The sequence below is a fragment of the Rhizobium sp. NPDC092011 genome, assembly GCF_044756305.1.
Taxonomy (GTDB): Bacteria; Pseudomonadota; Alphaproteobacteria; order Rhizobiales; family Rhizobiaceae; genus Rhizobium.
Genome location: NZ_JBIVSO010000009.1, coordinates 1 through 112,814, shown reverse-complemented (window position 1 = coordinate 112,814; position 112,814 = coordinate 1). Strand labels below are relative to the sequence as shown.

Annotated in this window: 110 protein-coding genes, 2 tRNA genes and 1 riboswitch (1 of these 113 running past the window's edge); of the genes, 61 read left to right on the top strand and 51 right to left on the bottom strand. The window is 60.6% G+C overall.

Annotation, left to right across the window (positions count from 1 at the left end; all coding sequences use genetic code 11):
• The 6 genes from ACIQJ2_RS27640 to ACIQJ2_RS27615 all read right to left on the bottom strand — a co-directional run.
• Positions 1-1,212: the 5' portion of a CpaE family protein gene (locus tag ACIQJ2_RS27640; RefSeq protein ID WP_400674966.1), read on the bottom strand. It extends 60 nt beyond the left edge of the window; only the first 1,212 of its 1,272 coding nucleotides appear in the window; the start codon lies at positions 1,210-1,212; the stop codon falls past the left edge of the window.
• A 37-nt stretch (positions 1,213-1,249) separates the two neighbouring features.
• Positions 1,250-1,996 (bottom strand): CpaD family pilus assembly protein, encoded by a 747-nt coding sequence (locus tag ACIQJ2_RS27635; RefSeq protein WP_400674963.1) that lies wholly within the window; start codon positions 1,994-1,996, stop codon positions 1,250-1,252.
• Between the two features lie 56 nt (positions 1,997-2,052).
• The gene (locus tag ACIQJ2_RS27630) at positions 2,053-3,558 is read right to left on the bottom strand and encodes a type II and III secretion system protein family protein (RefSeq protein ID WP_400675009.1); all 1,506 of its coding nucleotides are present in this window, start codon (positions 3,556-3,558) and stop codon (positions 2,053-2,055) included.
• 14 nt (positions 3,559-3,572) lie between these two features.
• Positions 3,573-4,388 carry a Flp pilus assembly protein CpaB gene (gene cpaB, locus ACIQJ2_RS27625; RefSeq protein ID WP_199146916.1) on the bottom strand — a complete coding sequence of 272 codons (816 nt, stop codon included), beginning with the start codon at positions 4,386-4,388 and terminating at the stop codon, positions 3,573-3,575.
• A gap of 165 nt (positions 4,389-4,553) precedes the next feature.
• On the bottom strand, positions 4,554-5,066 hold the full coding sequence (locus ACIQJ2_RS27620; RefSeq protein ID WP_400674960.1) for a prepilin peptidase: 513 nt from the start codon (positions 5,064-5,066) through the stop codon (positions 4,554-4,556).
• Between the two features lie 97 nt (positions 5,067-5,163).
• Positions 5,164-5,361, bottom strand: a complete 198-nt coding sequence (locus tag ACIQJ2_RS27615) for a Flp family type IVb pilin (protein WP_400674957.1) — start codon at positions 5,359-5,361, stop codon at positions 5,164-5,166.
• 405 nt (positions 5,362-5,766) lie between these two features.
• Between ACIQJ2_RS27615 and ACIQJ2_RS27610 the strand changes: the two genes are divergently transcribed.
• From ACIQJ2_RS27610 to ACIQJ2_RS27580, 7 genes are all read left to right on the top strand, one after another.
• The gene (locus tag ACIQJ2_RS27610; RefSeq protein ID WP_400674954.1) at positions 5,767-6,192 is read left to right on the top strand and encodes a pilus assembly protein N-terminal domain-containing protein; all 426 of its coding nucleotides are present in this window, start codon (positions 5,767-5,769) and stop codon (positions 6,190-6,192) included.
• A 154-nt stretch (positions 6,193-6,346) separates the two neighbouring features.
• On the top strand, positions 6,347-6,991 hold the full coding sequence (locus ACIQJ2_RS27605; RefSeq protein ID WP_400674952.1) for a TadE/TadG family type IV pilus assembly protein: 645 nt from the start codon (positions 6,347-6,349) through the stop codon (positions 6,989-6,991).
• A gap of 14 nt (positions 6,992-7,005) precedes the next feature.
• Positions 7,006-7,578 (top strand): TadE/TadG family type IV pilus assembly protein, encoded by a 573-nt coding sequence (locus ACIQJ2_RS27600; RefSeq protein WP_400675006.1) that lies wholly within the window; start codon positions 7,006-7,008, stop codon positions 7,576-7,578.
• 133 nt (positions 7,579-7,711) lie between these two features.
• Positions 7,712-8,932, top strand: a complete 1,221-nt coding sequence (locus ACIQJ2_RS27595) for a phosphopentomutase (RefSeq protein ID WP_400674950.1) — start codon at positions 7,712-7,714, stop codon at positions 8,930-8,932.
• Positions 8,929-9,897, top strand: a complete 969-nt coding sequence (locus tag ACIQJ2_RS27590) for an adenosine deaminase (RefSeq protein WP_400674948.1) — start codon at positions 8,929-8,931, stop codon at positions 9,895-9,897. The genes ACIQJ2_RS27595 and ACIQJ2_RS27590 overlap by 4 nt, the downstream gene beginning before the upstream one ends.
• 121 nt (positions 9,898-10,018) lie before the next feature.
• Positions 10,019-10,648, top strand: a complete 630-nt coding sequence (upp, locus tag ACIQJ2_RS27585; RefSeq protein WP_199086626.1) for a uracil phosphoribosyltransferase — start codon at positions 10,019-10,021, stop codon at positions 10,646-10,648.
• Between the two features lie 225 nt (positions 10,649-10,873).
• Positions 10,874-11,401, top strand: coding sequence for a TIGR02281 family clan AA aspartic protease (locus ACIQJ2_RS27580; protein ID WP_400674945.1), 528 nt, complete (start codon positions 10,874-10,876; stop codon positions 11,399-11,401).
• A gap of 9 nt (positions 11,402-11,410) precedes the next feature.
• Here the strand turns inward: ACIQJ2_RS27580 and deoA are convergent, their stop codons facing one another.
• From deoA to ACIQJ2_RS27535, 9 genes are all read right to left on the bottom strand, one after another.
• A complete protein-coding gene (gene deoA, locus ACIQJ2_RS27575) occupies positions 11,411-12,718 on the bottom strand; it encodes a thymidine phosphorylase (protein ID WP_400674943.1) in 1,308 nt (435 codons plus the stop codon).
• Positions 12,719-12,721: 3 nt separating this feature from the next.
• A complete protein-coding gene (gene deoC, locus ACIQJ2_RS27570) occupies positions 12,722-13,495 on the bottom strand; it encodes a deoxyribose-phosphate aldolase (RefSeq protein ID WP_400674940.1) in 774 nt (257 codons plus the stop codon).
• Positions 13,492-14,298, bottom strand: a complete 807-nt coding sequence (locus tag ACIQJ2_RS27565) for a purine-nucleoside phosphorylase (protein WP_400674938.1) — start codon at positions 14,296-14,298, stop codon at positions 13,492-13,494. The genes deoC and ACIQJ2_RS27565 overlap by 4 nt, the downstream gene beginning before the upstream one ends.
• Positions 14,295-14,687, bottom strand: coding sequence for a cytidine deaminase (locus tag ACIQJ2_RS27560; protein WP_184708649.1), 393 nt, complete (start codon positions 14,685-14,687; stop codon positions 14,295-14,297). The genes ACIQJ2_RS27565 and ACIQJ2_RS27560 overlap by 4 nt, the downstream gene beginning before the upstream one ends.
• A 3-nt stretch (positions 14,688-14,690) precedes the next feature.
• Positions 14,691-15,662 carry an ABC transporter permease gene (locus tag ACIQJ2_RS27555; RefSeq protein WP_199146933.1) on the bottom strand — a complete coding sequence of 324 codons (972 nt, stop codon included), beginning with the start codon at positions 15,660-15,662 and terminating at the stop codon, positions 14,691-14,693.
• Positions 15,663-15,672: 10 nt separating this feature from the next.
• A complete protein-coding gene (locus tag ACIQJ2_RS27550; RefSeq protein WP_199146934.1) occupies positions 15,673-16,776 on the bottom strand; it encodes an ABC transporter permease in 1,104 nt (367 codons plus the stop codon).
• Between the two features lie 7 nt (positions 16,777-16,783).
• A complete protein-coding gene (locus ACIQJ2_RS27545; RefSeq protein ID WP_400674933.1) occupies positions 16,784-18,295 on the bottom strand; it encodes an ABC transporter ATP-binding protein in 1,512 nt (503 codons plus the stop codon).
• A gap of 80 nt (positions 18,296-18,375) precedes the next feature.
• Entirely contained in the window at positions 18,376-19,371 is a 996-nt protein-coding gene (locus ACIQJ2_RS27540; RefSeq protein ID WP_400674930.1) for a BMP family protein, read from the bottom strand.
• A 371-nt stretch (positions 19,372-19,742) separates the two neighbouring features.
• Positions 19,743-20,060, bottom strand: a complete 318-nt coding sequence (locus ACIQJ2_RS27535; RefSeq protein ID WP_199146940.1) for a hypothetical protein — start codon at positions 20,058-20,060, stop codon at positions 19,743-19,745.
• Positions 20,061-20,296: 236 nt separating this feature from the next.
• On the opposite strand from ACIQJ2_RS27535, the gene ACIQJ2_RS27530 reads away from it, so the two are divergent.
• Positions 20,297-20,386, top strand: a tRNA-Ser gene (locus tag ACIQJ2_RS27530).
• A 303-nt stretch (positions 20,387-20,689) separates the two neighbouring features.
• On the opposite strand, the gene ACIQJ2_RS27525 is transcribed toward ACIQJ2_RS27530, so the two are convergent.
• On the bottom strand, positions 20,690-21,679 hold the full coding sequence (locus ACIQJ2_RS27525; RefSeq protein ID WP_400675004.1) for a nitrilase family protein: 990 nt from the start codon (positions 21,677-21,679) through the stop codon (positions 20,690-20,692).
• A 97-nt stretch (positions 21,680-21,776) separates the two neighbouring features.
• On the opposite strand from ACIQJ2_RS27525, the gene ACIQJ2_RS27520 reads away from it, so the two are divergent.
• A complete protein-coding gene (locus ACIQJ2_RS27520; RefSeq protein WP_400674928.1) occupies positions 21,777-22,673 on the top strand; it encodes a LysR family transcriptional regulator in 897 nt (298 codons plus the stop codon).
• Positions 22,674-22,764: 91 nt separating this feature from the next.
• Here the strand turns inward: ACIQJ2_RS27520 and ACIQJ2_RS27515 are convergent, their stop codons facing one another.
• Positions 22,765-23,661 carry an SDR family oxidoreductase gene (locus ACIQJ2_RS27515; RefSeq protein WP_400674925.1) on the bottom strand — a complete coding sequence of 299 codons (897 nt, stop codon included), beginning with the start codon at positions 23,659-23,661 and terminating at the stop codon, positions 22,765-22,767.
• A 93-nt stretch (positions 23,662-23,754) separates the two neighbouring features.
• Here ACIQJ2_RS27515 and ACIQJ2_RS27510 point away from each other — a divergent pair, with 93 nt between their 5' ends.
• From ACIQJ2_RS27510 to ACIQJ2_RS27500, 3 genes are all read left to right on the top strand, one after another.
• Entirely contained in the window at positions 23,755-24,633 is an 879-nt protein-coding gene (locus ACIQJ2_RS27510) for a helix-turn-helix transcriptional regulator (RefSeq protein ID WP_199146945.1), read from the top strand.
• A 65-nt stretch (positions 24,634-24,698) separates the two neighbouring features.
• Complete coding sequence (locus ACIQJ2_RS27505) at positions 24,699-25,337, top strand: class I SAM-dependent methyltransferase (RefSeq protein ID WP_199146946.1); 639 nt, start codon at positions 24,699-24,701, stop codon at positions 25,335-25,337.
• Between the two features lie 240 nt (positions 25,338-25,577).
• Complete coding sequence (locus tag ACIQJ2_RS27500; protein ID WP_400674922.1) at positions 25,578-26,540, top strand: SDR family oxidoreductase; 963 nt, start codon at positions 25,578-25,580, stop codon at positions 26,538-26,540.
• A 64-nt stretch (positions 26,541-26,604) separates the two neighbouring features.
• Here the strand turns inward: ACIQJ2_RS27500 and attM are convergent, their stop codons facing one another.
• Positions 26,605-27,396: an N-acyl homoserine lactonase AttM gene (attM, locus tag ACIQJ2_RS27495; protein WP_400674921.1), complete on the bottom strand. Its 792-nt coding sequence runs from the start codon at positions 27,394-27,396 to the stop codon at positions 26,605-26,607.
• A gap of 119 nt (positions 27,397-27,515) precedes the next feature.
• On the opposite strand from attM, the gene ACIQJ2_RS27490 reads away from it, so the two are divergent.
• Positions 27,516-28,409, top strand: a complete 894-nt coding sequence (locus ACIQJ2_RS27490) for a LysR family transcriptional regulator (protein ID WP_400674919.1) — start codon at positions 27,516-27,518, stop codon at positions 28,407-28,409.
• Here the strand turns inward: ACIQJ2_RS27490 and ACIQJ2_RS27485 are convergent.
• Both ACIQJ2_RS27485 and ACIQJ2_RS27480 read right to left on the bottom strand, forming a co-directional pair.
• Positions 28,406-29,311: a phosphotransferase family protein gene (locus ACIQJ2_RS27485; protein ID WP_400674916.1), complete on the bottom strand. Its 906-nt coding sequence runs from the start codon at positions 29,309-29,311 to the stop codon at positions 28,406-28,408. The genes ACIQJ2_RS27490 and ACIQJ2_RS27485 overlap by 4 nt on opposite strands.
• 70 nt (positions 29,312-29,381) lie before the next feature.
• On the bottom strand, positions 29,382-30,704 hold the full coding sequence (locus ACIQJ2_RS27480; RefSeq protein WP_400674914.1) for an MFS transporter: 1,323 nt from the start codon (positions 30,702-30,704) through the stop codon (positions 29,382-29,384).
• 108 nt (positions 30,705-30,812) lie between these two features.
• On the opposite strand from ACIQJ2_RS27480, the gene ACIQJ2_RS27475 reads away from it, so the two are divergent.
• On the top strand, positions 30,813-31,265 hold the full coding sequence (locus ACIQJ2_RS27475) for a helix-turn-helix domain-containing protein (RefSeq protein ID WP_199146952.1): 453 nt from the start codon (positions 30,813-30,815) through the stop codon (positions 31,263-31,265).
• An 80-nt stretch (positions 31,266-31,345) separates the two neighbouring features.
• On the opposite strand, the gene ACIQJ2_RS27470 is transcribed toward ACIQJ2_RS27475, so the two are convergent.
• The 4 genes from ACIQJ2_RS27470 to ACIQJ2_RS27455 form a co-directional block, all read right to left on the bottom strand.
• Positions 31,346-32,227, bottom strand: a complete 882-nt coding sequence (locus tag ACIQJ2_RS27470) for an NAD(P)/FAD-dependent oxidoreductase (protein ID WP_400674912.1) — start codon at positions 32,225-32,227, stop codon at positions 31,346-31,348.
• Entirely contained in the window at positions 32,224-32,673 is a 450-nt protein-coding gene (locus ACIQJ2_RS27465) for an RrF2 family transcriptional regulator (protein WP_400674910.1), read from the bottom strand. The genes ACIQJ2_RS27470 and ACIQJ2_RS27465 overlap by 4 nt, the downstream gene beginning before the upstream one ends.
• A gap of 66 nt (positions 32,674-32,739) precedes the next feature.
• The gene (locus ACIQJ2_RS27460) at positions 32,740-33,321 is read right to left on the bottom strand and encodes an isochorismatase family protein (RefSeq protein ID WP_400674907.1); all 582 of its coding nucleotides are present in this window, start codon (positions 33,319-33,321) and stop codon (positions 32,740-32,742) included.
• A 79-nt stretch (positions 33,322-33,400) separates the two neighbouring features.
• Entirely contained in the window at positions 33,401-34,150 is a 750-nt protein-coding gene (locus ACIQJ2_RS27455) for a sulfite exporter TauE/SafE family protein (RefSeq protein WP_400674904.1), read from the bottom strand.
• 97 nt (positions 34,151-34,247) lie between these two features.
• Here ACIQJ2_RS27455 and ACIQJ2_RS27450 point away from each other — a divergent pair, with 97 nt between their 5' ends.
• The 4 genes from ACIQJ2_RS27450 (at position 34,248) to ACIQJ2_RS27435 (ending at position 38,009) form a co-directional block, all read left to right on the top strand.
• Complete coding sequence (locus ACIQJ2_RS27450) at positions 34,248-35,168, top strand: LysR family transcriptional regulator (RefSeq protein WP_400674903.1); 921 nt, start codon at positions 34,248-34,250, stop codon at positions 35,166-35,168.
• A gap of 47 nt (positions 35,169-35,215) precedes the next feature.
• The gene (locus ACIQJ2_RS27445) at positions 35,216-36,022 is read left to right on the top strand and encodes an alpha/beta fold hydrolase (RefSeq protein ID WP_400674901.1); all 807 of its coding nucleotides are present in this window, start codon (positions 35,216-35,218) and stop codon (positions 36,020-36,022) included.
• Between the two features lie 137 nt (positions 36,023-36,159).
• A complete protein-coding gene (locus tag ACIQJ2_RS27440; RefSeq protein ID WP_400674899.1) occupies positions 36,160-37,284 on the top strand; it encodes an alkene reductase in 1,125 nt (374 codons plus the stop codon).
• Positions 37,281-38,009: an SDR family NAD(P)-dependent oxidoreductase gene (locus ACIQJ2_RS27435; RefSeq protein ID WP_400674896.1), complete on the top strand. Its 729-nt coding sequence runs from the start codon at positions 37,281-37,283 to the stop codon at positions 38,007-38,009. Before ACIQJ2_RS27440 ends, ACIQJ2_RS27435 begins: the two co-directional genes overlap by 4 nt.
• Positions 38,010-38,043: 34 nt before the next feature.
• On the opposite strand, the gene ACIQJ2_RS27430 is transcribed toward ACIQJ2_RS27435, so the two are convergent.
• Complete coding sequence (locus tag ACIQJ2_RS27430) at positions 38,044-38,334, bottom strand: hypothetical protein (RefSeq protein WP_400674894.1); 291 nt, start codon at positions 38,332-38,334, stop codon at positions 38,044-38,046.
• 134 nt (positions 38,335-38,468) lie between these two features.
• Between ACIQJ2_RS27430 and ACIQJ2_RS27425 the strand changes: the two genes are divergently transcribed.
• Positions 38,469-39,542: a LacI family DNA-binding transcriptional regulator gene (locus ACIQJ2_RS27425; RefSeq protein WP_400674891.1), complete on the top strand. Its 1,074-nt coding sequence runs from the start codon at positions 38,469-38,471 to the stop codon at positions 39,540-39,542.
• A gap of 44 nt (positions 39,543-39,586) precedes the next feature.
• Here ACIQJ2_RS27425 and ACIQJ2_RS27420 read toward each other — a convergent pair whose 3' ends face one another.
• Positions 39,587-41,752, bottom strand: coding sequence for a mechanosensitive ion channel family protein (locus ACIQJ2_RS27420; RefSeq protein WP_400675002.1), 2,166 nt, complete (start codon positions 41,750-41,752; stop codon positions 39,587-39,589).
• 176 nt (positions 41,753-41,928) lie between these two features.
• On the opposite strand from ACIQJ2_RS27420, the gene ACIQJ2_RS27415 reads away from it, so the two are divergent.
• Entirely contained in the window at positions 41,929-42,882 is a 954-nt protein-coding gene (locus ACIQJ2_RS27415) for a hypothetical protein (RefSeq protein ID WP_400674889.1), read from the top strand.
• 110 nt (positions 42,883-42,992) lie between these two features.
• Here the strand turns inward: ACIQJ2_RS27415 and pncB are convergent, their stop codons facing one another.
• The 7 genes from pncB to ACIQJ2_RS27380 form a co-directional block, all read right to left on the bottom strand.
• Positions 42,993-44,297 (bottom strand): nicotinate phosphoribosyltransferase, encoded by a 1,305-nt coding sequence (pncB, locus tag ACIQJ2_RS27410; protein ID WP_199146976.1) that lies wholly within the window; start codon positions 44,295-44,297, stop codon positions 42,993-42,995.
• Positions 44,298-44,499: 202 nt separating this feature from the next.
• Positions 44,500-45,459: a 2-hydroxyacid dehydrogenase gene (locus ACIQJ2_RS27405; protein ID WP_400674886.1), complete on the bottom strand. Its 960-nt coding sequence runs from the start codon at positions 45,457-45,459 to the stop codon at positions 44,500-44,502.
• Positions 45,460-45,470: 11 nt separating this feature from the next.
• The gene (locus ACIQJ2_RS27400; protein WP_400674884.1) at positions 45,471-47,108 is read right to left on the bottom strand and encodes an ABC transporter ATP-binding protein; all 1,638 of its coding nucleotides are present in this window, start codon (positions 47,106-47,108) and stop codon (positions 45,471-45,473) included.
• Positions 47,105-48,259 carry an ABC transporter permease gene (locus ACIQJ2_RS27395; RefSeq protein WP_400674882.1) on the bottom strand — a complete coding sequence of 385 codons (1,155 nt, stop codon included), beginning with the start codon at positions 48,257-48,259 and terminating at the stop codon, positions 47,105-47,107. The genes ACIQJ2_RS27400 and ACIQJ2_RS27395 overlap by 4 nt, the downstream gene beginning before the upstream one ends.
• Entirely contained in the window at positions 48,259-49,350 is a 1,092-nt protein-coding gene (locus tag ACIQJ2_RS27390; RefSeq protein ID WP_400674880.1) for a microcin C ABC transporter permease YejB, read from the bottom strand. Before ACIQJ2_RS27390 ends, ACIQJ2_RS27395 begins: the two co-directional genes overlap by 1 nt.
• 182 nt (positions 49,351-49,532) lie before the next feature.
• A complete protein-coding gene (locus tag ACIQJ2_RS27385) occupies positions 49,533-51,371 on the bottom strand; it encodes an extracellular solute-binding protein (protein WP_400674877.1) in 1,839 nt (612 codons plus the stop codon).
• Between the two features lie 108 nt (positions 51,372-51,479).
• A complete protein-coding gene (locus ACIQJ2_RS27380) occupies positions 51,480-52,100 on the bottom strand; it encodes a TetR/AcrR family transcriptional regulator (protein WP_400674874.1) in 621 nt (206 codons plus the stop codon).
• 50 nt (positions 52,101-52,150) lie between these two features.
• Here ACIQJ2_RS27380 and ACIQJ2_RS27375 point away from each other — a divergent pair, with 50 nt between their 5' ends.
• The 7 genes from ACIQJ2_RS27375 (at position 52,151) to ACIQJ2_RS27345 (ending at position 59,098) form a co-directional block, all read left to right on the top strand.
• Positions 52,151-52,720, top strand: a complete 570-nt coding sequence (locus tag ACIQJ2_RS27375) for a hydrolase (RefSeq protein ID WP_199149279.1) — start codon at positions 52,151-52,153, stop codon at positions 52,718-52,720.
• 142 nt (positions 52,721-52,862) lie between these two features.
• Positions 52,863-53,897, top strand: coding sequence for a penicillin-insensitive murein endopeptidase (gene mepA, locus ACIQJ2_RS27370; RefSeq protein ID WP_400674872.1), 1,035 nt, complete (start codon positions 52,863-52,865; stop codon positions 53,895-53,897).
• Between the two features lie 98 nt (positions 53,898-53,995).
• On the top strand, positions 53,996-54,376 hold the full coding sequence (locus tag ACIQJ2_RS27365) for a methylglyoxal synthase (protein WP_400674869.1): 381 nt from the start codon (positions 53,996-53,998) through the stop codon (positions 54,374-54,376).
• Between the two features lie 35 nt (positions 54,377-54,411).
• The gene (locus tag ACIQJ2_RS27360) at positions 54,412-55,434 is read left to right on the top strand and encodes a glucokinase (protein WP_400674867.1); all 1,023 of its coding nucleotides are present in this window, start codon (positions 54,412-54,414) and stop codon (positions 55,432-55,434) included.
• 327 nt (positions 55,435-55,761) lie between these two features.
• The gene (locus ACIQJ2_RS27355; protein WP_400674999.1) at positions 55,762-57,501 is read left to right on the top strand and encodes an ABC transporter ATP-binding protein; all 1,740 of its coding nucleotides are present in this window, start codon (positions 55,762-55,764) and stop codon (positions 57,499-57,501) included.
• Positions 57,502-57,515: 14 nt separating this feature from the next.
• Positions 57,516-58,340, top strand: coding sequence for a 4-hydroxy-tetrahydrodipicolinate reductase (dapB, locus tag ACIQJ2_RS27350; protein ID WP_400674865.1), 825 nt, complete (start codon positions 57,516-57,518; stop codon positions 58,338-58,340).
• A gap of 122 nt (positions 58,341-58,462) precedes the next feature.
• On the top strand, positions 58,463-59,098 hold the full coding sequence (locus tag ACIQJ2_RS27345; RefSeq protein WP_400674863.1) for a 2,3-bisphosphoglycerate-dependent phosphoglycerate mutase: 636 nt from the start codon (positions 58,463-58,465) through the stop codon (positions 59,096-59,098).
• A gap of 94 nt (positions 59,099-59,192) precedes the next feature.
• On the opposite strand, the gene phnF is transcribed toward ACIQJ2_RS27345, so the two are convergent.
• The gene (gene phnF, locus ACIQJ2_RS27340) at positions 59,193-59,927 is read right to left on the bottom strand and encodes a phosphonate metabolism transcriptional regulator PhnF (RefSeq protein WP_400674861.1); all 735 of its coding nucleotides are present in this window, start codon (positions 59,925-59,927) and stop codon (positions 59,193-59,195) included.
• A gap of 101 nt (positions 59,928-60,028) precedes the next feature.
• On the opposite strand from phnF, the gene phnG reads away from it, so the two are divergent.
• The 15 genes from phnG to phnN all read left to right on the top strand — a co-directional run bounded on the left by phnG (position 60,029) and on the right by phnN (position 73,113).
• Positions 60,029-60,505: a phosphonate C-P lyase system protein PhnG gene (gene phnG / locus ACIQJ2_RS27335; RefSeq protein ID WP_400674858.1), complete on the top strand. Its 477-nt coding sequence runs from the start codon at positions 60,029-60,031 to the stop codon at positions 60,503-60,505.
• The gene (phnH, locus tag ACIQJ2_RS27330; protein ID WP_400674855.1) at positions 60,505-61,128 is read left to right on the top strand and encodes a phosphonate C-P lyase system protein PhnH; all 624 of its coding nucleotides are present in this window, start codon (positions 60,505-60,507) and stop codon (positions 61,126-61,128) included. Before phnG ends, phnH begins: the two co-directional genes overlap by 1 nt.
• A 3-nt stretch (positions 61,129-61,131) precedes the next feature.
• The gene (locus tag ACIQJ2_RS27325) at positions 61,132-62,241 is read left to right on the top strand and encodes a carbon-phosphorus lyase complex subunit PhnI (RefSeq protein WP_400674852.1); all 1,110 of its coding nucleotides are present in this window, start codon (positions 61,132-61,134) and stop codon (positions 62,239-62,241) included.
• Positions 62,238-63,149, top strand: a complete 912-nt coding sequence (locus ACIQJ2_RS27320; RefSeq protein ID WP_199149261.1) for an alpha-D-ribose 1-methylphosphonate 5-phosphate C-P-lyase PhnJ — start codon at positions 62,238-62,240, stop codon at positions 63,147-63,149. The genes ACIQJ2_RS27325 and ACIQJ2_RS27320 overlap by 4 nt, the downstream gene beginning before the upstream one ends.
• Positions 63,146-63,922 carry a phosphonate C-P lyase system protein PhnK gene (gene phnK, locus ACIQJ2_RS27315; RefSeq protein WP_184708751.1) on the top strand — a complete coding sequence of 259 codons (777 nt, stop codon included), beginning with the start codon at positions 63,146-63,148 and terminating at the stop codon, positions 63,920-63,922. Before ACIQJ2_RS27320 ends, phnK begins: the two co-directional genes overlap by 4 nt.
• Before the next feature lie 9 nt (positions 63,923-63,931).
• Positions 63,932-64,639, top strand: coding sequence for a phosphonate C-P lyase system protein PhnL (gene phnL, locus ACIQJ2_RS27310; protein WP_199149262.1), 708 nt, complete (start codon positions 63,932-63,934; stop codon positions 64,637-64,639).
• Positions 64,636-65,253, top strand: coding sequence for a DapH/DapD/GlmU-related protein (locus ACIQJ2_RS27305; protein WP_400674847.1), 618 nt, complete (start codon positions 64,636-64,638; stop codon positions 65,251-65,253). The genes phnL and ACIQJ2_RS27305 overlap by 4 nt, the downstream gene beginning before the upstream one ends.
• A gap of 93 nt (positions 65,254-65,346) precedes the next feature.
• The gene (locus tag ACIQJ2_RS27300; RefSeq protein WP_400674844.1) at positions 65,347-65,901 is read left to right on the top strand and encodes a pyridoxamine 5'-phosphate oxidase family protein; all 555 of its coding nucleotides are present in this window, start codon (positions 65,347-65,349) and stop codon (positions 65,899-65,901) included.
• Positions 65,902-66,122: 221 nt separating this feature from the next.
• Complete coding sequence (phnC, locus tag ACIQJ2_RS27295; RefSeq protein WP_400674841.1) at positions 66,123-66,977, top strand: phosphonate ABC transporter ATP-binding protein; 855 nt, start codon at positions 66,123-66,125, stop codon at positions 66,975-66,977.
• A 93-nt stretch (positions 66,978-67,070) separates the two neighbouring features.
• Positions 67,071-67,976 carry a phosphonate ABC transporter substrate-binding protein gene (gene phnD / locus ACIQJ2_RS27290; protein ID WP_184708761.1) on the top strand — a complete coding sequence of 302 codons (906 nt, stop codon included), beginning with the start codon at positions 67,071-67,073 and terminating at the stop codon, positions 67,974-67,976.
• A gap of 66 nt (positions 67,977-68,042) precedes the next feature.
• Positions 68,043-69,023: a phosphonate ABC transporter, permease protein PhnE gene (gene phnE, locus ACIQJ2_RS27285; RefSeq protein WP_199149266.1), complete on the top strand. Its 981-nt coding sequence runs from the start codon at positions 68,043-68,045 to the stop codon at positions 69,021-69,023.
• A gap of 8 nt (positions 69,024-69,031) precedes the next feature.
• A complete protein-coding gene (phnE, locus tag ACIQJ2_RS27280; RefSeq protein ID WP_400674838.1) occupies positions 69,032-70,378 on the top strand; it encodes a phosphonate ABC transporter, permease protein PhnE in 1,347 nt (448 codons plus the stop codon).
• Positions 70,379-70,566: 188 nt separating this feature from the next.
• Positions 70,567-71,253, top strand: coding sequence for a DUF1045 domain-containing protein (locus ACIQJ2_RS27275; RefSeq protein ID WP_400674836.1), 687 nt, complete (start codon positions 70,567-70,569; stop codon positions 71,251-71,253).
• 118 nt (positions 71,254-71,371) lie between these two features.
• Complete coding sequence (locus ACIQJ2_RS27270) at positions 71,372-72,511, top strand: alpha-D-ribose 1-methylphosphonate 5-triphosphate diphosphatase (protein WP_400674834.1); 1,140 nt, start codon at positions 71,372-71,374, stop codon at positions 72,509-72,511.
• On the top strand, positions 72,508-73,113 hold the full coding sequence (gene phnN, locus ACIQJ2_RS27265) for a phosphonate metabolism protein/1,5-bisphosphokinase (PRPP-forming) PhnN (RefSeq protein WP_400674831.1): 606 nt from the start codon (positions 72,508-72,510) through the stop codon (positions 73,111-73,113). The genes ACIQJ2_RS27270 and phnN overlap by 4 nt, the downstream gene beginning before the upstream one ends.
• Before the next feature lie 182 nt (positions 73,114-73,295).
• On the opposite strand, the gene polA is transcribed toward phnN, so the two are convergent.
• On the bottom strand, positions 73,296-76,298 hold the full coding sequence (gene polA, locus ACIQJ2_RS27260) for a DNA polymerase I (protein WP_400674997.1): 3,003 nt from the start codon (positions 76,296-76,298) through the stop codon (positions 73,296-73,298).
• Between the two features lie 436 nt (positions 76,299-76,734).
• Here polA and ACIQJ2_RS27255 point away from each other — a divergent pair, with 436 nt between their 5' ends.
• Entirely contained in the window at positions 76,735-77,151 is a 417-nt protein-coding gene (locus tag ACIQJ2_RS27255; protein WP_199149273.1) for a MarR family transcriptional regulator, read from the top strand.
• 106 nt (positions 77,152-77,257) lie between these two features.
• Here ACIQJ2_RS27255 and ACIQJ2_RS27250 read toward each other — a convergent pair whose 3' ends face one another.
• Entirely contained in the window at positions 77,258-79,594 is a 2,337-nt protein-coding gene (locus ACIQJ2_RS27250) for an EAL domain-containing protein (protein ID WP_199149274.1), read from the bottom strand.
• A 199-nt stretch (positions 79,595-79,793) separates the two neighbouring features.
• Between ACIQJ2_RS27250 and ACIQJ2_RS27245 the strand changes: the two genes are divergently transcribed.
• Positions 79,794-81,182, top strand: coding sequence for a dipeptidase (locus ACIQJ2_RS27245; protein ID WP_400674828.1), 1,389 nt, complete (start codon positions 79,794-79,796; stop codon positions 81,180-81,182).
• A gap of 114 nt (positions 81,183-81,296) precedes the next feature.
• Positions 81,297-82,217 carry a nucleoside hydrolase gene (locus ACIQJ2_RS27240; RefSeq protein ID WP_400674825.1) on the top strand — a complete coding sequence of 307 codons (921 nt, stop codon included), beginning with the start codon at positions 81,297-81,299 and terminating at the stop codon, positions 82,215-82,217.
• 39 nt (positions 82,218-82,256) lie between these two features.
• Here the strand turns inward: ACIQJ2_RS27240 and ACIQJ2_RS27235 are convergent, their stop codons facing one another.
• The 5 genes from ACIQJ2_RS27235 to ACIQJ2_RS27215 form a co-directional block, all read right to left on the bottom strand.
• Positions 82,257-83,432, bottom strand: a complete 1,176-nt coding sequence (locus tag ACIQJ2_RS27235; protein ID WP_400674823.1) for a M20 aminoacylase family protein — start codon at positions 83,430-83,432, stop codon at positions 82,257-82,259.
• Between the two features lie 80 nt (positions 83,433-83,512).
• Positions 83,513-84,574: an ABC transporter ATP-binding protein gene (locus ACIQJ2_RS27230; RefSeq protein ID WP_400674821.1), complete on the bottom strand. Its 1,062-nt coding sequence runs from the start codon at positions 84,572-84,574 to the stop codon at positions 83,513-83,515.
• Complete coding sequence (locus ACIQJ2_RS27225) at positions 84,571-86,250, bottom strand: ABC transporter permease (RefSeq protein ID WP_400674818.1); 1,680 nt, start codon at positions 86,248-86,250, stop codon at positions 84,571-84,573. Before ACIQJ2_RS27225 ends, ACIQJ2_RS27230 begins: the two co-directional genes overlap by 4 nt.
• Positions 86,251-86,431: 181 nt before the next feature.
• Complete coding sequence (locus ACIQJ2_RS27220) at positions 86,432-87,448, bottom strand: iron ABC transporter substrate-binding protein (RefSeq protein ID WP_199151040.1); 1,017 nt, start codon at positions 87,446-87,448, stop codon at positions 86,432-86,434.
• 119 nt (positions 87,449-87,567) lie between these two features.
• Positions 87,568-88,452 (bottom strand): LysR family transcriptional regulator, encoded by an 885-nt coding sequence (locus ACIQJ2_RS27215; protein ID WP_199151041.1) that lies wholly within the window; start codon positions 88,450-88,452, stop codon positions 87,568-87,570.
• 98 nt (positions 88,453-88,550) lie between these two features.
• Between ACIQJ2_RS27215 and ACIQJ2_RS27210 the strand changes: the two genes are divergently transcribed.
• Both ACIQJ2_RS27210 and ACIQJ2_RS27205 read left to right on the top strand, forming a co-directional pair.
• Complete coding sequence (locus tag ACIQJ2_RS27210; RefSeq protein ID WP_199151042.1) at positions 88,551-88,958, top strand: CidA/LrgA family protein; 408 nt, start codon at positions 88,551-88,553, stop codon at positions 88,956-88,958.
• Positions 88,945-89,643, top strand: a complete 699-nt coding sequence (locus tag ACIQJ2_RS27205) for an LrgB family protein (protein ID WP_400674814.1) — start codon at positions 88,945-88,947, stop codon at positions 89,641-89,643. Before ACIQJ2_RS27210 ends, ACIQJ2_RS27205 begins: the two co-directional genes overlap by 14 nt.
• 63 nt (positions 89,644-89,706) lie before the next feature.
• Here the strand turns inward: ACIQJ2_RS27205 and ACIQJ2_RS27200 are convergent, their stop codons facing one another.
• Positions 89,707-91,044 carry an MFS transporter gene (locus ACIQJ2_RS27200; protein WP_199151044.1) on the bottom strand — a complete coding sequence of 446 codons (1,338 nt, stop codon included), beginning with the start codon at positions 91,042-91,044 and terminating at the stop codon, positions 89,707-89,709.
• 390 nt (positions 91,045-91,434) lie between these two features.
• Between ACIQJ2_RS27200 and cyoA the strand changes: the two genes are divergently transcribed.
• From cyoA to ACIQJ2_RS27175, 5 genes are all read left to right on the top strand, one after another.
• Positions 91,435-92,553 carry a ubiquinol oxidase subunit II gene (gene cyoA / locus ACIQJ2_RS27195; protein WP_400674811.1) on the top strand — a complete coding sequence of 373 codons (1,119 nt, stop codon included), beginning with the start codon at positions 91,435-91,437 and terminating at the stop codon, positions 92,551-92,553.
• 46 nt (positions 92,554-92,599) lie between these two features.
• The gene (cyoB, locus tag ACIQJ2_RS27190; protein ID WP_199151046.1) at positions 92,600-94,603 is read left to right on the top strand and encodes a cytochrome o ubiquinol oxidase subunit I; all 2,004 of its coding nucleotides are present in this window, start codon (positions 92,600-92,602) and stop codon (positions 94,601-94,603) included.
• A 4-nt stretch (positions 94,604-94,607) separates the two neighbouring features.
• A complete protein-coding gene (gene cyoC / locus ACIQJ2_RS27185) occupies positions 94,608-95,237 on the top strand; it encodes a cytochrome o ubiquinol oxidase subunit III (RefSeq protein WP_199151047.1) in 630 nt (209 codons plus the stop codon).
• Entirely contained in the window at positions 95,234-95,641 is a 408-nt protein-coding gene (gene cyoD / locus ACIQJ2_RS27180; protein ID WP_199095201.1) for a cytochrome o ubiquinol oxidase subunit IV, read from the top strand. The genes cyoC and cyoD overlap by 4 nt, the downstream gene beginning before the upstream one ends.
• A gap of 190 nt (positions 95,642-95,831) precedes the next feature.
• Positions 95,832-96,596: an SURF1 family protein gene (locus tag ACIQJ2_RS27175; protein ID WP_400674807.1), complete on the top strand. Its 765-nt coding sequence runs from the start codon at positions 95,832-95,834 to the stop codon at positions 96,594-96,596.
• A gap of 118 nt (positions 96,597-96,714) precedes the next feature.
• Here ACIQJ2_RS27175 and ACIQJ2_RS27170 read toward each other — a convergent pair whose 3' ends face one another.
• Positions 96,715-97,326 (bottom strand): histidine phosphatase family protein, encoded by a 612-nt coding sequence (locus tag ACIQJ2_RS27170; RefSeq protein WP_400674805.1) that lies wholly within the window; start codon positions 97,324-97,326, stop codon positions 96,715-96,717.
• 82 nt (positions 97,327-97,408) lie between these two features.
• Positions 97,409-97,969, bottom strand: coding sequence for a sugar O-acetyltransferase (locus ACIQJ2_RS27165; protein WP_400674803.1), 561 nt, complete (start codon positions 97,967-97,969; stop codon positions 97,409-97,411).
• A gap of 193 nt (positions 97,970-98,162) precedes the next feature.
• Positions 98,163-98,235: riboswitch (cobalamin riboswitch) on the top strand.
• Between the two features lie 57 nt (positions 98,236-98,292).
• Here ACIQJ2_RS27165 and ACIQJ2_RS27160 point away from each other — a divergent pair.
• From ACIQJ2_RS27160 to ACIQJ2_RS27150, 3 genes are read left to right on the top strand one after another with little or no spacing between them, the layout of a single operon-like run.
• Complete coding sequence (locus ACIQJ2_RS27160) at positions 98,293-98,502, top strand: CbtB-domain containing protein (protein WP_199150104.1); 210 nt, start codon at positions 98,293-98,295, stop codon at positions 98,500-98,502.
• A gap of 12 nt (positions 98,503-98,514) precedes the next feature.
• Positions 98,515-99,258, top strand: coding sequence for a CbtA family protein (locus ACIQJ2_RS27155; protein WP_400674801.1), 744 nt, complete (start codon positions 98,515-98,517; stop codon positions 99,256-99,258).
• Position 99,259: 1 nt separating this feature from the next.
• Entirely contained in the window at positions 99,260-99,919 is a 660-nt protein-coding gene (locus ACIQJ2_RS27150) for a hypothetical protein (protein WP_400674798.1), read from the top strand.
• Positions 99,920-99,973: 54 nt separating this feature from the next.
• On the opposite strand, the gene ACIQJ2_RS27145 is transcribed toward ACIQJ2_RS27150, so the two are convergent.
• Positions 99,974-100,315 carry a GCG_CRPN prefix-to-repeats domain-containing protein gene (locus ACIQJ2_RS27145; RefSeq protein WP_400674796.1) on the bottom strand — a complete coding sequence of 114 codons (342 nt, stop codon included), beginning with the start codon at positions 100,313-100,315 and terminating at the stop codon, positions 99,974-99,976.
• Between the two features lie 262 nt (positions 100,316-100,577).
• On the opposite strand from ACIQJ2_RS27145, the gene ACIQJ2_RS27140 reads away from it, so the two are divergent.
• Complete coding sequence (locus tag ACIQJ2_RS27140) at positions 100,578-102,185, top strand: inorganic phosphate transporter (protein WP_199150108.1); 1,608 nt, start codon at positions 100,578-100,580, stop codon at positions 102,183-102,185.
• A gap of 177 nt (positions 102,186-102,362) precedes the next feature.
• Here the strand turns inward: ACIQJ2_RS27140 and ACIQJ2_RS27135 are convergent, their stop codons facing one another.
• The 5 genes from ACIQJ2_RS27135 to ACIQJ2_RS27115 form a co-directional block, all read right to left on the bottom strand.
• Positions 102,363-102,815, bottom strand: coding sequence for a MucR family transcriptional regulator (locus tag ACIQJ2_RS27135; RefSeq protein WP_400674793.1), 453 nt, complete (start codon positions 102,813-102,815; stop codon positions 102,363-102,365).
• A gap of 170 nt (positions 102,816-102,985) precedes the next feature.
• The gene (locus tag ACIQJ2_RS27130) at positions 102,986-103,576 is read right to left on the bottom strand and encodes a helix-turn-helix domain-containing protein (protein WP_400674791.1); all 591 of its coding nucleotides are present in this window, start codon (positions 103,574-103,576) and stop codon (positions 102,986-102,988) included.
• A gap of 112 nt (positions 103,577-103,688) precedes the next feature.
• Positions 103,689-104,477 carry an EAL domain-containing protein gene (locus ACIQJ2_RS27125; RefSeq protein WP_400674789.1) on the bottom strand — a complete coding sequence of 263 codons (789 nt, stop codon included), beginning with the start codon at positions 104,475-104,477 and terminating at the stop codon, positions 103,689-103,691.
• 337 nt (positions 104,478-104,814) lie between these two features.
• Positions 104,815-105,660 carry a sugar phosphate isomerase/epimerase family protein gene (locus ACIQJ2_RS27120; RefSeq protein WP_400674787.1) on the bottom strand — a complete coding sequence of 282 codons (846 nt, stop codon included), beginning with the start codon at positions 105,658-105,660 and terminating at the stop codon, positions 104,815-104,817.
• Positions 105,661-105,993: 333 nt separating this feature from the next.
• Positions 105,994-107,877 (bottom strand): adenine deaminase, encoded by a 1,884-nt coding sequence (locus ACIQJ2_RS27115; protein ID WP_400674785.1) that lies wholly within the window; start codon positions 107,875-107,877, stop codon positions 105,994-105,996.
• A 267-nt stretch (positions 107,878-108,144) separates the two neighbouring features.
• Between ACIQJ2_RS27115 and ACIQJ2_RS27110 the strand changes: the two genes are divergently transcribed.
• The 5 genes from ACIQJ2_RS27110 to ACIQJ2_RS27090 all read left to right on the top strand — a co-directional run bounded on the left by ACIQJ2_RS27110 (position 108,145) and on the right by ACIQJ2_RS27090 (position 112,525).
• The gene (locus ACIQJ2_RS27110; RefSeq protein WP_400674783.1) at positions 108,145-109,182 is read left to right on the top strand and encodes an ABC transporter substrate-binding protein; all 1,038 of its coding nucleotides are present in this window, start codon (positions 108,145-108,147) and stop codon (positions 109,180-109,182) included.
• A 54-nt stretch (positions 109,183-109,236) separates the two neighbouring features.
• Positions 109,237-110,061 (top strand): ABC transporter permease, encoded by an 825-nt coding sequence (locus tag ACIQJ2_RS27105; RefSeq protein ID WP_199150113.1) that lies wholly within the window; start codon positions 109,237-109,239, stop codon positions 110,059-110,061.
• A 2-nt stretch (positions 110,062-110,063) separates the two neighbouring features.
• Positions 110,064-110,852 (top strand): ABC transporter permease, encoded by a 789-nt coding sequence (locus ACIQJ2_RS27100; protein ID WP_210379078.1) that lies wholly within the window; start codon positions 110,064-110,066, stop codon positions 110,850-110,852.
• Positions 110,853-110,858: 6 nt separating this feature from the next.
• Positions 110,859-111,917, top strand: coding sequence for an ABC transporter ATP-binding protein (locus ACIQJ2_RS27095; protein ID WP_400674780.1), 1,059 nt, complete (start codon positions 110,859-110,861; stop codon positions 111,915-111,917).
• A 74-nt stretch (positions 111,918-111,991) separates the two neighbouring features.
• Entirely contained in the window at positions 111,992-112,525 is a 534-nt protein-coding gene (locus tag ACIQJ2_RS27090) for a cupin domain-containing protein (protein ID WP_400674778.1), read from the top strand.
• A 194-nt stretch (positions 112,526-112,719) separates the two neighbouring features.
• Here the strand turns inward: ACIQJ2_RS27090 and ACIQJ2_RS27085 are convergent.
• Positions 112,720-112,796 (bottom strand) — tRNA-Met (locus ACIQJ2_RS27085).
• Positions 112,797-112,814: the final 18 nt, after the last annotated feature.

Below are 112,814 nucleotides of genomic sequence, written 5' to 3'. Positions count from 1 at the left end.
GCCCGTGACGATATGCGATATCTGCGAGAAGACCTCGGCAACCGGCGACTTCGGGTCCGTCTCTGAGATCATCTGACCGCTGTTGGCGGCATTGCCGAAAAGATTGATGTCGAACGGAATGATGGCGATCGGATCGATCTCCAGCGGCGCGCAGAATTCCGACGGATTGATCTCCGGCCGCTTCGGCATACCCACCTGATTGAGAACGAGGTGGGGCGCCTTGTCATTCGGTCTTAGCTTGCGGAGCGCGTCGATCAGGTTCTTGGCATTGCGCAAGTTGGCAAGATCGGGCGCTGCGCAGATGACAACCTCGTCGACGGCGCCAAGCACCGAGCGCGTCCATTCCGTCCAGACATGCGGAACATCCAGCACCGCGACCGGCGCGCTGCGCTGAAGCACATCGATGACAGGCAGAAAAGCGTGCGCATCGAAATCATAGGCGCGATCCAGCATGGAGGGCGCGGCCAGCAGGGAAAGATGCTGCGAACATTTGGTCAGCAGGCGATCGAGAAACACTTCGTCGAGGCGTTCCGGTGAGAAGACCGCCTCGGCGATCCCCTGCGCCGGATCCTGATCGAAATCGATGTTCGCCGTGCCGTAGGGCAGATCGAGATCGGCCAGAATGGTTTCGGTGGAGAACAGGCTCGATATGCCGAAAGCACAATTATGGGCGATGGTGGATGCACCAACGCCGCCTTTCGCGCCGATGAAGGCAATACTGCGCCCAAGCGGCTCGGCATCGGGATCGATGAAAATCCCCGCCATCGCGCTCATCAGATCGGACATCTCCGTGGGCTGAACGATATATTCGGATATGCCGTTGCGAATGAGTTCGCGATAGAGCCCGATATCGTTGTGATAGCCGACGACGATCACCTTCGTGCTTGGATCGCAGACAGCGGCAAGCGGTGCAAGCTCGGCCAGCAGATTGCGCGGATTGGCGCGGGTCTCGAGAATAATCAGATTGGGCGTCGGCGTCGAAGCGAACATGTTTGCCGCCGCAGCCGTGCTGCCGCTGGTAATACGCAGGCTTACCTTCGACATGCGGCGATCGTTGGCGCATTGGTCCATGACGCGCTGCAATTGATCGCTTTCGCAGAAAGCGTGCACTGAAATACGCGGCAGGGGACGCACATTCTCGAGATTGCCCGAGCGCGGAGTTTCCTCCGCCTCTTCTGCAGTCGGTCCGATATCGTAATCGATGGCGTTCATGATGTCATCCTGTTCCGCCGACGGGAAATTCCTGAGGTCATTGGCTGGAGCCGCCTGATCCGCCGAAGCCGCCGATTGTGGCCGTGCTCGTCGCGACGGTGCCATTGCGATAGTTGTCGATTACCTTGCTGCGTTGATCGGTATCGATCGGCGACACGGCACGGGGTGAGATCAAGTCTGTGGGATTGGCGACTTGCGCTGCCAGATTATGCTGCGTCGCGCAGCCGAAATTATAGTAGTTCTGGTTGTCGAAAGCATTGTCGGAGAGATCATCAGGCCATTGGCCGCAAGTGTTGGTAAGCGCCGTCGTGGCGGTGAAACGCAGACGGATCGGCGCGGCGTCGCCGGAGTCACCGGCAGGATAGTAGCTGTCGACGATGCGGGCCGAGGGGATGCCGTTCGTGACCAATTCCCTTCGGATCTGCTGACGCAGCGCGGCAGCAGCAGCCGTGTTTACCGATCCCCGCGGCGACAGGATTTCGACGGTGCCGCTCGCATGGGCGCGATAATCCTGCACGAAGCCGCGGACCGTGTCGCGCATACCCGTTGTCAGATGGCGGTCGCTTGAGGCGACCGGTATGTCGAGGCTGCGTTCTTTCTCCGTCAAGACAATCGGATGACGCTGGCGATAGTCGTCATTGATGGCGCTTGTCGTCATGCGATCCCGTGAGTCGGCACAGCCGCTCATGGCGGCCGCCGTCAGGAGGAGTGCAGGCGCGATCAGGGCCAGTGCGGCAAACCGGGGGCGGCCGATGCGAGGCGCGTTGCGTTCAAGGCTGGCCATCTTGTGATCCCTCGTCGGTCCGGTTGAAAAGGCGCGCTTCATGGTCGGTGTCCCTGTCACTTGTAGATGAAGCCGACAGTGCCGTGGAAATCGGCATCGGCGACCGGCGGCCCGTCCTTGCGGCCATAGATCTTGTTGACGCGATTCATGAAGAAGCCGCTGATATCGTTGCTCGGCGAGTAATTGTCGTCGGGGCGTGCGAGCTGGCTGCGGGCGACCGGACGCACCAGATAGGGGGTCGCGATGATGACAAGCTCGGTCTCGTCGCGCTGGAAGCTCTTCTGGCGGAACAGGGCGCCGAGGATCGGAATCTTGGAGGCGCCGGGCGTGCCGTTGGTGGTCTGCTGGATGGTATCGCTCAGGAGACCGGCCAGGGCGATTGATCCACCGGAAGGCAACTCGACCGATGTGTCGGCGGCGCGCTGGTTGTAGGTTGCCGTGCCGGCGTTGGCCGTGCCGACCGGATTGGAAACCTGGGTCTGAACATGCAGGGCGATTCGTCCGGCAGACAGCACGACGGGCGTGAAGGCCAAACTGATACCATAGGTGAAGGGCGTGACCGTGACACTGCCGTCCTTGTTCGTGACGGCGTATAGCGTCTGGCCGCCCGAATTGAAGGTGGCCGCCTGGCCGGAGATCGCCGTCAACGTCGGCTCAGCCAGCGTACGGACGGCGCCAGCCTGCTCGAGAGCATTGAGGTAAGTACTGATATTGTACTTGCCGATGGCGGTTTTGAACAAGCTGGCAAGACCGCCGCCGCCGACTGCCGCAGTCCCGTCCGTGGCAGGGCTGCCGAGCTGCGCGACCGATAGGCCGGAGGAGTTGCTGACGAGATTGTCGAAGCCGATCTGCTTCAGCACGCTGCGCTTGATTTCGGCAACCGTTACCTTGAGGGTTACCTGATCCTCGCCTTCGATCTGCAGCATGTTGACGATCTGCGAGGTTTGGCGTCCTTCCGCAAAGAGAGCGACAGAGCTATTTCCGCCGGTGCCGGAGGCTGTCTCCGTTCGGGTCGTCGCTTCGCCACCCTTGAGGAAAGCCTGAGCTAGCTGCTCGGCGCGCGTCGCATCCTGCGGCGTGCGCACCGAGCCGGTCATGACGATGTTGTCGGAAACGATCTCGACATTGATATCGGAGTCCGGGATGAAGCGTTTGAGGTTGGCCTGCAGGCCGGCAATATCGCGCTCGATCTGGAGGTCGAGGCTAACGATCTCCTTGCCGTCTGCGCCGAAGATGAAGATGTTGGTCTGGCCGACCGTTTTGCCGAACAGGTAGATGCGGCGCGAGGTACGCGTCACGGCATCCGCCATCTTTGGGTCTGAGACCAGGATATCGTGGGCATCGGCCGGCAGATCGACCACCAGCGCCTTGTTGAGGCCGAGCTTCAGGGTGCGCTTCGTGCCGAGACCGGCGATGGTGACAATGCTGTCGGAGCCGCCGGCTAGCGCTGTTTGCGTGCGCAGAAAAGCCGGGACGCCTGCCAGCGGCAGTCCGCCAAAGGCGACGGAGAAGGAGAGAACCGCCGCGAGAGAAAGGCTGGCCGTCTTGCTTGTCTTGAACATCATCTCGCCCCTTCTCATTGTGCTTTCGGCCCCGTCGGGCCACCGGTCACGATCGCCCCCGACTTGATGACTTGAACAAGGCCACCGCCATTGTCGCCGGCCAGCAGATAGTCGGCAGCCGTCGTATCGGGTTGCTGGGCATCAGCGACGGAGCGCAATGCCAGCGTCAGCCGATCGGCCATCTGATGTGCGACGGCGAGAACCTTCGTCTGATCCGGCGTCAGCTCCAGCGTCGCGGTCGCGCCCACCACGGCCTTGCTTCCATCCTGCTTCTCTTCGATCTGCTGATCGACCGCCAGGACACGCACATTGGTGAGAACCGTCTCGGTGACGAGCTGCTGCTGCGAGCCTTTGCGGACCATGATGACGTCGACACGGTCGTTCGGGAGAATGAAACCGCCAGCACCGGTGGCGACGGAGATCTCGGTCGCGACGGCACGCTTGCCTGATGGCAACAGGGAGGAGAGAATGCGGCTGCTGGAATCGGCGACCTTTTCCTCGCGAATCGGCTCGCCCTCGAAAATCGGCAGGCGGACGACAGCGCCGTCAAGGTCCTTCAGGGCATCGGGGCGATCGCTTTGGGTAATGAGGCCCTTGACGATGCCGCTTTCCGGCCAGGCCAGCCAGTGGATGGAGCCCTCATTCAAACGCGAGCCAACGGACAAATTGGCGCTTGCGACGAGCACATTGACCGTCGCTTCCTTTTCCACCACCGCCGCGATCTGCTGCGGCACGATATCGCGCTTGCCGGCCAGACGCATCGCCAGCAGGCCGGCCATACCGGCGGCGACAGCTGCGACTGCGAGGATCATTATGCGAGCGGGTTTCATGGACATTCCTTGGGGAACAGGATTCTTCGCCCCGCAGAATGGTCGGCAATTGGTGTAATTATGGTTAATGGTAGGTTACATTTATTGTTATTTAACCATGATTACTTGACATACATTAGATGTCGCTTGCGCAAAAAGCCGATTTATACTCCTCCGCCTCCGGATTCAGAGCACTTTTTGAGTAGCCGCTAGCAGAAGTCCAGAGGAAGGAAAGGCAAGCATGCCGCCAACCGCGATAGCGACGCCGTAAGGGATTTTCTTGGCGGCGGTTAATGAATGCGGCAAGGGGAGACCAATGGCCATTATGGTGCTGGCCTGCGATCTCAGTAACAAGACCAAGATCGTGACTGCGCCGCCGATGAAAGCGACATAGACCAAGAATTCTGCGAGGGCAGAATCGAATCCAAACCAAAGTGCCGCAGCCGCGAGCAGCTTCGCATCGCCGCCACCCATGACGTTGAGCGCAAACAATGTGAAGCAGGCGAAGAATACGGCACCCGCACCAGCAAGATGCATCCCGATTTCCGCGGCGGAAAGTCCGAAGATCGGCGCCAGTACAAGGAACGAGACCGCAAGTGCCAACGAGACGCGATTCGGGATCGTCATGGTCAGCAGATCGGAGATCGCCGCAATCGACATGCAAAACGGGAAGATCAGGAGTGTTGCCGTTTCGAGCATTGAAGGTCCACCGCTCCACAGCGAAGGTATGAAGGCTGAAAACCGCTCGTTGCTCTGAGCGGTTTTCGAATAGAATCACTCAACCAAAAATAGCGGATTACTTTCCGGCGTTGTTGGCCGCAGTAGCGGCAGTACCCATCTGCGTCGCGATGTTTGCGAAGGTACTATTCAGCTTGCCACCCAGGCTGGTTGCGCCGGTGATGATGGCAACCGAGATCAGTGCAGCGATCAGGCCGTATTCGATTGCGGTCGCACCCGACTCATCCTTCAGGAAACGCGAAAAAAGCTTGGACATGAATTTACTCCACTCAATTTGTTGACAGCACGTCCGCCAACTGTTGCCGTTGATCGGATGAGTTGCACCATAGTCAGGCGCCGTTTCCATCGCTTTAAAGAAAGTGGTTAATCAGCCATAAATATCCGAGTTAAAAAAGAATAGTTAACATCCATCCGACGTCTTCTTCGACTTTTTAAAGAAATTCTTCAGAGAAATAGAATTTATTATATGTGTGAATATTAGCGCTATATAGGACTTGTCTTAAAGTAACGCATGATCAGCTGGAAGCTGCGAGCATAGAAGCCGAATATGGGACATTTGCACCATAATCGAGTTATCGGCACTCGCCTTAATCGTTCATTCACCATTCTTTCTCATTCTGTCCGACAATTCCCTTCGCCCTATGCTTGATGAGGCCAACCCATGCCAATCGGCGGCAAAACCGCATTTCTTGCCGGCATCGTCGCCATGGCCGGCCTGATGCCGCAACTTTCCCATGCAGCTGGAGAGCGTCTGCTGCGCGTCTACATGGACCACGCACGCGTATTGAAGCTTGATCGCCCCGTTAGCAAAGTCATTGTCGGGAATGCTCAAGTCGCCGATGCAACCGTCGCGGACCCGAAGACGATTGTGCTAACCGGTCGCGCTTTTGGAACGACGAACATCATCTTGCTCGATGTCGACGGTAACGCGATCGTCGACGAACAGATCCTGGTCTCGATCGACGAAGGCAATACGGTTCGCGTGTTCCGCCAGACGGATCGTGCAGTATTGTCCTGCACACCAAATTGCGAGCAGCATGCGCAGCAGAACAACAGCGCCGCCGCTCCCGCTCCGATCAGTCAGTAGCACCATCGCTTACCGCAAATATTCTAAAGTACTATATAAGAATAATCTTCCGATCGATAATCACACCTTCCTCTAAATATGAAGAGAGAAGAGAAACGGATTATCAAGAAAGCATCTTTAGTTTCCTCCGCATGTAAATCACTGCGGATGTTCAATGATATCGGACGACGATCTTTTCGCGAACAAGAGCCCGGCGCGGCGGCGTGGCTGGAGAGGCTTGCGCGAACTCGTCGGCTCGCGGGACGGCGCCGCAGCCATTGAATTCGCGCTGCTTGCCATTCCCTATTTCCTGATTGTCTTCGCAATCATCGAGACCTTCGTCGCCTTTACGGCCGAACAAGTCATATCGAACGCTGTCGACACACTGTCCCGCCAGATAAGAACAGGTCAGATTACCGTCGATCCCAACAAGTCCTCCTACACGACGGAACAGAAATTCCGCACAGCGTTCTGCAATGAAATCGCCGTGCTGATTACTTGCCCGGCTACGGAATTGACGGCGGCAACGGCCTCCAGGCTTTATCTTGATGTCGAAAGCTACACCAGTTTCGCCTCGATGCCGACGACGATCCCTCGCCTATCGTCGACTAATCCGTATTCCGACATCAATACCCAGGGCTTTGTCTTCGCTCCCGGCGGCGCGAAGACCTTGAACATGGTGCGCGCTTACTATCGCTGGCAGGTCATCACCGATCTGCTGCGCCCCTACCTTTCCAATATCCGCCCGTCTGACGGTTCGATGCCGACGACCTATCTCATCGTCGCGACCGCCGCCTTTCAAAACGAGAACTATCCGTGAAAGGCCAACCGGACATGATCGATAAGGCCACTGCGTCTCGCGGCATCTTGCGGCGTTTTGCTCGCGACGAGCGTGGCGTCGGTGCGATCGAGTTTGCCATTCTCTTCCCGGTCTTGCTGCTGCTCTATCTCGGTGCGGTCCAGCTTACCATCGGCCTCAATGTCTCCAAGCGTGCCAGCCGCTCGGCCGGCTCAATCGCCGACATCATCTCCCAGCAATCAAGCGTCAGCAAGTCGGTGCTTGCTGGCATGCCTTCTGTTGCGGCTGCCATTTTTGCCCCCTATGGCACCACGGGCCTGACGCTGAAGCTTACCGGCATTGCAATCGACGCCAATGGCAAAGCCACTGTGGCATGGTCCTGGGCACAGACCGGCCAAGCTCCTTATGTATCGGGCAGTGTCGTGACGGTGCCGAACAATATGAACCAGGCGGGCACCTTTCTCGTCCGCAGCGAACTTGCCATCCCGTATCAGCTGATCAATTTCGGCTCCGACCTCCTGCCGAACGGCAGCAGCCAGATCACCATCAGCCGGCAATATTACTATCGTCAGCGCATCGGCTCGTCGATCAGCTGCAGCGATTGCTGACATACAGCACTTGTTCACCCCTCGATAATCGCTCCAAAACGGAAAATTGCCAAGTCGATGCCTCCGTTATATGGGTGACGTCCAGAGCATCCGACGGACCATCCGGGGTGCGATAGTATTTATCGGGTGATCTATGGCTCGCGCCTTTCTCTTCGTTCTGGACTCCTTTGGCGTCGGCGGCGCGCCTGATGCCGCAACTTATGACGACGAGGGTTCCGATACGCTCGGCCATATCGCCGAATTTTGCGCTGCAGGCGCTGCCGATCGCGATGGCTTACGCCAGGGGCCGCTCGTTCTGCCGAATATGTCGGGACTAGGACTGCTGGAGATCGCCAAGGCGGCGTCGGGCAGCTATCCCGCCGGGATGCAGCAACCGGAAAAAGTTTACGGCCTTTATGGCTGCGCCAGTGAAGTTTCACGCGGCAAGGATACGCCATCGGGTCATTGGGAAATCGCCGGAACGCCCGTCATGTTCGACTGGGGCTACTTCCCGACCGAAGGTGATGCCTTCCCGCCGGAACTGGTGAGTGCCATATGCGAAGCGGCGGACTTGCCGGGCATTCTCGGCAATTGCCACGCCTCCGGCACGGAAATCATCGCCAGGTTCGGAGAAGAGCATATCCGCAGCGGCAAGCCGATCTGCTACACGTCCTCCGATTCCGTCTTCCAGATCGCCGCTCACGAACGGCATTTCGGCCTCGACCGGCTGATCGCCCTTTGCCAGATCGTCCGCACCCTGCTCGATCCCTACAATATCGGCCGCGTCATCGCGCGCCCCTTTGTCGGCGAGACCGTGGCAACCTTTGAGCGGACGGGCAACCGACGCGATTTCTCCGTCCTGCCGCCGGAGCCAACCTTGCTCGACAGGCTGGTCAAGGCCAAGCGCACCGTACATGCCGTCGGCAAGATCGGCGATATCTTCGCGCATCAGGGCGTATCCCGGGTCATCAAGGCCAACGGCAACATGGCGCTGATGGATGCGACGCTACAGGCTATGGACGAAGCCGAGGACGGCGATCTGGTCTTCACCAATTTCGTCGATTTCGACATGCTCTACGGCCATCGACGCGATGTGCCGGGCTATGCCGCAGCACTCGAAGCCTTCGACGCGCGGCTGCCCGAAGTCCATAAGAAGCTGAAGGCCGGTGATCTCGTTGTACTGACGGCGGATCATGGTTGCGACCCGACCTGGCGTGGCACGGATCATACACGTGAGCGTGTCCCGGTGATGGCTTACGGACCCGGCATTCGCTCGCGCTCCATCGGCATCCGCCAGACCTATGCCGACATCGGCGAGACGGTCGCACGACATCTGGGAATAGCGGCAGGGCCGCATGGGAGGAGTTTCCTTTGACATCGCATTTGAAGAAAGTGGAGCTGCATTGCCATCTGGAAGGAGCGGCTCCGCCGGCACTGACGCTCGCGCAGGCGCAGAAATACGGCGTCCACACCGGTGCTTTCCTGAAGGATGGCACCTACCTCTGGAAAGATTTTGCCGAATTCCTCGTCTGCTACGACAAGGTCTCCGAGGTCTACCGCACCGAGGAAGACTACGCGCTGCTAACGGAAACCTACCTCGAAGAGCTTGCGGGCATCGGCACGATCTATAGCGAGCTTATCGTTTCGCCCGATCATGGCGACCGCATCGGCCTTGGTGCCGACGCCTATATGGCGGGCGTTTCCGCCGGCATCCATGCAGCCAAGGCAAAGACCGGTATCGAGGCGCGGCTGATCGTAACGGGCGAGCGCCATTTCGGGCCGGATCGCGTGGTGAAGGCGGCCGAATACGCGGCCAAAAGCGACAATCCGCTCATCACCGGCTTCAACATGGCGGGCGAAGAGCGCATGGGCTGCGTGGCCGATTATGCCCGCGCTTTCGATATCGCCCGCGAGGCCGGTCTCGGTCTCACCATCCATGCCGGAGAGGTCTGCGGCGCCTTTTCCGTCGCAGACTCTCTTGATCTGGTGCGCCCGCAGCGGATCGGCCATGGCGTGCGCGCCATCGAGGATATGGATCTCGTCAAGCGCCTTGCCGATCTCGGCACCGTGCTTGAGGTCTGCCCCGGCTCCAATATCGCGCTCAAGGTCTTCCCGGATTTCCAGTCGCATCCGCTGCGCAAGCTGCGCGATGCCGGTGTAAAGATCACGATCAATTCCGACGACCCACCTTTCTTCCACACGTCGCTGAAGCGCGAATACGAACTGGCATCGTCAGCCTTCGGCTTCAGCGACGGCGAGATCGACGCGATGACACGCACGGCGATCGAAGCGGCATTCGTGGATGAGGCGACGCGGGCAACCTTGCTAGCGAAGCTGTAAAATCATGGTTTTGGCCGCTGATTGGGGATGAAATCTCGAAAAGCGGCCTATTTTCTTGCACCGGAGGCGATTTCCGTGAAAGAAACATCTCATATCACGGAATTATTGGAAGGCTGAAACCATGGACGGCGTCACTGTCATCGATCATCCGCTTGTGCAACACAAGCTCACAATCATGCGCAAGAAGGACACGTCGACAGGCAGCTTCCGGCGGCTGCTGCGCGAGATTTCAACGCTACTCTGCTACGAAGTCACGCGCGATCTGGAACTGACGATCCAGACCATCGAGACCCCGATGCAGCCGATGGACGCGCCGATCCTCGAGGGCAAGAAGCTGGTCTTCGCCTCGATCCTTCGCGCCGGCAACGGCCTTCTCGAAGGCATGCTCGATCTCGTGCCGTCGGCCCGCGTTTCGCACATCGGCGTCTACCGCGATCATGAAACGCTGCAGCCGGTCGAATATTACTTCAAAGCGCCCGAAGATATCTCCGAGCGTCTGATCATCGTCGTCGATCCGATGCTGGCGACCGGCAATTCCTCGATTGCCGCCATCGACAAGCTGAAGGAGCGCGGCGCGCACAATATCCGCTTCCTCTGCCTGCTGGCGGCTCCGGAAGGTATCGCCAACTTCCGCAAGGCGCATCCGGATGTTCCGGTCTTCACCGCCGCCATCGACAGCCACCTCAACGAGCTGGGCTATATCGTGCCCGGTCTCGGCGATGCCGGCGACCGCATGTACGGCACGAAGTAAGTTTCTCCACTATACTCACGTTAAAGCCCGGCAGTATTCAACTGCCGGGCTTTTTATTGATTGTCTTAGCAGCATTTCAGCAAACTTGGCTTAGATATGGCATGGCCCATAGAGCCTTTCCGCCTTTCTTCGAAACGCGAAAATGCTCTATCTCTTTGTTTTAGCGATTCCGGACGGAAAACCGCTGCGCACTTTTCCTGGAATTGCTTGGGAGGCTCTTTGCCGATGCTCGTTCGCGTTCTCGTCTTTGCCGGTATTATCGCAGCTGCCGCCACGCAGGTGCCGATGCTTGTCAACGGCTTTGGCGTCGGCAGCGAAAAACCGGCGCCGGTGGCAGCGGCTTCACTTACTCCGCAGAAGGTTGAAGCTCCAGCATCCTATGGCAGCGTCCTGCTGCGTGCCGATGCAAACGGACATTATCAGGGCGATTTCACAATCAACGGCCGCGCCGTGCACGGGATGATCGATACCGGGGCGACCTATGTCGCGATCAACGAAAGCACTGCGCGCGGTCTCGGCTTCAGCAGCCTTGACCTCGACTACCGTTATACGGTCCAAACCGCAAACGGTCCGTCCAAGGTAGCGCTCGTCAAGCTTAGCCGCCTGGAGATCGGCAACATAAGAGTTCGCGATGTCGACGCAGTCGTATCGAAAGACGGCGCTCTTTCGACATCGACCTTGATCGGCATGAGCTTCCTGAAGAACCTGAACTCTTACAGCGTTCAGAACGGGACGATGCAGCTGAAACAGTAAGCTGCCAAATCAGATCCGGCTGACAATGACAGGCGGCAAGTCTGGTGCCATTTCAACGATACGATAATTGGCTGACAGATCGGCCGCGGCCTTCTCGGCGCTCGCTTCGTCGGCGGCATGTATCGTCGCGATATGGTCGCCCTTGCTGACTTTGGTGCCGAGCGGCAGGATATCGCCAAAGCCGACACGATGATCGATCTTGTCCTGCGGGCGGCGACGGCCGCCGCCGAGGTCGATCACGCTCATGCCGATCGCGCGTGCATCGCAGGCGCCGAGCCAGCCATCGGCCCCAGCAAGAACCGGCTTCCGCACCGGCGCGCTCACCAGATAGCGATCGGGATTTTCAAGCAGATCGGCAGGACCACCCAAGCCATGCACCATACGGCCGAAAATCTCGGCCGCCTTGCCCGATGCCAGCGCGTCGCGCGCTTTTCCCTCTGCCTCTACGGTCTCCTTGGCGATGCCGGCCTGAACCAGCATTTCGGACGCAAAGGCCAGCACAACCGTCTCAAGTCGCGTGCCTGCCTTGCTGCCCTTCAGGAAATCCAGGCAGTTTCGAAGCTCGATCACATTGCCCGCTGCATCGGCCAGCGGCTGGTTCATGTCGGTGATCAGGGCCGAGGTCTTGACGCCTGCGCCGTTTGCGACCTCCACCAGCGAGCGCGCCAGTGTCTCTGCCTCTTCCTGAGAGGTCATGAAAGCGCCGCTACCGATCTTGACGTCGAGCACCAGCGTTTCCAGTCCCGCCGCCAGTTTCTTCGACAGGATGGAGGCGGTGATCAGCGGCACGGAATCGACGGTCGCGGTCACATCGCGCACCGCATAGAGCTTGCCGTCGGCGGGCGCCAAGGCGCCGGTCTGGCCGATAATGGCGCAACCCACCTCATCGACCACCTTGCGGAAGCGGGCAGCGTCCGGCGTGATGCCATAGCCGGGAATGGACTCAAGCTTGTCGAGCGTGCCGCCGGTATGGCCGAGGCCACGACCCGAGATCATCGGCACGGCAAGACCACAGGCGGCGGCGATGGGAGCCAGCATCAGCGAGACGTTGTCGCCGACGCCGCCTGTCGAATGCTTGTCCGCGATCGGCTTGCCGATCCCTTTCCAGGAAAGCGTTTCGCCTGATCGAGCCATGGCGAGCGTCAGGGCCACGGTCTCGTCGCGGGTCATGCCGCGAAACCAGATGGCCATGGCGAAGGCGCCGATCTGGCTTTCGGCAAGCTCTCCACGACCCAGTGCGCCGATAAACGTATCGATATCGGCAACCGAAAGCTCGGCGCCGTTACGCTTCAGCCGGATGATTTCCTGCGGGATCATGGATCAATAGCCCGAGGACGCCGTTTTCGACTCCCCGCCCGCCAGCACGTTCGAGATATCGTCGAGCAGGCTCGATGCGCCGAAACGGAAGGTCGAAGGCATCGCCCAATCGGGCGCCATGATGGTTTCGGCCAGGCTGAGATAGAGAGCCGCGTCGGCAACGGAGCCGATGCCGCCGGCCGGCTTGAAGCCAACCTTGCGACCGCTGGCGCGGATCGCCCGCAACATGATGTCAGCGGCCTCGAGCGTCGCATTGACCGCGACCTTGCCGGTGGAGGTCTTGATGAAATCGGAGCCCGCATCGATCGCGAGTTCCGAAGCGCGCTGGATCAGCGCGGCATCCTTGATTTCGCCGGTTTCCAGAATGGTTTTCAGAATGACCGGCCCCTTGCACTCCGCCTTGATGGCGGTCACCATATCGGTGACGGCCTGCTCGTTGCCGGCCAGAAATGCGCGATAGGGAATGACCAGATCGATCTCGTCGGCACCATCGGCGATGGCTTCACGGGCCTCCGCCGCAACATCGGCCACTTCCATGTCGCCAGCCGGAAAATTCACCACGGTCGCAATCTTCACGGCATGATCGGTGCCGAGAATGCCGCGGGCCTGCGCCACGAAACATGGCCAGATGCAAATCGCGGCGGTATTGCCATAGGGCGACTGCGCGCGGGCGCAGAGCGTCTCGATCTGTGCGGGCGTGCAATCGTCCTTGAGATTGGTCAGATCGAGAAGGGAAAGCGCAACGGCCGCCGTTTCTCTCAGGGAATGGCTCGTCATTGTGGGTCTCCTTCGTCTGCAATCATCTCTTTCAGAATGGCAGCGAGACGTGCGCCACCGACCGGAGCCATGTCTTTCGTCTCGTCATGCGAGAGCTCGCCGCCGGTCATGCCAGCACCATAGTTAGTGATGACGGAGGCGGCGGCAACCCTCAGACCGAAAAGACGTGCCAGAATGACTTCCGGCACCGTCGACATGCCGACGGCATCGGCACCCAGGATGCGAGCCATGCGGATTTCGGCAGGCGTTTCGAAACTCGGCCCCGAGAACCACATATAGACGCCGTGTGACAGCTTGATCTCAGCCTTTTCAGCTGCCTTGCGCATGCGCATGATCAGGTCGATGTCATAGGCGCTGGTCATGCCGACGAAGCGCTCGTCGCTCTCCTCGCCGATCAGCGGGTTCATGCCGGAATAGTTGATGTGGTCGGTAATCTGCATCACCGACCCGGGCGGCATCTCCTCGCGCAGCGATCCCGCGGAATTGGTCAGGATCAACGCGTCGACACCGAGAGCCTTCAATGTCTCGATAGGCACACGCATGGCATTGGCATCGCCCTGCTCATAGTAATGCACGCGGCCCGACAGCATGATAACGGGCACATCACCGAGTTTGCCTGCCACCAATGTCCCGGCGTGGCCGGAAACGGCGCTGACCGGGAAGCCGGGCAGATCGGCATAGGGAATGCGCACTGCGTCCGCGACCTGATCGACCAGCGTACCGAGACCGGAGCCGAGAATGATGCCGTAGCGCGGCCTCAGGTCACCGAGCTTCTCCGTGAGAATGTCTATGGCCGCGCTCATCCGAGTATCTCGGTTTCAAAGCTGAAAGGCAGCATCTCTTCCATGGTCATGGTCTTCTTCACGCCGGTTTCGTCGCAAAGGTAGATGCGCGTTTCCTTACTGGCAAATTCGGCGATCTTCTGCCGGCAGCCGCCGCAGGGCGGGCAGAGCGGCAGCTTTTCCGCGATGACGGCCATCTCGACGATCTTCTTGGCGCCACCCATGATCATGTGGCTGATCGCGGTCGGCTCGGCGCACCAACCCTGCGGGAAGGACAGGTTCTCGATATTGGCGCCGGCATAGATCTTGCCGTCCTCGGCGCGGATAGCCGCGCCGACGGGAAATTTCGAATAGGGGGCATGCGCGAAAGCCATCGCCCCGCGCGCGGCTTCGAACAGATCGTGCGACATGGACTAGCGCTCCTTGGTATAGGGAACGCCACCAGCCTTCGGAGGCTTGGCGACGCCGATAAAGCCTGCAAGCAGGATGCAGGTGAGGATATAGGGCAGCGCCTGGAAAATCTGTACCGGCACCTCGCCCATGCCCGGAATTGACTTGCCCTGCATGAAGTTGGCGAAGGCATCGAGGAAGCCGAACAACAGGCAGGTGAACATGACGGGCACCGGCTTCCATTTGGCGAAGATCAGTGCGGCCAGAGCAATATAGCCCTTGCCCGCCGACATGTTGTTGATGAAGGCAGCCGACTGGGCGATGGCAAGATAGGTGCCAGAGAAGCCGCAGAGAATGCCGGCAGCGATCAACGACCGGTAGCGCAGCCATTCGACGGAAATGCCGGCGGTATCGACGGCACCCGGATTTTCACCCACAGCGCGCAGCCGCAAGCCGAAACGGGTGCGGTAAAGGATCCACCAGGAAATCGGCACCGCCAGGAAGGCGAGATAGGTCAGGATATTGTTGCCGGAGATGACGTTGGCGTAGAGCGGCCCGATGATCGGCACGCCGCGGATCGCGTCGACGCCCGGCAGGGTAATTGCGGAAAAGCGCGCAGTACCCGGCAGCGTCGGCGTACGGCCGCCCTGCCCGAACCAGGCCTGACCGAGAACGATGGTCAAGCCGGCCATCAGGAAGTTGATGGCAACGCCCGAAACGATCTGGTTGCCGCGATTGGTAATCGAGGCGAAGCCATGCAACAGGCCGACAAGGACCGAAACGACGATGCCGGCGCCGAGGCCCGCCCACGGCGAGCCGCTGATGGCGGCAACGCAGGCTGCGGCGAAGGCGGACGCCAGCATCTTGCCTTCGAGACCGATATCGAAGATGCCGGCGCGCTCGGAAAACAGGCCTGCCAGCGCGGTGAAGATCAGCGGAATCGACAGGCGGATAGTCGAGCCAAGTATGCTGATGAGGAGATCATAATATTCCATTGTCCGATCCTCACGTCCTGGCGAATGTATGGTAGATGCGCACAAGCGCGGGTCGGAACATGTATTCAAGCGCGCCGGCAAACAGGATGACGAGACCCTGGATCACCACGATCATATCGCGCGTGATGTTGGGCATATCGAAGGACAGCGCATCGCCGCCCTGATAGAGAACCCCGAACAGGATTGCCGCAAGGATGATGCCCAAGGGATGATTGCGCCCCATCAGCGATACGGCGATGCCAACGAAGCCGGCGCCGAGGACGAACTCGACCTGTAGGCGGGCCGACGAGCCCATGACGGGATTGAGCGCCATCATGCCGGCGAGACCACCCGAGATCAGCATCGCGATGACGACGGTGCGGGCGTAGGGAATGCCGGCATAAACGGCAGCTGTCGGGCTGAGGCCGAGCGTGCGCATTTCATAGCCGAGCTTGGTGCGCCACACGAGCACCCAGACGAGGACGCACATGACAAGCGCAATCAGGAAGGACACATTGAGCGGCGCCGCACCGATGGTCGAGCCGAACATATCCATCAGCCAGCCGAGCTTCGGCAACTGGCCACCCTCCAGAAAGGTGCGGGTTTCAGGCGCCATCTTGCCCGGCACGATCAGAACATGCACCAGCAAGAAGTTCATCATCGCCGATGCGATGAAATTGAACATGATCGTGGTGATGACGACGTGACTGCCGCGCTTGGCCTGCAGCCAGGCGGGGATAAAGGCCCAGAGTGCCCCGAAAATCGCCGCACCGATAACCGCGAACGGCATCGTCACGTACCAGGGCACGTAATTGTCGAGCGTCAGCGCCACCAGCGCACAGCCGAGACCGCCGACATAAGCTTGCCCTTCCGAGCCGATGTTGAACAGGCCGGCATGGATAGCGACTGCGACCGAGAGGCCGGTGAAAATGAAGCTCGTGGCGTAGTACAGTGTAAAGCCGATGCCTTCGCCGCTGCCGAGTGCGCCCTGCAGGAGCAGGACGAGCGCGTCGAGCGGGCTCTCGCCGATGAGCCAGACCACGAGGCCTGAGATCAGGAAGGCAACGAGCAGGTTGAGAATGGGGATCAAACCGTAGTTGATCCAATTGGGGAGCGGAACGGAAGCCGTGCTCATAAGCGCCTCACGCGGCAATGCCGGCCATCATCAGGCCGAGTGTTTGTTCACCGGCCTCAGCCGACTTTTCACCGACGATGTGGCCGGCGAACATGACGAGGATACGGTCCGAAAGCGCACGGATCTCATCCAGCTCCACCGAAACCAGCAGGATAGCCTTGCCGGCGTCGCGCATCTCGATAATGCGGCGATGGATGAACTCGATGGCGCCGATGTCGACGCCGCGCGTCGGCTGGCCGATCAGCAAAGCCTTCGGATCGCGCTCGATTTCGCGGGCGACGACGATCTTCTGCTGGTTGCCGCCGGAGAAATTGGCTGTCTTCAGCCGAGCATTCGGCGGGCGGATATCGTATTTCTCGATTTTCTCGATGGCATCCTTGCGCATGGCCTCGAGATCGAGCATCCCGCCGCGTCCGTATTTGCGGTCGCGATGATAGCCGAGCATGGAATTCTCATATTCCTCGAATTTGAGGACGAGGCCCATGTGGTGGCGATCTTCCGGAATGTGGGCAAGGCCGAGTTCGCGCAGCGCCGCGGGATCGGCATTGCCGATCGGCTTGCCGTGCAGAAGGATTTCGCCCGACGCCGGTTTGCGAATGCCGGCGATGGCCTCCAGCAATTCCGACTGGCCGTTACCCGCAACGCCGGCAATGCCGACGATCTCGCCGGCGCGGACATCGAAGGAGACGTTGTCGACCATGGTCACGCCGCGACCATCCTTGACGGTGAGGTTGCGTACCGACAGCAGAACCTCGCCCGGATTGGGAGCGCCCTTTTCCACGCGCAACAGCACGCGGCGGCCGACCATCAATTCGGCCAGTTCCTCGACGGTGGTTTCCGCCGTCTTGCGGGTCGCGACCATCTCGCCACGGCGCATGACCGATACCGTATCGGTGATCGCCATGATTTCGCGCAGCTTGTGGGTGATGAGGATGATCGTCTTGCCCTGGTCGCGCAGCACGCGGAGGATGCGGAAGAGATTATCGGCTTCAGCCGGCGTCAGAACGCCGGTGGGCTCGTCGAGAATGAGGATCTCGGCGCCGCGATACATCGCCTTCAGAATCTCAACGCGCTGCTGCTGGCCGACGGGAAGCTCCTCGATCAATGCATCGGGATCGACCTCGAGGCCGTAATCCTTCTCGAGCCGGCTAAGCTCGGCGCGCGTCGCAGCCACGCCCTTGGCGAGAAGCGCGCCGCCTTCGGCGCCCAGCATCACGTTTTCAAGGACGGTGAAGTTGTCGACGAGCATGAAGTGCTGGTGCACCATGCCGATGCCGGCCGATATCGCCGTCTGACTGTCGCGGATGGCTATGGGATTACCGTTAATGCGGATCTCGCCGCTGTCGGCCTGATAGAATCCGTAGATGATCGACATGAGAGTCGATTTCCCGGCACCGTTTTCGCCGATGATCCCGTGGATCGAGCCTTTGGCGACGGTCAGGTTGATATCTTTATTGGCGTGGACAGCACCGAACTTCTTGTCGATGCCCACGAGCTCGATGGCAGGTGATTGGCTCACTATAGCAGGCTCCAGAAACCAGATTCCGGATAAGAAAAGGGCGTATGACGGTTTGCTTCGTCATACGCCCTTGTTTCATATCAGTTCTTCGGGCAGGCGTTGTCGGTCAGATAGTCGTGGACCTTGACGGTGCCAGCGATGATATCGGCCCGCGCCTTGTCGACAGCAGCCTGCATGTCCGCGGTAACGAGCGGCTTGTTGTTGTCGTCGATGGCAACCGTGACGCCGTCTTCCTTCAGACCGAGATTCTGAATGCCGGGCGTGAACTTGCCGTTCTTGGCGTCGCTGAAGGCGTTGTAAACAGCGAGATCGACGCGCTTGACAACGGAGGTCAGAACCGAACCCGGATGCAGGTAATTCTGATTGCTATCGACGCCGATCGAGAGCTTCTTGTTGTCGGCAGCGGTCTGCAGCACGCCGAGGCCGGTCGCGCCGGCAGCTGCGTAAACAACATCAGCGCCCTGGTCGATCTGGTTCTTTGTGAGCTCGCCGCCGCGAACCGGGTCGTTCCAGGCAGCGCCGGTCGTGCCGGTCATGTTCTGGAAGACTTCGATCTTCGGATTGGTGGCGCGTGCACCCAGCTCATAGCCGCACTCGAACTTGCGGATCAGCGGAATGTCCATGCCACCGACGAAGCCGACCTTGCCGGTCTTTGATGCGATGGCAGCCATGACGCCGGCGAGGTAGGAACCTTCATTTTCCTTGAACTTGACCGAGCGAACGTTCGGCAGGTCGAGGCTGTCGTCGATCAGCACGAATTCGGTCTTCGGATATTCAGCGGCAACCTTCTGGAGGGCCGAGGTCCAGGCGAACGAAACGGCGATAACCGGATTGAAACCCTTGCTGGCGAAGTTGCGGAGCGCCTGCTCACCCTGGGTGTCGCCCGTCGGCTCGAAGTCGCGATAAGCGATACCGGTTTCCTTCTTGAACTTTTCGGCGCCGTTATAGGCTGCTTCGTTGAAGGACTTGTCGAACTTGCCGCCTGTACCGTAGACGATCGCCGGCTTGATGTCGGCCGCAAGCGCCGTCGCCGACATGGCAGCCAAGGCGAAAAGGGTCAGAAGGGATTTTTTCATGAGTCGCAGCCCTGTTGTTGCTATCTTGTTGGGTCCTCCCGCAAGCCCGTTGACCGGGCATGTCTGCGGAACCGCCAGCCTCCCCCGAGGCCAAGCTGGCGCGCATCCTTGCATGGCTGCATGAAAAATTCACGAGAAATTTTTCAGTTGGTAAAGATTTGTGGGAATTGCTGAAAACCTGCTCAAGGTAGCCGTTTTTTAAACGATTTCGCCCTCAAACTGCAATTTAATCGATCAAAATGGCGGCTACGCGACAGCCTGCAACCAAGGGTCAAACCATTTTCGACACACTCGCGGCCCCTGCGAGACATGCGCTGCCGTCAGTCCGAATTCCCGGAATGGGGCAGGATAAAACACCCTCGACAGAGAGTTCAGGCGCCTAGCCGCCCGGGTGCCGCGGGCCGCTTATAGGCAACCATCCACAGCAGCAAGGAGAGGATCAGGAAGACGGCGAATGCCGGCTGAAACAGCAGCCATTGCATCGCCATGTCATAGAAGCGCGGGTGAACATAATAGGCGATCGCCGAGCGAACCGTCGCCAGCGATGATGGGCTGACATCATTCCAGGCATCGCCCATCGGGGTCAACACTACCGCCGAAGAGGCGACCGACTGAATGGAATCGATGGTTCCGGCGATAACCGCAACCACCAGCGCGACGAGGCTGGCAAAACGCAACAGGAAACGCATCACTCCCTCCGGATACTCACTACTTGCAGCCCTAAAAGGGCCAATCCGTCTATCGCCGCTTCATCTATCTCCATAGATAAGTTGGCCGCAAAATAAGCGCAATGGGGGCGAGATACAGAGTTTTGCGCCGATAAGTCAAAAATCTGTCAGATTCGGGTTGATTGCTTGGAATTCATCGGTATATATCGCGCCGTTCCGACGATTTGCGCCCCGAGCGGGTGCGAAACGCCTAAGAAGGACAGGTGGCCGAGTGGTTTAAGGCGCACGCCTGGAACGCGTGTGTGCGTGAAAGCGTACCGTGGGTTCGAATCCCACCTTGTCCGCCATTTGGCACCGATTTCACTAAAAAACTGAAGCGCTTGCGAGATCGCCGCTGTGGCGTCGACACATTTGCTTGTGCAAGAAGAATTCCGGCAGAGCATCGCAAACACCAAGGGACCGTTATCGGCCTTTCGAAAATCCGATAACAGTCCCATAAGAAAGCGTTTCGCGATGAGCCCGACAGGCAAGGCCTACTGATAGGCCCCGGGCGGCGAGCGAGCGATGGCGCAGAATAACTCCGCTTTGCGGCCCCTGTCTTCGATCAATGCGCCCGACACGGCCGGAAGCAGGTTCGCCTTACGATGTCCTCACTTCGTCTCCGTGATGCGCGCGGCCTTTCGCGTCGGGGCCTCCGAATAACGGGCATCCATGGGCGATAGGCCGCCCGGATTGGGCTGCGTGAAGATGCCGTAGAGCTCGGGGCGGCGCCCGCGGATCCAACGTTGGCCCGTGCATTTGTCAAGCAGTGCCAGGTCCAGCTCGGCGCTGACGATCGCATCATCGGCCGCCCAGGTTTCCGCCAGGATGCGCCCATAGGGATCGAGGATCATGGCATTCCCTGTCCGCACCTCCTCTTCGTCCTGGCCGATGCCGTTGCTGAAGATGAGGAACATGCCGTTGTCGTGCGCGCGTGACGGTAGCCAGCGCATGAACCATTCGCGGCCGTTCGGCCCACGAATTTCGTCTTCGATCGCCTGCGGATCTTCATGGCGACGAATCCACTTTTCGACCGGTATCCGCTTCATGCCGTGCGGGCTGACGGACTGGCCGCCGCCGGCCTGATGCGGCGCGATCAGAAGCTCCGCACCGAGCAAGGCCGTCGCACGGGCGTTTTCGATGAGATTGTTGTCCCAGCAGATCAGGATGCCGACGCGGATGTCCCACGGGGTATCGAAGACGGTGTAGCGATCGCCGCTCGATATGGCGCGATGCTCCCAGGCATGAAGTTTGCGATGGCAGTGAATTTGTCCATCTGGCAGACACATCGCATAGGAATTGTAGACTGCGCCCTCGTCGCCAATCTCCAGGAAGCCGGCGCCAATGCCGATGCCGAGTTCTCGCGCCAGCCCGGCGACGTAAGAGATGGACGGACCGGAGAGCGGCTCGGCGAGCGCGCGGATAGCCTCGGCGTCGAGCTTGGGAACGTGCCAGTAGCCGCAGATACACATCTCCGGAAACACCACCAGCTGACTGCCGTCGTTAGCCGCTTGCCGCGCAAGGGTGGTGAGGCGGTCGAGGTTGTAGGCCTTGTCACTCGCCCGATGCTGAAACTGGACGGAAGATACTTTCAACATGATCGTCTTTGCTCCTGATGTTGTGTGCCTGAGAGCAATTTGACCATAGAGCTTTCATTCCGTAAAATGAGATCTTCGATGCATTTAAGTCGTAAATCGAATGGATCTTAAGTTACTCCGCTCCTTCGTCCTGCTCGCCGACGCCGGTCATTACGGCAAGGCGGCAGACAAGCTGTTTGTTACGCAATCGACCTTGTCGAAACAGATCCAGGCCCTGGAGGCGACGGTTGGCGGAGAGCTGTTCGAGCGCGGGCGACATGGCGCAAAACTGACCGTGCTCGGCAAGCTGCTCAGGAAAGAAGCGCACAAGCTGCTGCGATTGAGCGACGAGGTCGACGCCCGGATGCGCCGCGCCAATGCTGGTCTGGCCGGCCTCCTCGATATTGCGTTCGGTATTTCGACACTTATTCTCGCCCCTCGGCTGATTGCCGACTTCCGGGCGGCGACGCCCGACTGCCAGATCATGCTCGACGACCTGCCCTCGAGCGAGCAGCATCAGCGCCTGCTCGACGGGAGGCTCGATGCCGGCTTTTGCCGTGCCCCCGCGGATGCGGAAGAGCTATCCTTCATGCCGTTGCTTGAGGAACGGCTGGCGCTTGTGCTGCCGTTTGCCATGGATGAACCACCCCTGAACCGGCTATCGGCACTCAACGATCTTGGCTTCGTTGCCCTGTCGCCGGGTCGTGGATCGGGGCTGGATGCGCAGATCGTAAGGTGGTGCGCGGCATCGCGTTTCGAACCGCGCATCATTCAATACGCCGACGATATACTGACTGTCCATGCCGTCGTCGCGGCCGGACTGGGAGCGGCGTTCCTTCCCTTGCAGGGTGTGGAAGCACTGGGCGGGCGTACGCGGCAATGGCAGCTGTCCGGCCCGGAATCTCGCTGGCCGGTTGGCTTGTGCTGGCGCAGCGACGACAAAAACCCGCTGCTGCTGCGGTTCGTCGATCATATTGCGCGCCAGGGCTCGCCGATTGAGAGCCCTGGCAAGTCTTAGCAGCATCCGCGTCTGGAGTAGACTCGGCATAAGATTGGCTCTTGATCTCCTCCGGCAGGCTACCCCTAGCCGGGCTTGGAGATGAACAGTGTCACGCGCCGGCCAGCCGCAATTCGGCGAGATCGTCAAGCAGCTTCGGGCCAGCCGGCTCCCAGCCCAGTTTTTGCCGCGTCTTGGCGCTGGAGGCAGGCATATCGTGGCCGGCGAATAAGGACAGCCAACCGAAATAATTCCCGGCTTCTTCCTTTTCGACGGATTTGACCGGCAGGTTCAGGCGACGACCGATAGTTTCGACAATATCGCGCATCGGCACCCCCTCTTCCGCGACCGCATGATATCTGGCGCCCGGTTCTGCACGTTCGACAACGAGGCGATAGAGGCGAGCGACGTCGGAAAAATGCGCGGCCGGCCAACGGCTTTGCCCGTCTCCAACATAGGCGCAGACGCCCTTCTGCCTGTATATCTCGATCAAAGGCGTTATGAGCCCCTGAGTGACGGGATCATGCACCTGCGGCAGGCGCACGACCGAAACGTTGACGCCGATCTCGCTGGCGAGGATTGCCGCCTCCTCGGAGGCTGCCCGGGGGTGCTTGTCCGAACCGACGATCGCGTTGTCTTCCCTGGCGGGTTCGCCCGGCACGGTATTGGCAATCGGCGTTCCCGAGGTGATCACAAGCGGCCGGGCGGAACCCGCAAGCGCCATGGCAAGCGTCGCGATGACGCGGCGATCGTCCTCGCAATTCGCGGCAAATCTCGAGAAATCGTGGTTGAAGGCGAGATGGATGACACCATCGGACTGCGAAGCGCCGCTCTTGAGAACCTCCATATCCTCAAGTGTTCCATGAAGAACCTCGGCGCCGGCAGCAGCGAGCGCCGCCCCTTTCTCCTGGGAGCGGCAAAGGCCGAGCACCTGATGGCCGGCTGCGATCAGCTCCCTGACGACATTCGAACCGATATTTCCGGTGGCGCCAGTTACGAATACACGCATGAACATAGTCTCCTTTTTTCGTTGGAGACAAATCTGAGCTTATCGCTTATTCTGGTAAAGTAGTGACCTTATCATAGTAAAAGCACTAACAGGATGACCGACCTGCTCGACACTGAGAACCTGCTCGGAACCTATCTCAGGGACCGACGCTCCAAACTCGATCCATCCGTCCTCGGCTTTGCTTCGGAACGACGGCGGACGCCCGGACTGCGGCGCGAGGAAGTGGCGCAGCGCGCCAATATCAGCCCGACATGGTATACATGGCTGGAACAGGGCCGCGGCGGCGCGCCCTCGGCTGACGTGCTCGACCGGATCGCTCGCGCGCTGATGCTGACGGAAGTGGAGCGGGAGCATCTGTTCCTGCTCGGTCTCGGCCGGCCGCCCGAAGCGCATTATCGCAGGAATGACAGCGTGACGCCGCGGCTTCAGCGCGTGCTCGATGCCCTCGAACCGTGCCCGGCCCTTATCCGAACCGCCACCTGGGACGTCATCGCCTGGAATCAGGCGTCGCGCGTGATGCTGGTCGATTACGAATCCCTGCCGCCGGACAAGCGCAATATTCTGCGTTTCATCTTCCTCGATCCGCGCGCCCGCGCCGCGCAATATGACTGGGAAAGCGTGGCGCGCTTCACCCTGGGCGCATTCCGTATCGATGCGGCCCGCGCGGGCGCTGCGACCCAGATCGAACCCTTCGTCGCCGAAATGTGCCGCCTCAGCCCCGAATTCAGAGCCATGTGGCGGGATAACGATGTTCCCGGCACGCACACCGAAGCCGTCAAGCATATACGCCATCCGGTTCTCGGCCCGCTCTCGTTTGAATACTCGGCCTTCTCGGTCGACGGGCGAACGGATCTGAGCATGGTCGTCTACAATCCGGCAACGCCCGAGGACGCTGAGCGGATCAAATCGCTGCTGTCTGCCCCCGCCTCGGACTTCGTCACTGAAGGACCTTGGCACGCCTTAAGATCCTGACGGCCTTTGTCGCGATGGGAGCGGGCTGGAATGCCGAAGAGCGATAATCGGGAAAGACGACCTTCATGAGCACAGCGAGCGACGCCCGTTTCTGGGATCGGGCCTCACGCAATTACGCCAGGGGCGCTATCGCGGATCAAGCAGCATACGAGCGGACGCTCGGCCGCACTCGAGCCTTGCTTGTGGCGGGCGATAGAGTGCTGGAGCTTGGCTGCGGCACCGGAACGACCGCGCTCCAACTCGCGAGCGGCGTTCGAGAATATCTTGCGACGGATATCTCCTCAGAAATGATCGCAATCGCCAATGAGCGATATATCGCCGAGCCGATACCGACTCTTGTCTTCAGGGTCGCGACCGCCGAAACGATCGCGCCCGGCCCGGCGCAATTCGATGCCGTTCTCGGATTCAACTATTTGCATCTCGTCCGCGATCTCTCCGGCACGCTTCGTCAGATTCACGGCTTGCTTGCTACGGAGGGCTTGTTGATCTCCAAGACCCCCTGCGTCGGCGAGATGAATCCGCTCATTCGGCTGGCGCTGCTGCCCGCGATGCGTGCGCTCGGCAAGGCACCCTATGCCGGCGTTTTCCGGGCATCAGAACTCGCGGCGCAAATATCTGCCGCAGGCTTCGACATTCTCGCCATGGAAAACCATGCGACAAAGGGAGATGACATCAGCCCTTACATCGTGGCCCGCAAGAGATAAATGGGCAGGTTGGCCTCGCATCTTTCGATTGACGCCGACGCCGCGTCTGCCGTAAACCTCACCTGTCGAAAATGGCTGGCTTGGTCTCGGTAGGCCCAGGCCCTTCTCCCTGGGAGAAGCTCTGTTCCACGCTTAGCGTGAGATACCCCGACGGTCCCCGCGCCCCGTGCGCGTTCCGGGTCTGTTGGGCAGCCATATGACAAAGCTCCTTCAGCAGACCTTTTTCGAAGGAGTTGTTTCATGTCTGCTATCGATAAATCCCAACCCATCCTCATCTATCTCGCCGGTGGCGTGCAGGGCGGCGCCGTCGTTCGCGCTGCGCTTCGCCGGGGCTTTAAGGTGAGAGCGCTCGTTCGGGATCGCAAACGCGTCCCGGCGCTCTCGGCCATTGGCGTCGAACTTGTCGAAGGGGATCTTCGCGATCCCGCCTCGCTTCGCGCCGCCGGCGCCGGCATCGCCCATGCCGTGATGCAAATTCCCATCGGATCGCAGGACGACATGCGCATCCAGGCCGAGAATGCGGTATCGGCGTCGATCGCATGCGGCCTGAAATCCGTTGTCCTGAAGCTCGCAAGCGCCAGTCGTCCCGCGCCTTGCGAGGAACCGAGCTTCGTCGCCAATGCGATGATCGAGGATATTGTCCGCCGATCAGGCCTGCCCTTCTGCATCGTGCGTCCCACCATGTATCTCGACAATCTGCTGAAACCATCCGCCCTGAAAGATATCGTCGATGAGGGTGTTTTCGCGCCACCGATCGCGGAATCCCAGCACATCGCCTGGACTTCGGTCGACGATTGCGCCCGCGCGGCCATGAGCCTGCTCGCACACGGCATCCATTCCGGCGATTATCGCATCGCCGGGCCAGACAGCGTGACAGGTAAGGAGCTGGTATCGCGGATGAGCCTGTGGTTGGGGCGCCAGATCACCTATCGCGCCCAGCCGCTCGATGAATTCGAGAGAGATGTGGATGCCGCAATGGGACCGGGAACAGGGTGCCGCGTCGCGTCCAAGTTCCGCTTCTTCGCATCTAATCCGGACGAAGCGGATGCTATACTTTCGCGCCCGTTCGAAGCGGGATCCGAGCTCAAGGATTTCCGGCCGACCGGCATAGAGGAATGGGTTCGCCAACATCGAAGAGCCTTCTTCGAAAGCAGTGCATCGAGCGCTGGCGATCATGGAGCAATTCCGAGGAAAACAGCCTAGCGTGGTTTCCTCCGAACTGGCGGGAGAAACAAAAAGCCTTTGCCGCCGCCTAACGGCACATGCGTCAGTCATAATAGGCTGGCGCATGCCTGAATTGCGGCCAAGCTTCGGGATCATGACCCGTAACGATCATGGCGCCTGACTGCTCGGCCAGCACGCGAAGCTTTTGAACCGAGCGTACCGTCTCCACAGTGGACGTAAGGAAACCGGGAAGGGCTTTTTCGTTCCAATGGTCCAGCGTGTAGGCGGCATCGACGGTCAACAGAATTGCCCCCGATTTCGGCAGGCGCAGCAGGAAGGACTGGTGGCCAACGCTATGGCCCGGCGTGAAAATCATCCTGAGTGTGCCATCGCCATAGAGGTCGTAGCCATCCGTGACGCTGCCCTCCAGGAATTGCCATTTCAGACCCAGGCGGTCGAAATCGCGGCGGACATAGGCGCCGGCGGCAAACCAATCGGGCGCAAAGGCATATTCATACTCCCGACGCTGAACGATGTGGGTCGCACTAGGGAAGCGGCCGATGGCGCCGGTATGGTCCGAATGCAGATGAGACAGAACGACGAAGCGAACATCGTCGGGCGAAAGGCCAAGCCTCGCCAGTTGCACAACGCATCCCTGTTCCCCAGTCATAAAAGGCTTGTAGCTGTCGACGCCATCGCCCCAATAGCCGCGCGGATCCACCAGGCCCTCAGCTGCCAATCCGCCGTCGATGATGACGTTACCCTTGGGATGAGTGAGCAGAAACCAGGGCACCGGTATTTCATAATCGGCGCCACCCCCCTCGCCCATCCTGATGTCATGGACTTTGCATTTCTGAGTGCCTGACTGAAACATATATAGCCTGATATCGCTCATCACCCTGCCTGCCGTTCGAAGATGCCGTTGGTATCGCCCCTTGTTTCGACGATCGGCATGCCGGCCACTAGGCGGCATCGTCCACTTACATTTATCGGCTGAGCCGATATATTGCCGGCATGGATCTATTGGTGGCGATGCGCGTCTATGTCAGGGTGGTGGAACGCGGCAGCATGTCGGCCGCCGCCCGCGACCTCGGCATGGGCCAACCCGCCGTCAGCGAGCGAATTGATCGGCTGGAGCAATATCTGGGCTCACGGCTGCTGCTGCGAAACACACGCAAGCTCTCCGTTACCGATATCGGCCTCGCCTTCTACGAACGAAGCAAACAGGTTCTCGACGCCGCGAGCGATGCTCTGGCCGTTGCGAATGGCGATCAGCCGTTGCGCGGCACACTCAGGATCGCCGCGCCGCACGGCGTCGGCGAGGTCATGTTGCCGTCAATCCTGCTGCGGATGCGTGAACGCCACCCTGAGCTCAAGATCGATCTGGTGCTCAACGACAGGATCGTCGATCCCGTGACGGAGGGCGTCGACATCTCCCTGCGTCTCGGCGATCTTGGAGAAGGCAATTTCATTGCTCGAAAACTTGGCCATGTCGGGCGTGTGCTGGTGGCATCACCGGGCTATCTCGAGCGGCGTGGTGCGCCCGCAAGCCCCGGCGAACTCATCGACCATCCTTTTCTTCGAGTTTCCGGCCTCTTCAACGGCGCGCGACTTCCTCTGATTTCCGCGGATCGGCAAGAAGAACTCGCCGCCATCAACATCGTCCTCAGCACAAGCCACTGGCGGCCGCTGCATGACTTGCTGCTGGATGGCGCCGGCATCGGCGTCTTGCAGCAGCCCGTTTGCGCTGAGGATCTTGCGAGCGGCAAGCTGATACCGCTGCTGCCTGGATTTACCGTGCCGGGGTTCGATCTGCATGCGCTCTACCCGGCGGCGAGGCCGGTGGCGCCGCGAATCCGAACGATCCTGTCTCTGCTGGAAGAAGAGCTGCCTGCGCTCCTGGCTTAAACCGGAAGATCGGCGGCCAGAGCGTCACATCTCGCCATCGCCCAGCGAAGATCCTCTTCGCTTCCGGCTTTGGCCGCTTCATGGATCTGTTGCAGGCCAATCCGCAGCTGATAGCAACGCAATGCCACCGGATCCCCCATCGCTTGCGGTTCGCATTCCAGGAAATAACGCGCCTGCGCCTCCATGCAGGCGAGCCAGGGACGCCAGAAGAAGATGTTGGCGACATCATAGAGCGGATCACCAAAGAGCGCTTCGCTCCAGTCGATGACGCCGGTGATGTTCACACCGTCGGTCAACACGTTGTTTGACCCGAAGTCTCCATGCACAAGGCCACGAATTTCGGGACATTGCGGTACGAGACCCATGAAGAGAGACAGATGCCGCTCCAGCCAAGGTCCGCCTACTGATGTTTCGACGCTTTTCCAATCGTAGTTCTGCTCAAACGAAATCGACGCCAGAAAGTCGTGCCAACTCGGGTGTTCTGCATTCCCCCGCGCATCGAAACGGCCGTATCCTCGCGTTTCATGAAGCGGTACTTCTGCGATTGTCCGCAGGACGCCTGCGACTGGGCCGACGACATCAGGCAAATCAGCCAGCGGCAGATCCTGCAAGGTAACGCCCGCCGCACGTCTGGACACGCAATAGGCAAATTGCCCGACCGCGCCGATGGACAGTACTTCAGGAACAGGCAGTTCCGAGGCCGCGAAACGCTTTTGGCAGAACGCATCCTTCTGAAAGTCATCAGCCACATTATTGATCCGAAGAATAAGGTCTTCATCGCCGAGGCGAATGCCGAAGACCTGCGACTCCTCGCCCTCGGAAACGGTGCTCCACTGCGAGACCGGGCCGAGATCGCGCTCTACGGCCTCTGCAATGGTCTTGCGCGGCAGTGTCGGCTTCATCGGTTCTCCTCATCGTGCTTAGGGGAATGCAGCGACCGCGAGAGCATCGGGATCGCTGCATCGCCGACCGCTATATATCATTTCCGCCGATCTTCTGAGTCGCGATGGCCGGCGTCGCCCGCAAGGTCAGCGCCCAGAAAAGAAGGGTTGCCAGGCTGATGGCGGCGCCAGAGAGGCAGACACCAGTCCATCCCGCATGGGCGTAGATGATGGTCGATGTCGAGGAGCCGATGGCGCTGCCGATCGAATAGAACACCATATAGGCTGCGGTGAGACGGTTTTGCGCTTCCGGCCTGACGCGATAGATCATACCCTGATTGGCGACATGCGTTGCCTGAAGGCCGAAATCGATGACGAGGACGCCAATGACAAGCCAGAGGATCGAATGGTCCAGCATCGAGATCGGTAGCCAGGCAAATAACATCAATGCAAGCGCGATGCCGGTGACGCGTTGACCATGACCGCGATCGGTCCAGCGCCCTGCCCGGACGGCTCCGAGCGCGCCCGCCGCGCCCGCAAGGCCGAACAGGCCGACCTCCGTATGCGACATGGAGTGAGGCGGTGCGGTCAGCGGCAAGACGAGCGGCGCCAGCAGCGTGGTGATATTGGCGAAGATCAGCATGGCGATAACCGCGCGGATGCGTAAAACGGGTTCTTCGACCAGCAACGTCGCCAGAGAACGGATGAGGGCAAGATAGGACAGGCTCGATTTCGGCTTCTCCTGCCGCGGCAAGGCACGCCACAACAGGAATGCGATCACCAGCGTCAGCAATGCCGATACGATATAGACCGTCCGCCAGCCGGAGAGGTCGGTGAGCGTTCCGGCAACACTTCGCGCCAGAAGAATGCCGAGCACGATGCCGCTTGTCACCATGCCAACGATGTGACCGCGCTCGGAGGGATGCGCAAGGCTCGCGGCATAGGCGACCAGCGCCTGCGTCACCACGGCCAGAAAGCCGACAGCCGCCATGGACGCCAGCAGCATCGTCGCATTGCTGGAAACGCTGACGCAGACCAGGGCAACCACGGTCAGCATCGACTGCACGACGATCAGCTTGCGCCGATCGACGAGGTCGCCAAGCGGCACAAGCAAGATCAGGCCGAGCCCGTAACCAAGCTGCGTTGCGCCGACGATGAGGCCGGCGACGGTACGCGAGAGCTGGAGATCGTCTGCCATGACATCGAGAAGCGGGTGGGCGAAATAGGCATTGGCAACCGCCAGGCCGCTGGCAACCGCAAACAGCAGGATGGTCAGGCGCGTCAGCGGCGCACTGCCTGCAATGTCCGCAGACGACGCCTCGGTTTGGCCCTTGGCGGCGGTCGCCTGAGCGGAATCGAGACGCACAATATCCTTCGCGCCGCCCGCCGGCGGCACGTCCTGCCTGATTGTCATTGCAAACTCCCGTATTTTTGGTTTAATAACGAAACCAAACATTGAATAGCAGTGTTGGTTTAATAATGCAACCAATCTTGCGTGCAAAATGCGTGGGAGGCTAAGGGAATGGTGGCGCGAAAGAGCCTCAAAGGCGATTATTGCCCGAGCGCGCGCTCACTGGATGTGATCGGCGACTGGTGGTCGCTGCTGATCGTGCGCGATGCCTTCGACGGGCTGACGCGCTTCGGCGAGTTTCAAAAGAGCCTCGGTATCGCCAAGAACATCCTCACCGAGCGCCTGAAGACGCTGGTGGCAAGCGGCATCCTGGAACTTGTTCCGACAAGCGAAGGTGGCGCGCGCATGGAATATCGGTTGACGGCGATGGGAAAGGATCTCTTCCCGGTCATGGTGGCGCTGCGCCAGTTCGGCGAGCGCCATCTTTTTGAACCGGCGGAAGACCATTCGCTCTTGGTGGATCGTGCAAGCGGACAGCCCGTGCACCTCGACATCAGGGCGCAGGACGGCCGGCTCATCGGCCCGGATGAAACGGTTATCGTGAGAATACCCGAAGAGACATAGGAGGGCCCAAGCGCCCAGCCTGATGCTTTGTCCTTTCCGGACGGAAAACCACTGCATGGTTTTCCTGAAAGTGCTTCGACTTAAAACACCAGCGACCGATGCAACTGTGCGCCGGCCCAGGCGCCATCACCAACTGCCAGCGTCACCGAATGCGGGATGCGCGCGGCATCACCGCAAGCGAAAGCGCCGGGGATGGTGGTTTCCTTCGCGGCATCTGTCTGGATCTGCGTGCCGAAAAGCGTGGCCTCAACGGCGCAGCCGAGATGCTCCGCAATCGGGCTTGCCGGCGCAACCTGCGACGCGGTAAAGAGCCCGGCAAATTGCAGCAGGCGACCATCGGTCAGCCGCACATCCGCCTTGCCTTCCAACCTCGCAACCGGAGTTTCCTCGATCGTTACGCCGCGAGTGGCGAGATCGGCACGCTGCGCCTCATCCGGCACGAATGTGCCATTGAGAAACAATGTCACCTCTCCCCATTCCGGCAATAGCTGCGCCTGATGTAGCGACATCGGGCCGGTGGCAATGCAGCCGATGCGGCCCTGATCGAGCTCGTAGCCGTGGCAATAGGGGCAGTGGAAGACGCTTTTGCCCCAGCGTTCGCCAAGACCTTCGATGGCGGGAAGCGTATCGGACACGCCGGTCGCAAAGAGAAGCCGGCGGCCATCATGGCGCGCACCATCGGCGGTCGTGACAACAAAAGCATCCTTCTCGCCCTCGGCCCGCTCGGCATTGCCCTCGACCCAGGTCAATGTCGGATAGGCCAGAAGCTGCTCGCGCGCCTTGCCGGCAATCTCCGCCGGATCGACGCCATCCTGGCCGAGAAAACCGTGGGATTCCGCGGTGAAACGGTTGCGGCGTTGGCCGGCATCGATGACCAGCACCTTGCGCCGGGCACGAAGAAGCTGGAGGGCGGCCGCCATTCCGGCGTAGCTGCCCCCGATGACGATGACGTCGTGACTCATGATACGGTCCTTGTTTCGCGCCACTCCGCGTGGCGCCGCGCGAAATCGGCGGCGAGATCGGCGAGGGTGACGGTTTCAAAACGTTTGAGCAGCAGCGCCTCGGCCTCGGCGAAGGCGTCGTCGAGCACAGAATTAACCGCCTGCTCCACGAGGCATTCGGGCGTTTCGTTGCGATTGCCGATGGCAAAGACGGCGGGTTCGCCGAGAGCCTCGTGCAATTGGCGCAAGGTGACTGCACCGAGATCGGTCGTAATCGTCCAGCCACCCGTGTGTCCCTTGGCGGAGTTGACGATGCCAACCTCACGCAGCAGCCCCATGGTGCGCCGCACGACGACCGGATTGGTGTTCATGCATTGCGCCAGGGTCTCGGATGTGACGGGACCGTCCTGCTCGGCCATATGGAGGAGAGCGTGAAGAACGGAGGAAAGGCGGCTGTCTCTTTTCATGTAACTTCAATTATTACGATTCGAAGCAGCAATCAAGTGCCGCGTCGAAAGAGGGAAATTTCCAGGCTAGACGCGCCCTTTGAAGCGGACATCCAGCGCCGAGGCGCAGATGCGCACCTCATCACCAAGCGACCATTCTGCGGCTCGCGCCGCCATTGCGGCCGGAACGCCCTCTGAGCCCGGTCCGGCCGGGATGTCATAGGTGGCATGCGCATCATGCGGGAGCAGCACGCCATAGCCGCGCTCCAGCGCAGCCCGCGCCGTGGCGGCAACACACATGTCCGAAAGCAGGCCGCAGATGGCGAGATCGCGCACGCCCGAGGCCTCGAGAATGCTGTCGAGATCGGTGTCTTCAAACCCGTCATCCCCGACCTTTCGGACCACTCTCTCACCGGCAAGAAGCGGAAAATGCAGCTCCCATCCAGCTTGAAACGGCGCGTCCACGGCATTTGGCGGACCGTCATTCTGCAGGAATACCACCGGCACGCCGGCGTTGCGCGCTTGAGTCAGCAGTACGGTGATCGCCGATAGCAGCAACTCATGACCGGGCACGGCTTGCGGCCCTTGTACGAAGCCGCTCTGCACATCAACGACGACGAGCGCATCCGCCCGATGATGATCGCCAAGCTCGTGCCGCTCTTTTTCCATCGATCGATCGCTCCGGCGCCTGAGAAAAACTCCCGAGCATATGGGAAGGCACCAAGCCGTTGGACAATAGCTGCGTGACCTAGAGAAGCGCTTTGATGACCATTTCGGCACCAAGCACCAGAAGGCAGACCAGAAACCAGCGGCGGAACGTTGCCGGGGAGACGCGATTGCGGATGATCTGTCCCGCCCACATGCCGGCCAGCGCCGGAATGATCGCAAGGGCGGACATCGCCAGATTGTCGATGCGAAAGGCGCCGTGCCAGGCGAGTGCTCCGGCAAGCGCCACCGTCGAAACAGTGAAGGAAAGGCCAAGCGCCTGAACCAGGTCATCCTTCTCAAGGCCGAGCGCCTGAAGATAGGGGACCGCGGGCACGACAAAGACGCCGGTTGCCCCCGTCAGAAGGCCCGTTACCAGGCCAATGACGGGCGACATCAACGGCTCCAGTTTCGCGGGTACACGAAGCTGGCGGGCAAGCAGAGCATGGGCGGCATAAAGGGCGAGAGCTGCGCCCAAAGCACCCGTCGTCACGAGCGAATTGCCGCTGGCAAGCAAGCATGAGCCGGCGAAAGTGCCAGCCACGACCAAGGCGGTCAGCAGCCAGAACCGGCGCGCAAGTTTGCCGAAGCTCGGTCCCGCAAGCAGCTGCCAGACATTGGTTACGAAGGACGGCACGATCAACAGGCTCGCTGCGGCGAGGGGCGAGATCAATGCGCCGAGCACGCCCATCGCCACCGTCGGCAGCCCCATGCCGGTCACGCCCTTGACGATGCCTGCAGCAAAGAAGGTCGCGAAGATCGCGACAACAAGCGATGTCGAATGTTCCATCATGCCCCTTCCCTAGCAAATCCGGAAGGTCGGACAATGCGGATGATGCGAAGGCAGGCTTCGGCTATACCGAAGGCTGAATATGCGGTAGTCTTCGGGCATGCGTTTCGATCTGACCGACCTTCGCCTCTTCCTCGCCGTCGTCGATGCCGGCAGCATCACGCATGGAGCCGCCGATGTCGGCCTCTCATTGCCGGCTGCCAGCGAGAGGCTGCGCGATATGGAAGCCAATGGCGGCGTGCAGCTGCTGGAGCGCGGGCGGCGCGGCGTCCGCCCGACGCCGGCCGGAGAGGCGCTGGCGCATCACGCTCGCCTGATCCAACGTCAATTGGCGCAGATGCGCGGCGAACTCGGCGAACATGCAAGCGGCCTCCGGGCAACGATCCGGCTTCTTGCCAACACCGCCGCAATCTCTGAGTTCCTACCCAGGCGCCTTGCCCCCTGGATGGCAGGGCATCCACGAGTCGACATCGAACTCAAGGAACGCCAAAGTGGCGAGATCGCCAGGGCCGTTTCGGTTGGGTTGGCCGACATCGGCATCCTCTCCGACGCGGTCGATACGACCGGCCTGCTACTGCAGCCCTTCGCGACCGACAGGCTCGCCGTGGTCATGCCTCGCGATCATCCGCATGCCGCAACGAAGCGGGTCGCTTTCGCCGATATTCTGCATGAGCATTTCATCGGGATTGCCGGCGGAGCACTGCAGGAACACATCGATGCGCAGGCCGCGAAGCTCGGCACGAGGCTGAAGATGCGTGTGCGGCTGCGGACCTTCGAGAGCATCTGCGAGATGGCAGCTCATGGCATCGGTCTCGGCATCGTGCCCGAAACAGCCGCACGGCGCTGCAGCCGCTCCGTGAGCATTGCCGTATGCCGCCTTACCGACGACTGGGCGACACGCAGACTTTCGGTCTGTACCCGTTCGCTGGAAGATCTTCCGGAGCCTGCCCGCAATCTTTTCGAGCATCTGGCAGCGACGAAACCACGACCTACATTGGAAAAGCCGCCGCGGATCGAATAGGTTCGCTCGCACTGCGGCCTGGAGGAGCAGCCTGTTGGGAGGTTATCATGGAAGTTCGCGACGACGATCTCGATCGATTCGAGGCAGATGGGGCAGCTCCTTTACCGGATACGCCAACGCAGGGTCATGTCGATAACGACGGCGCCCGCATCTGGTACGCATCCTACGGCAACGGTGCTCCGGTGATCCTCCTCCACGGCGGCCTCGGCAACAGTGGTAACTGGGGTTATCAGGTGCCGGCGCTGGTCGAAGCCGGCCATCAAGTCATCGTCATCGACAGCCGGGGTCACGGTCGCAGCACGCGCGACGACCGTCTCTACACCTACGAGCTGATGGCCTCCGACGTTTTGGCCGTAATGAACAGGCTGAAGATCGAAAAGGCAGCCGTTGCCGGATGGAGCGACGGCGCCTGCATCGGCATGATCCTCGGGCGTACCCATCCGGAACGGATTTCCGGAGTGTTCTTCTTCGCCTGCAACATGGACCCCAGCGGCACGAAGGAATTCGTGGCGACGCCGATTATCGAGCGCTGTTTTTCGCGGCACACGAAGGATTATGCCGCCTTGTCGGCCACGCCTGACAAATTCGATGCCTTCGTCGAGGCCGTCAGCCTGATGCAGCGAACGGAGCCGAACTACACTGTCGCCGATCTCGCCGAGATCCACGTACCCGTCGCCATCGTGCAAAGCGAGCATGACGAGTTCATCAAGCAAGAACATGCCGATTATCTCGTGCGGCACATTCCCGGCGCAGAAATGATTTTCCTGCCCGGGGTCAGCCACTTCGCGCCACTGCAACGCCCGACACAGTTCAATGCCGGCCTACTCGCATTCCTCGCTCGGATTTCGGCCTAATACGAGATTCAGTTGCGCACGTCCGATTGTTGGAATAAATGATGGCCATCATCTTATTCGACACTCCCGAGACCGAATCGCCGCTGACAGGCCCTTCCGCCCCGGGGAGCAATTTTGGCTCCAGGCAGGAGAATTTCATGACAGTCAATTTGTTTTCACCGCTTGCTATCGGCCCTTATGAGCTGGCGCATCGCGTCATCATGGCGCCACTGACACGCATGCGGGCAAGCCAGCCGGGTAACGTCCCCTCAGCGCTAAATGCCGAATATTACGCGCAGCGTGCAACCGAGGGCGGCCTGATCATTTCCGAGGGCTCGCCCGTTTCTCTCGTGGGCCAAGGCATGCCGGCAACACCCGGCATCCATACGCCCGAACAGATTGCCGGCTGGCAGACGGTTACGGATGCGGTTCATCGCAAGGGCGGCAAGATCTTCCTGCAGCTCTGGCATGTCGGCCGCATCTCTCATTCCTCGCATCAGCCCGATGGCGCACTGCCTATTGCCCCTTCTGCCATCGCCGCCAGAGGGCAGGCCTTCACCGCCTCGTTCGAGCGCGTGCCCTTCGAGACACCACAGGCGATCGACATCGATCTGATATCGCTGCTGATCGACATTTACGCCCAGGCAGCAGCCAATGCGAAGCAAGCCGGCTTTGACGGCGTCGAGATCCATGGCGCCAACGGCTATCTCATCGAACAGTTCCTGCAGGCACGGACAAACCAGCGAACCGACCAATATGGCGGCTCGATCGAGAACCGCACGCGCCTGCTGCTCGAAGTGGTCGAAGCCGTTTCCAAGGTCTGGGGCGCTAATCGCGTCGGCGTCCGTCTCTCGCCATTCGGCATTGCCAATGATAGCGGCGAGGACGATCCGCTACGGCTCTACGGTCATGTCATTCGCGAGCTGAACCGGCTGCATCTTGCCTATCTGCACCTGATCGAACCGCGCGCCAGCGGCGCAGGCCAGGCCGAAGTCGACCACAAAAACGTACCCTCAGCTGCGGAACTGTTCCGGCCGGCATGGTCGGGCAAGCTGATCGTGGCCGGAAACTTCCGGCCCGACACCGCCGAAGCCGCTCTTGCCGCTGGCCATACCGATGCAATTGCCTTCGGTCGCCTGTTCATCGCCAATCCCGACCTGCCGGAACGCATCCGGCGCGGCGCTCCCCTCAACCCCTACCATCGTCCCACTTTCTATGGCGGCGGCGCCGAGGGCTATACCGACTATCCGTCGCTCGATGACGCCATGGAGGCCGCAGAATGAGCACGCCAAGCGCTGTCATCGTCGGAGTGGGAGCGGAACAGGGGCTGGGCGCTGCTCTCTGTCGGCTTCTCGCCGGCAAGGGCTATCATGTCTTCATTGCCGGGCGGACACCGGCGAAGATCGATAAGGTCGCCGGCACCATCAGAGCATCCGGTGGCAGTGCCGAAGCCATCGAAACGGACGCAACGGACGAGGCCGCCGTCGTGCGGCTGTTCGAGCGCGCTTTTGCGGCTCGGGATGACATCGCGGCGCCCGATTTCGTCGTCTTCAATGCGGGCATCAACCGCCCGATCGGCTTTCGCGACCTGACCGCCGCGCAATTCGAAGAGTTCTGGCGCATCTGCTGCTTCGGCGGCTTTCTCGTCGGGCGCGAGGCGGCGCGGCATCTGGCACCGCTCGGCCGCGGCACGGTGATCTTTACCGGCGCTTCCGCCAGCCTGCGCGGCAAGGCGGGCTATGCGCAGTTCGCCGCCGCCAAGGCCGGGCTCCGCATGATCAGCCAGAGCATGGCGCGGGAGTTCGGACCGCTCGGTCTGCATGTCGCCCATACCATCATCGACGGCGGCATAGACGGAGAACGGTTGCGCATGCGGCGTCCGGATATGGATGCGGACGGCTTGCTCAATATCGATGCCATCGCCGAGAGCTATTGGCACATCCATCGCCAGCATCCTTCCGCCTGGACGCAGGAGCTGGACTTGCGGCCTTACAAAGAGAATTTCTAGAGCGCGTCGACGTTTGCGAAATCTCCAAACCGCTCTAGCAATTTCGTGACAGAGCCTTGGCCAGAGTGAGGAACTTCGGATCCTCACTCTGGCGATGATCGCGAACCTCATGTTTGCCGTCCATCCCGGAGGTTTCAGCGGAGATGGTGAAGGACCATGCCGACGGGCGATCGCGCCGTCGCTGAAAATGGTTCGCGAGCCTGCCAAGAATACCCGGTTCGCCGCCGCCCCGAGCTTCTGCTGGAGGCGGTTCGACTGCATTCGGATTGGCGGGATCACCCCAGCGATCATGATAGAGATCCCTGAATAGGTCATTGGTCAACATCGTCGTTTCTCATTTTGAATCGATTCAATTTCACAGCGCGTCTGTCGATTTGAATCGGTTCAATAATAGGCCTAGAAAGTCGGCCGTCAAGCAGAATTGAATCGATACAACTTCATTGCTAGGATGCCTCCCGAATGAGGGAGATTGAATTGGCCAAGGGCACTATCAGGCTCGCCGATGTCGCCAAGGCGGCGGGCGTATCGCAGGGAACCGCCTCCAATGTTTTCAGCCGGCCGGATGTGGTGCGCGAAGAGGTACGCGAGCACGTGCTCGAAACGGCCAAGCGGCTCGGCTACGCCGGCCCCAGTCTGACGGGACGCCTGCTGCGGGCGGGAAAGGTCAATGCCATCGGTGTCGCGGCCGTGGAACCGCTTGCCTACTTCTTTGACGATCCCTGGGCCAGAGCCCTGTTGGCGTCCGTCGCCCAGATCTGCGATACCAATGGCACCGGCCTCGCTCTGGTTTCGGCCAAGGACCGGCATAAGCTGGACTGGAACATCAAAAGCGCCTTGGTAGACGGCTTCATCCTGCTCTGCGTCGAAGGCGGGGAAAAACTCGTGCAGTTGACCCGCGAGCGACAATTACCCTTCGTTGCCCTCGCCTTGAATGACGACGATCCGTCGATCGCCTCGATCAGCGTCGACAATATGGGCGGCGCTGCCGCCGCTGCCCGCCACCTGGCGGAACTGGGCCACAGGCGTTTTGCCGTGCTCGCGACCGAGCTTTCCAACGATCATGTCGGGCCGGTCAGCGTCGCGGAAGCCACGCGAGCGATCTACTCCACCTCGCGCGATCGTGCGCTTGGTTATTGGCAGGCTCTCGAAGGCTTCGGGATCCCGCGCGAGCTTGTGCCGATCTATGAGACGATCAACGACAAGCCGAGCGTCGAAGCCGGGCTCGAGATGTTATTTTCAGCATCCGAGCCCCCGACAGCGATCCTCGCCATGTCCGACAACATTGCTCTGCTGGCAATCAACTGGCTGCGGGCACGCGGCCTTTCGGTTCCGCGAGACGTCTCCGTCATCGGCTTCGATGGCGTACCGGAGGGCGGCATGGTGGAGCCGGGCCTGACGACAATGGCGCAACCCTTTGCCGAGATCGCGCGACGGGCGGTCAAAGCGGTTCTCGATGATGCCGTGCCGGCGAAGCGCGAGATGATCGACGTCACCCTGGTGGTGCGTGGCAGCACCGCCCCGCCGAAGCGCTGATTTCCCGGCAAGCGAATCCGCAAACACCGCCAGAAGCAGCATCCTCAGCCCGCAGGTTGCTCGCCATCGACGCCGGCGGCCCGCATCTGGATAAGCTGCCGCGCGGCAGCAGCCGTGGCGTCCTTGTCGCTGGCAACCTGCACGGTCGGCAGGGCGAACTGGATGCCGTTCTCGTCGAAGGCCTGCTTTATCAGGATCAATGCGCTGCGGCGGATGACGGAAAGATCGTTGGGCTTGGCGGTGATCGCCAGCCTGATTTCGATGGCAAAATCGCCGAACTGCTCGACCCCTTTCATCTTCAGCGTCTGAATGATGCTGGGCTTCAGATCCTCATCTTCGAGCAGGCGCTGGCCGATGTCCTTGATGATCTTCTTCAGCTTCACCAGATCGGTGTCGTAGGTGACCTTGACGATGATCTTGTCGATCGCCCAATCGCGATTCATGTTGTTGACCGCACCGAGAGAACCGAAGGGAATAGTTGCCAGCGGTCCGCGCTGGTGGCGCAGTTTGACCGAGCGTAGGCTGAAGGATTCCACCACGCCCTTGTAGTGGCCGCTTTCGATATATTCGCCGATGCGGAATGCATCGTCCCAAAGGTAGAATATGCCGCTGATCACGTCCTTGACGATCGTCTGCGCCCCGAAACCGACGGCAACGCCGACGACGCCGGCGCCGGCGATCAGCGGTCCGATCTGGACGCCGAGGCCCGAGAGCACCATCATCACGGCGATGATGCCGATCACGACCGCAAGAATGTTGCGGAAGATCGGCAGCAACGTCTGTAGCCGCGCGCGGCTCGCTCTCATCTCTTCGCTGTCGCTGACGGCCGGCAGGGACTGCATCACCCTGCCGTCGATATAGGTTTTCGCCAGTTGCCAGACGAGATCGGCGATCAGCAGAATGACGATGCCGCCGAGAATGCCGCGTGCAATTCTGCCAACGGCGGATTCGCTGCCGCTCATCATCGCATGCGCCTCGACGCCCAGCATCTTTCCGAGCCAAAGGGCCGCAAACGTGATGATCAACGCGCGCACGCCGCGATCGAGAAGCACTGCGGCCAACTTGCCGGTACCGAAAATACCATCCGCCGCATCATGCAGCGCCTCGATTGCTCGCGTGGATACCGAGAGAATGCGCGGCAGCAGGATCGCATAGATACCAAGCCAAAGAAGGCCGTCGAAGCCGGCGACCCACAAGCCCCAAAGTGCCGCGAAGAAAATTGTCAGCAGCCAGGAAATTGTCCTCGTTCCGCGGCTGTTCTGCGGGACGGGCCTGGACCAGACGGCGGCCACGGCAATCAGAAAGAGGCCAATACCGAGAGCGTAGCCGATAAGATCGCGCGCGCCGCCTGAAAAGCCGAGCGAAGTGACGGCCTGCATGATGGCCCAACCGCAGGCGAAGTAGGTGCTGAACACCATGCATCGCCGATACCAGTATGTCGCCACGCGCCGCCTTTCGGCTATGCGCGCCGTGCCGCCGTCCTCATCCAGAACATCGTTCGCCCGACGCATGGCGATCAACCCCATCAGCAGCTTACCGATGGCAAATGCCAACCTGATGGAAACCAGAGCGATGACACAGGCGATCGCAAAGCTTTCGATCACCGGCGGCCAATCGAAGGCCAGAAGCGGAATAAGGGTCACCATACCGTGGATGATGGCGGGCACGACCCCGCCCAGAAACTGGAATCGTGCAGCCTGCAGCTCCGTCTCTGCGCTCGTTGCAGCCCCCGCGCGCTGCTCGCGCCTGAAATTGATGAAGCGAGCGACGGCAAGTTCCGCCACCAGCCCCAGGAAAAAAAGAATGACGACCTGGATGACAATGCGCAGGACCCCGACCGTGCGGCCCTCATCCTCCAGCTTCTCGGACGCCGTCATCACCTGAAAAGGCAAGGTCATCGCGGCGCCCGACACGATCGCGAAGTGGCGCCGTGTGTGGGTGAGCATTCCCGAGAGAACGGACATCTGGTCGTCGTTTGCAGGCGAAGGGGTAGCCGTGGCGGCTGGCTGGTTGTTCAGTTGCGATGTGAGCCATTGCCGCACGTCCGGCTCGCTCATCAACTGGATGAGTTCGCGAACCTTGTCGGGCGGCGGCGCCGCCGGCTGGGCGGCAGAGGAGCTCTGGGCGAATGTCGAAACAGGAGCAATCAATGCGAAAAGACACAAAAGCAGCGCCCCGAACGACAGCCTGCCACCCCCGACATTCATCATGCGCGCTGCCCCTTCGACGATCGAACCGATCAGTCCGATTTCGTGCAGATTATACGCCTTTTTCCCGCGGGCAAGCAGGCACTTACCGCTGCGCACATCGCCGCCTCGGCATTGCCCCGGAGCGACTGCCGCGCTAGGTTCTACGGCAGGGATCGTTCAATGCTTGAGGACGCGCTTTGTTCAATTTCCTGAAAAAGCTTTTCGGCAAAGGCAGGCAGGCCGAAAACTGGTTGCCTGCACCCAAACCGCCCGACACGGCATCCATAAAAACGCTGGATCTCAACATCCCCGACGAAGCCTTGCAGGATGAAGCCCGTTTCGCGGCCTATCTGCAGGAGCGGCTGCCGTTTTTCGGCGATCTGATCAGGATCGATTACGACACTGCGGCCGGCAGTCTGACGCTGCACGCACGCAACGGCGATACGATGACGAAGTTCCTCAACAACGCGCTGCTGGCACTCAGGGAAAAGCGTGGCCCGGCTCGCGCCCATGCGCTGTTGAACTATCTCAACATGGCCGAAACCATGGAGGACAACAGCGAGCTGAGCAAAGTGCTGCCCGTGCTGAAGGCGCGCGATTTCATCGACGTTGCTCGGCAGCAGATGATGCATGCCGTCAAGGACGACCCCGATCCGCCGCAATTCGTCTATCTCGAGGAGGCAGAAGGCCTGATCAAACTCTTCGTGGTCAATGGCGAGACGAGCGTCAGTTATGTGATGTCGACGGCGCTGGAGGACTGGGGCATCGATACGCGCGAGCTGGCCGAACTGGCGCAGAGCAACTTGCAGAAATTCCTCTCCAAGACGGGGCTGCAGATCGCCAGGCGCAGCAAGTTCCAATATGTCGAGGTGGATGGCCAGTTCGAATCCAGCGTCGCCTTCCTGCCGAATTTCTGGGCGCAGATTCAGGAACAGTCGAGTGGCGCTGCGCCGATCGCCGCGTTCCTGTCCCGTGACAAGGTCTTCTTCACCCATGAGAAGGATACCGAAGGCCTGCAGCTTCTGGAGCTGATCAGCGCCGACCTTAGCGACGTGGCCTACGTCATTTCACCGGATCAATATCGCTGGGAGAATGGCAAGTGGACCCTGTTCCGGCGTGTCGGCCGCATGGAAGCGGCAATCCGCCACTGACGCCGCTCGCGAAAATAACTCTCTAGCCGGAAACGCTCTACCTTCTTGTTTTCTCGCGCATTCCAAACGGAAAACCGCTGCGCACTTTTCCTGGAAACTCTCCAAAGGCCCTAAACGAACACGTCCTGATCGACCCGATCTTCCGCGCCGAAGAATTTCAGGTAGCGCTCGACCTCCGCAGGATCGCCTGTCGCCTTTTGCGGATTGTCCGAGAGCTTGACCGCCGGGCGGCCGTTGGCCTCGATGACTTTGCAGACGATCGATATGGGATTGAGGCCCTTGAGTTCCGTCGGCGCGCAGCCGGCGAAATCGTTGGTGAGGTTGGTGCCCCAGCCGAAGCTCATGCGCACGCGGCCATCGAAATGCTTGTAGGTGTCGATGATCGCATCGACATCGAGGCCATCCGAGAAGATCAGCAGCTTCTGGCGGGGGTCGCGGCCCATCTTCTTCCACCAGTCGATGATCTTCTCGCCGCCTTCGATGGGCGGCGCGCTGTCGGGGCGGAAGCCGGTCCAGTCGGCCACCCATTCCGGCGCATGCTGCAGGAACGAGGCTGTGCCGAAAGCGTCGGGCAGAACCACCAGAAGATTGCCGCCATAGAGCCGGTTCCAGTCGCGCAGTACCTTGTAAGGCGCCTTGCCGAGCTCTTCGTCGTTCCTGGCAAGTGCTGCGGCGACCATCGGCAGCTCGTGCGCATTGGTGCCGACGGCTTCGAGATCGGAATCCATGGCAAGCAGAACGTTGCTGGTGCCGGTGAAAGCATGTGGCACGCCTTCCTTCAGCGCCTCGACGCACCAGCGCTGCCAGAGGAAGCTATGACGGCGGCGGGTGCCGAAATCGGAGATGCGCAGGCCGGGGAGTTCCCGCAACCGCTCCACCTTTTCCCACATCTTCGCCTTGGCGCGCGCGTAGAGCACATCGAGCGTAAACGGCCCGAGCGCCTTCAGCGCCGTGCGCGAACGAAGCTCGTTGATGATGGCGAGTGCCGGGATTTCCCACATCGTCGTTTCCTTCCACGAGCCGTGGAAGTCGAGAATATACTGGCCGTCGCGCTTCGAAAGCTCGTACTCCGGCAGCTGGAAATTCGAGAGCCAGGTGAGGAATTCCGGCTCGAAAATCTGGGCGCGGCCATAGAAGCTGTTACCCGCAAGCCAGATCATCTCTTTTTTGGAAAGCCGCAGCGTGCGGGCATGATCGAGCTGTTCGCGCAATTCCTTTTCGTCGATCGCCTCCGCCAGCCGTACACTCTTGGTGCGGTTGATCAGCGAGAAGGTGGCGTCGACATCGGGATAGAGCTTCCAGATCATCTGTAGCATCAGAAGCTTATAGAAATCCGTATCGATCAGACTGCGGACGATCGGATCGAGCTTCCAGGTGTGGTTATAGACGCGGGTGGCGATATCCGTCTTGGTCATGTCGTTCCTGCCCCGTCTCCTGCCTGCCGACGTTTCACTTCTCGCCGGCGGGCATGTCGGTACGCGTATCTGGTGCGTTGTTATCAAAAAATGTTGAGCGAAAGTCCAGCCACTGAAGGAAAATTGATACCAGAGTAAATCGGTAGCCTATCGCTGGCAACAACCGAGGCGGAAGGCCCGATCGTTGCCGCTCCATACTGACTTAGTAACCCAGGCTGCGATCCACCAGATGCTGTAGCGCTTCGCCTCGCTCGAAGCGGGCAATCTGCTCCTCGACGTGGCGCATCAGCGCCTTTTCGTCCGACACTGCGGAATCATGCGGCGTGATGATGACACCGTCCACGCCCCAGAGCGGATCGTCCGTTGCCAGCGGTTCGACGGCGAAGACATCGAGCGAAGCACCGCCGAGAATGCCCGTCCCGATCGCCGAGGCAATATCGGCCGACACCTGGCTCTTGCCGCGGCCGGCATTGATGAAGACCGGCTTGCCCAGGGCGCCGTTGCGACGGAGCCTGGAAAAGAGCGAGGTGTTGTAGATCCCGGTCGTCTCCGGTGTCAGCGGCAGCAGGCCGACAAGGATGTCGGTACGCCCCAGAAACGCATCGAGCCCGCTGGCGTCGAAGGTTTCCGTGCCGTCGATCTGCTTTTGGGTGCGGGACCAGCCGATGACGTTGAAACCCATGACCTTCAATTTCGCAAGCGCATCACAGCCGAGAACGCCGAGACCCATGACGCCAACCGTAACATCGGCTGCTTCCGGACCATGCTGCGGCGCCCATAGGCGCTGGCGCTGGTTCCTGAAATGACCCTGAACATCCCTCAGATGCATCAGGCATTGCATGACGACCCATTCGCTCATGCGCGTGGTCAGGCTGCGATCGACGAAGCGGACGATCGGAACGTCGGGCAGGCCGGCGATGGACATCATCGAATCGACGCCGGCGCCACCGGAGAAGATGACCTTCAGATTGGGTGCGCGCTGAAAAAGATCGGCATCCGGCTTCCAGAGCAACGCGTAGTCGACCCGCGAGAGATCCGCGCTCTTGCTGGCAGGGTCGGCGAGATTGATGCTGCCGCGATCGGGAAAGGCCGTCTCGAGAGATTTGGCGATTGCGGCGGGATCGAATTTGAGATCGACGAGAACGGGGCTTTTGGCCGGCATGGCGGTGGGCTCTATTGCTGGATGGCGGCGGTCGGCACCGCCTCGATGTTGAATGCTGCGGCGAGCAGTGCCTTGGTGTAATCTTCTTGCGGCGCGCGGAAAATATCGGCCGAGGCCCCCTGCTCCACCACCTTGCCGAACCGCATGACGATCAGCTCGTTGGCGAGCGCCTTCACCACTTTCAGGTCATGGCTGATGAAGAGATAGGCAAGATCATGCTTTTTCTGGAGGTCGCGCAGCAAATCGACCACCTGCGCCTGCACGCTCATATCGAGCGCCGAGGTCGGCTCGTCCAGCATGACGAAGCGGGGTTTCAGCACCATGGCGCGAGCAATGGCGATGCGCTGACGTTGGCCACCGGAGAATTCGTGAGGATAACGCCAGCGAGTGGAGGGATCGAGGCCGACCTCCTCCAGCGCCCAGCAGACGCGCTTGTCGCGCTCGTCGGCCGAAAGCGACCGCTCATGAACCTTGAGCCCCTCTGCGATGATTTCGCCCACCGACATGCGCGGGCTGAGCGATCCGTAGGGATCCTGGAAAACCACCTGAAGTTGATTGCGCAACGGCCGCATCTCGCGGAATGAATAGCCGGCTATATCTTTCCCCACGAAGCTGATGCGCCCTTGGGAGGATATGAGCCGGGCGAGGGCCAGCCCCAGTGTCGTCTTGCCTGAGCCGGATTCGCCGACAACGCCAAGCGTCTGGCCGGCCCGGAGTTTCAGATCAATGCCATCGACCGCCTTCACATGATCGACGACCTTGCGCATGAAGCCGGCCTTGATCGGGAACCAGACACGAATGTCGTTGCCTTGCATGACCACGGGCTTGCCGTTGTCGCTTGCCGGCGGCTCGCCGCACGGCTCGGCGGCCAGCAGATGGCGGGTATAGTCATGCTGCGGTCGGGTGAAGACGTCTTCCACCGTGCCCGTCTCGACGATGCGGCCCTTGGTCATCACGCAAACGCGGTCGGCGAACTTGCGGACAATACCGAGGTCGTGGGTGATGAACAGCATCGACATCCCGTGCTGCCCCTTGAGTTCGCGCAGCAGTTCGAGGATCTGCGCCTGCACCGTCACGTCGAGCGCCGTGGTCGGCTCGTCGGCGATCAGCAATTCCGGGCGGTTGGCGAGCGCCATGGCGATCATGACGCGCTGGCGCTGACCACCGGACAGCTCGTGCGGATACGCCTTGAGGCGCTTTTCCGGCTCGCGGATGCCGACCTGGTTCAAAAGTTCCAGCGTGCGCTTGCGTGCAGCATCGCCGGTCATGCCCTGATGCAGAGCCAGGATCTCGCTGATCTGCTTCTCGATCGAATGCAGCGGATTGAGCGAGGTCATCGGCTCTTGGAAGATCATCGTGATATCGTTGCCGCGCACGGCGCGCAGCTCGTTGTCCGACGCCCTCAAAAGATCCTTGCCCTTGAACAGGATTTCGCCGGACGGATGGCTGGCGGCTGGATAAGGCAAAAGCTTCAGGATCGAATTGGCCGAGACTGACTTGCCCGAGCCGGATTCGCCGACCAGTGCGACGACCTCGCCCCTATGGATATCGAAGGAAACGCCGTCGACAGCAATCGAGGTGTGTCCGCCCTGACCAAAGGCGACCGACAGATTGCGAACGGACAATAGCGGAGTGGAGTTTTCGCTCATCGGAAGGTCTTCCTCGGATCGAAGGCGTCGCGCACGGCCTCGCCGATGAAAATCAGCAGCGATAGCATGATCGACATGGTGAAGAAGGCCGAAAGCCCAAGCCACGGAGCTTGCAGGTTGGACTTGCCCTGGGCGATCATCTCACCCAACGACGGCGAGCCGGGCGGCATGCCGAAGCCCAGAAAATCGAGCGAAGTCAAAGTGGAGATCGAGCCCGACAGGATGAAGGGAACGAACGTCAGTGTTGCCACCATCGCATTCGGCAGCAGGTGGCGATACATGATGGTGCGGTTGTTGACGCCGAGCGCGCGGGCGGCACGCACATATTCGAAATTGCGTGCCCGCAGGAATTCGGCGCGTACGACGCCGACAAGCCCCACCCAGGAAAACAGCAGCAATATGCCGAGCAGGATGAAGAAGCCGGGCGGCAGAACCGAGGCGATGATCAACAGGATGTAGAGCACCGGCATCGACGACCAGATTTCGATGAAGCGCTGCATCAAAAGGTCGGTCCATCCGCCGAAATAGCCCTGTATCGCGCCGGCGCAGACGCCGACGACAGCCGAGCAGATGGTCAGCGCCAGGCCGAACAACACCGAGATGCGGAAGCCGTAGATCAGGCGGGCGAGGACGTCGCGCGCCTGGTCATCTGTGCCGAGCCAGTTGAAATTGCTCCAGTTGCAGTTCGGGTCGGAAATGCCGCCGGCATAACCGGAGCAGCGCTTTTCCTTGCTCATCGCCCAGAAAGGCGGTGTCGGCGCAGACATTCCGGTGGGCAGATTGGAATTGGCGGTCTGATAGGAATAGTGGATCGGCGGCCAGATCATCCAGCCATTGGCGTTGATCTCGTCCTGAATGTCCTGGGCGCGGTAGTCCGTCTGCGCCAGGAAGCCGCCGAACTTTTCCTCCGGATAGTCGACGAATACAGGCGCGAGGATCTCGCCCTTGTAGGAGATGAGGATCGGCCGGTCGTTGACGATGAATTCGGCGCCGAGGCTGAGCACGAACAGGACGAGGAAGATCCAGAGCGACCAGTATCCCCGTCGGTTCGCCCTGAAATTCTCCCAGCGACGCAGATTGGTCGGCGAGAACAGGCCCTTGCGCGGCGGCTTTTCGATTGGCGTGGAAGCCGGAGTGCTGGCTGCGTCCATCACACATCCCTCCGCTCGAAGTCGATGCGCGGATCGATCCAGGTGTAGATCAGGTCGGAAACGAGGCTGACGACGAGGCCGAGCAACGAGAAGATGAACAGCGTCGCGAATACCACCGGATAGTCGCGCTGGACGACGGAGAGATAGCTCAGACGGCCGAGACCATCGAGCGAGAAGATATTCTCGATCAGTAGCGAGCCGGTGAAGAAGGCGTGGATGAAGGCGCCGGGAAAGCCGGCGATGACGATGAGCATGGCGTTTCGGAACACATGTCCATAAAGCACCCGCCGTTCGGAAAGCCCCTTGGCGCGGGCGGTGATGACATATTGCTTCTTGATCTCTTCGATGAAGGAATTCTTGGTGAGCAGCGTCGTTGTGGCGAAGGCTGCAAGCGACAGCGAAATCAGCGGCAGCACCAGATGCCAGAAATAATCGAGGATCTTCTGCCACCAGTTGAGATCGGCGAAATTATCGGAGACGAGGCCACGTAGCGGGAACCAATCGAAGAAGGAGCCGCCGGCGAACAGCACGATCAGCATGATACCGAACAGGAAGCTCGGAACGGCATAACCGATGATGATGATGCCCGACGTCCAGACATCGAATGTCGATCCGTCCTGAACCGCCTTGCGGATGCCGAGCGGAATGGAGATCGTATAGGAAAAGAGCAGGATCCAGACGCCAAGCGAAATCGACACTGGCAGCTTCTGCCCGATGAGGTCGATGACCGTCGTATTGCGGAAGAAGCTCTCGCCGAAATCGAAGCGGATATAGTTCCACATCATCTGGCCGAAGCGTTCGAGCGGCGGCTTGTCGAAGCCGAACTGCTTGTCGAGCTTGGCGATCAGCTCGGGGTCGAGCCCTTGCGCACCACGATATTTCGAGCTGCTGTCGTCGAAGGCCTGTTGAGCAAGCATGTCGGTGCCGCCGGACAGACGGCCGCTGGCATTGTCGCCCTGCCCGGTCAGCTGCGCGATGACCTGCTCGACAGGCCCGCCCGGCGCAAACTGGACGATGGTAAAGGAAATCGCCATGATGCCGACGATGGTCGGGATCATCAGCAGCAGGCGTCGCAGGATATAGGCGCCCATCAGCCGGCCGCCCCCTCGAAGAGGACTATTTCCCGCTTCGCCTCAATCCATCTGTCGATCAATTCACATTCCCTTCCGCCGGCCCTTCCGCCGAATTGAAACCGGCGCAGTCATATCAGCTTGAAATTATCCGAATCAGCCCGAGCATTTGGCGGCAGCGAGCCCCTTATTGCAAGAGAGGCTCACTTTCCGGCGCTTTTCGACCACCAGACCTCGGGGAAGCCGATGGAATAGTACGGCAGTTCGGGCAGATGTTCGAACTTGTCCCAATAGGCGATCCTGGTTGTCGTCCCGTAGAACATCGGCACAACATAGTGGTGAGCGAGCAGCACGCGGTCGAGCGCCTTGACCGTCGCGTCCTTCTCGGCCACATCCTTCGCAAAGATCACCTTCTGGATGAGGGCGTCGATGGCGGGATCGACTATGCCGGCATAGTTGCGGGATCCCTGACGGTCGGCAGCGGCCGAGCCCCAGTAGTCGGCCTGCTCGTTGCCGGGGTTGAGCGTCTGTCCCCACACGACCCAGATCATGTCATAATCAAAGCTGCGAATGCGATTGATGTATTGCGAGGTATCGACCGTCCTGATGTTGGCGTCGATGCCGATGCGCTTCAGGCTCTGGATGTACGGCAGCACCGACCGTTCCTGCGAGGCACTGCCGAGCAGAAGCTCCAGCGTAAACGGCTGACCGGTCTGCGCATTCACCATCTTGTTGCCCTTGAGAACCCAGCCAGCATCCTTGAACAAGGAGATGGCCTTGCGGAAATTGTCGCGCGTTTTCTGCGCGTCGCCGCCGACGGGATTGGCAAAAGGAGTTGTGAAGACGTCCGCAGGCACCTTGTCCTTGACGCTGTTCAGGACATCGAGCTCTCCGCCTTGCGGCAATCCGGACGAGGCGAATTTCGTGCCGAAGAAAAAGCTGTCGACACGCGTCAATTTTCCGAAAGCGAGCGTCCGGTTCATCTCCTCGAAATCATAGGCGTAGCTCAGAGCCTCGCGGACGCGCTCGTCCTTGAAGCGATCACGCCGCATGTTGGGAACGAGCGCCTGCATGATTCCGACCGAGCGCAGCGAGTTGGGAAGCTCTTCACGCTTGATGCGACCGTCCTTTGCGGCTGGAAAATCGTAGCCCGTCACCCAATGGCTTGTCGAATTGTCCTGCCAGTAGTCGATAGCACCGCCCCTAAACGCCTCGAACGCGACGTCGTTGTCTGAGAAATAGACATAGTTTATCGCGCCGAAATTGTTCTCGCCGACATTGACCGGCAGGTTCTTGCCCCAATAATCGTCCCGCAACTCGTAGCGGATTGAAGCACCCGGCTGCACGGAAGCGATCTTGTACGGGCCGGACCCCATGACCGGCTCAAGGGTCGTGCGGGAGATATCGCGTGGCTTGCCATCAGGCCCGTTTGCCTCCCACCAGTGCTTCGGCAGGATGGTAAGCTGGCCAAGGATCGAAGGCAGCTCGCGATTGCCCTTCTCATCGAAATGGAAGGTGATGTCGCGCTCGCCGGTCTTTTCAGCGCTTACGACATGAGCATAATAGCTTGTGGCCAGCGGATTGAGCTCTTTGGTCTTCTCGAAGCTGAAAATGACGTCCTCCGGCGTCACCGGCTTGCCATCCGCCCATTTCGCCTCGGCGCGCAGCCGGAAGACGGCACTCGAAACGTCATCGGGATAGGAAACGCCCTCGGCAAGCAAACCGTAGGAAGAATTGGTCTCGTCGTCGGCCTTCTTCAGCAGCGTATCGTAGATCAGCTCCGTGCCACTGGCGGCATTGCCCTTGTAGAGCACCGGGTTGACGGTATCGAACGTACCGCTGGCCGACAGCTTCACCTCTCCACCTTTCGGCGCATCGGGATTGACATAGTCGAAATGCTTGAAACCGGGCTGATATTTGAGATCGCCGAGAATGGCCGTGCCGATGCGGAATTGCGGTTCTTCGGCTTTCGAGGATACCGGCATCGCCAGCAGGCAAATAAGAGAAGCGACCAAGCCTGCTTTCAACCGTGACAATGCCATTCATGATCTCCCGATGATTGTATCAGAATCAGCATAAGGCAAATGAGGGCAAAAAGCAGGACGCAATTGCTCATCTCTTCGTCCCTGAACCGCTCGTCAGCGGCGCACTTAGATTTGCGGCGCAGCGTCCTCCAGGCGGCGGCGCAGCATCAGGCGCAGCTCGCCGATGATCCGTGGGTCTTCGGCAGCATCGGGTTCGCTGGCGACGACGGCTGCGATGCGCAGCAGTTCGAGCACGATACCCGACATCAGGGCGATATCGTCCGATATCGGCGGCTGCGCCTGCCGCAGCACATTGGCGATCAGCTCCTTCAACTCCGCTCGCGAGCGCTGCTTGCGCTCCTTGGGAATATCGCGTCGGCCGGCAAGCGCTGCAAATTCCGGGTATTCTTCCATGAAGACGGCCAGAGCATCGAAAATCGCTTCACCGCATTCCGCTGCGGAGAGACCCGAACTTCGCTCCGCCATGCCGCGAAGCCCTGCCTTCAGCCTATCCAGACGATCGATATGCAAGGTTTCGGCCAGCAAAAGCTTGGTTGGAAAGAACTGATAGAGCGAACCGATCGAGGAATGCGCTTCGGCGGCGATCTCCGTCATGGTCGCGGCATCGTAGCCCTTCTGCGCAAAAACCCTGCCGGCTGCGTCCAGCAGGATGACGACGCGATCGTGGCCACGCTGCCGCTTCGGAGCCCGGCTCTTCAATTCTTCACTTGATTTTTGTGAGGCCATCCTCATATTTCCATTGTGAGGATATCCTCATGTTTCTGGAGCCCCTACCGATGTCACTTTACGACCCCAAGACCACCGCTCTCGTTTCCATCGACCTGCAAGGCCTCGTGCTCAGCCGGCCGCTCGCGCCCTATTCTGCCCAGCAGATCATTGCCAACACCGTCGCCATCGCAAACAAGCTTAAAGCCGATGGCGGCACCACCGTTTTCGTAACGGTCGGATTCTCTTCGGACTATGCCGATGCTGTCAATCAGCCGACCGACGAAACCTTGGTGCTTCCCCCAGGAGGTTTGCCGGCAGCCGCGCTGGAAGCCCCCGCCGAGATGGCGGCGCTGACACCTGACGTCGCCATCATCAAGCGTCAATGGAGCGCATTTTATGGCACCGAACTCGATCTGCAGCTTCGCCGTCGCGGTATCAAAACCCTGATCCTGACCGGCGTCGCCACCAATTTCGGCGTGGAATCGACGGTGCGCGATGCTTATGCCGCAAATTATGGCGTCATCGTCGCTGAAGATGCGGTCTCGACCTTCTCGCAGGAAATGCAGGATTTTTCTTGTACCAAGGTCATGCCGCGACTGTCGCGCATCCGCAAGACCGCGGAAATTCTTGCAAATTGATCCAGCCAAAAGGCGGTCGAAACCGACAAGGGTGGCCGCGTGTCGGCCACCTGTGATTGCTGCGGATTAACTTGAACAGGTTTTCAGGATAATCTCGCCGCAAATCACTTCGGCCCGCTTCGGCCGCCTTTCAAGGATACGCATGATTTCCCTACTGGCTCGCACCCTTCAAACTATCGGCAACGTCTCGCTGGCTACCGCAGTCGGCATGGGCCTTCTGGCAAGCGATGTGCTCGCACAGCAGGCGGCTCCCTCGCCCGGCAGTGCCAAGGCGGTTTTCGGAGCCGTGACTCTGCCGACGCAAGGGCCGTCGCACTCTGTCGGCTTCTACGCCAAGGGATGCCTTGCCGGCGCAGTCGCCTTGCCAGCCGATGGACCGACCTGGCAGGCCATGCGCCTTTCCCGCAACCGCCGCTGGGGCCGGCCCGAGATGATCGGCCTCATCGAGCGCCTGTCGCGCGACGCGGCGAAGAATGACGGCTGGCCGGGCCTGCTCGTCGGCGACATCTCACAGCCGCGTGGCGGGCCAATGTTCAACGGCCACGCCTCGCACCAGATCGGTCTCGATGCCGATGTCTGGCTGACGCCGATGCCTCAACACAGGTTGACGGCCGCAGACCGCGAGAGCCTGCCTTTCACGTCCATGTTGGCCAAGGACAAGTTCCTGACCATCAACGACCGGGTCTGGACGCCGGCGCATGCCCGCCTGCTGATGCGCGCGGCAAGCTACCCCGAGGTCGAGCGCATCTTCGTCAATCCGGCTATCAAGAAGAAAATGTGCGATAGCTGGACTGGCGATCGCAGCAATCTCGGCAAGCTGCGCCCGGAATATGGGCATGACTCGCATTTCCACATCCGCCTCCGCTGCCCTGCCGGCTCCGTCGGCTGCACCAAGCAAGCCCCGGTCGCCGCCGGGGACGGTTGCGACAAGACGCTGGCATGGTGGCTCGGTCCGGAGCCCTGGGCAAAGCCGAAACCGAGCGACAAGCCGCCGGTAAAGCCCCGTGAGGTTATGGTTTCCGATCTGCCGAAGGCCTGCGAAGCCGTGCTGGCCGCGCCCCCGGTCGCTTCGGTGCGGGCAGCCACCTACGGCGTCAAGGGCGGTGGCGCAGCAACCGGAACGGATACATTGTCAAATTCCGGCAATACACCGCCCGGCCAGATCCCGCAGCAATAAGGCCGGAAGCATCCTTGCGGGGTAGCCTTTCAAAACGCGCGCCCTTGGTATAGAAGGCGAATAAATCGATTGAAAAATAGGTGCGGAGCAAAGACTTTATGGCCGGCAGCAAATGCATCGCCCTGATCGCGCATGATGAGAAAAAGGACGCGATGGCGGAATTTGCACGGCGCAACCAGGCGGCACTTGCCGACTGGCATATCGTCGCCACCGGCACGACCGGAGGCCGCGTGCTCGATGCCTGCCCCGACCTGAAGGTCACGCGCCTGAAAAGCGGGCCGCTTGGCGGCGACCAGCAGATCGGCGCGCTGATCGCCACCGGCGAAATCGACATGCTCGTCTTCTTCATCGATCCGCTCACCCCGATGCCGCATGACGTCGACGTCAAGGCATTGACGCGGCTTGCCGTTCTCTACGACATTCCGATGGCGCTCAACGAATCCACTGCCGAGCGGCTGATCAAAACACTAAATCACTAAATCCGCCTTGCCGGCGGCAGACCACGGACCTGGCCATGCCCGAGCTCAATCACAGCGACGCCCCCCTGCCTTTTCCCATCCTGATCGGCGATATCGGCGGCACCAACGCCCGCTTCTCGATCCTTGCCGATGCTGAAGCCGAGCAGGAACATTTTCCCGTCGTGCAGACCGCAAACTTCGAAACGATCGACGACGCGATCAGGCAAACCCTCGAAAAGAGCAAGGTGCAGCCGCGTTCCGCGATCCTTGCCATGGCCGGTCCGGTGCAGGGCGACGAAATTCCGCTCACCAATTGCGATTGGGTGATCCGTCCGAAGACGATGATCGCCAATCTTGGCATCGAAGATGTACTCGTCATCAACGACTTCGAGGCGCAGGCGCTGGCGATTGCTGAGATCGCCGACAACCATCGCGAAACCATCGGCATGGCCTCTGAAAACAAGACCGCCTCACGCGCCGTGCTCGGGCCGGGCACCGGGCTTGGCGTTGCCGGCCTCGTCCACACCCAGCATCAGTGGATACCGGTTCCCGGCGAAGGCGGGCACATCGATCTTGGACCGCGCACCGAGCGCGACCTGCAGATCTGGCCGCATCTGGAACCGATCGAGGGCCGCATCTCGGCCGAACAGATCATCTGCGGCCGCGGGCTTCAGAACCTCTATCATGCCGTCTGCGCAGCCGATGGCATCGAGCCGAGCCTCAAGGAACCCGCCGACATTACCAATCACGCCCTTGCCGGCACCAACAGGCAGGCCGAGGAAACGCTGACGCTGTTTGCCACCTATCTCGGCCGCGTCGCCGGCGATATCGCCATGATCTTCATGGCGCGCGGCGGCGTCTATCTTTCCGGCGGCATTCCACAGAAGATCCTGCCGGCGCTGCAGAAGCCGGAGTTCCGCGCCGCCTTCGAAGACAAGGCGCCGCATACAGAGATGATGAAGACAATCCCGACCCATGTCGTGACGCATCCGCTCGCAGCGCTGTCGGGACTCGCAAGCTATGCCCGCAAGCCTGCAAGCTTCGGCCTTGCGACCGACGGTCGCCGCTGGCGGCGTTGAACGCCCCGGACGAACGGCAACGTTGCCTCGGTGGGCTGCCGGACGGTTGGCAAAGCGATCCTGAAGCCGGTTTGACGGGGTCGATCGCAACAATGGGAAAAGGCCCGATGTCTTTCGGATGGGGCCTCTTCCACCTATAATGACCGGAGCTCAAGACATGGCTCTTAACCAGCGCGGCAAGCCATCCCTAGCCAAAGCCGCCCTAAGTCTTTATAGAGCCGCGAAAGCATGTGCCATGTGCGGCTCGCTTGGTTTGAGACAGGACGCCGATTTTTGAAATCGCCCGATACCCAAAAAAACAACGTCGACAGTGAAGCCATCTCAGGCATGCTGAAGCGGATTATCGCCGAGAACGGCCGCGATCATATCTGGGGCTACGCCGTCGCGATCACCTGCCTGATCCTCGTCGCGCTCTCGACGGCCTATATCGCCTACATCATGAAGTGGGTTATCGATAAGGCCTTCGTCGATCGAAATCTCGTCGATGCCTGGCTGATTTGCGGCAGCATCTTCGTCGTTTTCGTGGCACGCGGTTTCGCCGGTTATTTTCAGTCGGTCATCCTTTCCAAGATCGGCAACAATATCATCGCCCGCTATCAGCGGCGGCTCTATAATCACCTGATGACGCTGTCGGTCGGCTTCTTCAGCGAGGCCCGTTCCGCGCAGCTGGCCGCCCAGATCAGCCAGAACGTTTCCGGTATCCGCGATGTCATGAACCTGACGATCACATCTACGGCGCGCGACCTGCTGACCTTCGTGTCGCTGGTCGGCGTGATGATCTTCCAGGATCCGGTGCTGAGCATCGCCTTCGTCGTCGTCGCGCCACCGCTGTTCCTCGCGCTTCGCTATATTTCCAAGCGGTTGCGCTCCGCGACCCGTGAAGCGGTCGTATTGAACAGCCATGTTCTGGGCGCGATGCAGGAGACGATCCAGGGCATTTCCATCGTGAAGGCTTTCACGATGGAAAACGAGCTGGAAAGCAAGATCAACAAGCTCATCACCGCGGCCGAACACCGGCAGAACCGCATCGCACGCCTCTCGGAGCGCAACGGTCCGCTGATGGAAAGCGTGGCCGGCTTCGTGATCGCCAGCCTCTTTGCCTATGCCGCCTATCGATCGATCTATGACAGCGTGTCGCCGGGTGTCTTCTTCTCCTTCGCCACCTCGCTGCTGCTCGCCTATGATCCGGCGCGCCGTCTCGCCAAGCTGCAGGTGCAGCTGGAGCGTGCCGTCGTCAACGCACGGATGATCTATGAGCTGCTCGATATGGAGCCACGCCAGCGCGATCTGCCCGACGCCAAGCCGCTTGTCGTCACGCAGGCTCGCATCGAATTCCGCGGCGTCGGCTTCGCCTACGGCAACGACGCCGTTCTGGACGATGTGAGCTTCGTTGCCGAAGGTGGCCAGACGACCGCGCTCGTCGGTCCTTCCGGCGCCGGCAAGTCGACCGTGATCAACCTCATTCCGCGCTTCCACGACCCAAAAGAAGGCAGCATCTTCATCGACGGTCAGGACATTCGCCACATCACCAAGCAGTCGCTGCGCCAGCATCTCGCCTATGTCTCGCAGCAGCCGTACCTTTTCGAAGGCTCGATCCGCGACAATATTCGCTATGGCCGCCCGGACGCGACGAATGCCGAAATCGAAGAAGCTGCAAGGCACGCCTATGCCCATGACTTCATCATGGCGCAGCCACAGGGCTACGACACGCCGGTCGGCGAAAACGGCGTGACGCTTTCCGGCGGTCAGCGGCAGCGCCTGTCGATCGCCCGAGCCCTCGTACGCAATGCGCCCATCCTGCTGCTCGACGAAGCGACCTCGGCGCTCGATACGGAATCGGAAGCAGCCGTGCAGAAGGCGCTGGACGAAGCCATGAGCGGCCGCACGGTCGTCGTGATCGCCCACCGCCTGTCGACGGTCGTCCGGGCCGAGAAGATTGTCGTCATGCAGAACGGCCGCGTGGTCGAAGAGGGCAACCACGAGACGCTTGCAGAGGCCGACAATGGCCTTTACGCTCGTCTCAACAACCTTCAGCGGCCGGTCGCTTCCGGCAACTCCCGCAAATAGACGATAGAGACGATATGAGCGACGATGCGATGAAGCTGGTGGTGGTTGGCGCGGCGGGCCGCATGGGACAGGCTCTGATCCGGCTCATCCACGCCACTGATGGCGTAACCTTGCATGCTGCAGTCGCGCGTCCCGGCTCCGCCTTCATCGGCAAGGATGCCGGCGAGATCGCCGGGCTCGGCCCGATCGGCATTTCCGTGACCGACGATCCGCTCGCCGCGTTTCTCCATGCCGAAGGCGTCATCGACTTCACCACGCCGGCAACCAGCGTCACCTTTGCCGGCCTCGCCGCGCAGGCGCGCATCGTCCACATCATCGGCACGACCGGATGCTCGGGCGAGGACGAAGCCAAGTTCAAGGCAGCCGCGCGCCATGCCCGCATCGTCAAGTCAGGCAATATGGGCCTCGGCATCAATCTTTTGAGCGTGCTCGTCGAGCAGGCGGCCCGTGCGCTGCCGTCAAACGACTGGGATATCGAAGTGCTGGAGATGCATCATCGCCATAAGGTCGATGCACCCTCGGGGACGGCATTGCTGCTCGGCCAGTCTGCGGCCAAGGGCCGTGGCGTCGATCTCAACGACAATTCCGTACGGGTTCGCGATGGCCACACCGGCCCGCGCCCAACCGGCACGATCGGCTTTGCGACCCTGCGTGGCGGCGGCGTGGTCGGCGATCACTCGGTGATTTTCGCCAGCGAGAGCGAGCGGCTGACATTGTCGCACAATGCCGGCGACCGGTCGCTGTTTGCGCGCGGCGCGCTGCAAGCCGCACTCTGGGCGCGCGACAAGAAACCCGGCTTCTATTCCATGCTCGACGTTCTCGGGCTCGCGACACATTGATCCGATCCAGGAGCGGGTCGGCACGGAACTGCTGATCCGCTCCAGCCTTTTATTGTCTCGCAATTCCAACCGGAAAACCGCTACGCACTTTTCCTGGAATTGCTCTATCAAGGAGAAATATTATGAGCGGTACTCTCGTTCTCGTTCGCCATGGGCAGAGCGACTGGAATTTGAAGAATCTCTTTACCGGCTGGAAGGACCCCGATCTGACCGCGCTTGGCGTCGAGGAAGCCAAGACGGGCGGCAGGGCGCTGGCCGACTACGGCATCAAATACGATATCGCCTTCACCTCGGATCTCACCCGCGCCCAGCACACCCTGAAGATCATCCTCGATGAAATCGGCCAGCCCGGCCTCGAGACCATCAAGGATCAGGCTTTGAACGAGCGCGACTACGGCGATCTCTCCGGTCTCAACAAGGACGACGCCCGCGCCAAGTGGGGCGAAGAACAGGTCCACATCTGGCGCCGCTCCTACGACGTCCCACCGCCCGGCGGCGAAAGCCTGCGCGACACCGGCGCGCGCGTCTGGCCTTACTACCTGACGGAAATCCTGCCGCGCGTTCTCGCCGGCCAGAACGTCCTCGTCGCCGCCCACGGCAACTCGCTGCGCTCGCTCGTGATGGTTCTCGACCGCCTGAGCAAGGCACAGATCCTCGAGCTGAACCTCGCGACGGGCGTGCCGATGGTCTACAAGCTCAAGGCCGATTCCACCGTCGCCTCGAAGGAAGTCCTCGGCGACATGTCGGGCGCGCATTGAGCGCAATCTGTCAGGGCTAAAAAGCCCCCACCCTAGCCCTCTCCCCCTTTTGCGGGGGAGAGGGGACGATCTTTCCGAAGATTGCTTTGCAGCCTTAGTTTTCGACTGTAAACCGCACCCTGTCGGCGGCGAAGCGGGAAATCGAATATTGCACCGGGACATCGTCAAGATCCGCATTGAGCGCCTGGGAGACCAGAACGATAGCCCCCGGCGATAGTTGCAGATCGCTCAGGTCGCTTTCGTCGGCATGGGTCGCGGTGATCTCGGTGACGACGCGGACATAGTCCGGCACACCCAATTCCCGAAAAGCCTTCGTGATCGATCCGGTCGTCCGGTAGATCTCCGCGATATTGCCGAAGCGATCGGCCGGAAACCAGCTTGTGGCGCGCGACACCGGGCGATGATCCGCCTGGCCGAGCGTTTCGAGGCGCACAAGCTGGGTGCCGACATCGACCTTGAGCTGATGGGCCAACTCCACATTTGCCGGCTCTTCGCCTGCCGCAAGCAGGACGCTGCGGGTCTCGCGTACCTGATCGCCGATCCCCTGCGAGAAACGCGTGCGCTTGGAGATCGGGAAGCTCAGCCGCTCCTTGCGCTCGATCAGTGTGCCACGCCCCTGCACCGCCCGGACAATACCCTCCTGCGCCAGCGCACCAAGCGCGCTGCGGATCGTGTGGCGGTTGACGCCGAACTGCAGCGCCAGCGTCGTTTCCGGCGGCACCATGCCCGTTTCGTCAAAATCACCGTGGTTGATCGACGTGCGAATCCGGTCGGCGATCTGCCGCCAGAGCGCCACGCCCGTCTGTCTCTGTATCTTCTGCCCTGCCATTTCGCCCACTCGCCCTGTCACACGCTTGTCACGACTCACCAATAGATATAAACCTACATTGTATGGTTGTCTATATCAATAGACATTTAGAGGAAGACGCGATGAATTCAGCACAGAGGCAGGAAGCGGCCGCACAGGAGCGGAGGGAACGCAAGCGCGTTGCAGATCTTCTGGCGCAGGCAGAGCGTGACGAACTGGAAGCGGCGTGGGAGGCATTGCCGAGCAAGCCGACGGTGCAGCCAGTACGCGGACCGGAGACCGGGCTCGTCATGGTGCGCGGCCGCATCGGCGGCGGCGGCTCTCCCTTCAATCTAGGTGAGGTCACGGTGACCCGCGCCACCGTCCGGCTCGCATCGGGCACGATCGGCCATGCGCACGCGCTCGGCACGGATCGGGAAAAGGCTCGCCTCTCGGCCATCTTCGACGCGCTCTGGCAGCAGTCAGCCACCAAGGAATTCGTCGAGAAGGCTATCCTTCAGCCGGTCACCGAACGCATCGCCGAGTATGACCGCAAGCGCGCCCAAGAGACGGCTGCGACGCGCGTCGATTTCTTCACCATGGTTCGCGGAGAAGACTGATGAGCCTTACCCCCTCCACCTTCGGTAACGATGCATTGACGGGCGGATTCACCGACCCGGTTTTCGACGGGCAGAGCGTCTTCAAGTTGATGATGGATGCGATGGCCCGCCCCGGCACCTTGCAGACCATCTCGACCGAGGTCGCGCCTCCGGCGCCGCTCGGCATCGCCGCCGGCGCGATCGGGCTTACACTTTGCGATCACGACACGCCGGTCTGGCTCTCCACCAGCCTTGGACGGTCGAGCCTACCGGAATGGCTGAGCTTCCACACAGGGGCGCCGATTATCCAAGAACGGCTCGAAGCGGCCTTTGCTTTCATCGAGGCCGGCATGGCGCTGTCCTCCTTCAACCAGTTCGGCATCGGCACTCAGGAATATCCCGATCGCTCAACGACGATCATTCTTGAGATCGAAAGCCTCGAAGGTGGCAAGGATCTGGCGCTTTCCGGCCCGGGCATCAACGGCGTCAGCATGATCGCTCCCGTGGGCCTGCCGGACAGCTTCCTTCGCATCTGGAACGACAATCGCGCCCTCTTCCCGCGCGGTGCGGACCTCGTTCTGACCGCCGGCCGGCAATTCCTCTGCCTGCCGCGCACCACCAAGATCATCGCGACGGAGATGTGACATATGTATGTTGCCGTAAAGGGTGGCGAAGCCGCCATCGCCAATGCTCACCGGCTGCTGGCCGATCGTCGCCGCGGCGACCGTTCGCTGCCGGCGCTCGGCATCGACCAGATCGTCGAGCAGCTCGCACTCGGCGTCGATCGCGTCATGGCCGAAGCCTCGCTCTATGACCGCACGCTGGCGGCACTTGCCGTCCGCCAGGCGCGCGGCGACATGATCGAAGCGATCTTCCTGCTGCGCGCCTACCGCACGACACTGCCGCGCTTCGGCTACTCCCAGCCACTCGACACCGCAGCAATGAAGATCGAACGCCGTATCTCGGCAACCTACAAGGATTTGCCCGGCGGCCAGCTTCTCGGCCCGACTTTCGACTATACGCACCGCCTGCTCGACCCGAGCCTTTTGACCGACGAGGAAGTGGACGAACCGATGCAGCGGCCGGCCGAAGAGGGCCGCGTCATGCGCGTTTCTGAAATTCTCGACCAGGAAGGGTTGATCGAGGGCGACGGCGCCATGCCGGTCGATCATGAAATCGGCGATCTGACGCGCAAGCCGCTGGAGTTCCCGATGAGCCGCGATCTTCGCCTGCAGGCGCTCGCCCGCGGCGACGAAGGCTTCCTGCTGGCGCTCGGTTATTCGACGCAGCGTGGCTACGGCCGCACTCATCCCTTCACCGGCGAAATCCGCATCGGCGAAGTCGAAGTGGAACTCGACGTGCCGGAACTCGGCTTTGCCGTCTCGCTCGGCCGCATCCAGGTGACCGAGTGCCAGATGGTCAACCAGTTCAAGGGTTCGGCCAAGGCGCCGCCGCAGTTTACCCGCGGCTACGGCCTGGTCTTCGGCCAGAGCGAACGCAAGGCCATGGCCATGTCGCTGGTCGACCGTGCGCTGCGTGCCGACGAATTCGGTGAAGACGTCACTGCGCCGGCACAGGACGAAGAATTCGTCATCTCCCACTCCGACAACGTGCAGGCGACCGGCTTCGTCGAACATCTGAAGCTGCCGCACTATGTCGACTTCCAGGCCGAACTCGACCTGGTGCGGCGGATGCGCCGCGATTTCGAGGCCGCTCGCGACAGCGGCATGGATCCCATGACGGAGGCAGCCGAATGACCGAACTCGCCACCTACAACTTCGCCTATCTCGACGAGCAGACCAAGCGGATGATCCGCCGCGCCATCCTGAAGGCAATCGCCATCCCCGGCTATCAGGTACCCTTCGCCTCGCGCGAAATGCCGATGCCCTACGGCTGGGGCACCGGCGGCGTTCAGCTAACGGCGGCGATCATCGGCCCGCAGGATGTGCTGAAGGTCATCGACCAGGGTGCCGACGACACGACCAATGCCGTCTCGATCCGCGCCTTCTTCCAGAAAGTCGCCAATGTGGCGGTCACCACCCGCACGGAAGAGGCGACCATCATCCAGACGCGTCACCGTATCCCGGAAACCAAGCTCAGTGCGAACCAGGTGCTCGTCTATCAGGTGCCGACCCCAGAGCCGCTGCGCTATCTGGAGCCGCGCGAAACCGAGACCCGCAAGATGCACGCGCTTGAGGAATACGGCCTCATGCATGTGAAGCTCTACGAAGACATCGCCCGTAACGGCCGTATCGCCACGACCTATGCCTATCCGGTCAAGGTTGCGGGACGCTACGTCATGGACCCATCGCCGACGCCGAAATTCGACAATCCGAAAATGCATCTGTCCGATGCCCTGCAACTCTTCGGCGCGGGACGTGAGAAGCGGATCTATGCCGTTCCGCCCTATACCGAAGTCGTCAGCCTCGACTTCGAGGACCATCCTTTCGAGGTCCAGCGCTTCGACAAGCCCTGTACTCTTTGCGGCGCCGAGCAGGTCTATCTCGACGAGGTGATCCTCGACGACAAGGGCGGGCGCATGTTCGTCTGCTCCGACACCGATTTCTGCGAGGACCGCCGTGCCCATGGTCATGTCGGCCCTATGCTGGCACCAAATGGGCTTGCAGCCGATGGATTGCCTGGTAGCAAGGAGGCTGCCGAATGACCGATACACCGCTTCTGAAAGTCAAGGACATCTCGAAATTCTACGGCAGCCGCATCGGGTGCCGTGACGTGTCCTTCGAACTCTGGCCCGGCGAAGTGCTGGCGATCGTCGGCGAATCCGGCTCCGGCAAGACGACGCTGCTCAACTGCATCTCGACCCGGCTGCTGCCGACGACGGGCAGCGTCGAATACCATATGCGCGACGAGACCTATCGCGATCTCTTCCGCATGAACGAAGCCGAGCGCCGCTTCCTGATGCGCACGGACTGGGGCTTCGTGCATCAGAACCCGGCCGACGGCCTGCGCATGACGGTTTCGGCCGGCGCCAATGTCGGCGAACGCCTTATGGCGATCGGCAACCGCCACTATGGCAATATCCGCAATACGGCCATCGACTGGCTGGAGCGGGTCGAGATCGATGCCGACCGTATCGACGACCAGCCGCGCGCCTTCTCCGGCGGCATGCGCCAGCGCCTGCAGATCGCCCGCAACCTAGTGACCGGCCCGCGCCTGGTATTCATGGACGAGCCGACCGGCGGCCTCGACGTTTCGGTACAGGCACGTCTGCTCGACCTCGTTCGCGGCCTCGTCAACGATCTCGGCCTGTCGGCCATCATCGTCACGCACGATCTCGCCGTCGCCCGGCTTCTGTCGCATCGCATGATGGTGATGAAGGACGGATACGTCATCGAACACGGCCTGACCGACCGCGTGCTCGACGATCCGCGCGAACCCTATACGCAACTGCTCGTCTCTTCGATCCTGCAGGTCTGAGGAAGTATCATGGCAACTCCACTCGTCGTTTCCGAAGTTTTCAAGAGCTTCACCATGCACCTGCGCGACGGCCTGCGCCTGCCAGTCGTCGCCGATGTCTCCTTCTCGGTCGCATCGGGCGAATGCGTCGTGCTCGGCGGTCCCTCCGGCATCGGCAAGAGCTCGCTGCTGAAAATGATCTACGGCAATTATGCCGTCGACAACGGCCAGATCCTCGTCGCGCACAAGGGCAAGATTGTCGATCTCGCCACCGCCGACCCGCGCACGGTGCTTGAAGTTCGCCGGCAGACCATGGGCTATGTCAGCCAGTTCCTGCGCACCGTGCCGCGCGTCGCCGCCATCGACGTCGTTGCCGAGCCGCTGCTGGCCCGTGGCGTAAACGCTGCGGATGCCCGCGAAAAGGCGGCCGGTCTGCTCGCACAGCTGAACCTGCCGCAGGAGCTTTGGCAGCTGCCGCCCGCCACCTTCTCCGGCGGCGAGCAGCAGCGCGTCAACATCGCGCGCGGCTTCATCACAGACCACGCCATCCTGCTGCTCGACGAACCCACCGCATCGCTCGACGCCCGCAACCGCGCCGTCGTCGTCGACTTGATCGAACAGAAGAAGCGGGCGGGTGTCGCCCTCCTCGGCATCTTCCATGACGAGGAAGTACGCGAGGCCGTCGGCAGCCGTATTCTCGACGTTTCGCAATTCTCGCCGAGGAAGGCAGCAGCATGAGCCGCAAGCTAGGCGAAACGCCCTACATCAGCTCCTCAGCCAGCATCAACAATTCGACGCTCGGCCGCTACACCGAAGTGTCCGACCGCTGCCGCATCGATGAAGTCGAGATTGGCGACTATTCCTACATCATGCAGGATGGCGCGGTCTGGTGCGCGACGATCGGCAAGTTCGTCAACATCGCCGCTGCGGTGCGCATCAACGCCACAAACCATCCGACCTGGCGCGCCACACTGCACCACTTCACCTATCGCGCCGCCGACTACTGGCCGGATGCCGATATGGAGACGGATTTCTTCACCTGGCGGCGCGACAACCGCGTCGTCATCGGTCACGACGTCTGGATCGGTCACGGCGCCACCATCCTGCCGGGTGTCACGGTTGGCAACGGTGCGGTCATCGGTGCGGGCGCCGTGGTCTCCAAGGACGTCGCGCCCTACACGATCGTCGGTGGCGTGCCGGCCAAGCTGATCCGTGAACGCTTTACCGCAGAAGTCGGGGCTCGCATGGACAAGCTTGCCTGGTGGGACTGGGACCATGACCGCCTTCGCACGGCGCTTGCCGACTTCCGCGCCCTGTCTGCGGAAGATTTTTTGGAGCGCTACGCCGCCTGAGGACGCTTTCCGCCTAAGCCGGGCTTGCATGGGACCCGCGGGCGTTTCAGCCTCAGGCGATCTGTCCAGCCCGGCTTAAGGGAGGAGTTCTTCATGGCAAAGCAGTTTTCCAGTATCGACGACAGGCTGCACGATTTCATCGCGCGGCAACACATTTTCTTCACGGCATCCGCCGCTGCCAATTCGCGGGTCAACCTCTCGCCGCGCGAGACACTCTGCCTGCGCATCATCTCCCCCAACACGGCCATCTATCTCGACCGAACCGGCAGCGGCAACGAGACCTCAGCCCATATGAAGGCCGACGGGCGACTGACCATCATGTTCTGCGCGATGGAAGGCCCGCCGATGATCCTGCGCCTCTACGGCCGCGGCAGGATCATCCACCGGCCGTCGCCTGAATATCGGGAACTGCTACACACGCACTATGACGGAGACGAGCCGCTCGGCGCACGCCAGATCGTGTGGCTTGATATCGATCTCGTGCAGACCTCATGTGGTTTTGGCGTACCGCTCTTCAGCTATGAAGGCGAAAGACCGAGCCTCGACAACTGGGCCAATGCGAAGGGGCCGGATGGTATTGAGGAGTATTGGCGCGAGAAAAATGTCGTCAGTATGGATGGCTTACCTACCGGTTTATTTGACGACTGAGGACAGCCGAAGCATTCGGTCGTTAATCAACTCAAATCAAGACGAATTGTAACAGCACTTACATAAAACTGACATTGGAGCTTCATGAAGCGGGACTAATCGGTTGCCTTGTGGTTGGCGCCAACCCCCTCGAAACTCCCTTCGAGGCGGGGGCATGCGCCCATTCTTAGCACCGGTACCGCTGATTTTTTGCAGCCCGGCAGCCGCGAAAGGGAAGCACTATGTTCGAACTCAGGAATGTTTCACGCCGGTTTGGCAACAAGCTTGCTGTCGATTCCGTGACTTTGGACATACCCCAGGGACAGATGGTCGGCGTCATCGGCCGCTCCGGCGCCGGCAAGTCGACCCTGTTGCGCATGATCAACCGCCTGGCAGATCCGAGTTCCGGCTCCATCCATTTCTCCGGTGTCGAGGTCTCGAAGCTCAAGGGCCGCGCGCTGCGCAGCTGGCAGCGCGATTGCGCCATGATCTTCCAGCAGTTCAACCTCGTTCCGCGCCTCGACGTACTCACCAACGTCATGCTTGGCCGGCTCAACCAACGCTCGACCGTGCTGAGCCTCCTTTCGGTCTTTACACGCGAGGAGCGCATCGAAGCGATTGCCGCCCTCGAACGCCTCGGCATCGAGCAGACGGCATTGCAGATGGCCGGTACGCTTTCCGGCGGCCAGCAGCAGCGCGTTGCCATCTGCCGCGCCTTGATGCAGCAGCCGAAGATGATGCTCGCCGACGAGCCGATCGCCTCGCTTGATCCGCTCAACGCCAAGATCGTCATGGATGCGCTGCGAGACATCAACGAGCGTGAAGGCATCACCGTCATCACCAACCTTCATACGCTGGATACGGCCCGCAACTATTGCGAACGCATCGTCGGCATGGCCGCCGGCCGCGTCGTCTTCGACGGCAAGGCGTCCGAACTGACGGCTGCAGCCGTCAAGGAAATCTACGGCACCGACAAGGACGGCGCCGGCATCGACGAGACCATGACGTCGACGGCAATCAATATTGCCGACACGGCCGCGCAAGCCGCGGCAACCGAATCTGCCGGCCCGCAACCGCTGGCACTGGCCGGTCTCTGAGAGGGACGGCCGAGATCGAGAGCCCGCGTCAAGGGCACATTTCTTCTAGACCGAAGGCATCCGGGGACACCGGTTAATCAGGAGACGAACCCAATGTTGAAGAAGACTCTTCTTGCGGCTACGGCGCTTCTCGCGCTCGTTGGCGGCGCAAACGCTGCAGATCTCAAGGAATTCCGCGTCGGCATTCTCGGCGGCGAAAACGAAGCCGACCGCCTGCGCAACTACGCCTGCCTCTCCGACCATCTGAAGAAGGAATTCGGTTTCGAGAAGGTTTCGCTGTTCCCGGCTGCCGACTATAACGGCGTTATCCAGGGTCTGCTCGGCGGCACGCTCGACTTCGCAGAACTCGGCGCTTCCGGCTACGCAGCCGTCGCCATCAAGGACCCGAAGGCCGTTACCCCGATCCTGACCACGCAGCAGACCGACGGCGCGACCGGCTACTACTCGATCGGCCTCGCTCTCAAGTCCTCCGGCATCAAGACGATCGCCGACGCCAAGGGCAAGAAGCTCGGCTACGCCGATCCGGACTCCACCTCGGGCTACCTCGTTCCGCTGACGCAGATTCCGAAGACCACCGGCGCTCCGAACGACAAGTTCTTCGCTTCGACCCAGTTCAACGGCGGCCATGAGAACAACCTGCTCGCCGCTTACGACGGCAAGGTCGACGTCGCTGTCGACGACTCCTCGGGCATCGGCGATTTCAAGGACGGCTTCACCTCCGGCACGTTCCGCAAGGCTGTGGACAAGGGCACCGTCGACCCGAACAAGCTCGTCGAAGTATGGCGCTCGCCGCTGATCCCGAACGGCCCGCTCGTCGTTCGCAACGCTCTGGGCACCGAATGGCAGGCCAAGCTGGCCGACTTCTTCCTGAAGCTGCCGACCACGGACGCCAAGTGCTTCAACGCCATCGAAGGCGGCGACTTCAAGGGCTACGTCAAGGTTACCCCGGATTTCTACAACGCCGTTATCGACGTTCGTAAGGCTGCTATCGGCGGCTGATCCGCATTCCGATGACTGGGCGGCCGGCAACGGCCGCCCTTTTGCTATTCACAAAGGCAGGATTTCATGACGATTGCCGATACGCACCCGAACATGCAGAGCGCGCCGCAAAGCGCGAAGGAGATCGGCGACGCCTGGACAAAGATGGTGGCCCGCCGCCGCCTTTACACCGGGATCGGCCTGATCATCCTGCTCGTTGCTTTCGTCAGTTCGGTTCGCTTCGCCGATGAAAGCAATGCCGGCCATTTCTTCGAGCGCCTGCCGCATCTGTTCGATTTCGTCAGCTGGCTTATTCCCAAGGACTGGGCTGACGTCTATCGCGCGCTATTCGATCTGCCGAGCCCCAACGGCGCAAACGGCGCCGGCGGCGAGGAGTTCAATTTCCCGCTCGGCCGTGTCTATGTCTGGGGCGATTTCTATATCCCTGAATATTTCGAGCTGATGCTCGTCACGATCAACATCGCGCTGGTCTCGACCATCGTCGGCTTCGTCTTCGCGGTGCCCCTCGCCTTCTTCGCCGCACGCAACCTGTCTCCCTCGCATCCGATCCGCCTGATCGCCAAGCGCATCATGGAACTGCTGCGCGCCTTCCCGGAAATCGTCATTGCCGGCCTGTTTTCCGCCATCCTGTCGATCGGCCCGATCGCGGCCATCATCGCCGTCGGCCTTCATACGATCGGCGCGCTCGGCAAGCTGTTCTACGAAGTGGTCGAGAACATCGACATGAAGCCGGACGAAGGCATGCGCGCCGTCGGCGCAAGCTGGACGGAGCGCGTTCGCTTCGCCGCCCTGCCGCAGGTTCTGCCGAATTTCATGTCCTATGCATTGCTGCGCCTGGAAATCAATGTCCGCGCCTCCACCATCATCGGCGCCGTCGGCGGCGGCGGTATCGGCGAGGAGCTGAAGCTTGCAATCTCGCGCGGCTTCGGCGCCAAGACCATGGCGCTGATGCTACTCCTCTTCGCGACGATCATCGTCGTCGACCAGTTTTCCGCATGGCTCCGCCGCCGTCTCGTCGGCGAGCACGCCTTCCTTCTGCAGCATTGAGGTTCCCCATGTCCGTCATCGACGCTGGCCGTATGCAGGAAATCGAAGCGCGTTATCCGGAGGTCTTTCACCGATCCTTCCGCCAGCGCTATGGGGCGCTGATGGTCTTCATCGGCATCGTCCTCTACAGCTTTTACGCCGTATGGTTCTTCGACCTGCCGAAAGTCCTCTCCGACGCACGCTGGGAACGTGTCGGCATCTATCTCAGCCAATGGATCAGCTATGATGTCCAGCCGGAGTTCCGCATCTCCGGCGACAAGATCAGCATCAAATATCCGCGCTTCTCGCCGCTCGGCGACAATCCCAATCCGAACTGGGTGACGACCAATCCCGACGGCAGCATGATCGTTTCGGTGAGCGGCACCAGCCGCACGGTGGAGATCACCAAGACGCAAGCGATCCTGACCGCACATGGCGTGACCATTCCGATCGACATTTCCGGCAATGCCCCGAAAATCGTCGGTTCGCAGCCGGTTCCGAGCTGGATGACCGTCTATGACGACAATATCCTCGCCAATATGGGATTTGCCGGCGATGTCAGCATTTCCACGGATCGGGTGAAGATCCGCAAGCGTTTCCTCGGTTGGGCCAACTTCGTCTTCGACACGCATTCGCCCTTCTTCGACAAGCCGGCGGGCGAAGTCGTCAGCCTGATTGTCTCCGGGCCGCGGCTGGACCCTGATCAATCCAATCTCTCGCTGGCCTTCGACAATATCTGGAACAACGGTGCCTGGCAGCATGGCGACGTCTGGACCAAGCTTTTCCAGACAATCGTGATGGCGTTCCTCGGCACGCTGCTCGGTTCGCTTGCGGCTTTCCCACTTGCCTTCATGGCCGCCCGCAACATCACGCCGAACCGGCTGCTCAACCAGGTACTGAAGCGGCTGTTCGACTTCCTGCGGTCGGTGGACATGCTGATCTGGGCACTCTTCCTGACCCGCGCCTTCGGCCCCGGCCCGCTCGCCGGCAGCGGCGCGATCTTCCTCACGGAAACAGGTACGCTCGGCAAGCTCTATTCCGAAGGTCTCGAGAATATCGACAACAAGCCGCGTGAAGGCGTGAAATCCACGGGCTCGTCGACGATACTGGTGCATCGCTACGGCATCGTGCCGCAGATCGTACCTGTCATCGTCAGCCAGACGCTCTACCAGTGGGAATCGAACGTGCGAGGCGCGACCATCATCGGCGCGGTCGGCGCCGGCGGTATCGGCCTCAAGCTTTGGGAAGCGATGCGCACGAATGCCAACTGGGCCAACGTCGCCTACATGGTGCTGCTGATCCTCATCGTGGTCTTCCTGTTCGACGCCGCATCCAACGCGCTGCGTTCACGTCTGATGGGGACAAGGGTCAAGTAAAAATAGCGAGAAAAATCGCAACGCATCATCATTCTGTCACGGGAATCCGGTAGCGCAGGCCCGGCAAGACCGCAGTGATCGAATCGGATTTAGCCGGATTCGACCAGCTGCGGCCTTACTGCTCTTGCGGTTTGTTGCAAATCACCCAACAGTGCCCCGCGCAGCCGATTTTTCCAAGGAATACAGCCTTGCGCTATGCTCTCTATTTCACGCCGCCCAAAGACGATTCGCTGACGTCGCTTGCCGCCCGCTGGCTGGGCCGCGATGCTTTTTCCAATGAGATTTTTTCCGACAAGGCGATGGGCCCGTTGCCGGAAGACCATGCCGAACTGACCGCCGATCCGCGCCGCTACGGCTTCCATGCCACGCTGAAGGCGCCCTTCGAGCTCGCCTCATCAGTGAATGAGCGCGATCTGCTCGAGGTCGCCGCCGACTTCGCCTCGCGCACCAAGGCCTTCACCATTCCGGAGCTGGTGCTCGGCCAGCTCGGCCCGTTCTTCGCGCTCGTGCCGGGTTCGCTCTACCAGCCGCTGCAGGATTTCGCCTTCAGTGTCGTCAAGACCTTCGAGCCGTTCCGCGCCCCGCTGTCCGACCATGACATCGCACGACGCAAGCCGGAAGAACTGACGGAGCCGCAGCGCGCTCACCTGCTGCGCTGGGGCTATCCTTATGTCAACGACGAGTTCCGTTTCCATATGACGCTGACCGGTCCCGTGCCCGCCGCGCGTCAGGCCGACATGCATGAAACCCTGCGCAAGCGCTTTGCCGACCATTCCGGCAAACCACTTGCCATTTCAAGCCTTGCCATCTTCGTCGAAGAAGAGCGTGGGGCGCCCTTTACCGTCCGCTCCTGGCTGCCGCTTGCTGGCGGCTAGAGCATACCCGCTTCAAACACAGTCGCGGGAATGCTCCGTCTCTTTGTTTTCACGCAGTTCCTGACGCAAGACCGCTTCGCACTTTTGCTGGAATTGCTCCAATGATGAAAGACCCGACATGACCAAAGAAACCGTCCTTTCCAACGCCCGCATCGTTCTCGAAGACAGGATCGTCGAAGGCTCGGTGCTGATCCGTGACGGTCGCATCGCCGCCATTTCCGAAGGCAAGTCCGCAATCGGCGAGGATTTCGAGGGTGATTATCTCATCCCCGGCCTGGTCGAGCTGCACACCGACCATCTCGAAGCGCATTACTCCCCGCGTCCGGGCGTTCGCTGGCACAAAACGTCGGCCATCCAGGCTCATGACGCCCAGATCGTCACGTCAGGTATCACGACCGTGTTCGACTGCCTGCGCATGGGCTCGGATGAAGACGGCGGCTTCGAAAAGGGCGAAATGCGCGATATGGCCGACGCCATTCAGGCGGCGCAGCGCGAAGATCGCCTGCGCGCCGACCACCTGATCCATCTGCGCTGCGAAGTCTCCTCCGACAACGTCCTCGATCACTTCCAGGACTTCGAGAAAGATCCTTACGTCCGTCTGGTGTCTTTGATGGACCACGCGCCGGGCCAGCGCCAGTTCCAGACCATGGATCAATATATCTTCTACTACCAGAAGAAGCGCGGCCTGAGCGACGAGGTCTTTGCCCGCTTTGTCGCCAAGCGACAGGAAGAGTCGGCCAAATACGCAACGCCGCACCGCGACGCGATCTCCAAGGTCTGCTCCGAGCGCGGCATCACCGTCGCCAGCCATGACGACGCGACGCTTGCCCATGTCGACGAAGCCATCCACTACGGCGTCCGCCTCGCGGAATTCCCGACCAGCATCGATGCTGCCAAGGCTTCGCATGGCGCCGGCATGAGCGTGCTGATGGGCGCGCCGAACATCGTGCGCGGCAAGTCGCACTCGGGCAATATCGCTGCGCGCGATCTGGCTGAACTCGGCGTGCTGGACGTGCTCTCCTCCGACTACGTACCGCTCAGCCTGCTTCACGCCCCCTTCATCCTCGCCGACGAAGTCGAGGGCATCTCTCTGCCGCAGGCGATCGCCATGGTCACGGCAACGCCGGCAAAGACCGTCAGCCTCGACGATCGCGGGCGTATCGCTGAGGGCCTGCGCGCCGATCTGGTGCGTGTCCGCCGCGATCACGGCGTACCGGTTACGCGCTCCGTCTGGCGCGAAGGACGCCGGGTGGCATGAGCGCCAACGCCGATATAGAGCCGGCTAATAATCGCCTTTCGGATGCGGCAGCGGGCACACTCGCTGTCGTCGTCGGCCCGAGCGGTGCCGGCAAGGATACGCTGATGAACCTCGCCGCCCGGCATTTTGCCGGCCGGCAGGACGTCCACTTCGTCCGCCGTGTCATCACGCGCGACAGCGATGCCGGCAACGAAGATCACAGAAGCGTTTCCGATGCGGATTTCGATGCCATGAAGCAGGCGGGTGCATTCGCCGTCTCCTGGGAGGCGCATGGCCTGAAATACGGCATTCCGACCGACGTCGCCGAAGAGCTTGCGCGCGGAAATCTGGTCATCGCCAACGGCTCGCGTTCGGCGCTGGCCCATTTCCAGGCTGCATTTCCGAAGCTGAAGGTCATCAACGTCACGGCGCGGCGCGAAGTGCTGGCTGAGCGACTGATGGCGCGTGGCCGCGAAAGCCGCGAGGATGTGCTGAAACGCCTGGAGCGCAGCACGCTTGCGGTCCAGGATGGCTATGATGTTGCCGAAATCGACAATAGCGGCACGCTCGACGACGCCGAAGCCGCCATCATTTCCGCGCTGGAAGCACTGATCCGGAAATAGGTGTTCGCGCCACGCCCGGATCGGCTCAGTGAATTCACAACCGCGGCGGACGGAAGTCTCTCCACCTCATACTGAGGTGGCCCGGGAAGATATATCCACCCGCCCTCGTGGTTCGAGGCTTCAGCCTGTCAGGCCTCCGCACCTCACCAAGAGGGCTGGTCTGCTCGTCCCACAGCTATACTTCAGTGCGCCTCATCCCAATTGTTGGCGGCGCGCGCGTCGACCTTCAAAGGCACGGCCATGTCCACCGCCGGCATGGCAGCATTTTCCATGACCGAGACGATAACCGGCGTCGTGCGCTCGACATCGGCGTCCTCGACTTCGAAGATCAGTTCGTCGTGCACCTGCAAGAGCATGCGGACGCGATCGCCAAGCCCGGCCGAGGCCAGTGCCGGCTCCATCTTGATCATGGCGCGGCGGATGACATCGGCAGCCGAGCCCTGGATCGGCGCATTGATCGAGGCGCGCTCGTTGAAGGCGCGGACGGACGGATTGGAGGACCGGATCTCGGGGAAGTGGATACGGCGACCGAAGATCGTCTCGACATAGCCCTTGTCGCGCGCTGTCTGCTTGGTGCTGTCCATATAGTCACGAATGCCGGGGAAGCGCTCGAAATACTTCTTGATGTAATCGCTTGCTTCCGAGCGCTCGATGGAGAGCTGGTTGGCGAGGCCGAAGGCCGAAATGCCGTAGATGATGCCGAAGTTGATCGCCTTGGCGCGACGGCGCACCTCGCTCGGCATGCCCTCTACCGGCACACCGAACATTTCGGAGGCCGTCATCGCATGAATGTCGATGCCGTCTTCGAAGGCTTGCTTCAGCTGCGGGATATTGGCGACATGCGCCAGCACGCGCAGTTCGATCTGGCTGTAATCGGCCGAAACCAGCTTGTGGCCCGGCGTCGAGATGAAGGCGGTGCGGATTTTGCGGCCTTCCGCGGTGCGCACCGGAATATTCTGCAGGTTCGGTTCGGAGGAAGACAGACGCCCGGTCGTGGTCGATGCCAGCGAATAGGAGGTATGGACCCGCTTCGTCTGCGGATGGACGTAACCCGGCAGAGCGTCGGTATAGGTGGATTTCAGTTTGGTGAGCTGACGCCAGTCGACGATCTTGCGCGGCAGATCGAAGCCTGCGGCCGCCAGGTCTTCCAGCACCTGCGCCGAGGTCGACCATTGGCCTGTCTTGGTCTTGCTGCCGCCCGCCAGCCCCATCTTGCCGAAGAGGATATCGCCGAGCTGCTTCGGAGAACCGATGTTGAAACGCTCGCCGGCGAGCGTGTAGATCTCGTCTTCCAGCCGCGCCGCGCCCTGCGCCAGTTCGCCGGAAAGGCGTGACAGGATCTGCCGGTCGATGGTGATGCCGCGCTCCTCCATATGGGCGAGCACGGGCACGAGCGGCCGCTCCAGACGCTCGTAGACGGCAGAGAGCTTCTCTGCCGCAAGCCGCGGCTTCAGCACCAGCCAGAGGCGCAGCGTCACGTCTGCATCCTCGGCGGCATAGGCCGTGGCGCGGTCGATATCGACGAGATCGAAGGTGACATTGGATTTGCCGCTGCCGGCCACGTCCTTGTAGGCGATCGGCTTGTGGCCAAGCCACCGCTCGGAGAGGCTGTCCATGCCGTGCGTGGCGTTGGAGCCGCCATCGAGCACATAGGACAGCAGCATCGTATCGTCGAAAGACTTCGTCTCGATACCGTAACGCTTCATCAGCAGGTAGTCGTATTTCAGGTTCTGCGCGATCTTGAGGATGGAAGCATCCTCAAGCAGCACCTTCAATCTCGCCAGGGCATCCCGAAGCGGAATCTGATTTTCGGCCATGCCGCCGCCGAGCAGATCGCCGACGCCGGTCTTGTGGCTGAGGGGCACATAGGCGGCGCGGATAGAACCGCCTGTGGGATCGTTGCGGTTATCGGCAATCGCCAGCGAGAAGCCAACGATTTCGGCCTGCATCACATCGAGCGACGTCGTTTCCGTGTCGAAGGCGACGATGCCGGTTTCACGCGCATCGGCGATCCACTGATCGAGCGTGGCGACATCGCGGATGGTCACATACTTCGAATGATCGATCGGTGCCGTGGCGAAGCTTGCGGCGCGCGCATTGGCGAGATCGGCCGGTTCGCTCAGCCCCTCTACGGCCAGGCGCGGCTTTGCCGCCTGTGCCGGAACGGCGGCTCCTTCGGCGGACTGTTCGCTGCCGGCAACGAGATCGACATTTTCACCAACCTCCAGATCCGGGCCATGCGCGCTGTCAGCCAGCTCGACCTTGACGACGGATGGCTCGATCGCCGCCGGATCGCAATCGCACGCATCGGCGACGCGTCGGGTCAGCGAGGTGAATTCCATCGCCTTCAGGAAGCCGATCAGCTTAGGGCCGTTCTGCGGCTCAAGCACGAGGGCGTCGAGCGGCAGCTCCAGCGGCACATCGGTTCTAAGCGTCACCAGATGGCGAGAGATACGGGCAAGTTCGGCGTTGGCGATGATGTTTTCGCGACGCTTCTGCTGCTTGATCTCACCGACACGAGCCAGCAACGTATCGAGATCGCCGAATTCTTCGAGCAGTTGCGCTGCCGTCTTCGGGCCAATGCCCGGAATGCCGGGGACGTTATCGACCGAATCGCCGGTCATGGCCTGCAGGTCGATCATCTTTTCCGGCGGCACGCCCCATTTCTCGACAACGTCGGGAATGCCGATCTGCTTGTCCTTCATGCTGTCGTACATATGGACCATGGGCGTGACGAGCTGCATCAGATCCTTGTCAGAGGAGATGATCGTCACGTCGGAACCCGCTGCCTCTGCCTGGCGGGCATAGGTGGCGATGATATCGTCGGCCTCGAAACCGTCGGTTTCGATGCAGGGCAGGTTGAAGGCGCGTGTCGCCTCGCGGATGAGCCCGAATTGCGGGATCAGCTCCTCCGGCGGTGCGGAGCGGTTTGCCTTGTATTCCGGAAAGATCTCTTTGCGGAAAGTCTTTGAGGAATAGTCGAAAATAACGGCGAAATGCGTCGGTGTGACCCCGACCGAAGTATCGCGCGCCGAGGTCAGCAGCTTCCACAGCATGTTGCAGAAACCGGAAACGGCGCCGACAGGCAATCCATCCGACTTGCGCGTCAGCGGCGGCAGGGCGTGAAAGGCCCGGAAAATGAAACCGGAGCCGTCGACGAGGAAGAGATGATCACCTTTTTTCATGGTGACATGGATAGCGTGGCGCACCTCCAACGTCCATATAAAGTTCTGGTTTTGCAGCCCGACGAGAACGCCGGATCTCTCACTCAAACGTTACTAAGTTTTAATCAATCTAATCTGAGCATTCCCTTGAAAAACCACATTTGGAACCACAAATGTTACTCACCGGCGATTGATACGCCGAGGGTCTGACAACCGGCCTGTCCCCCGCCACGTCAGACTCGGACAAAGGCCTATCCCCTCTCCGGGCCTTTGTCCCCCTTTTTCGAGCCGCCATGGCGCCCTCCAGGCCATGGCGGCTTTTTCATGATATAAATGCAACTTTTGCGTTTATAAATCGTAGCGGAAGTTGAGGATTTCCAGTGGATCCCTACCCAAGATTTGCTGATTGTCTTGCTTCGGAATCCTCGGCATACTTGCAATCATGGGATTTAATCGGATGGAATCCGCAGCCTACCTTGCCAGCCAGTTGGCGAAGGTATTTGGTCGCTCGTTGCTGCAACGGGCGAGTAAGCTCGGTTTCTCGCCGGGACAGTTTCCAATCCTGCTGGAACTGTGGTCCGAAGACGGGCTGACGCAGAAGCAATTGCTGGAGCGGGTCGACATCGAGCAGGCGACAATGGCCAATACGCTGTCTCGCATGGAACGCGACGGGCTGGTGGAACGTCGCCCGCATCCTTCGGACAAACGGGCGCAACTGATCTTCCTGACGGCCAAGGCAAGCGACATGAGAGCCGAGGCCATCGAGGCGGCGATGGCGACCGATTCCGAGCTTCTCAAGGACTTCCGTAATTTCGAACGCGAACTGCTGCTGGAATATATCCGGCGCATCCTGGACAACGCCAAGCATCTCTGAAGCACTTGCAGGGAAAAGCGCGCGGAAGCGCGCTTTGCTACACAACAGGAAGAACTGGAAGATCGGGCGTTTCCGTCACGCTGTCCGAGACGGAAACGCTTCATGCTTATCCCGCTGCCCGGTCCATGTCGGGAAACTGTTGGCTCGGCCCGATGTCGGGCTTGCCGAAGAAGATCCCCTGAAGTTGGGCACACCCCTCTTCGATGACGATGCGACGCTGAATTTCCGTCTCCACGCCTTCGGTCACCACGGGCATGTTCAAACTGTGCCCGAGGCCGATGATGGCGCGGACGATCGAGCGCGCCGCCGGATCGTGTTCGAGGGCGCCGGTGAAGCTGCGATCGACCTTGATCTTGTCGAAGGGGAAGGCACGCAGATTGCTGAGCGAAGAAAAGCCGGTGCCGAAATCGTCCATGACTACTCGGATGCCGAGCCGGTGCAGCCGCTGCAACGTCGCAAGGACCGCCGTACGTTCGCGCATCAAAGCCGCTTCCGTGATCTCAAGCTCCAGCCGCTGCGGATCGAGGCCGGTTTTCCGCAAGATGCGCTCGATCTGGTCATAGAGCGTCGGGATCATGAATTGCAGCGGAGATAGGTTGACGGCGACGCTCGCGGGCTGACGCCAGCGCACTGCTTCCTGACACGCCTGTTCCAGCACCCACTCGCCGATTGCCGCGATCGATCCGCTCTCCTCGGCGATGGGAATGAAGGTCTCAGGTTCGATGATCCCGCGATCCGGATGCCGCCAGCGCAACAGAGCTTCGTATCCGCTGACGCTATCGCTGCCGACATCGTAGATCGGCTGGTAGTCGAGATAGAGCTGCTTGCGCAGAATGGCTTGACGCAGATCGCTCTCGAGTTGCCGGCGCATGCGCGCGGCCTTGTCCATCTCCGCGTCGAAGAAGCAGGCGTGACCGCGGCCGGCGCGCTTGGCGCGATAGAGCGCAGTATCCGCGTTCGCGTAAAGCTGCTCGGCACCGGCGCCGTCGCGCGGATAGATCGCGATGCCGAGGCTGACGCCAACGGCCGTGGGATCACGGGCGGTGTCCATCTCCGTGGCGAATTCCACCAGAATGCGCTCGGCAAGGCGCGCGGCCGCTTCGGGCTGCTGGCGCATGGGCTGGATGATGGCGAACTCGTCGCCGCCGAGTCTCGCGACCGTATCGCCTTCCTCGGCCACACGCTGCAGGATGCCGGCAACCCTGCAAAGAAGACGGTCGCCTTCGGCGTGACCGAAGACGTCGTTGATGGCCTTGAACCGGTCGAGATCCAAGCAGAAGATCGCGACCTCACCGTGCTTGCGGTTTGCCATCTGCAGCGCCTGGCGCATGCGCTGGTCAAACAGCGAGCGGTTGGGAAGGTCCGTCAATATGTCGTGATGAGCAAGATGCTCGATCATCTGCTGGGCCTGACGCCGTTCCGTGAGGTCGCGCACAACGAGTACGCTGCATTCGTGGCCACGATAGGTAATGGAGCGGATCACGGTTTCGACAGGGATGGCCTTGCCGTCGCGACCGGAGAGCGTGGTCTCAAGCGGAATGGCCGATTCGGCGCAGGCATCCAGATCGAGCGTGAGAAAAGCTTCCGGGACCGCGCCGACAACTTGCTGGGTGGACCATCCGGAAATGGTGAAGAAACGCTCGTTCGCATCGATGATCCGGCCGTCGCGAAGAACCAGCAGCCCTTCCAGCGACGCATTGGCAAAGCCTCGCAGATCGGTGAGATGGCGATCGATGAAGATCGCACCGAGAGAGGCCAGGATCAGCGCCGTTGCCGCGGCCAGGACGATGCTGGCGAGGATGCTCCGGTCGATGGCAAGCGCCTCTGTCGGCAGGTCCGCCTCCAGCGTCAGCGTGACGCCGCTCATTGCCGTGAAGTGTAGCGAGCATATCGCCAATACCAGCAGAAGCGCACCGATGACGATGCGTCCGACGCGATGAAGCCTACGAAAGGCGAGAAAGGCCAGTGCAGCAAAAACGACACCGATGGCAACGGACGCGCCAATACGTGGCAGGCTGTAGGAGAGCTTGGCCGAGGTTTCTATGGCCTGCATGCCGGTGAAGTGCATGGCGCCGATACCGCACGCCATCAACACGCCGCCAAAGGCGAAGGAAATTGAATTGTCCCACTCGAACGCAACGGAGATGGCGAGCCATGAGCCGAGAATTGCAAACACCATCGAAAGCACCGTCGGCGAAACGGTGTAGCTGATCGGGATGCTACCCTGATATGCCAGCATGGCGATGAAATGCGTCGCCCATATGCCGATGCCGCTGGCAAAGGCCGCAGCGGTGATCCAATAGCGGCGCTGATGAGACCGGCATTCCTGCGCACGCGCGAAAAGCAACATAGTGGCAAGGCTGCCCATCAAGCAGATGAACGCTGCAACAAAAATCAGCCTGATATCATGATCGTCGCGAATGCATGCAATCACTGAAAACATTTGGTGTCCCCAGAATACGCCTCTAGATTGACGTTATTTCAAATAGTCTAAATAACTTGTAAATTACATGAGCAACTATGCACGTAAACGAACACCTAGTCTTGATGAAACAAGCTAAGGTAAATTTTCGGTTTTGACTCCTCGAAACCCGCCTGGCTTTGGTCTATCGTCCCGCCAAATTTCATGTAAGGAGTCGGATATGACCGATATATCGCCCGTTCTCGACCGTGCCGATCAGAACCTCCCGTCCAGCCTCGACAACCTTTTCGAACTGCTCCGTATCAAGTCCATCTCGACCGATCCGGACTACAAGGCGGAATGCCGCAAGGCAGCAGAATGGCTGGTCTCCTATCTGAATTCGCTGGGCTTCACGGCATCCGTGCGCGACACGCCCGGCCATCCGATGGTGGTCGCCCATCACGACGCCGGCAGTGCCGACGCACCGCATGTGCTGTTCTATGGCCACTACGACGTGCAGCCGGTCGATCCGATCGAACTCTGGGAAAGCGATCCCTTTGCGCCTGCCATCAAGGACATGGGTGATGGCCGCAAGATCCTGACCGGCCGTGGCACCTCCGACGACAAGGGCCAGCTGATGACCTTCGTCGAAGCCGTGCGTGCCTACAAGGAAACCAAAGGTGCGCTTCCTGTGCGCATCTCCATCCTGTTCGAAGGTGAAGAGGAATCCGGCTCGCCTTCGCTGAAGCCTTTCCTCGAAGCCAATGCCGCCGAGCTGAAGGCCGATTTCGCGCTGGTGTGCGATACCGGCATGTGGGACGGCGATACGCCTGCGATCTGCGCCGGCCTGCGCGGGCTCGTCGGAGAGGAGATCGTCATCACCGCCGCCGATCGCGACCTGCATTCGGGCGTGTTCGGCGGCGCTGCGGCCAACCCGATCCACATCCTCACCGATATTCTTGCCGGCCTGCATGACGAGACCGGACGCGTGACACTTCCTGGCTTCTATGAGGGTGTCGAGGAAACGCCATCCAACATCAAGGCTTCCTGGGAAAAGCTGGGACTGACGGACGAAGACTTCCTCGGCGAAGTCGGACTGTCGATCCCCTCGGGCGAAAAGGGCCGCTCGGTGATGGAACTCACCTGGGCGCGGCCGACGGCCGAAGTCAACGGCATCTGGGGCGGCTATACAGGCGCGGGCTTCAAGACCGTGATCGCCGCCAAGGCATCGGCCAAAGTCTCCTTCCGTCTCGTCGGCCAGCAGAATCCGGCGGCGATCCGCGAGAGTTTCCGCGCCTATGTCCGCTCGAAGAGCCCTGCCGATTGCTCGGTGGAATTCCACGAGCATGGCGGCTCGCCGGCCATCCAGCTTTCCTACGATTCGCCGGCGCTGACCAAGGCAAGGAACGCCCTCTCCAGCGAATGGCCGAAGCCCGCCATCGTCATCGGCATGGGCGGCTCGATTCCGATCGTCGGCGATTTCCAGAAGATGCTCGGCATGGAATCGCTGCTCATCGGCTTCGGCCTCTCCGACGACCGCATCCATTCGCCCAACGAGAAATATGAGCTGCGCTCCTACCACAAGGGCATCCGCTCCTGGATCCGCGTGCTGGACGCGCTAGCTGTCTAATCGATGGATTGAGGGCGCGCAGGTCACTTTGCGCGCCCTCCTGCACCTCCTCCGCCTCGGCGGCCTTCAATACGGGCAACAGCTGATCGCTCGGCCAAATCTATGAGATAGACCATGGGAATCTGGATCGACACCGACATGGGGTTCGATGACATCGCCGCCATTCTGGTGGTTGCGCATTCGAATCTGACCATCGACGGCGTTTCGCTGGTGAGCGGCAACGCGCCGCTTGCCCACGTCCGTGATAATGCCGCGAGCGCCGCAGCCGTCTTCAGCTGGACATTCCCCATCCATACCGGCCGCGAACTGCCCGTTCTGTGCAAGCTGGAAACGGCACAGAGCATTCTTGGACAGAACGGCATCCCCACGACCGGCAGAAGCCTGCCGCCGGCCGACCCGCTTCCCTTCAGCGACGCCTTTGTTGCGCTGTGTGACTGGCTTGGCGACGGCAAGGGGCCGAAGCGCATCCTGGCGCTGGGTCCGCTGACGAATATCGCCGCCCTGGCGCTGGCGCGGCCGGACCTCGCCGCCCGCATCGACGAGCTGACCTGGATGGGCGGCGGCGTGACCTCCGGCAACCACACGGCCTCCGCCGAGTTCAACGCCTTTGCCGATCCCGAGGCATTGGCAATCGTGCTCGCACATGGTCTGCCACTGCGCATGGTCGATCTCGACATCTGCCGGAAAGTGTTGGCATGGCCGGACGATGTCACGCGTTTGCGCCAGACTGCCGGCGAAAAGGCACAACTGCTCGCAGATCTGCTGGAAGGCTACGTCAATATCGCCATCAGCCGCGGCCGGCCGGCCATGGCAATCTACGATCCGACGGCAGCGGCCATCTTCGTCGCTCCGGAGATTGCCGAGCTTCGCCACGCCCACATCGACGCCGAGCTGCATGGCCAGCACACGCGCGGCCGCACCGTCGTCGAGACGCGCGCCTCGCATGGTGCGTTCAACGCGCATTTCGCAGCAGAGATCGATGTGGAGAAGGCGCGCACGATCATTTTCGACGCGCTGCGTCAGGCGGCTGCCTGACGCCAACCCGGATATGACGACGAAAGAGCGAGCGCTGCCTTAGCCCTCGTCCCTCAGCTCCTGCTCCACCAGAGTCGTCCAGAAGGCCACGCCGGAGCCAATCGCGTCATCGGCAAAATCGTAGGCCGTATTGTGATGCAACGCGCCTTCGATCGCCGGACCGTTGCCGAGCCAGACATAGCATCCCGGCGCCTTTTGACCGAAGAACGCAAAGTCGTCGCCCGCGGTAGACGGGGGGAAGCGGGTTCGCGCCTTCTCCCCGAACACCGCACTAGCGGCTTTCAGTGCCCGTGCGGTGGCATCCGGATCGTTGATGACCGGCGGGATGCGGCGCTCGAAACGATAGTCGGCCGCTATTCCGTACATGGCCGCCGTACCCTGCGCCAGCCGGCCAATCTCCTGTTCGAGCTGATCGCGAACTTCGGGCGCATAGGCCCGCGCCGTACCGCCGATCTCGACGGTGTCAGGGATGACATTCAGCGCATTGGGGTCGCCGGCCTGCAGCGAGCAGGCGCTGACGACCGCTGGCTGTAGTGGATCGACGACGCGGCCGACAATGGTTTGCAGCGACGACAGGAACGTCGCCGTCGCGGTGATCGGGTCCTTGCCGAGATGCGGCTTGGCGCCATGCGTACCCGTGCCGCGAAAGGTGACATGCCACGTATCCGACGAGGCAAGCTGCGGTCCTTCGACGACAGCCATCTCGTCGACATCGAGACCGGGCATGTTGTGCAGGCCATAAACGGCATCGCAGGGAAACAGGTCGAAGAAGCCTTCGTCCACCATGTGCTTGGCGCCGCCACGGCCTTCTTCGGCCGGCTGGAAGATGAAATGCACGGTTCCCGAAAAGCCGCGCTTCGCCGCGAGATGGCGGGCAGCACCGATGAGCATGGTCGTATGGCCATCATGCCCACAGGCATGCATCTTGCCGGGAATGGTGGATTTATAAGGACGATTGGCCTTCTCCGGCATGGCCAGCGCGTCCATATCGGCGCGAAGACCGATGCTGCGCGTGCCGTTGCCAACCTGCAACGTGCCGACAACGCCGGTCTTGCCGAGGCCACGGTGCACTTTGAGCCCCGCTTCTTCCAACAGGGTCGCCACGATATCGCTGGTACGCTCCTCCTCGAAACCGAGTTCCGGATGGGCGTGAAGATTGCGGCGAAGCGACGTGAGGAAAGGGAGATCCGGGGCGATCTCTTCAGGCAAAGACATGGGCATTCCTTCGATATGGAGCACGATGACGGCGTGCCCTATCTTCCCCAAAGCGCCGCCCGCTTCAACCCAAATGACGCTCAGGCGTCGAGCTTGTTGAAGACGTGCGCCTTTCCGAGAACGCTCACGGATACCATGCTGCCGATATCGGGCAAGCCGACACCGGAGCTTTTGATGTTCAATGTCTCCGAACCGTTGGCATTGGAGAGAACCACCGTCACCGTGCAGATGGCGCCGCCAAATTCGATATCGGCTACCTTGCCGATGCAGGCTGCATTCGCACTGGCCTCGTCGAGGGCGGCAAGACGCAATTGCTCGGGACGGAGCATGATCTCACTGCGCCCCTGCCGGTTTTCGGCATCGACCGGGATGTGCCCGAGGATGCACTTGGCGGATCCGTTGTCGAGATCGGCCGGCAAAACGATGGCATCGCCGAGGAAGAGTGCCGTTTCCCGGTCTGTGGGGCTGAGATAGAGGGCCTGCGGCGTTCCCGCCTGTATGAGCGCGCCTTCACGCAGGACTGCAACCTGATCCGCGAAAGACAAGGCTTCGGCCTGATCATGCGTCACCAGGACGGCGGTGATGCCGGCGATTTGCAGCACACGGGCGACGGCCTTCCGCATGTTTTCGCGCAGGCCGGTATCGAGCGCTGAGAAAGGCTCGTCGAGCAGCATCAATCTCGGCTTGCGACCGAGAGCGCGCGCCAGTGCCACGCGCTGCTGCTGGCCGCCGGAAAGCTGATGAGGACGACGATCAAGCATGCCGCGATCAAGCTCGACCATATCGATGAGGGCGTTGATGCGCTGATCGCGGTCGCGTGCGCCGCGCTCCATGCCGAACCCGATGTTCTCGGCCACGCTCAGATGTGGAAACAGCGCGCCGTCCTGAGCGACGATACCGATACCGCGACGATGGGCCGGCACGATGGCTTCGCCATCCGCCAGGGTTTCGCCGTGGAGCACCACCTGCCCCGCATCGGGAACCTCGAAGCCGGCGATGATACGCAGCAGCGTCGTCTTACCGGAACCGGAGGGGCCGACGATAGCGGTACGGCTGCCGGCGGCAACGGTGAGGTCGATATTGTTCAAGGCACGCACGGGGCCGTAGCGCTTGCTTACATTCTTGATCGCCAGAAAGGTCATTGTCCGGCCGTTCGCTTGGATTGCACATAAAGGAGAAGGGTGAGCGGCAGCGACAGGACAACCATCATGAAGGCGTAGGGTGCTGCAGAAACATAATCGATTTCGCTGGTCAGCGACCAGAATTTCGTTGCCAGCGTTTGCGTGCCGTTGGGAGAAAGCATCAGCGTCGCCGTCAGCTCGTTGGTGATGCCAAGTGCGACGAGCGCCACGCTGGCGGCAAAGCCGGGAGCGGCAAGACGCATCGTGACCTGCCGCACGGCTTGCGCCGGCGTGCGGCCGAGCGCCATTGCGGCACGCTCCAGCTCGACAGGCGCCTGGGCGATACTGGCGCGCAGACCGACCATGGCGCGCGGCAGGAACAGCAGGACATAGGCGAGCAACAGCGTCGCAAAGGTCTGGTAGAGCGGCAGGATCAGGCGGACGGTGATCGACACCAGCGCCAGGGCAACGACGACGCCCGGCAGCGAACCGACATAATAGTGGCAAGCCTCGAGAATGCGCTGCAGCCGGCCCGGCGCGCGCACGGACAGCCAGGCCATGGGGGTCGCGGCAATGGTGGTGAGGAGACCGCCTGCCATCGCAAGAACGATAGTCTGCAGCAGGGCGGAGCCGACGGTATCGATCCGCCAGATGCCGCTGCCACCGAGATAGAGCCAGCGCGCCAAAGTGACGAAGGGAATACCAAGCGTCAGCACAGCCGTTATGACCGGTAGCGCGATCGCGGGAGCGACGAACCAACCCAGGCGGCGGCGATCCGCCGGACGGGCGGCGCCGGAACCGACACGCGCGTAGCGCTCATTGCCACGCACAAGCACCTCGATGCCGAGCAGCAGCAGGCAGCAGAAGACCAGAACCCCACCCAGCATATTGGCGGCAGGGCTGTTATAGGCCGACTGGAACTGGTCGACGATCGCGGTCGAGAAAGTGTCGAAGCGGATCATCACGTAGAGACCGTATTCCGCCAGAAGATGCAGGCCGATCAGCAGTGAGCCGCCGCAAATGGCGAGGCGAAGCTGCGGCAGGACTGCCCGGAAGAAAACGCGCCAGGGGCCAAGGCCGAGCGACGCCGCCGCATCCTCGATCGCCGGATCGAGCCGGCGCAGGGCAGCGGCAACGGGCAAATAGAGGAATGGAAAATAGGCAAGCACGGATACCAGCACACCGCTCCAAAGCCCGCGCATGCTGGGCACGAGGCTAACCCAGGCATAGCTGTGCACGAAGGCAGGCACGGCAAGCGGCGCTGCCGCCAGCCACGACCACAGGCGCGCGCCGGGAATGTCGGTGCGCTCCGTCAGCCATGCGAGCGTTACCGCCAGCAGGATGCACAACGGAATGGTGAAGACTTCGAGCAGCACGGTGTTGACGAGCAGCTCGCCGACGCGATTGCGGAAGATCAGGGCGATGACTTCGGCCCAGCCGGTATCGATCGTGACCCAGGCTATGAAGCCGAGCGGCACCAGGCTCAGAAGCGCAACGATGGAAGCAAGGGCGACGACAGAACCGTGCCGAACACGGCTGCGAGGGCCAGCCGTCAACTGGGGCACTCGCATGGCGGCTGGTTCGCCGGCATATGTGTTCTTCTGCAGCAAATCCGAGCTGCCTTTCACGCCCTGAAATAGGAAGGCAACCGCCGCTGACGGCGATTGCCCGATCGATCGGCCTTTGGGCCATCCCATGCCCCTAGCAGGGCATAGGACAATGATGCAAGAGCCAAGCCCGTCCGAAGGCACCCTAAAAGCGCCGCGGGCTCTTGGAGCAGGTCGGTTTCTCACGGAAACTCCGAGCTGCTCCATCTCCTTGTTTTCTCGCAATTCCGGAAGGAAAACCGCTGCGCGCTTTTCCCGGAATTGCTTTGGCTTAGATGAGACCTGCTTCCGTCATCAGGTCGGTTACCTTCTTGCTGTTCAGCTTGGAAGGCTCGACCTTGGGAGCCTGCAGGTCAGCAAGCGGAACCAGCTTCGGATTGGAAGCATCGCCATTACCGACGGCGTATTCATAGGAGTCGCCGTCACGCAGAACGGCCTGACCGCCCTTGCCGGTGATCCATTTCAGGAATGCCTGGGCTTCCTTCTGGTGCTGGCTGGAAGCCAGAACGGCACCACCGGAAATGCTGACGAAAGCGCCCGGATCCTGGTTCTTGAAATAGTGCAGCGAGACGTTCTTGCTGTTTTCGCCCGTCTTGGCCTGATCGCCGAACCAGTAGTAGTGGTAGATGACGGCGCCTTCGATCTCACCGGCATTGACGGCCTTCATGGCGACGCTGTTGCCCTTGTAGAAGCTGGCGTTTTCCTTCATCGCCTTCAGCCAGGCACGGGTTGCGTCCTCGCCCTTCAGTTCGAGAAACGCGCTGACGATCGCCTGGAAATCGGCGCCGGCCGGCGAAGCGCCCCAACGGCCCTTCCACTTGGGATCGGCCAGATCGAGCATCGACTTCGGCAGATCGGCTTCCTTCAGCTTGGTCTTGTCATAGGCAAAGACCGTGGAGCGGGCGGCAACGCCGATCCAGTTGCCATCGGCAGCCTTGAAGGTTTCCGGCACCTGGGCGAGCGTGGCGGCATCGACCGGCGCAAAGAGCTTGTTGGCGTCGACCAGCGTCATGCCCGGCGAATTTTCCGTCAGATAGACATCAGCGGGGGAGGCAGCGCCTTCCTGGATGATCTGGTTGGCAAACTGCATGTCGCTGCCATTGCGGATCGTGACCTTGATGCCCGTTTCCTTGGTGAAGCCATCCGCCCACGCCTGCGTCAGCGTTTCGTGCTGGGCGTTATAGACCACGATTCCTTCGGAATCGGCGGCATTTGCCATCATCGGAGCAACGGCAAGCCCTGCGGCAAGCGCCAACGCACTGGTGAGATGAGAAAAGGAAAAAGTCATTAAGTCCTCTCGCTTGAAAGTCGCTGCCCCAGGCAGCAATAGGATAGCCTATATTTTTCCTGACCATTTTTTTCAAGTTTACAGTCGCACCTTGTTATCACAAAAGTTTGAGAAAGCAGTCAAGATTTAGCCGCGATCTCGGCAGCGAGGTCGAGCCAGGCTTTGCCGGCATGTGAGAGATAGCCGCCTCGCCGCCATATCCACGCCATATGCCACTCCATATCGGGCTCGATGACGAGCGCATGGCTGACGCCGGGGCGGTGCCTCTGTTCGGCGATCAGCCGTGGCAGGAAGCCGACGCCGAGACCGGCAGCGACAAGCTCGACAATAAAATTGATCTGGCTTGAACGGGCGGCGATATCGGGCGCGAAGCCGGCGGACCGGCAAGCATCCAGAATGATGCCGTTGAGGGCGAAGCCGGTTTCGAACAGGAGAAAGGCATTGCCCTTGAGCGCCGCCATCGGCACCTTCTCCTGCCCAGCCAACGGATGGGACGACGGCAGCAGCACATGCATCGGCTCGCAGCGCACGCTTTGAGACTCGAAGGCTTCCGGCGTCGGCAGCAGCGAGGCACCAAGATCGACCTCATCAGCAAGAACCATTTCTTCCAGCCGCCTGGCTCCCTGCTCCTCCAACTTGATCTCGATACCCGGATAGCGATTGCGGAAGACGGCAAATACAGGCGCAAACAGCGCATCGTTGCCGATCGGCGGCAGGCCGAGGCGCAGTGTACCGCGGGCAAGGCCGCGCAATTCGGCGAGTTCGGCAAGCAGATCGTCGCGTCCAGCGAGGATTCCGATTGCCCGCCGATAAACCACCTCGCCGGCATCGGTCAGGGTCGTGCGGTGTCCGATGCGATTGAGCAACGGCAGGCCAAGCTCGTCCTCGAGCTGGCGCACGGCTTTGCTCACGGCGGATTGCGTTGTGAACACCACCTTCGCCGCTTCCGAAAAGCCGCCTTGGCGCACCACTTCGACAAAGGCTCTCAAGGTTCGAAGTTCCATAAGCATTCCATACAGGACTGATTTCAATGAAATCAATTCATTTTGCTCATGGAGAGAAAGAACCTATCTTCCGGCTAAAAGATTTCTCCGAGTTTCCTATGCATATCGACCTGAAAAACCGACCGAAACTGAGCCGTCTGGCCCAGATTGCCCTGCTTTTGGCCTTCTGGCAGGCGGGTGAGGCCATCGCGCGCCTGGCGCATCTGCCGATTCCGGGCGCCATCATCGGCATGCTGCTGGTGCTGGCGCTGCTGGCAAGCGGCAAGATCAAACCCGCGAGCATGAAACGCGGCGCGGAATGGTTTCTCGCCGAGATGCTGCTGTTTTTCGTGCCGGCCGTTCTGGCGGTGCTCGATCATGGCGAATTCATCGGAATCGTCGGGCTGAAGGTGCTCGCAGTCATCTCCGCCGGCACCCTCATCGTCATGAGCGTCACCGCGATAGCGATCGACATCGGCTACCGCCTGATGATGCGCCAGGGAGCATCTCACCATGTCCACCATTGAAGCGATCGCGGCAGGCCTGTTCTGGCCGTTGGCGACGATCGGCCTCTATTATGTTTCCAAGGCGCTCTATCACCGCTGGCCGTCGCTGTGGCTTTCGCCGCTGGTGGCAGCCCCGGCCGTGCTGATCGTCGTCGCGCTTTTGGCGCATGCGAGCTACCAGGATTATATGCATGACAGCCGCTGGCTACTGGCTCTGCTAGGGCCGGCAACCGTCGCCTTCGCGGTGCCGATCTATGAACAGCGGGACCTCATCAAGCGCTACTGGCCAGTGCTGTTGTTCGGCGTTGCCGTCGGCAGCACGACGGCGATGCTCTCGGCCTGGTGGTTTGCCAGCCTTCTCGGCCTCGATGAAAGCCTGCGCCTCAGCCTGATGCCCCGCTCCATCAGCACGCCTTTCGCCATGGTGGTGTCGGGCGATATTGGCGGCGTGCCCAACCTCACCGCCGTCTTCGTCGTCGTCACCGGCCTCTTCGGCGCCGTCGTCGGCCAGATGCTTCTGAGGTTTCTGCCGTTGCGGTCGGGCATTGCTCGCGGGGCGCTGTTCGGGATGGGAGCCCATGGCGTCGGCGTCGCCAAGGCGCATGAGATTGGCCGCGAGGAAGGATCCATCGCCGGATTGGTGATGGTGCTGGTGGGGTTGACGAATGTGCTGGCGGCACCGCTGATCGCCTGGCTCATGCATTAGGCCTGAACGAAAAAGGCCGCGGCACTCTCATGCCGCGGCCTTTTTTGGATGCGAAAATGCGCCTCAGGTGTCGCGCGTTTCCAGCGTCTTGCTGAAGAAGATCGCGACCAGCGTGCAGATCACGCCCGACAGCAGGTAGAGGCTGGTATAGACGAGACCGAACTGGCTGGAGAGGGCAAGCGCCACGAAAGGCGCGAAGCCTGCACCGAGCAGCCACGACAGATCGGACACGAGGGCCGAACCGCTATAGCGATAGCGCTGCGTAAAACGCGAAGCGCTGGCGCCGGCCGCCTGACCGAAGGAAAGTCCGAGCAACGTAAAGCCGAGGACCACGTAGATGTGGCGGCCAGTCGTTCCGCCGTCAAGCAGCCAGGGTGCGACGAAGGCAAAGCAGGCGATCAGCACCGCGCCGATGGCGAGCTGATTGCGGCGACCGATCCGGTCGGCGAGCAAACCGGAACAGATGATGGCGAGAATGCCGCAGATCGCGCCGAGGAATTCCATCAGCAGGAACGAGGCCGTGGTTTGCTGGCTATAAAGCGTCGCCCAGCTGAGCGGGAAAACCGTCACCAGATGGAAGGTTGCAAAGCTTGCGAGCGGCACGAAGGCACCGATCAGCACATCACGGCCGTGCAGGCGCAGAAGCTCGGTCATCTTGACGGGCTCAAGCTCATGGCGCTCCAGAAGCGTGCCGAATTCTTCGGTCGCGACAAGGCGCAGGCGGGCAAAGAGCGCGACGACGTTGACGGCGAAGGCGCAGAAGAATGGATAACGCCAGCCCCAATCGAGGAAGTCCGCCGTGTTTAGGCTCGTGACGAAATAGGCAAACAGGGCGCTTGCCAGCATGAAGCCGATCGGCGCGCCGAGCTGCGGAATCATCGCATACCAACCGCGACGATTGGTCGGGGCATTGAGAGCAAGCAGCGAGGCCAAGCCATCCCAGGCACCGCCGAGCGCAAGGCCCTGGCCGATTCGGAAGAGCGCGAGCAGAACGATCGCATAGGCGCCGACTTCGGAGTAGCCGGGCAGGAAGCTCATCGCCGCAGTGGAGCCGCCGAGCAGAAACAGCGCGATGGTGAGCTTGACGCCGCGGCCATACCTACGGTCGATCGCCATGAAGATGAACGAGCCGATGGGGCGGGCGATGAATGCAAGCGAGAACACCAGGAAGGATAGCAGTGTTCCATGCAGGGGGTCAGCAAAGGGGAACATCAGCTTCGGGAAGACCAGAACCGAGGCGATGGCATAAACGAAGAAATCGAAAAACTCGGACGTGCGACCAATGATCACGCCGATGGCGATATTGCCTGGAGCGACGGAGCCGCCGGCATGCATGCTGCGGGCATCGCTTTCAAGCGTTGAAGATGTGGGGTTTAGTGTTTCATGTGTCACGCTGACCATGTAGGGAGCCTCCCTCTCCGAGCACGAACTCCTCCACGAATTCGTGCATAATCAAAATGTTTATCAAACGTGCGAACATATCAAGTGTCAGACATGAAATAATTCGCAAATTAGCGATCAAACCTGCCGTTTCCAGCCTCCGTCGCCGCTGGTCACGCATGGGGAAAAGACGGCCTGTGGCCATTTGTTCCGATCCGGGTATATTAGCTCGCATAAAAGCGCATGATCGACGGAAAACCTTCTGGATTTTGCTAGGTTTTCCCGATAGGTGGGACCGCATTCCATACCGCATTGCACGCGCATTTGCTGCGGTGCGACGAAACACCTCATATCGTTCATGACCACCGTCCTTTAGTCGCGGTAGGGTCGAAACAAAAAGAGCTTTAAGACGTGCTAAGACTATTCAAGATTTTCAGCCGTTTGTCCGTCATCCCATTGTTCTTGCTGCTATCCGGCTGCAATTTGGTGGTGATGGATCCATCCGGCGATATCGCCATGCAGCAGCGAGACCTCATCATCATTTCGGTCGTGCTGATGCTCATCATCATCATCCCGGTGATCTTCCTGACGCTGTATTTCGCCTGGAAATACCGCCAGTCCAACAAGGAAGCGACCTACGAGCCGGAATGGCATCATTCGACGCGTCTGGAGCTGGTCATCTGGTCCGCTCCGCTGGCCATCATCATCGCCCTCGGTGCGGTGACCTGGATCAGCACCCATCAGCTCGACCCCTATCGTCCTCTCGACCGTATCGCCGCCGACAAGCCGCTCAGCGCCGATGTGAAGCCGCTGACCGTCGAAGTGGTCGCGCTCGACTGGAAATGGCTCTTCTTCTATCCGGAATACGGCATCGCCACCGTCAACGAGATGGCAGCTCCGGTCGACCGCCCGATCAACTTCAAGATCACGGCATCCGCGGTGATGAATTCCTTCTTCATCCCGGCGCTGGCCGGCCAGATCTACGCCATGCCCGGCATGGAGACGAAACTGCACGCCGTCATCAACCATCCCGGCGAATTCCAGGGCCTGTCCGCCAACTACAGCGGCGCCGGCTTCTCGCACATGCGCTTCAAGTTCCACGGCTTCAATCAGGCCGATTTCGACCAGTGGATCCAGAAGGCCAAGAGCCAGGGCACAGCCCTCGGCCGTCCGGAATACCTCGCTCTCGCCAAGCCGAGTGAGCGCGAGCCGGTCCGCTACTTCAATGCCGTGGACGATGGTCTCTACAATGCCATCCTCAATATGTGCGCCGATCCGAGCAAAATGTGCATGAACGAAATGATGCATATCGACGCCAAGGGCGGCGGCGGCAAGGAAAGCCACGAAAACCGCGAGCGCCTGATCTACGACAATCGCGATGGCGGCCCGGCTTCAGTCACTCCCGTCAAGGCCGAAGGCGGCGCCGGCCATACCATGCAGCACGGAGACAATTCGATGCAGGGCATGGATATGGGCAACGGCTCTTCTTCCGATTCGTCGACCGGTTCGGCGCAGCACCAGGGTCATTGATCCGGTGCGCTTAGTAACAAGACATTTATAAGGACAGAGGCAATCCATGTTTTCCAACCCGGACCTCTATAAATTCATCTTCGGTCGGCTAACGCTCGATCAGATCCCGTATCACGAGCCGATCCTCGTCGCGACCTTCACTGCCGTCGCGCTCGGCGGCATCGCTCTGCTCGCCGTGCTGACCTACTTCCGCGTATGGGGCTATCTCTGGAAAGAGTGGCTCACCAGCATCGACCACAAGAAGATCGGCATCATGTATGTCGTGCTCGCGCTGATCATGTTGCTGCGCGGCTTTTCTGACGCGCTGATGATGCGCCTTCAGCAGGCGATCGCCTTCAACGGTTCCGAAGGCTACCTGCCGCCGCACCACTACGACCAGGTTTTCACCGCCCACGGCGTCATCATGATCTTCTTCGTGGCGATGCCTTTCGTGACCGGTCTGATGAACCTTGTCGTTCCGCTGCAGATCGGCGCCCGCGACGTCTCCTTCCCGTTCCTGAACAACTTCTCGTTCTGGATGACGACGGCAGGCGCGATCATCATCATGATTTCGCTCTTCATCGGCGAATTCGCCAAGACCGGCTGGCTCGCCTACCCGCCGCTTTCCGGCATTGCCTATAGTCCCGATGTCGGCGTCGACTATTATATCTGGGGCCTGCAGGTCGCGGGTATCGGAACGACGCTTTCAGGCATCAACCTGATCGCCACCATTGTCAAGATGCGCGCGCCGGGCATGACCTTCATGAAGATGCCCGTCTTCACCTGGACGTCGCTCTGCACCAACATCCTGATCGTTGCATCTTTCCCGATCCTGACCGCAACGCTCGCCCTTTTGACCCTTGATCGCTACGCCGGCACGAACTTCTTCACGAACGACCTCGGCGGCAATCCGATGATGTATGTCAACCTCATCTGGATCTGGGGCCACCCGGAAGTCTACATCCTGATCCTGCCGGCCTTCGGCGTGTTCTCGGAAGTCGTCGCCACGTTCTGCGGCAAGCGCCTCTTCGGTTACGCGTCGATGGTTTACGCCACCTGCGTGATCATGATCCTCTCCTACCTCGTCTGGCTGCACCACTTTTTCACCATGGGCTCGGGCGCCAGCGTCAACTCCTTCTTCGGCATCACGACGATGATCATCTCGATCCCGACGGGTGCGAAGCTCTTCAACTGGCTGTTCACGATGTATCACGGCCGCATCCGCTACGAAGTGCCGATGCTGTGGACCGTCGGCTTCATGGTGACCTTCACCATCGGCGGCATGACCGGCGTCATGCTGGCAATCCCGCCGGCCGACTTCGTGCTGCACAACTCGCTGTTCCTGATCGCCCACTTCCATAACGTGATCATCGGCGGCGTGCTCTTCGGCATGTTCGCGGGCGTCAACTACTGGTTCCCGAAGGCTTTCGGTTTCAAGCTCGACCCGTTCTGGGGCAAGATGAGCTTCTGGTTCTGGCAGATCGGCTTCTGGTTCGCCTTCATGCCGCTCTACATCCTCGGCCTGATGGGCGTTACCCGGCGCGTCAGCCAGTTCGACGATCCCTCGTTGCAGATCTGGTTCGTGATCGCGGCGGTCGGCGCCGGCATGATCGCCATCGGCATCGCCTGCTTCCTGATCCAGCTCGTCGTCAGCTTCATGAAACGCGAAGAGCTGCGCGATCACACCGGCGACCCCTGGAACGGCCGTACGCTGGAATGGTCGACCTCGTCGCCGCCGCCGGCCTACAACTTCGCCTTCACGCCGATCGTCTACGATCACGATGCGTGGTGGGACATGAAGAACCGTGGCTACAAGCGTCCGACCGAAGGCTTCATCCCGATCCATATGCCGAAGAACACGGGCACGGGCGTCATCCTCGGCGTTCTCTCGATCGGCTTCGCCTTCGGGATGATCTGGTACATGTGGTGGCTCGCCGCCATCACCTTCGTCGCGATGATCGCCATTACGATCGGCCATACCTTCAACTACAAGCGTGACTACCACATTCCCGCCGACGAGGTCGTGAAGACCGAGAACGAGCGTACGAAGCAGCTGGCAGGACAGGTGTAAGACGATGACGACCCATACCGCAAACGCTCCCATGGATGGCGAAACACCCGCCTTCTACCTGAAGGAGGAGCATCACCCGGAAGGCAGCACCATGCTGGGCTTCTGGATCTACATCATGAGCGACTGCCTGATCTTCGCAGTCCTCTTTGCCACCTATGCCGTGCTTGGCCACAGCTATGCGGCCGGTCCTTCGCCGGCCGACCTGTTCGAGTTGCCGCTCGTCGCCCTCAACACGGCGATGCTGCTCTTCTCGTCCATCACCTACGGTTTCGCCATGCTGGCGATGGAGAAGGACAACAAGTCGGGCACGCTGATGTGGCTGACGATCACGGGCATCTTCGGCGCCCTGTTCATCTTCTTCGAACTCTATGAGTTCTACCATTTGATCCTCGACGGCGCCGGCCCGCAGCGCAGCGCCTTCCTGTCGGCCTTCTTCACGCTGGTCGGCACGCACGGTCTGCACGTCACCACCGGTATCGTCTGGCTGATCACGCTGATGGTACAGGTTGGCCGCTACGGCCTGATCGCCGAAAACAAGCGTCGCCTGATGTGCCTTTCGATGTTCTGGCACTTCCTCGACGTCGTCTGGATCGGCGTGTTTTCCCTCGTCTACCTCATGGGAGTTCTCGGATGAGCTCGAACGCAAATCATTCGCATCATTCCGGCGACGCTCACGGCCACGACCACCACCATGGCGGCCACGAGGCTTCTCACGGCACCTACAAGAGCTACATGACGGGGTTCATCCTCTCCGTCATTCTGACGGCCATCCCCTTCTGGCTGGTCATGGGGAAGGTCTTCTCAGATCCGGCCGTTACCGGGGCGATCGTCATGATCCTCGGCGCGATCCAGATCATCGTGCACATGATCTACTTCCTGCACATGAACACCCGCTCGGAAGGCGGCTGGAACATGATGGCACTGATCTTCACGATCGTCCTCGTCATCATCGCACTGTCCGGCTCGCTCTGGGTCATGCATCACCTCAACGCGAACATGATGCCCATGTCGCCCGAGATGATGCGCAACATGCCATAAGACCAAGCGGTGGGCCTTCAGCCGAAGGCCCACCCTCCCCCGGCTAGAGATATTGGTCGGACGCCGCGCGACGCATTCTTCAGAACGCCTGACATCGCGGCCGAACTCTTCAAAGACCACGCGTGATCTGAAGGGGCGAAAACAGACCCTTCCGAAATCATGCGGCAGCGCGTCCCCGGAGACCAGCGCCATGACCGACATTTCCTCGATTGCATCGCAAGGCAAGCCGCGCTCGACGATTGGCCTTGCCATCTGGGTGTTCCTGCTTCTGCTCCTCACAGCCCTGCTCATCGGGCTCGGCACATGGCAGGTCAAGCGGCTGCATTGGAAGCTCGATCTGATCGCCAGGGTCGATTCGCGCGTGCATGCTGCGGCTGTACCAGCGCCCGGCCCTGCGCAATGGGCTGATATCACCGCCGAGAATTCCGAATACAAACATGTGCAGGCGAGCGGCATCTTCCTCAACGACAAGGAAGTGCAGGTCTATGCCTCGACGGTACTCGGCGCCGGCTATTGGGTGCTGACGCCGCTGAAGCAGGCCGATGGCACGACTACTATCGTCAATCGCGGCTTCGTGCCGACCGACAAGCGCAATCCGACGACACGCCCTACCGGCCAGATCGGTTCGGAAACGACAGTCACGGGACTGCTGCGGATCAACGAGCCCCAGGGCACGCTACTGCGCTCCAATGTTCCCGCGGATGAACGCTGGTATTCGCGCGACGTGACGGCAATTGCCGCGGCTCGCGGCCTGCAGAACGTTGCACCCTACTTCATCGATGCGGACGATACGAAGAATCCCGGTGACCTGCCCGTGGGAGGGCTGACGCAAATCGCCTTTCACAACAGCCACCTCGTCTATGCCATCACTTGGTATGGATTGGCGGCAATGACGTTCGGCATGGCCGTCTTCCTGATTTACTTCGAGCGGCGGCGGCCAAAGACAAGCCGTTAAGCCTATCGCTCCGACCGCGATCCCGCCCGAAAGGCTCTGCGCGCTTCTCCTAGTATCACTCTACTTAGAGCGCCGTGCTTTCTTCCGGAAGCGCAAATGTCGCTCTAATTTTTTGAATCTACGCATCAGGCTTTCCGAAAATCGATTCTGATTTTCGGCCCGATGCTGTAGCCATCTGCGGGAAACGGAGCTGCCAGCGCCTGCCGTCGCTGGTCATCTCCACGAGGCCGAACGGTTCCACATCGATCGTCCAAAATGCCGAAGCCGGCGCGTGCAGCACATGCAGGATCGCGGCGCGGATGACGCTCGCATGGGTGACGACGACGGTATGTCCGTCGTCATGGACATGACGTCCCATCCATTCGTCGATGCGCCGCATGACCGAGGACAGGGATTCACCGCCATGCGGCGCGGCGGCAGGGTCTGTCATCCATGATACGAGGGATTCCGGATCGCTTTCATGAAGTTCGGCGAGCGACCGTCCGCGCCAATCGCCATAGTCGCAGTCGCGCATTTCAGGTTCCGGGGTCGCGTCGAGGCCAAGGAGCGCGGCCGTCTGGCGCGCGCGCAGTGCCGGGCTCGTCCAGACACGGTCGACCGTGCCGAGCTGAGCAAGAGATGGGCCAAGTTGCTGGACAGCCTTCTCCTCCAGCGGCTCATCGTCGGGGAAGCGGCCCTTCCGATTGGCCTCCGTGGCACCGTGGCAAATCCAGGTCAGACGCACCTTCATGACATTCGCTATCCTATGCCTCGTTGCGGTTTGGCACTTGCTTCCGCGGTGTTCTTTGCTCCGTAGCCGGTATTCATCGCCTTCACTGATCGCCGATCGCACGAATGACGCGCGCTGGGTTTCCTCCGACAAGCATATTCGGCGGAACATTCCTTGTAACAACCGAACCCGCGGCCACCACCGAATTTTCGCCAATCGTCACCCCGCCGACGATCGTTGCGCCGGTCGCAATCCAGACGTTCCTCTCGATCACGATTGGTTTCCCAATCGTGATGGCGCGGCGCTGCGAAGGTTCAAGCGGATGACCTGCCGTGATGATGTTCACGTTTGGCCCGATCATCACATCGTCGCCGATATCCAATCCGCCAAGGTCATAGAAAGTGCAATTCTGATTGACGAAGACGTTGTGGCCGACACGAATTTCATTTCCGCCGGCTGTGTAGAATGGCGGGATCAAGACCAAACTCTTGTCCACTTCCCGACCGATGAGTTCGCTGAACAAGGCTCGCACTTCGTCCGCGTCGTTGAAGGTCAATCGGTTGAGCTTGGCGGTGAGCGCCATTGCTCGCTTGACGTTTGCCAGCATGGCGGCCGATTCCGGCGTCCTACCGTGAATAATCTTCACGCCACCCTCATTCGACATTTACCGCTTTTCCTTTCGCTGCATTCGAGCCCGTTTTTCGAGTGTCGGAACCGCACCGAGATTCGACGGACATACTGGCAAAGCAGAAGGCTGGAATCTACCTGGTTCCGAAGTTGAGCAAAGAGGCCACGCATGCACGCGCTTGATTGACAACCATCTTTGCGGGCAGATATAAACTTGCAGTTACGGGTGTGGAAGCCGGTGGAATTCCGGCGCGGTCGCGCCACTGTAATCGATGACGAAAACTTCGCCCTCGAGAGCCAGACCCTTCCCGTAAGAACCCTTCCGCAAATGGAACGCGCTTTTCTTCAAGAGGGATAACAATGTCCGATACCGCTTTCGCACCGTCCGCGATACCGCAGCCGATACCGCTCGGCCAAATCCTGCCATGGGCCGTCTTCGCCGGCCTGCTGATGCTTCTGGCGATCTACTTCGTCGGTGCTGAAGAAGGCGCGACCTCGCTGATTTCGGGCATGTATGTGCACGAGTTCGTGCATGACGGCCGTCATCTCCTCGGTTTCCCCTGCCACTAAGGGAGCAGGCACATGGTTGGACGTCTTTTGCTCCGCGGCATGATCGTCGGGGCCCTCGCTGGTATTTTCATTTTCGCCTTCGCCCATACGTTCGGCGAACCACTGGTCGATTGGGCAATCGGCTTTGAAGAAAAGACTGCCCAGGCTGCGGGTGAGGCGCCGGAAGCGGAAATCGTCAGCCGCGCCACGCAGGCGGGCATCGGTCTGTTTACAGGCATCATGATCTTCTCGACAGCGATCGGCGGATTGTTCGCGCTGGTCTTCTCCTTCGTCTATGGTCGCATCAGCCCGCTCGGCGCGCGTGGCACGGCGGCACTGCTTGCCATCGCCGCTTTCGTGACGATTTCGCTCGTTCCCGATATCAAGTATCCGGCAAACCCGCCGGCTGTCGGCAATCCCGACACGATCGGCGCGAGAACCGAGCTGTTCTTCATCATGATCCTCGCATCCATCGTCGGCATGATCGTCGCCGTCGGTTTCGGTCGCCGGCTGGCGGCACGCTACGGATCATGGAACGGCGCGATCATCGCCGGCATCGGCTACATCGTCTTCGTCACGCTGATCCAATACTTGCTTCCGGCGATCAACGAAGTGCCGGAACAATTCTCGGCAGCCGTGCTCTGGCGATTCCGCCTGACCTCTCTCGGGATGCATGCCATCCTCTGGACCGTGCTCGGGCTCGCCTTCGGAGCGTGGGCGGAACGTCAGCTGCCACAGGCGCGCTATCGCAACAACGCGGCGCTGCGCCGGGCCTGACATGATACGCCAATCGCATCCCGCGCACCCACTCGTGCGCGGGAAAGGCCGCATTAGAAGCGGTGTGCCGTTTGCCGCCATTTGCTTCATCCTCTCCATCTGGCCAACAGTGCTTGCAGCCCACAGCGGTGGATCATCCGGAAGCCAGGCTGGCATCCCGATACCAAGCCTCACCCATGGTGAAATGGCTGTCATCGCGCCCTATTATGGGCGGATTGTTGCAATCGGAGAGGCAGCATCGGACACGGACGAAACCTTCCGCCGGCTGCTGAACTTCACACAGATCCAGCGGGCCTATTGTCTATGGGGCATGATGCCCGGCAGCGTCAGCGACGAGGAAAGCCCGTTCAACGAATGCTCGCACGCCTATCTTGCGGCGGCCAAAGCGGTCTTGCTGCATATGCGGACGATGAGTGATGAGAAGGCTCAAGCCGGGAATCTCGTTTCCGATATCGATGAAACGCTCGTGCGCAACAATCTGTCGCTCGTTCTCTGCCAATTCAGCAGTGAGAACTTCAACACGGCCGATCTCATAAGGCCGAAGCTTGCCGGCATCCTCGGGCATGCCAAAAGTCTCATGGCTATCCTGTCGATCCTGGCGGCAATTATCGGCTGCCTGGGGCTGACGGCACGCGCGTTGCAGACGAACAGGCACCCTTAAAGAAACACCGCCGCGGAAAGCGGCGGTGTTTTCTGCTTGGCAATAATATGCACTTTACCAGTCACGCGGGCGGCCGCGCCAGCCGTCTCCGCGCCAGCCGCGGTCTTCGCGCCAGTCATCGCGATGATGGCGGTGACCATGCCAGCCCCACGGTGGCGGCGGTGGCGGTCTGCGATAGCCCCAACGCGGCGGCGGCGGACCCCAGCGGTTCGGGCGGCATTCGCCCCAAGGGGTGGCATGCCAGCCACGGCCGCAGGCGTAGTCCGCATTGACGACCGGCGCTCCGGACGTCGTTACTCCGGCCGGTGCCCCGACAGCGGGAATCGGCATTGCTTCTGCCGACGATACAGCCAATCCGCCAAGCAATGCGGCAATGGCAATCACGGTCGATCTCATCTTCAATGGTCCTCTGTCCAAGTCCCTAACACGCAGGATTTAACCCCTGAAGGTATGAACGTCGGCTGAACCGAAAAAGGTGTTTTTTGGGCGAAATCAAGATGGCCCGATGCGAACCGGCCGGCCGAAAACCGCACGCCCGACCGATCGGAGGCGCGCTGAACCAGCGCTAATGCAGGGCGTTCGGCCGTCCTCGCGCGTCACGAGAGTTTCATCAACGAGGCTTACACCGGAAATATCACTTGGCATAAAGGAGTTAGAGATGGTCGACCTCGCTTCAAGCAGTTCAGAGAGCGGCAACGCCAATCACCCAATTCACGGTACGGCAGGCTCGGCGAAGTGGTTCCTGCCGCTGTTCGGCATCGTCGTCCTCGGCGGTCTCGCCTATGTCGGCTACGCGCTCGGCAGCGATCTTGCCGAGGCAGCGGCGGTTCCGTGGATCCTGCTCGGCCTCGCGCTGCTCATCGCGCTCGGCTTCGAGTTCGTCAACGGTTTCCACGATACGGCCAATGCCGTCGCGACTGTCATCTACACCCGTTCGCTGCCGGCGGAATTCGCCGTCATCTGGTCCGGCTTCTTCAACTTCCTCGGCGTTTTGACATCGTCGGGTGCGGTTGCCTTCGGCATTCTTGCGCTTCTGCCGGTCGAGCTGATCCTGCAAGTCGGCTCCGGTTCGGGCCTCGCCATGGTCTTCGCCCTCCTGATCGCTGCCATCATCTGGAACCTCGGCACCTGGTATCTCGGTCTGCCGGCGTCGAGCTCCCATACGCTCGTCGGTTCCATCATCGGCGTCGGCCTCGCCAACCAGTTCCTGGCGCCGGCCGGCTCCGCCACCAGCGGTGTCGACTGGTCGCAGGCAAGCAGCGTCGGCATGTCGCTGCTGCTGTCGCCGATCATCGGCTTCGGCGCCGCCGCGATCCTGTTGCTGGTTGCCAAGGTCCTGATCCGCAACAAGGCACTTTATGAAGCGCCGAAGGGCAACGCACCACCGCCGATCTGGATCCGCGGCCTGCTGATCTTCACCTGCACAGGCGTCAGCTTTGCCCACGGCTCGAACGACGGCCAGAAGGGCATGGGCTTGATCATGCTCATTCTCATCGGTCTCGTACCGACTGCCTTCGCGCTGAACCGCACCCCCGATATCAACTATCTCGACGCCTACAAGGCTGCCTCCGTGCAGGTCGAGACGGTGCTCGGCAAATATGTAAAGCCCGGCGTCGCTGCTCCTGCCGATCCGAAGGCTGCCGTCAGCGCCGCCGTGAAAAGCAAGACCTGGTCGGATGTCACTACGCCGGCACTGCAGGCCTATATTCACGCAACAAGCGCCTCGATTGCGGCCTATCCGAGCGTCGAGAAGCTGCCGAACGGGCTCGTCAGCAACGTCCGCAACGACATCTACCTCATCGGTGAGTCACTGAAGCTGATCGACAAGCAGAAGCTGCTGCCGATGAGCGCCGCCGACCTGAAGGCCGTCACCGATTATCACGCCGCCGTCGATCACACGACCAAGTTCATCCCGCTCTGGGTAAAGGTTGCTGTTGCACTGGCGCTCGGCCTTGGCACCATGGTCGGCTGGAAGCGTATCGTCGTCACCGTCGGCGAGAAGATCGGCAAGACACACCTGACCTATGGCCAGGGCGCCGCCGCCGAAGTTGTGGCAATGCTGACGATCGGCGCTGCCGACCACCTCGGCCTGCCTGTATCGACTACGCACGTCTTGTCCTCCGGCGTCGCCGGCACCATGGCGGCCAATGGTTCCGGCCTGCAATGGTCGACCGTGCGCAACATGCTGATGGCCTGGATCCTGACGCTGCCGGCCTCGATCGCGCTCGCCTTCGTGCTGTTCATCGTGCTCCGTCAGGTTTTCTGATCGATCCGTTCGAACGATGCAGCCGGCTCGCCCGGCAAGCGCGGAAATGAAAATGGCGCTCTTTGCAGAGCGCCATTTTTCTTGTTGCCGCATCCCCACACATGGCGCCACAACGCCATATACAGTGACAATCCGCAGGCTCGCCTCCTCAGAATTGGCGGGGCGCTCGCAGTAGACTCACGAGCGAACGGTTTCTTTCCTGCTGCCATTGGCACCGAGGCCGGAGAGCTTTGCCAGCTCGGAACGCCGGTTGGCATAATTCTGTGCAACCATCGGATAGCTGGGAGCCAGGCCCCATTTCTGTCGGTATTCCTCAGGCGTCAGCCCGTAGTGCACACGCAAGTGGCGCTTTAGCGTCTTGAAGCGTTTGCCGTCTTCCAGGCAGACGATGTACTCGTTCGTCACCGATTTCTTCAAATCCACCGCCGGCACAAGATTGCTCCGTTCGGGTGCAGCAGGGGCTGCATCCAGGCTATGCAACGCATCGTGAATATCCTTGATCAGCCTTGGAAGACTGGCGACCGGTATGGTGTTGTGACTGACATAGGCCGAAACGATCTTCACACAGCCATCAAACGATGAATGCATCTGTGGCAGGGCGGGTATTTTTCTCTCGCTGAAAGAATCCATGATCTTTTCCCGGGTCTCATAAGGTTCCTCGTGCGCCGCCTCGCCCGATCGTTTCAAGCAGGGCGTCCGTTGCCGAATGCCCCACCGTTTCAAGTCGCGCAGGTTTCCCTGCGCATGATCCCTCGGACATTACCGAGGGCAGAATGCGCACCCATCAGGTGCGTCCGCGATCACAATCGATAGCCTCTCGCTCCAAAACCTGCCTCCGCCGCCATTTGCGAGAGCTCGCTGGCTGATTCGGCAACATAGGCCGCCAGCTTGTTGCAGAGGGTAACGAGCGGCATATCAAGCATGAATGCCGTATGTGTCGGATCTCCTTTGCAGTGGTGGAGAGTCTGAAGGATCAGCTTGCGCTCGACATCCCGCACGGTCTGACCGACGAGTACGCCGACAGCCTCATCGATGAGTTGCCTTGCCGGTTGCCCTTCCCGAAAACGAAGGAGGACTTCTTCAAGCAGCCGATCCTCGCTCGCCGTCGTTATGACGATATCCTTGGCGCCGTCTCCAAGTTCGCAAAAGACGTAGAGGCCGCTTTCCGCATCTATCGTCACGCGTCCCAGGATATCCGCCGCTTCCTCACGAACAAGAATACAAGGCGCGGGCCCATCGACAAACTGCGCTGAGTGGGATCCGCTCTCGGCAAGCAACACGTCCCGAAGTCGTCGCTCCAGGGCGCGCAACAGCGTCTTCGCCTTCAGCTGACGCGCTGCGCCTGCCCCGAAATCCCCGTATCTCGGCGAAAAGAGCGACTGCCTCATCATGACAACACCCGTGCGGGCGATGCAGGGCTCTCCGATGGGCGGAACGCCTTCGTCCCACTCGCATCCTGTACCAGGGCTGCTACCTTGCTGGGCCGGACGATGATGGAGAGGCTCATTCCATCCCCCGCAGGCCGATCTTACCTTTGTGTCGGCGTAGCTTCGGCGACGACACCGGCTTCGACAAAAGGAAGCCCTGCACATGAGTAGCACCCGCCGCGCGGGCCGCTTCGAGGTGAGACCAGGTTTCGATGCCTTCAACGACGACGTAGGGTGCAAGGCAGCCGGCAAAGCCTACGAGATGGGAAAGGCTATCGTGACCGTCGCGACCCCGCCTGTTGTCCCGCAGGAAGGCCGCGTCGATCTTGACGATATCGGCGGTAACCTGCAGCAGGGATGCCGGTGTGGCGAAGCCGGTGCCGAAGTCGTCGATCGCAACGCGACACCCGAGCGAACGGATTATTTTCACTCGCTCGATAGCAGCGCCGACCAGGGGATAGGTTTCGGTGATCTCCACCACAAGCCGGGATGCGAGTTCCGCCTGGTTGCTGATTCGGCCGAGAATATCGGCGAATCGATCCGGTTGAGAGAGGCTGGAAGCAGAAAGATTGCAGCCGAGAACCAGCGTCTGATCGGCGGCGAGAGCCGTCAGCACCATGTCGAGAATACGCAGGTCAAGCGCGAACCAACGATCCTGCCGTTCGAGGAGGGACACAAATGTGCTGGCTGCGTGTACAGTTCCGTCTGCCTCCGTTACACGCGCAAGGCTCTCGGCATAAAGCTGCTTTCCAATATTCGCGGCATCGTGGATCCACTGGGTCGCAAATCCCAAGCCGCCCTCAGAAATCGCCTTCAAAATCAGGCTCTTATGCCCTTCATCAGTATGGCTGAGGTTAGCGTTCATCGCGTTTCCCTATCGGCAGGGAACGGGCTCGGGGCGCGGCTGCGGAGCCAATCAACGATGATTGACAACAGTGTGGCGGACACCGAAATGTCAGATTTCTGGCGCTGTAAATCCGCGTCATCCATCTTCCAGACACCCTCAAACCCTAATCATTAGGGTCCCCTTCATCGAGCTGGAAATATCGCACAGAAGACCATAGTCAACCACGACGCCGCCACGTCATCGCCGACTTCCTTTATCTATTGCTAATACACTAACTAGCAACCCTTTGCAAAAGTCAATCGACGCACGTCCTTGTCATATATAACTCAACTAAAATATTAACGATTTTCGCCGGTCATCCGTCGCGCATTTCGCGCGGCCACCACGCGTTTTGCCGAGCGGCATCAAGAGCTGAATTCAATGACGGCAATTCGGCATGCCATAGTTTCTCCCACTCCAGACTGACGACACCAGCATAGCCGTCGGCGGCAAGCACAGACCGCAGTGTCGCCATCGGAAATTCGCCGCTGCCCGGCAACACATAGGTGTAGGGCAATCGCGGCCCGGCTTTGGAAATACTGTCCTTCACATGAACATGCCGGGTATTGCGCCGAACCAGCTTCCAGGTTTCGGCCGGATCCTGGCCGCCCTTGCGCCATGTGTGATGTGTGTCCCAAAGCAGCGCGCAATCGGGTGCGGCTTCCAAGAAGCGAGCGATCGCATCCGGTGTTACCAGACAATCATGGGTCTCGATCGTCATCTCCGCGCCGAACCCTTCTCGGCGGGCTGTTTCACTCCACCATTGCAGCGTCGCCAAGGCCTCTTCGAGTTCCCTCTGATCCCCGGTTTCACCGCCGTCAAAAACCCTTAACGAGCGGACGCCGGCAGCTTCGGCCCAAGGGAGATAGCGCAGAAACTCTTCCTTGGATTCCGATGTCGCGCCGACAAGACGCAGCGAGGTGTCGAACGCGCAGAGGCCCACCGGTGCGCGCTCTAGGGCCTTGGCAAGACCGGACGGCGAGCCGAACCTTTCGGTGAAATAGGCGGGCAGATCGATCGTGCCACCAAGGGCACGGATTTCGATAGCGTCGAGGCCGTGATGCGCTGCCAGGGCAAGCGCCTGATCCAGTTCTAGATCCGCACATCCCAGCGTGGAAAATGCCAATATTACGAGTGGCACATCGTTATCAACGGCAATCACCACGGCCTCCTCCGCCTGGTTTCCGATGCCCGCGACGAATTCGAAAAACAGGTGCGCTCCACCTTTTTCGCGCCGCCGGCGCGTGACACAAGTAACCAAATGGATAATTATAAACCCGTACCTGATCGTCAAGAGGCATTGGAGCACTTCCAGGAAAAGTGCCCAGCGGTTTCTGTCATGAATGGGAAAGAGAATAGGAGTATGGAGCGTTTCCGTGACTCAAAGAAGAACTGAAACGCTCTCTGTCAGCATCCGCGAGGTGCAGATGCTGGTCGCTTTCGATCCGAGCAAGAACTCGAGCGTGGAGGCGGGATATCCCTTAAGATGGAAAGGCTATCCCTGCCAGACGATGGGATGGGTTTTTCCGGTCGCGACATTGACGAAGCCTTCCGGCGCCCTTTCCGACGGGGCCACCAGAACCCAGCGCCAAGGCGCACAGGTCAGCGTCGCAAAGGAGAGACGTTCCGGAAAGCCCGGCCACCAGCGCGGCGAGAATGTCGGCTCATACATCCACTCGATGCCGGCGCCAGCCTCATAGAGCTTTTGCATCTCGGCATCCAATTCTTCCGCCGATCTCGCGGTCATCAGGCCACCAACTTCATAGTGGACGCGGGCTATGACCTTGCCGCCCGACACCAGCACCCAGCCGCCCTGCTGCTCGTTGAGCGCGTTGACGACCATGGCCATGGCCTCGTCCGAGGAGCCGACAACCCAGATATTGTGCTTGTCGTGACCGAGCGTGGCGCCAAGCGCTGTGTCGGGCGTGCGCGGCCCGGTGCCGAGCCAGAACATGCGGCCGACCTTGGCTTCGCCGGAGAAACGATCGACGATGGCGAATTTGGTGACGTTGCGGTCGGAATCGCGCTGGACCGCGCCGTCGCGGACGGGCAGGTCCATCGTGATGAAATCATCGGCCCAGTGGAACGGCCGCAAAAGCGCTGCTTTCGCTGTGTCGGCATCCGACGGGGCAGCGATGCGAAAATCCTCGGCCGAGACTGTCCTATCGATCCGGACCGTCTTCGTCGCCCAATCCGGCCAATCGATCTCGGGGCGAACGCCGACAAAGGTCTTGCCTTCGGAAGCCGGCTTTCCATCCGCCCATACCTTGGCGATCGACAATGTCTTCACATCGTCCAAAAGCACGATATCGGCGAAACGACCGGGCGCGATCGAGCCTACCCAGGGCGTAAGCCGCATATGGCGGGCGGGATTGATCGTCACGCATTGAATGGCGATCTCAGGCGCCAGCCCGTTCTCGATAGCAAGCCGGACATTATGATCCGTCGCGCCAATCTTCAGCGTGTCGGAAGCACTGCGATCGTCGGTGACGAAAGCGAACTGCGACCAGTCGGAAAGGCCCTTCTCGATCAGCCCGCGAATAACCTCCGGCAGGGAATGCGGACGAAGCTCGATGAACAGACCGTGAGTGAGCTTTTCCCAGATTTCATCGAGGAACCAGCCTTCGTGATCGGAAGCAAGACCAGCGCCTGCAAAAGCATTGATGGACGCCAGATCGCGCAGACCCGCGCCATGCCCCTCAACAACGCCGCGCTGCTCGAACGTAGCGCGGATCATGCCCCAGAGCCGGTCGTAAGCCGGATTCTCCGGATTGCTGACCGACGGCCAATCCATGACCTCGTCGAGACCGGCTACCATCAGGCTTTCGCCGAGAAAGGCTTTCTGCTCGTCATAGCCAAAGTGGCCGCCACCCCATTCATAAGCGGTCGGCGGCACGGCCGAGCCGGGCAGCGGGAATATCTTCATCGGCGAGCCGCGGCGACGCGCCTCCAACCAGAATTCCAGATTGCGGGCGCCATTGACATTGGAAAACTCATGACTTGCCTCGCAGGTCCATGTCACGCCATGCGGCATGACAAGGGCGGCTTCCCATTCCGGCGTCAGATGCGAGCTTTCGATATGCTTGTGCGCCTCGCCGAAACCGGGAACAGCTGCAAGATGCGGCTCATGCAGGCGTTCGCCGACCTCGCCGGTGTAGCTGCCGGCCGGGCCGACGTAGGCGATCCGCCTGCCCTTGATGACGATTTCCTGATCTTCGAGCCAGGTGCGGCTGTGCACGTCAAGCAATCGGCCGACGCGCAGCAAGCGATCGGCGGGGCTGCGGCCAAGCGCGGTCAGCGTCAGATCCTGGCGGATCAGCACCTCGTCCGCGGCGTTGACAAGCAGATCGTCGGGAAGATTTGTCGTGGGAAATGTCATGATTGGCATGCCTGCAGGGAGTTCGATCCATCGAGGGTAAAGATGGCGGTCCGCCGTGTAAAGCGACTTGCCCGACTTGGAGGAAACCAAACCATCTCAATGAGTTGCATTACCGGCTCCGATGCGCGCCAAAATACCCGCCCTCTCGATTTCGAGGCCGAAAAACTGCCTACTGCTCAATTGTTGGGCTTGTAAAGCCGATGCTCGAAAAATAGTATCCTGCAAGCTTGAAGCATCTGTGGGATTACTCGGATTAAAGGATCTATAATGAAGGGCCTCTCTCTTGCTCGTGTCGCGGGCATTGCCATTGTTGCTGCGACTGCCGCTCTGCCGGCTTACGCCCAGGCAAAGACGCTCACCGTTTCATGGTGGGGCTACAATGGCGAGAAGATGCAGGCCAACATCATCGAGCCGTTCAAGAAGATCTGCGGCTGCGACGTGGTATTCGAAACCGGCAACAATGCCGACCGTCTCAACAAGCTGAAACTGCGCGGCGGCAAGGGTGTCGATGTCATCTATCTCACTGACAGCTACTCGCAGGTCGGCATTCAGCAGGGCCTCTTCCAGGAAATCGATCGCAGCAAGATCCCGAACCTGGCCGATCTCTACGACATCGCCAAGGCGCCGCAGGGCAATTACGGCCCCGCCTATACGATCGGCCGCGTGGGAATCGTCTACGATACGGCGAAGGTCAATCCGCCGATCACCTCCTGGAACGATCTCTGGCGCAGCGACCTGAAGAGCGCCGTCTCGCTTCCGGGCATAACCACCACTGCGGGCCCGCTGACGGTTTTGGAAGCCGGCAAACATGCCGGTGTCGATGCCTACTCGGATGCCGACAAGGCCTTCGAAGCCATCGCGGCACTGAAGCCGAATGTCGTCAAGAACTACAACACCGGCTCCGAGTTGGTGAACCTGATCTCGACGGGTGAGGTCAAGGTGGCGCTGGCGCAAGACTTCGTTCTGACATCGATGCGCGCGGCCGTTCCGACGATGGGTTGGGCCGACCTTAAGGAAGGCGATATCGCCACCCTCAACACGGTCAACATTCCGAAAGGCTCGGAGAATGTCGAGCTTGCGCATCAGTTCATCAACTTCGTCCTGTCCAAGGACGTGCAGCAGGCGGAGGCCGAACAAGGCGTCGATGCACCGGTCTCCACCAAGGTCGAGCTCTCGCCCGAGAAGGCCAAGCTCTGGACCTATGGCGCCGACATGATCGCCAAGCTCAGCCGGATCGACTATCAGAAGCTGAACGAAGCACAATCGGACTGGATCGATCGCTGGAACGAGATCTTCGGCATGTAATGAAGACGTGCCGCAGCGCAATCCGCCCCGCGGCACTCTTATGGAATTCTTCTGATGAAGCATCTTGCAAAATGGGGTTTGACTGCGCCGGCCATTATCGCCGTGACGCTGTTCCTGCTCGTCCCGGTGATCATCACGATCGCGGCGACATTCGGTGAGCCGAAGGGCCTGTTTTCTCCCTACATCACCTTCTTTACCAGCGGCTTTCGTCGCACGGTGCTCTTCAGGACGATCGAGATAGCGCTGATCACCACGACAATCTCCTTGATCATCGGCTTCATCGCCGCCTATGTGATCGCGCAGATGCCGGGCCGCGCCAAGAGCGTGATGATCATCGCCGCCGTGTTCCCGCTGCTGACGGGCGTCGTTGTGCGCTCCTTCGCCTGGCTGATCATTCTGGGCAAGAACGGCATTCTCAATACCATCCTGCTATCGATCGGCGTCATCAGCGAGCCGCTCTCCATGCTCTATACGGAGGGTTCAGTGATCGTCGCGATGGTCTATCTTTTCGTGCCGCTGATGATCCTGACGCTCGTCGGCGTGCTTGAAGGCATACCGCAGGATCTCATTCAGGCTGCAACCTCACTCGGCGCAACACCGGCCGCGACATTCCGGCAGGTCATCCTGCCGCTTGCCACGCCGGGCCTCATCGTCGGCGCGGTGCTGGTCTTCACCGGCAGCTTCACCTCCTACGCCACCCCGCAGCTGCTCGGTGGCGAAAAGCAGATGATGATGGGCACTTTCCTCTATCAGCGCGCCATGGTCACATTCGACTGGGTCGGCGCCTCGACGATCGCCGCCATCATGGTCGTCGTGACGATCGGGATCGTGGCGATCATGAGCCGCATCGCACGGCGTCTCAATCCGATGGCGGTGTGATCATGACAAAATCGGTTCATCCCGCACTGATCGCCCTCACGGCCTGCATTTTCCTGTTTCTGCTGGCGCCGCTCGTCATCATCATCGGCGCTGCCTTCAGCGACACGACCTACCTCACCTTCCCGCCGCAAGGCCTGACGCTGCGCTGGTTCTCGAATATTTTTCAGATCGAGGCCTTCCGGACGACCGCGATCACCAGCCTGCAGCTCGCCTTCCTCGGAACGGCGCTTTCCCTGCTGATCGGCATTCCGGCTGCCTATGCCATCAGCCGCTACAGGGTGGAGCTGCCGCGCTGGCTTTCGACACTCTTCGTGCTGCCGATCCTCGTTCCGGAAATCGTCTTCGGCTTTTCGCTGATGAAATCGATCACCATCGGGCTCGGCCTGCCGATCTTTCCGAGCCTCTTGATCGGCCACGCGCTGCTGGTGCTGCCCTATTCGGTGCGTGTCGTCAGCGCCAGCCTCGCGAGCTTCGACTTCTCGATCGAGGAAGCTGCCATCAGCCTCGGCTGCCCGCCCTTGAAGACCTTCCTGACGGTGGTGCTGCCGAATATCCGCGCCGGCGTCATCGCCGCCTTCATCCTCGCCTTCATCACCTCCATCAACGATGTCTCGGTCTCGGTCTTCCTGACCGGGCCTGGCATCTCCACCCTTCCAATCCAGATCCTGGCTCATATGGAACAGTTCTTCGACCCGACCATCGCCTCGGTTTCCGTGCTGCTGATGCTCGTGACCGTCGCCGTCATGGCGATCGTCGAAGCCACCCTGGGTCTCACCTTCTTGACAAAGTAGCTGCCCGTGACCGTATCGCTCTCTATAAACTCCATCAGCGCTCATTACGGGAAGACGACCGTATTGCAGGATCTCTCGCTCTCCGTCGGCGCCGGTGAGCTGGTCTCGCTGCTCGGCTCGAGCGGCTGCGGCAAGACGACGACGCTGCGGCTTGTGGCCGGCTTCCTGCAGCCGACGGGCGGCACGATCAAACTGGGCGATCGAGATCTGACGACACTGCCGGCACATGCCAGGGATATCGGCTTGGTATTCCAGAATTATGCGCTGTTTCCGCATCTGACTGTGCTGGAAAACGTCGCTTTCGGCCTCAAGCAGCGTCGGATGGCAACCCAGGAACGCCAGCAGAAGGCGGGAGCCATGTTGGAACGCGTCGGCCTTTCCGGCCTCGGCGATCGCTTGCCGGGCGCATTGTCGGGCGGCCAGAAGCAGCGCGTGGCGCTTGCCCGGGCGCTCGTCATCGAGCCGCCGCTGCTGATGTTCGACGAACCGCTTTCCAATCTCGACGCCAAGCTCAGGGTCGACATGCGCGTTGAAATCCGGCAGCTGCAGCGCGCCAACGGCACGACCTCACTCTACGTAACGCATGATCAGGAAGAAGCTTTCTCGATCTCCGATCGCGTCGCCATCATGAATGCCGGCCGCATCATGCAGCTCGATACGCCGGAGGTTCTTTACCGCAAACCAGCCAACAGTTTTGTCGCCCGTTTCGTCGGCTTCGAGAACCTGCTGCCGCTACGGGCCGTCCAACGGGAAGGCGCCCTGGTGACGGCGGAAGGCGCTGGCGGCGCGAGGATCGCGCTTTCACAGGAAGACTTCGGTCCTATTCCCGACAGTTTTGTCCTCGGCTGCCGCGCCGACGGGCTCTCTGTGCAGCGGGAAGGTGATGGCCTGTCTGCGGTACTTGGGACACGAACCTATCTCGGACGTGCCTATCAATATCAGTGCACGACGCCGGCTGGCGATATTGTCGCCAACGGCGCACTGTCCGAACCGTTAGCGGCGGGCAGTGCTGCGGTGCTCGCGCCCGTGCCGGAACAATGCTGCATTCTTACCCCGGAAAAATAACGGCATAAGCTGTCGCAGTTTGTTTGCTGGAATGGGCCTTTCGGTTTGGCTGACAATCAGCCGGGAGGCGCCAGATGAATACGGATGTCCAGACACATCAGCCCATTCCTGCAGATGATCTCAATCGATCGTTGACCATCGTTGATCCGGACGGGCTTGACACGCGCCACGTATCCGTTGCCGGCGGCATATATACGATCCTCGTATCCGGTGCCGAAACGAATGGACGCTATTGCCTGATCGAAATGCTCGTGCCCGCCGGAGGCGGTCCGCCGCTGCATAGGCACGATTTCGAGGAGATGTTTTCCTTGCTCGACGGCGAACTCGAATTCACCTTTCGCGGAGAGACGCAGATCGTCCGGGCAGGACTAACCATCAACGTACCGGCCAATGCACCGCATGCCTTCAGGAATGTATCGGACAAGACCGCGCGCATGCTGTGCATGTGCGCACCGGCAGGACAAGAAGAATTCTTCGCGGCGGTGGGCTTTGTTGTCGAAAGCCGCGCATCACCGCCGCCGACGCAAACCACCGATGAACTGGCTGAAAAGGGCAAGCTGGTCGCAAGCCTTCTGCCTCGATATCGGACGGAGATGGTGAAAACCTGAACCGGGCATCAGCCCTGAGCGGGGTTAAGCTCCTCAGCTGTTATCAAATGCAAACGCCTGCTTGGAGCGGGCTTTGATCATCTAGATTGAGGTTACGTCAGCCTCCGCGGCCTCTTTGTTTACGAGGGTTGGATTATGATCCGCAGGCGGCTGTTCTGGCTTTGGTAGCGCTATGTATTGTATTGGGGGATTATTGGTTGCGGGGGCAGGATTTGAACCTGCGGCCTTCAGGTTATGAGCCTGACGAGCTACCGGGCTGCTCCACCCCGCGCCAGCGCAAATCCGGAGG

Coding starts and splice junctions, on each gene's coding strand:
- ACIQJ2_RS27550 (WP_199146934.1), bottom strand. CDS start 16,776: ATGAGCACGGCTTCCGTTCCGCTCCCCAATTGGATCAACTACGGTTTG.
- ACIQJ2_RS27455 (WP_400674904.1), bottom strand. CDS start 34,150: ATGATGGAACATTCGACATCGCTTGTTGTCGCGATCTTCGCGACCTTC.
- ACIQJ2_RS27175 (WP_400674807.1), top strand. CDS start 95,832: ATGACCGACATTTCCTCGATTGCATCGCAAGGCAAGCCGCGCTCGACG.
- ACIQJ2_RS27630 (WP_400675009.1), bottom strand. CDS start 3,558: ATGTTCAAGACAAGCAAGACGGCCAGCCTTTCTCTCGCGGCGGTTCTC.
- upp (WP_199086626.1), top strand. CDS start 10,019: ATGGACGGCGTCACTGTCATCGATCATCCGCTTGTGCAACACAAGCTC.
- ACIQJ2_RS27610 (WP_400674954.1), top strand. CDS start 5,767: ATGCCAATCGGCGGCAAAACCGCATTTCTTGCCGGCATCGTCGCCATG.
- cpaB (WP_199146916.1), bottom strand. CDS start 4,388: ATGAAACCCGCTCGCATAATGATCCTCGCAGTCGCAGCTGTCGCCGCC.
- phnE (WP_400674838.1), top strand. CDS start 69,032: ATGTCCGTCATCGACGCTGGCCGTATGCAGGAAATCGAAGCGCGTTAT.
- ACIQJ2_RS27375 (WP_199149279.1), top strand. CDS start 52,151: ATGTCACTTTACGACCCCAAGACCACCGCTCTCGTTTCCATCGACCTG.
- ACIQJ2_RS27325 (WP_400674852.1), top strand. CDS start 61,132: ATGTATGTTGCCGTAAAGGGTGGCGAAGCCGCCATCGCCAATGCTCAC.
- ACIQJ2_RS27130 (WP_400674791.1), bottom strand. CDS start 103,576: ATGATGAGGCAGTCGCTCTTTTCGCCGAGATACGGGGATTTCGGGGCA.
- phnC (WP_400674841.1), top strand. CDS start 66,123: ATGTTCGAACTCAGGAATGTTTCACGCCGGTTTGGCAACAAGCTTGCT.
- ACIQJ2_RS27210 (WP_199151042.1), top strand. CDS start 88,551: ATGCATATCGACCTGAAAAACCGACCGAAACTGAGCCGTCTGGCCCAG.
- ACIQJ2_RS27225 (WP_400674818.1), bottom strand. CDS start 86,250: ATGGGATGGCCCAAAGGCCGATCGATCGGGCAATCGCCGTCAGCGGCG.
- ACIQJ2_RS27090 (WP_400674778.1), top strand. CDS start 111,992: ATGAATACGGATGTCCAGACACATCAGCCCATTCCTGCAGATGATCTC.
- ACIQJ2_RS27150 (WP_400674798.1), top strand. CDS start 99,260: ATGATACGCCAATCGCATCCCGCGCACCCACTCGTGCGCGGGAAAGGC.
- phnF (WP_400674861.1), bottom strand. CDS start 59,927: ATGGCAGGGCAGAAGATACAGAGACAGACGGGCGTGGCGCTCTGGCGG.
- ACIQJ2_RS27385 (WP_400674877.1), bottom strand. CDS start 51,371: ATGGCATTGTCACGGTTGAAAGCAGGCTTGGTCGCTTCTCTTATTTGC.
- ACIQJ2_RS27145 (WP_400674796.1), bottom strand. CDS start 100,315: ATGAGATCGACCGTGATTGCCATTGCCGCATTGCTTGGCGGATTGGCT.
- ACIQJ2_RS27100 (WP_210379078.1), top strand. CDS start 110,064: ATGACAAAATCGGTTCATCCCGCACTGATCGCCCTCACGGCCTGCATT.
- ACIQJ2_RS27380 (WP_400674874.1), bottom strand. CDS start 52,100: ATGGCCTCACAAAAATCAAGTGAAGAATTGAAGAGCCGGGCTCCGAAG.
- ACIQJ2_RS27560 (WP_184708649.1), bottom strand. CDS start 14,687: ATGTCGCACGATCTGTTCGAAGCCGCGCGCGGGGCGATGGCTTTCGCG.
- cyoD (WP_199095201.1), top strand. CDS start 95,234: ATGAGCTCGAACGCAAATCATTCGCATCATTCCGGCGACGCTCACGGC.
- ACIQJ2_RS27620 (WP_400674960.1), bottom strand. CDS start 5,066: ATGCTCGAAACGGCAACACTCCTGATCTTCCCGTTTTGCATGTCGATT.
- ACIQJ2_RS27510 (WP_199146945.1), top strand. CDS start 23,755: ATGACCGACCTGCTCGACACTGAGAACCTGCTCGGAACCTATCTCAGG.
- ACIQJ2_RS27390 (WP_400674880.1), bottom strand. CDS start 49,350: ATGGGCGCCTATATCCTGCGACGCCTGCTGCTGATGATCCCGACCATC.
- pncB (WP_199146976.1), bottom strand. CDS start 44,297: ATGACCAAGACGGATATCGCCACCCGCGTCTATAACCACACCTGGAAG.
- ACIQJ2_RS27205 (WP_400674814.1), top strand. CDS start 88,945: ATGTCCACCATTGAAGCGATCGCGGCAGGCCTGTTCTGGCCGTTGGCG.
- ACIQJ2_RS27635 (WP_400674963.1), bottom strand. CDS start 1,996: ATGGCCAGCCTTGAACGCAACGCGCCTCGCATCGGCCGCCCCCGGTTT.
- phnD (WP_184708761.1), top strand. CDS start 67,071: ATGTTGAAGAAGACTCTTCTTGCGGCTACGGCGCTTCTCGCGCTCGTT.
- ACIQJ2_RS27270 (WP_400674834.1), top strand. CDS start 71,372: ATGACCAAAGAAACCGTCCTTTCCAACGCCCGCATCGTTCTCGAAGAC.
- deoA (WP_400674943.1), bottom strand. CDS start 12,718: ATGATCCCGCAGGAAATCATCCGGCTGAAGCGTAACGGCGCCGAGCTT.
- ACIQJ2_RS27300 (WP_400674844.1), top strand. CDS start 65,347: ATGGCAAAGCAGTTTTCCAGTATCGACGACAGGCTGCACGATTTCATC.
- ACIQJ2_RS27255 (WP_199149273.1), top strand. CDS start 76,735: ATGGAATCCGCAGCCTACCTTGCCAGCCAGTTGGCGAAGGTATTTGGT.
- ACIQJ2_RS27540 (WP_400674930.1), bottom strand. CDS start 19,371: ATGAAAAAATCCCTTCTGACCCTTTTCGCCTTGGCTGCCATGTCGGCG.
- cyoC (WP_199151047.1), top strand. CDS start 94,608: ATGACGACCCATACCGCAAACGCTCCCATGGATGGCGAAACACCCGCC.
- ACIQJ2_RS27235 (WP_400674823.1), bottom strand. CDS start 83,432: ATGTCTTTGCCTGAAGAGATCGCCCCGGATCTCCCTTTCCTCACGTCG.
- ACIQJ2_RS27360 (WP_400674867.1), top strand. CDS start 54,412: ATGCCCGAGCTCAATCACAGCGACGCCCCCCTGCCTTTTCCCATCCTG.
- ACIQJ2_RS27365 (WP_400674869.1), top strand. CDS start 53,996: ATGGCCGGCAGCAAATGCATCGCCCTGATCGCGCATGATGAGAAAAAG.
- ACIQJ2_RS27440 (WP_400674899.1), top strand. CDS start 36,160: ATGACAGTCAATTTGTTTTCACCGCTTGCTATCGGCCCTTATGAGCTG.
- ACIQJ2_RS27105 (WP_199150113.1), top strand. CDS start 109,237: ATGAAGCATCTTGCAAAATGGGGTTTGACTGCGCCGGCCATTATCGCC.
- ACIQJ2_RS27170 (WP_400674805.1), bottom strand. CDS start 97,326: ATGAAGGTGCGTCTGACCTGGATTTGCCACGGTGCCACGGAGGCCAAT.
- ACIQJ2_RS27460 (WP_400674907.1), bottom strand. CDS start 33,321: ATGGAAAAAGAGCGGCACGAGCTTGGCGATCATCATCGGGCGGATGCG.
- ACIQJ2_RS27465 (WP_400674910.1), bottom strand. CDS start 32,673: ATGAAAAGAGACAGCCGCCTTTCCTCCGTTCTTCACGCTCTCCTCCAT.
- ACIQJ2_RS27475 (WP_199146952.1), top strand. CDS start 30,813: ATGGTGGCGCGAAAGAGCCTCAAAGGCGATTATTGCCCGAGCGCGCGC.
- ACIQJ2_RS27345 (WP_400674863.1), top strand. CDS start 58,463: ATGAGCGGTACTCTCGTTCTCGTTCGCCATGGGCAGAGCGACTGGAAT.
- ACIQJ2_RS27355 (WP_400674999.1), top strand. CDS start 55,762: ATGCTGAAGCGGATTATCGCCGAGAACGGCCGCGATCATATCTGGGGC.
- ACIQJ2_RS27500 (WP_400674922.1), top strand. CDS start 25,578: ATGTCTGCTATCGATAAATCCCAACCCATCCTCATCTATCTCGCCGGT.
- ACIQJ2_RS27425 (WP_400674891.1), top strand. CDS start 38,469: ATGAGGGAGATTGAATTGGCCAAGGGCACTATCAGGCTCGCCGATGTC.
- ACIQJ2_RS27155 (WP_400674801.1), top strand. CDS start 98,515: ATGGTTGGACGTCTTTTGCTCCGCGGCATGATCGTCGGGGCCCTCGCT.
- ACIQJ2_RS27490 (WP_400674919.1), top strand. CDS start 27,516: ATGGATCTATTGGTGGCGATGCGCGTCTATGTCAGGGTGGTGGAACGC.
- phnK (WP_184708751.1), top strand. CDS start 63,146: ATGACCGATACACCGCTTCTGAAAGTCAAGGACATCTCGAAATTCTAC.
- ACIQJ2_RS27605 (WP_400674952.1), top strand. CDS start 6,347: ATGATATCGGACGACGATCTTTTCGCGAACAAGAGCCCGGCGCGGCGG.
- ACIQJ2_RS27520 (WP_400674928.1), top strand. CDS start 21,777: ATGGATCTTAAGTTACTCCGCTCCTTCGTCCTGCTCGCCGACGCCGGT.
- ACIQJ2_RS27320 (WP_199149261.1), top strand. CDS start 62,238: ATGACCGAACTCGCCACCTACAACTTCGCCTATCTCGACGAGCAGACC.
- polA (WP_400674997.1), bottom strand. CDS start 76,298: ATGAAAAAAGGTGATCATCTCTTCCTCGTCGACGGCTCCGGTTTCATT.
- mepA (WP_400674872.1), top strand. CDS start 52,863: ATGATTTCCCTACTGGCTCGCACCCTTCAAACTATCGGCAACGTCTCG.
- ACIQJ2_RS27435 (WP_400674896.1), top strand. CDS start 37,281: ATGAGCACGCCAAGCGCTGTCATCGTCGGAGTGGGAGCGGAACAGGGG.
- phnH (WP_400674855.1), top strand. CDS start 60,505: ATGAGCCTTACCCCCTCCACCTTCGGTAACGATGCATTGACGGGCGGA.
- phnL (WP_199149262.1), top strand. CDS start 63,932: ATGGCAACTCCACTCGTCGTTTCCGAAGTTTTCAAGAGCTTCACCATG.
- ACIQJ2_RS27125 (WP_400674789.1), bottom strand. CDS start 104,477: ATGAACGCTAACCTCAGCCATACTGATGAAGGGCATAAGAGCCTGATT.
- ACIQJ2_RS27515 (WP_400674925.1), bottom strand. CDS start 23,661: ATGCGTGTATTCGTAACTGGCGCCACCGGAAATATCGGTTCGAATGTC.
- ACIQJ2_RS27110 (WP_400674783.1), top strand. CDS start 108,145: ATGAAGGGCCTCTCTCTTGCTCGTGTCGCGGGCATTGCCATTGTTGCT.
- ACIQJ2_RS27535 (WP_199146940.1), bottom strand. CDS start 20,060: ATGCGTTTCCTGTTGCGTTTTGCCAGCCTCGTCGCGCTGGTGGTTGCG.
- ACIQJ2_RS27480 (WP_400674914.1), bottom strand. CDS start 30,704: ATGACAATCAGGCAGGACGTGCCGCCGGCGGGCGGCGCGAAGGATATT.
- ACIQJ2_RS27250 (WP_199149274.1), bottom strand. CDS start 79,594: ATGTTTTCAGTGATTGCATGCATTCGCGACGATCATGATATCAGGCTG.
- ACIQJ2_RS27600 (WP_400675006.1), top strand. CDS start 7,006: ATGATCGATAAGGCCACTGCGTCTCGCGGCATCTTGCGGCGTTTTGCT.
- ACIQJ2_RS27245 (WP_400674828.1), top strand. CDS start 79,794: ATGACCGATATATCGCCCGTTCTCGACCGTGCCGATCAGAACCTCCCG.
- ACIQJ2_RS27220 (WP_199151040.1), bottom strand. CDS start 87,448: ATGACTTTTTCCTTTTCTCATCTCACCAGTGCGTTGGCGCTTGCCGCA.
- ACIQJ2_RS27595 (WP_400674950.1), top strand. CDS start 7,712: ATGGCTCGCGCCTTTCTCTTCGTTCTGGACTCCTTTGGCGTCGGCGGC.
- ACIQJ2_RS27215 (WP_199151041.1), bottom strand. CDS start 88,452: ATGGAACTTCGAACCTTGAGAGCCTTTGTCGAAGTGGTGCGCCAAGGC.
- ACIQJ2_RS27485 (WP_400674916.1), bottom strand. CDS start 29,311: ATGAAGCCGACACTGCCGCGCAAGACCATTGCAGAGGCCGTAGAGCGC.
- ACIQJ2_RS27305 (WP_400674847.1), top strand. CDS start 64,636: ATGAGCCGCAAGCTAGGCGAAACGCCCTACATCAGCTCCTCAGCCAGC.
- ACIQJ2_RS27165 (WP_400674803.1), bottom strand. CDS start 97,969: ATGTCGAATGAGGGTGGCGTGAAGATTATTCACGGTAGGACGCCGGAA.
- ACIQJ2_RS27430 (WP_400674894.1), bottom strand. CDS start 38,334: ATGTTGACCAATGACCTATTCAGGGATCTCTATCATGATCGCTGGGGT.
- ACIQJ2_RS27470 (WP_400674912.1), bottom strand. CDS start 32,227: ATGAGTCACGACGTCATCGTCATCGGGGGCAGCTACGCCGGAATGGCG.
- ACIQJ2_RS27445 (WP_400674901.1), top strand. CDS start 35,216: ATGGAAGTTCGCGACGACGATCTCGATCGATTCGAGGCAGATGGGGCA.
- ACIQJ2_RS27580 (WP_400674945.1), top strand. CDS start 10,874: ATGCTCGTTCGCGTTCTCGTCTTTGCCGGTATTATCGCAGCTGCCGCC.
- ACIQJ2_RS27400 (WP_400674884.1), bottom strand. CDS start 47,108: ATGAGCGAAAACTCCACTCCGCTATTGTCCGTTCGCAATCTGTCGGTC.
- phnE (WP_199149266.1), top strand. CDS start 68,043: ATGACGATTGCCGATACGCACCCGAACATGCAGAGCGCGCCGCAAAGC.
- ACIQJ2_RS27240 (WP_400674825.1), top strand. CDS start 81,297: ATGGGAATCTGGATCGACACCGACATGGGGTTCGATGACATCGCCGCC.
- phnN (WP_400674831.1), top strand. CDS start 72,508: ATGAGCGCCAACGCCGATATAGAGCCGGCTAATAATCGCCTTTCGGAT.
- ACIQJ2_RS27115 (WP_400674785.1), bottom strand. CDS start 107,877: ATGACATTTCCCACGACAAATCTTCCCGACGATCTGCTTGTCAACGCC.
- ACIQJ2_RS27135 (WP_400674793.1), bottom strand. CDS start 102,815: ATGGATTCTTTCAGCGAGAGAAAAATACCCGCCCTGCCACAGATGCAT.
- ACIQJ2_RS27230 (WP_400674821.1), bottom strand. CDS start 84,574: ATGACCTTTCTGGCGATCAAGAATGTAAGCAAGCGCTACGGCCCCGTG.
- dapB (WP_400674865.1), top strand. CDS start 57,516: ATGAGCGACGATGCGATGAAGCTGGTGGTGGTTGGCGCGGCGGGCCGC.
- ACIQJ2_RS27405 (WP_400674886.1), bottom strand. CDS start 45,459: ATGCCGGCCAAAAGCCCCGTTCTCGTCGATCTCAAATTCGATCCCGCC.
- deoC (WP_400674940.1), bottom strand. CDS start 13,495: ATGACGAGCCATTCCCTGAGAGAAACGGCGGCCGTTGCGCTTTCCCTT.
- ACIQJ2_RS27420 (WP_400675002.1), bottom strand. CDS start 41,752: ATGATGAATGTCGGGGGTGGCAGGCTGTCGTTCGGGGCGCTGCTTTTG.
- phnG (WP_400674858.1), top strand. CDS start 60,029: ATGAATTCAGCACAGAGGCAGGAAGCGGCCGCACAGGAGCGGAGGGAA.
- ACIQJ2_RS27140 (WP_199150108.1), top strand. CDS start 100,578: ATGGTCGACCTCGCTTCAAGCAGTTCAGAGAGCGGCAACGCCAATCAC.
- ACIQJ2_RS27505 (WP_199146946.1), top strand. CDS start 24,699: ATGAGCACAGCGAGCGACGCCCGTTTCTGGGATCGGGCCTCACGCAAT.
- attM (WP_400674921.1), bottom strand. CDS start 27,396: ATGAGCGATATCAGGCTATATATGTTTCAGTCAGGCACTCAGAAATGC.
- ACIQJ2_RS27615 (WP_400674957.1), bottom strand. CDS start 5,361: ATGTCCAAGCTTTTTTCGCGTTTCCTGAAGGATGAGTCGGGTGCGACC.
- ACIQJ2_RS27395 (WP_400674882.1), bottom strand. CDS start 48,259: ATGGACGCAGCCAGCACTCCGGCTTCCACGCCAATCGAAAAGCCGCCG.
- ACIQJ2_RS27565 (WP_400674938.1), bottom strand. CDS start 14,298: ATGAGCGCGGCCATAGACATTCTCACGGAGAAGCTCGGTGACCTGAGG.
- ACIQJ2_RS27450 (WP_400674903.1), top strand. CDS start 34,248: ATGCGTTTCGATCTGACCGACCTTCGCCTCTTCCTCGCCGTCGTCGAT.
- cyoB (WP_199151046.1), top strand. CDS start 92,600: ATGTTTTCCAACCCGGACCTCTATAAATTCATCTTCGGTCGGCTAACG.
- ACIQJ2_RS27160 (WP_199150104.1), top strand. CDS start 98,293: ATGTCCGATACCGCTTTCGCACCGTCCGCGATACCGCAGCCGATACCG.
- ACIQJ2_RS27200 (WP_199151044.1), bottom strand. CDS start 91,044: ATGGTCAGCGTGACACATGAAACACTAAACCCCACATCTTCAACGCTT.
- ACIQJ2_RS27555 (WP_199146933.1), bottom strand. CDS start 15,662: ATGGAATATTATGATCTCCTCATCAGCATACTTGGCTCGACTATCCGC.